Source organism: Lyngbya sp. PCC 8106, assembly GCF_000169095.1.
In the GTDB taxonomy this organism is placed as follows: domain Bacteria; phylum Cyanobacteriota; class Cyanobacteriia; order Cyanobacteriales; family Microcoleaceae; genus Capilliphycus.
This window is the reverse complement of sequence record NZ_AAVU01000012.1, coordinates 57,672-165,860: the sequence shown is the minus strand read 5'-3', so window position 1 is coordinate 165,860 and position 108,189 is coordinate 57,672. Positions and strand designations below refer to the sequence as shown.

The 108,189-nt window shown below is 40.7% G+C and carries 80 protein-coding genes (1 of these 80 cut by a window edge); 34 read left to right on the top strand and 46 right to left on the bottom strand.

Features of this window, described 5'->3' with window-relative positions; genetic code table 11:
- Positions 1-164: 164 nt before the first annotated feature.
- Positions 165-3,299, top strand: a complete 3,135-nt coding sequence (locus L8106_RS10575) for a PAS domain-containing protein (protein ID WP_009784276.1) — start codon at positions 165-167, stop codon at positions 3,297-3,299.
- Between the two features lie 97 nt (positions 3,300-3,396).
- Here the strand turns inward: L8106_RS10575 and L8106_RS10570 are convergent, their stop codons facing one another.
- The 7 genes from L8106_RS10570 to L8106_RS10540 all read right to left on the bottom strand — a co-directional run bounded on the left by L8106_RS10570 (position 3,397) and on the right by L8106_RS10540 (position 11,026).
- A complete protein-coding gene (locus L8106_RS10570; protein ID WP_009784275.1) occupies positions 3,397-3,693 on the bottom strand; it encodes a hypothetical protein in 297 nt (98 codons plus the stop codon).
- Between the two features lie 43 nt (positions 3,694-3,736).
- Positions 3,737-3,991 carry a hypothetical protein gene (locus tag L8106_RS10565; protein ID WP_009784274.1) on the bottom strand — a complete coding sequence of 85 codons (255 nt, stop codon included), beginning with the start codon at positions 3,989-3,991 and terminating at the stop codon, positions 3,737-3,739.
- 271 nt (positions 3,992-4,262) lie between these two features.
- The gene (locus L8106_RS10560) at positions 4,263-5,363 is read right to left on the bottom strand and encodes a response regulator (RefSeq protein WP_009784273.1); all 1,101 of its coding nucleotides are present in this window, start codon (positions 5,361-5,363) and stop codon (positions 4,263-4,265) included.
- 97 nt (positions 5,364-5,460) lie between these two features.
- Positions 5,461-6,579, bottom strand: coding sequence for an ATP-binding protein (locus tag L8106_RS10555; RefSeq protein WP_009784272.1), 1,119 nt, complete (start codon positions 6,577-6,579; stop codon positions 5,461-5,463).
- Between the two features lie 76 nt (positions 6,580-6,655).
- Complete coding sequence (locus L8106_RS10550) at positions 6,656-8,350, bottom strand: GGDEF domain-containing response regulator (RefSeq protein WP_009784271.1); 1,695 nt, start codon at positions 8,348-8,350, stop codon at positions 6,656-6,658.
- A 37-nt stretch (positions 8,351-8,387) separates the two neighbouring features.
- Entirely contained in the window at positions 8,388-10,115 is a 1,728-nt protein-coding gene (locus tag L8106_RS10545) for an EAL domain-containing response regulator (RefSeq protein ID WP_009784270.1), read from the bottom strand.
- Between the two features lie 68 nt (positions 10,116-10,183).
- The gene (locus L8106_RS10540) at positions 10,184-11,026 is read right to left on the bottom strand and encodes a sensor histidine kinase KdpD (protein ID WP_009784269.1); all 843 of its coding nucleotides are present in this window, start codon (positions 11,024-11,026) and stop codon (positions 10,184-10,186) included.
- A gap of 384 nt (positions 11,027-11,410) precedes the next feature.
- On the opposite strand from L8106_RS10540, the gene L8106_RS10535 reads away from it, so the two are divergent.
- Positions 11,411-16,756, top strand: a complete 5,346-nt coding sequence (locus L8106_RS10535; RefSeq protein WP_009784268.1) for a PAS domain S-box protein — start codon at positions 11,411-11,413, stop codon at positions 16,754-16,756.
- A 72-nt stretch (positions 16,757-16,828) separates the two neighbouring features.
- Positions 16,829-17,089, top strand: coding sequence for a hypothetical protein (locus tag L8106_RS10530; protein ID WP_009784267.1), 261 nt, complete (start codon positions 16,829-16,831; stop codon positions 17,087-17,089).
- Positions 17,090-17,149: 60 nt separating this feature from the next.
- On the opposite strand, the gene map is transcribed toward L8106_RS10530, so the two are convergent.
- The 3 genes from map to L8106_RS10515 form a co-directional block, all read right to left on the bottom strand.
- Positions 17,150-17,914: a type I methionyl aminopeptidase gene (gene map / locus L8106_RS10525; protein ID WP_009784266.1), complete on the bottom strand. Its 765-nt coding sequence runs from the start codon at positions 17,912-17,914 to the stop codon at positions 17,150-17,152.
- A 95-nt stretch (positions 17,915-18,009) separates the two neighbouring features.
- Positions 18,010-18,384, bottom strand: coding sequence for a DUF423 domain-containing protein (locus L8106_RS10520; RefSeq protein WP_009784265.1), 375 nt, complete (start codon positions 18,382-18,384; stop codon positions 18,010-18,012).
- Positions 18,385-18,458: 74 nt separating this feature from the next.
- Positions 18,459-20,444, bottom strand: coding sequence for an alpha-amylase family glycosyl hydrolase (locus tag L8106_RS10515; protein WP_009784264.1), 1,986 nt, complete (start codon positions 20,442-20,444; stop codon positions 18,459-18,461).
- Positions 20,445-20,980: 536 nt separating this feature from the next.
- On the opposite strand from L8106_RS10515, the gene L8106_RS10510 reads away from it, so the two are divergent.
- Positions 20,981-22,246, top strand: coding sequence for a family 10 glycosylhydrolase (locus L8106_RS10510; RefSeq protein ID WP_009784263.1), 1,266 nt, complete (start codon positions 20,981-20,983; stop codon positions 22,244-22,246).
- A gap of 95 nt (positions 22,247-22,341) precedes the next feature.
- On the opposite strand, the gene L8106_RS10505 is transcribed toward L8106_RS10510, so the two are convergent.
- Positions 22,342-22,626: a hypothetical protein gene (locus L8106_RS10505; RefSeq protein WP_009784262.1), complete on the bottom strand. Its 285-nt coding sequence runs from the start codon at positions 22,624-22,626 to the stop codon at positions 22,342-22,344.
- A gap of 314 nt (positions 22,627-22,940) precedes the next feature.
- Between L8106_RS10505 and L8106_RS10500 the strand changes: the two genes are divergently transcribed.
- Positions 22,941-23,354, top strand: coding sequence for a hypothetical protein (locus L8106_RS10500; RefSeq protein WP_009784261.1), 414 nt, complete (start codon positions 22,941-22,943; stop codon positions 23,352-23,354).
- A gap of 186 nt (positions 23,355-23,540) precedes the next feature.
- Here the strand turns inward: L8106_RS10500 and L8106_RS10495 are convergent, their stop codons facing one another.
- The 3 genes from L8106_RS10495 to L8106_RS10485 form a co-directional block, all read right to left on the bottom strand.
- On the bottom strand, positions 23,541-24,506 hold the full coding sequence (locus L8106_RS10495) for a GNAT family N-acetyltransferase (protein ID WP_232228458.1): 966 nt from the start codon (positions 24,504-24,506) through the stop codon (positions 23,541-23,543).
- 617 nt (positions 24,507-25,123) lie between these two features.
- On the bottom strand, positions 25,124-26,254 hold the full coding sequence (locus tag L8106_RS10490) for a glycosyltransferase family 4 protein (protein WP_009784259.1): 1,131 nt from the start codon (positions 26,252-26,254) through the stop codon (positions 25,124-25,126).
- 91 nt (positions 26,255-26,345) lie between these two features.
- Positions 26,346-29,048, bottom strand: coding sequence for a chloride channel protein (locus L8106_RS10485; protein ID WP_009784258.1), 2,703 nt, complete (start codon positions 29,046-29,048; stop codon positions 26,346-26,348).
- Positions 29,049-29,499: 451 nt separating this feature from the next.
- On the opposite strand from L8106_RS10485, the gene L8106_RS10480 reads away from it, so the two are divergent.
- The gene (locus L8106_RS10480) at positions 29,500-29,712 is read left to right on the top strand and encodes a DUF6464 family protein (RefSeq protein WP_009784257.1); all 213 of its coding nucleotides are present in this window, start codon (positions 29,500-29,502) and stop codon (positions 29,710-29,712) included.
- A 129-nt stretch (positions 29,713-29,841) separates the two neighbouring features.
- Here L8106_RS10480 and L8106_RS10475 read toward each other — a convergent pair whose 3' ends face one another.
- From L8106_RS10475 to L8106_RS10430, 10 genes are all read right to left on the bottom strand, one after another.
- Positions 29,842-31,368 (bottom strand): peptide ligase PGM1-related protein, encoded by a 1,527-nt coding sequence (locus L8106_RS10475; RefSeq protein ID WP_009784256.1) that lies wholly within the window; start codon positions 31,366-31,368, stop codon positions 29,842-29,844.
- A 152-nt stretch (positions 31,369-31,520) separates the two neighbouring features.
- Positions 31,521-33,119 (bottom strand): glycosyltransferase family 39 protein, encoded by a 1,599-nt coding sequence (locus L8106_RS10470; protein WP_009784254.1) that lies wholly within the window; start codon positions 33,117-33,119, stop codon positions 31,521-31,523.
- Between the two features lie 275 nt (positions 33,120-33,394).
- The gene (locus L8106_RS10465; RefSeq protein WP_009784253.1) at positions 33,395-36,712 is read right to left on the bottom strand and encodes a hybrid sensor histidine kinase/response regulator; all 3,318 of its coding nucleotides are present in this window, start codon (positions 36,710-36,712) and stop codon (positions 33,395-33,397) included.
- A 117-nt stretch (positions 36,713-36,829) separates the two neighbouring features.
- A complete protein-coding gene (locus L8106_RS10460) occupies positions 36,830-40,705 on the bottom strand; it encodes a GAF domain-containing protein (protein WP_009784251.1) in 3,876 nt (1,291 codons plus the stop codon).
- Positions 40,706-40,893: 188 nt separating this feature from the next.
- Positions 40,894-41,379 (bottom strand): chemotaxis protein CheW, encoded by a 486-nt coding sequence (locus tag L8106_RS10455; RefSeq protein ID WP_009784250.1) that lies wholly within the window; start codon positions 41,377-41,379, stop codon positions 40,894-40,896.
- A gap of 94 nt (positions 41,380-41,473) precedes the next feature.
- Positions 41,474-41,836 (bottom strand): response regulator transcription factor, encoded by a 363-nt coding sequence (locus L8106_RS10450; protein WP_009784249.1) that lies wholly within the window; start codon positions 41,834-41,836, stop codon positions 41,474-41,476.
- A 337-nt stretch (positions 41,837-42,173) separates the two neighbouring features.
- A complete protein-coding gene (locus tag L8106_RS10445) occupies positions 42,174-43,412 on the bottom strand; it encodes a response regulator (RefSeq protein ID WP_009784248.1) in 1,239 nt (412 codons plus the stop codon).
- Positions 43,413-43,683: 271 nt separating this feature from the next.
- The gene (locus tag L8106_RS10440; RefSeq protein WP_009784247.1) at positions 43,684-45,036 is read right to left on the bottom strand and encodes a pentapeptide repeat-containing protein; all 1,353 of its coding nucleotides are present in this window, start codon (positions 45,034-45,036) and stop codon (positions 43,684-43,686) included.
- Positions 45,037-45,857: 821 nt separating this feature from the next.
- Positions 45,858-46,241: a PH domain-containing protein gene (locus tag L8106_RS10435; protein ID WP_009784246.1), complete on the bottom strand. Its 384-nt coding sequence runs from the start codon at positions 46,239-46,241 to the stop codon at positions 45,858-45,860.
- 254 nt (positions 46,242-46,495) lie between these two features.
- Positions 46,496-47,476 carry an aldo/keto reductase gene (locus tag L8106_RS10430; protein ID WP_009784245.1) on the bottom strand — a complete coding sequence of 327 codons (981 nt, stop codon included), beginning with the start codon at positions 47,474-47,476 and terminating at the stop codon, positions 46,496-46,498.
- 344 nt (positions 47,477-47,820) lie between these two features.
- Here L8106_RS10430 and L8106_RS10425 point away from each other — a divergent pair, with 344 nt between their 5' ends.
- The 12 genes from L8106_RS10425 to L8106_RS10370 all read left to right on the top strand — a co-directional run bounded on the left by L8106_RS10425 (position 47,821) and on the right by L8106_RS10370 (position 66,539).
- Positions 47,821-48,270, top strand: a complete 450-nt coding sequence (locus L8106_RS10425; RefSeq protein ID WP_009784244.1) for a tellurite resistance TerB family protein — start codon at positions 47,821-47,823, stop codon at positions 48,268-48,270.
- Positions 48,271-48,531: 261 nt separating this feature from the next.
- A complete protein-coding gene (locus L8106_RS10420) occupies positions 48,532-48,981 on the top strand; it encodes a tellurite resistance TerB family protein (protein ID WP_009784243.1) in 450 nt (149 codons plus the stop codon).
- 536 nt (positions 48,982-49,517) lie between these two features.
- Positions 49,518-49,991 (top strand): type II toxin-antitoxin system VapC family toxin, encoded by a 474-nt coding sequence (locus L8106_RS10415; RefSeq protein ID WP_009784242.1) that lies wholly within the window; start codon positions 49,518-49,520, stop codon positions 49,989-49,991.
- A 4-nt stretch (positions 49,992-49,995) separates the two neighbouring features.
- Positions 49,996-50,184, top strand: a complete 189-nt coding sequence (locus tag L8106_RS10410) for a hypothetical protein (RefSeq protein ID WP_009784241.1) — start codon at positions 49,996-49,998, stop codon at positions 50,182-50,184.
- 164 nt (positions 50,185-50,348) lie between these two features.
- A complete protein-coding gene (locus L8106_RS10405) occupies positions 50,349-51,503 on the top strand; it encodes an iron-containing alcohol dehydrogenase family protein (protein WP_009784240.1) in 1,155 nt (384 codons plus the stop codon).
- A 141-nt stretch (positions 51,504-51,644) separates the two neighbouring features.
- On the top strand, positions 51,645-52,856 hold the full coding sequence (locus tag L8106_RS10400) for an aspartate aminotransferase (RefSeq protein ID WP_009784239.1): 1,212 nt from the start codon (positions 51,645-51,647) through the stop codon (positions 52,854-52,856).
- A gap of 449 nt (positions 52,857-53,305) precedes the next feature.
- Positions 53,306-54,052, top strand: a complete 747-nt coding sequence (aqpZ, locus tag L8106_RS10395) for an aquaporin Z (RefSeq protein ID WP_009784238.1) — start codon at positions 53,306-53,308, stop codon at positions 54,050-54,052.
- A gap of 328 nt (positions 54,053-54,380) precedes the next feature.
- Positions 54,381-54,743 (top strand): phage holin family protein, encoded by a 363-nt coding sequence (locus L8106_RS10390; RefSeq protein ID WP_009784237.1) that lies wholly within the window; start codon positions 54,381-54,383, stop codon positions 54,741-54,743.
- Positions 54,744-55,190: 447 nt separating this feature from the next.
- Positions 55,191-55,586, top strand: coding sequence for a hypothetical protein (locus L8106_RS10385; RefSeq protein WP_009784236.1), 396 nt, complete (start codon positions 55,191-55,193; stop codon positions 55,584-55,586).
- Positions 55,587-55,884: 298 nt separating this feature from the next.
- Positions 55,885-62,943, top strand: coding sequence for a DUF4912 domain-containing protein (locus tag L8106_RS10380; protein ID WP_009784235.1), 7,059 nt, complete (start codon positions 55,885-55,887; stop codon positions 62,941-62,943).
- A gap of 580 nt (positions 62,944-63,523) precedes the next feature.
- Positions 63,524-65,998, top strand: a complete 2,475-nt coding sequence (locus tag L8106_RS10375; protein WP_009784234.1) for a response regulator — start codon at positions 63,524-63,526, stop codon at positions 65,996-65,998.
- 157 nt (positions 65,999-66,155) lie between these two features.
- A complete protein-coding gene (locus L8106_RS10370; protein ID WP_009784233.1) occupies positions 66,156-66,539 on the top strand; it encodes a response regulator in 384 nt (127 codons plus the stop codon).
- 187 nt (positions 66,540-66,726) lie between these two features.
- Here the strand turns inward: L8106_RS10370 and L8106_RS10365 are convergent, their stop codons facing one another.
- The 3 genes from L8106_RS10365 to L8106_RS29540 form a co-directional block, all read right to left on the bottom strand.
- The gene (locus tag L8106_RS10365) at positions 66,727-67,785 is read right to left on the bottom strand and encodes an EAL domain-containing protein (RefSeq protein WP_009784232.1); all 1,059 of its coding nucleotides are present in this window, start codon (positions 67,783-67,785) and stop codon (positions 66,727-66,729) included.
- A gap of 340 nt (positions 67,786-68,125) precedes the next feature.
- Positions 68,126-69,340: a hybrid sensor histidine kinase/response regulator gene (locus L8106_RS10360; RefSeq protein ID WP_009784231.1), complete on the bottom strand. Its 1,215-nt coding sequence runs from the start codon at positions 69,338-69,340 to the stop codon at positions 68,126-68,128.
- The gene (locus L8106_RS29540) at positions 69,340-70,476 is read right to left on the bottom strand and encodes an ATP-binding protein (RefSeq protein WP_009784230.1); all 1,137 of its coding nucleotides are present in this window, start codon (positions 70,474-70,476) and stop codon (positions 69,340-69,342) included. The genes L8106_RS10360 and L8106_RS29540 overlap by 1 nt, the downstream gene beginning before the upstream one ends.
- Before the next feature lie 206 nt (positions 70,477-70,682).
- Here L8106_RS29540 and L8106_RS10350 point away from each other — a divergent pair, with 206 nt between their 5' ends.
- Complete coding sequence (locus tag L8106_RS10350) at positions 70,683-71,087, top strand: response regulator (RefSeq protein ID WP_009784229.1); 405 nt, start codon at positions 70,683-70,685, stop codon at positions 71,085-71,087.
- 51 nt (positions 71,088-71,138) lie between these two features.
- A complete protein-coding gene (locus L8106_RS29535) occupies positions 71,139-73,571 on the top strand; it encodes a PAS domain S-box protein (RefSeq protein ID WP_009784228.1) in 2,433 nt (810 codons plus the stop codon).
- 53 nt (positions 73,572-73,624) lie between these two features.
- Here the strand turns inward: L8106_RS29535 and L8106_RS10340 are convergent, their stop codons facing one another.
- Complete coding sequence (locus L8106_RS10340; RefSeq protein WP_009784227.1) at positions 73,625-75,418, bottom strand: ABC transporter ATP-binding protein; 1,794 nt, start codon at positions 75,416-75,418, stop codon at positions 73,625-73,627.
- A gap of 55 nt (positions 75,419-75,473) precedes the next feature.
- Positions 75,474-76,013, bottom strand: coding sequence for a hypothetical protein (locus tag L8106_RS10335; RefSeq protein WP_198012924.1), 540 nt, complete (start codon positions 76,011-76,013; stop codon positions 75,474-75,476).
- An 857-nt stretch (positions 76,014-76,870) separates the two neighbouring features.
- Between L8106_RS10335 and L8106_RS10330 the strand changes: the two genes are divergently transcribed.
- Positions 76,871-77,824: a DUF1517 domain-containing protein gene (locus tag L8106_RS10330; RefSeq protein ID WP_009784225.1), complete on the top strand. Its 954-nt coding sequence runs from the start codon at positions 76,871-76,873 to the stop codon at positions 77,822-77,824.
- 134 nt (positions 77,825-77,958) lie between these two features.
- On the top strand, positions 77,959-79,395 hold the full coding sequence (locus L8106_RS10325) for a mechanosensitive ion channel domain-containing protein (protein WP_009784224.1): 1,437 nt from the start codon (positions 77,959-77,961) through the stop codon (positions 79,393-79,395).
- 59 nt (positions 79,396-79,454) lie between these two features.
- Here L8106_RS10325 and glmU read toward each other — a convergent pair whose 3' ends face one another.
- On the bottom strand, positions 79,455-80,858 hold the full coding sequence (glmU, locus tag L8106_RS10320; protein WP_009784223.1) for a bifunctional UDP-N-acetylglucosamine diphosphorylase/glucosamine-1-phosphate N-acetyltransferase GlmU: 1,404 nt from the start codon (positions 80,856-80,858) through the stop codon (positions 79,455-79,457).
- Positions 80,859-81,055: 197 nt separating this feature from the next.
- Here glmU and L8106_RS33590 point away from each other — a divergent pair, with 197 nt between their 5' ends.
- The 3 genes from L8106_RS33590 to L8106_RS32925 are packed head-to-tail and all read left to right on the top strand — an operon-like array spanning position 81,056 to position 82,263.
- Positions 81,056-81,796: a transposase gene (locus L8106_RS33590; protein WP_009784222.1), complete on the top strand. Its 741-nt coding sequence runs from the start codon at positions 81,056-81,058 to the stop codon at positions 81,794-81,796.
- A complete protein-coding gene (locus L8106_RS32930; RefSeq protein ID WP_232228461.1) occupies positions 81,726-82,070 on the top strand; it encodes an IS200/IS605 family accessory protein TnpB-related protein in 345 nt (114 codons plus the stop codon). The genes L8106_RS33590 and L8106_RS32930 overlap by 71 nt, the downstream gene beginning before the upstream one ends.
- A complete protein-coding gene (locus L8106_RS32925; RefSeq protein ID WP_198012928.1) occupies positions 81,958-82,263 on the top strand; it encodes a hypothetical protein in 306 nt (101 codons plus the stop codon). Before L8106_RS32930 ends, L8106_RS32925 begins: the two co-directional genes overlap by 113 nt.
- Before the next feature lie 397 nt (positions 82,264-82,660).
- Here the strand turns inward: L8106_RS32925 and L8106_RS10310 are convergent, their stop codons facing one another.
- The 16 genes from L8106_RS10310 to cysE form a co-directional block, all read right to left on the bottom strand.
- The gene (locus tag L8106_RS10310) at positions 82,661-82,891 is read right to left on the bottom strand and encodes a hypothetical protein (protein WP_009784219.1); all 231 of its coding nucleotides are present in this window, start codon (positions 82,889-82,891) and stop codon (positions 82,661-82,663) included.
- A gap of 4 nt (positions 82,892-82,895) precedes the next feature.
- Positions 82,896-83,324, bottom strand: coding sequence for a hypothetical protein (locus tag L8106_RS32920; RefSeq protein ID WP_198012922.1), 429 nt, complete (start codon positions 83,322-83,324; stop codon positions 82,896-82,898).
- A 213-nt stretch (positions 83,325-83,537) separates the two neighbouring features.
- Positions 83,538-84,260: a class I SAM-dependent methyltransferase gene (locus tag L8106_RS10305; RefSeq protein ID WP_009784217.1), complete on the bottom strand. Its 723-nt coding sequence runs from the start codon at positions 84,258-84,260 to the stop codon at positions 83,538-83,540.
- 11 nt (positions 84,261-84,271) lie between these two features.
- Positions 84,272-85,438: a pyridoxal phosphate-dependent aminotransferase gene (locus tag L8106_RS10300; protein WP_009784216.1), complete on the bottom strand. Its 1,167-nt coding sequence runs from the start codon at positions 85,436-85,438 to the stop codon at positions 84,272-84,274.
- A 208-nt stretch (positions 85,439-85,646) separates the two neighbouring features.
- Positions 85,647-87,023, bottom strand: a complete 1,377-nt coding sequence (locus L8106_RS10295) for a methyltransferase domain-containing protein (protein ID WP_009784215.1) — start codon at positions 87,021-87,023, stop codon at positions 85,647-85,649.
- 199 nt (positions 87,024-87,222) lie between these two features.
- Complete coding sequence (locus tag L8106_RS10290; protein WP_009784214.1) at positions 87,223-88,113, bottom strand: tRNA (5-methylaminomethyl-2-thiouridine)(34)-methyltransferase MnmD; 891 nt, start codon at positions 88,111-88,113, stop codon at positions 87,223-87,225.
- A gap of 102 nt (positions 88,114-88,215) precedes the next feature.
- On the bottom strand, positions 88,216-88,392 hold the full coding sequence (locus L8106_RS32090) for a hypothetical protein (protein ID WP_009784213.1): 177 nt from the start codon (positions 88,390-88,392) through the stop codon (positions 88,216-88,218).
- Between the two features lie 154 nt (positions 88,393-88,546).
- On the bottom strand, positions 88,547-89,512 hold the full coding sequence (gene cysK, locus L8106_RS10285; protein WP_009784212.1) for a cysteine synthase A: 966 nt from the start codon (positions 89,510-89,512) through the stop codon (positions 88,547-88,549).
- 151 nt (positions 89,513-89,663) lie between these two features.
- Positions 89,664-89,957: a ferredoxin III, nif-specific gene (fdxB, locus tag L8106_RS10280; protein WP_009784211.1), complete on the bottom strand. Its 294-nt coding sequence runs from the start codon at positions 89,955-89,957 to the stop codon at positions 89,664-89,666.
- Between the two features lie 168 nt (positions 89,958-90,125).
- Positions 90,126-90,539, bottom strand: coding sequence for a hypothetical protein (locus L8106_RS29530; protein WP_009784210.1), 414 nt, complete (start codon positions 90,537-90,539; stop codon positions 90,126-90,128).
- A gap of 647 nt (positions 90,540-91,186) precedes the next feature.
- Positions 91,187-91,378 carry a putative nitrogen fixation protein NifT gene (gene nifT, locus L8106_RS10270; protein WP_009784209.1) on the bottom strand — a complete coding sequence of 64 codons (192 nt, stop codon included), beginning with the start codon at positions 91,376-91,378 and terminating at the stop codon, positions 91,187-91,189.
- 169 nt (positions 91,379-91,547) lie between these two features.
- Positions 91,548-91,814, bottom strand: coding sequence for a nitrogen fixation protein NifZ (locus L8106_RS10265; protein ID WP_009784208.1), 267 nt, complete (start codon positions 91,812-91,814; stop codon positions 91,548-91,550).
- Positions 91,801-92,934, bottom strand: coding sequence for a homocitrate synthase (gene nifV / locus L8106_RS10260; protein WP_009784207.1), 1,134 nt, complete (start codon positions 92,932-92,934; stop codon positions 91,801-91,803). The genes L8106_RS10265 and nifV overlap by 14 nt, the downstream gene beginning before the upstream one ends.
- A 315-nt stretch (positions 92,935-93,249) precedes the next feature.
- On the bottom strand, positions 93,250-93,462 hold the full coding sequence (locus L8106_RS10255) for a DUF2949 domain-containing protein (protein WP_009784206.1): 213 nt from the start codon (positions 93,460-93,462) through the stop codon (positions 93,250-93,252).
- 848 nt (positions 93,463-94,310) lie between these two features.
- The gene (locus L8106_RS10250) at positions 94,311-94,610 is read right to left on the bottom strand and encodes an Asr1405/Asl0597 family protein (RefSeq protein WP_009784205.1); all 300 of its coding nucleotides are present in this window, start codon (positions 94,608-94,610) and stop codon (positions 94,311-94,313) included.
- A gap of 61 nt (positions 94,611-94,671) precedes the next feature.
- Positions 94,672-95,400, bottom strand: a complete 729-nt coding sequence (gene cysE, locus L8106_RS10245; RefSeq protein ID WP_009784204.1) for a serine O-acetyltransferase — start codon at positions 95,398-95,400, stop codon at positions 94,672-94,674.
- Positions 95,401-96,653: 1,253 nt separating this feature from the next.
- Between cysE and nifB the strand changes: the two genes are divergently transcribed.
- From nifB to nifN, 9 genes are all read left to right on the top strand, one after another.
- The gene (gene nifB, locus L8106_RS10240; RefSeq protein ID WP_009784203.1) at positions 96,654-98,114 is read left to right on the top strand and encodes a nitrogenase cofactor biosynthesis protein NifB; all 1,461 of its coding nucleotides are present in this window, start codon (positions 96,654-96,656) and stop codon (positions 98,112-98,114) included.
- 277 nt (positions 98,115-98,391) lie between these two features.
- Entirely contained in the window at positions 98,392-99,594 is a 1,203-nt protein-coding gene (nifS, locus tag L8106_RS10235; RefSeq protein ID WP_009784202.1) for a cysteine desulfurase NifS, read from the top strand.
- Between the two features lie 135 nt (positions 99,595-99,729).
- Complete coding sequence (gene nifU / locus L8106_RS10230; RefSeq protein WP_009784200.1) at positions 99,730-100,632, top strand: Fe-S cluster assembly protein NifU; 903 nt, start codon at positions 99,730-99,732, stop codon at positions 100,630-100,632.
- A 671-nt stretch (positions 100,633-101,303) separates the two neighbouring features.
- Entirely contained in the window at positions 101,304-102,206 is a 903-nt protein-coding gene (nifH, locus tag L8106_RS10225; RefSeq protein WP_009784199.1) for a nitrogenase iron protein, read from the top strand.
- Between the two features lie 127 nt (positions 102,207-102,333).
- Positions 102,334-103,776, top strand: coding sequence for a nitrogenase molybdenum-iron protein alpha chain (gene nifD, locus L8106_RS10220; protein WP_009784198.1), 1,443 nt, complete (start codon positions 102,334-102,336; stop codon positions 103,774-103,776).
- Between the two features lie 133 nt (positions 103,777-103,909).
- Positions 103,910-105,445: a nitrogenase molybdenum-iron protein subunit beta gene (gene nifK / locus L8106_RS10215; RefSeq protein WP_009784197.1), complete on the top strand. Its 1,536-nt coding sequence runs from the start codon at positions 103,910-103,912 to the stop codon at positions 105,443-105,445.
- A 57-nt stretch (positions 105,446-105,502) separates the two neighbouring features.
- Positions 105,503-105,823 carry a Mo-dependent nitrogenase C-terminal domain-containing protein gene (locus L8106_RS10210; protein WP_050779104.1) on the top strand — a complete coding sequence of 107 codons (321 nt, stop codon included), beginning with the start codon at positions 105,503-105,505 and terminating at the stop codon, positions 105,821-105,823.
- Positions 105,824-105,917: 94 nt separating this feature from the next.
- Complete coding sequence (gene nifE, locus L8106_RS10205; protein WP_009784195.1) at positions 105,918-107,420, top strand: nitrogenase iron-molybdenum cofactor biosynthesis protein NifE; 1,503 nt, start codon at positions 105,918-105,920, stop codon at positions 107,418-107,420.
- 1 nt (position 107,421) lies between these two features.
- Positions 107,422-108,189, top strand: partial view of a nitrogenase iron-molybdenum cofactor biosynthesis protein NifN gene (gene nifN / locus L8106_RS10200; RefSeq protein WP_039895938.1) — the 5' portion only. 594 nt of this gene lie beyond the right edge of the window; the window shows 768 of its 1,362 coding nt (coding positions 1-768); it begins with the start codon at positions 107,422-107,424; its stop codon lies off the right edge, out of view.

The window sequence follows — 108,189 nt, the reverse complement described above, 5'->3', positions numbered from 1 at the left end:
AATCTTTTCATAAGCGGGTTTGGTACAGAGGGTAAAGCTGTATTCAGACCTGCTTTTGCTTTGGGCAATATTTTGGTATAATCGAGATAGTAAAGGGGTAAAAAATTCACAGAATAAAGTTCCCCAAATTTTCACAATTCTGCTGAGGTCGTTTCCCAAAACCGATGTCATTTAATCCCTTTTATTTTCATGTACCCAGTCTTGATCAGATCATTGTTCCGGTATCATTAAGCCTTACTCCAAGTCAGACGGTTCTTGAAGCCGTGAACTTGATGAGTCAGATGACAAACTCCACAACAAGATCATCAGATAAACCGGGGGAGAATCAGCAGGGTGATAGCGGGTTGCGGCATCGGTGTATACTGGTGATTGAAGCGGATCAGTGGATGGGAATTTTGGGAGAACATCACATAATCCAAGCGATCGCCTCGGGAAAAAATTTAGCAAGTTTGAGTGTGGCGGAGGTGATGACCACCCCCAATATCAGTTTAAATTTAGATGATGATCTCAGTAACAATCTTCAGACTATATTATCCCTTCTGCAACACTATCAACTCGATCAACTCCCAGTTTTAAACGCTCAAGGCAAAATTCAAGGTATTATTACAGCCCATAGTATTTTACACCATCTCCAACCGATTCATTCTCCCCACCCAACAGAAACAGAAGTGTTATCGGTTGAAGAACAGAAACCCAGTGTAGAAAACCCTCCTGAAAATCAGCTAAAACGTGAACTGGCTGAATACAAAACCCAACTCAACACCGCCAATCAACGCATCCAACAAGCGATTAATCAACGTCAACTGATCCAACGTATTGATCATAAACTGCGATCTTCCCAACAAGAAATCCGAGCTTTTCTCGCGGCTTTAAGCGATGTTATGTTAATCATTTATCTGCGAGAAAATACAGTAGAAATTCAAGAGACACCCCCCAACCCCTTTTATCCCACGCATTCGGAGATTATTGCAGAAACAATCCAACAATTGTCTCAACACTCTCTAAGTGAACATTTAATTCATCCAATACGACAAGCGCTAAAGTCTCAAGAAGTGGTGAGTTTTGAGTATAGCTTAAACACCAAAGAAGGGATGTTTTGGTTTAGTGCAAAGATTTCCCCCCTGGTGGATAATAGTGTAATTTGGGTGGCTCAAGATATTACCAAACGCAAACAAGCAGAACAAGCCCTACAACAACTAACAAACGTTCTTGAATCTCGTGTAACTGAACGCACTAACGAACTTCAGAAAGTTAATACTAATCTCAGACAAGTATTGCACGAACGAGAACTCGCAGAACAACAACTCCGCGACAGTGAACAAAAGTTTCGTCAGTTAGCTGAAAGTATTCGAGAAGTCTTCTTTATTTGGTCACTAGATGCGTTTAATCTGCTTTATGTGAGTCCCGCCTTTGAACATATTTGGGGAATATCTCCGGTGAGTTTGTATGAAAACCCCCGTTTGTGGATTGAGATGATTCATCCCGAGGATCAAAAACAGATTGAAGACACGCTGTTAGCAGAATTTTCTCGAGGAAACTTTGATCAAGAATTTCGGATTATTCGCCCAGATGGAGAGATTCGCTGGATTTTAACCCGCACTTTTCCCGTCGAGAATGACTCAGAAATAGTCTATCGGATTGTCGGTTTAGCCGAAGATGTGACTGAACGCAGACGAGTTGAGAAGGCGTTACAAGAACGTGAGGGACAGTTGGCGACGTTGGCGGATATCTCCCCTGTAGGGATTTTTCACACTGATATTGCAGGTTATTATCTCTATGTGAACGAACGCACAAGCGAAATTGTCGGACAACCTTTTCGGGAGTTTATGGGACAGCATTGGATGTTGATGGTTCATCCCAGTGATCGCCCATACGTTGAGAAAGCTTGGTTTATGACTCGTAACCACGATCAACCCCTCGAGTTGGAATATAAAATTAATCGTTCTGATCAGATTATCACTTGGGTATTTGCACAGATTATTCCTGATTTTGATGATTGGGGTATCGTTAAGGGTTTTGTGGGAACATTGACAAATATTAGCGAACGTAAGCAAATCGAGACAGAACTGCAACAGCTTAATCAACAGTTAGAGACAATAGTTGAACAGCGTACCGCACAACTACAACAAACCAACGAAAAACTACGCCACGAGATTAACCAACGTCAGCAAGTTCAAGATCAAATTGCCGCCAAAGCTAATCAACAGGCGATTATTGCCAATCTCGGACAAAAAGCACTTTCAGGAATAGATTACAATCAGCTTATTCAACAGGTGGGGGTTCAAGTTTCTCGTTGTCTTGGTGTTGAGTCGGTTCAGGTACTAAATGTTCCCATTCAAGATCCAAGTTTACTGAGATTATTGACGGAAATACAGCCCAATAATTCTCAACTCAACCCCTCAGAAGCCCTAAACCAAACTCGATCAGAAGATCTCAAGATTGATTTAGTTGAACAGGCGATTTCTTTTTCTCAGGTGGATAGTAATTCTAATCTTTATGGGTTGAGTATTGCGATTGAGAGTCGGACAACTTGTTTTGGTATTTTGAGTGCTTATACCCGTCAACAACGGGTTTTTAACCGAGATGATGTTTATTTTATCCAAAGTGTTGCCCATATTTTAGCAACAGTTATTGAACGGAACGAAACCGAGAGTCAGCTTAAGACTTCTCTCCAACAAAAAGAAGTTTTACTCAAAGAAATTCACCATCGCGTTAAAAATAATTTGTTAGTTGTTTCTAATATTCTGGAGTTTCAAACGGATTATACGGAAAATCCCGAAGTGATTAAAATTCTCCAAGAAAGTCAAAGACGGATAGAGTCAATGGCGTTGATTCACGAAAAGCTTTATGAATCAACAGGATTAGATAAAATTGATTTTGGAGATTATATTCAGGATCTCGTCAGTCAACTGAGGGAATCCTATGATTTTAATTCACAATTAATTGAGTTAGAACTTGATGTAGAAGGGATAGCTTTAAACTTGGAAACGGCTCATCCCTGTGGTTTAATTGTGAATGAGTTGGTTTCTAATGCTTTTCAACACGCTTTTCCTGATCATCGTTCCGGTAAGATTTGGGTAAAATTTCATCAAAACTCGGATGGTATTGTGACTTTAACCGTGCGTGATAATGGCATTGGTTTTCCTCAAAACATTGATTTTCGTCAGATTGATTCTTTAGGGATGGAGTTGGTTTGTACATTAATTAATCAACTTGAAGGTGAGATTGAATTAATTCGAGATCAGGGTACAACATTTTCTCTGACTTTTAAAGAATTGCAATATCGTCAACGATATTAATTCATTCAAAAAAGTTAGGGCTTAACTGGTGATGGGTGACGCTAGGCCAACCCATCCGACAGAATAATTACAGATTGAATCTAAGTAATTTTTTAGATTAATCTGAGTTAGCTTTAACTGTTTTTCGCCGTCGCATTTTCCACCACATGGATATTCCCGTAATGGTTAAAAAAAACAAGCCCGCAGCATTAAGAAAGGGATAGCTTTTTTGAAAATCAATGTAGCCAAAATCACCTTTATGCCAACGAATCATCCAGCGAAATTGATCTTCAAAACCTCCTAATTCAGCAATTTGAAAACCAACTCCTGTAATCACAGTCAGCAAAATCGGTAAGATCATAATGGGTGCGAGAAACCGATGGAATTTCCGCAACTGTGCTGTATTGATAGCCATGATTTGATCTCTATAAACAGACTTCTTTCAGTTGAGAGAGTCTTTAACCTTCTCCTCCTTCACCACCTTCATCGTCTTCATCGTCTTCATCGTCTTCTTCACCTTCTTCACCTTCTTCTCCGCCTTCACCACCTTCACCGCCTTCTTCATCAGGAATTGGGGTGACTTCTTCGGTGGTTTCTCCGTCTTCGCCACCTTCGCCACCTTCGCCACCCACTTCACAGCCCGCTAATGGACTCATCAAACCCAATAACAGTGCAAAACTAATCGCTTTTTTAGTGATTTTTTTATCGGTCATTGTAATCTCCTGATTAAATATGGTCAAGCAAAGGATCACCAACGTTTAGAGTTTTTTTCTCAAAGGCGATCGCAGATTTACAAAATTTAGCACATTATTGAGCAAATTATCCTCAAAAATCTAGTTTTTGAAGATAAGTTCACAGAAAGTTCACAATCAACTTTAATTGAAATCAATTCAAAAAATAATATAAAGAAATTGTTTTATTGCTAAAACTCAAAGATAAAATTAGGTGAATGAATTAATCTCGAACCATTCCCACTTAACAGCTTCAAAAGTTTGCAGCTATCAGCAGTTCAACTCGCACCGTTGTTTGTTGATTGGGTATGCTTTCAATGATTAGTTTTCCCTCGTGTAACTCGACTAAACGCTTGACAATACTCAAACCCATTCCAGATCCTTGTTGTTCATAAAGTTTGCGTTCAAATTGTAAATGAGTGCCGATTTTTTCAATCTGTTCCGGTGTCATTCCTCGTCCTTTGTCGCTGATCAAAAGAACAAATTTGTTATCTTTGACTTCAGTTTTAACAGAAACAGGTGTACCGGGTTCAGAGAATTTAAAAGCATTATTTACCAATTCTTCAACTAATTTAGCCAGTCGAGTGGCGGCCATTTGCACCGGGGAATCTTGCAGTTTGAGTTGTAAATCGGTTTCTCGATTAAATAGTCTGGCTTGTTCTTTAGCTGCATTAGAAATGAGCGTATCAACAGAACTCACCGAACTCTTTTGCAAAGCTAGAATTCTTTGGTTATTCGTGGAAATTAGTTCTAAGTCAGCATAGAGTAAAAAGTTAATAATCAGACGATTGAGGCGTTGGCCAGAAGTGCGAATATCTTCCAACATTTTTCGCATTTCGTCAACATCGAGATCGTCTAATTCTAACAATAATAATTCGGTATTTCCGAGAATTCCATTCAGAGGTGTTCGCAGTTCGTGGGGTAAAGAATGGGTAATACTGCGCCGCAATTCATCGAGTTTGAGTTGAGATTGCTTATCAAAGATCTCCTGCTTTTTTAGGCGAGTTTTGATTGCCTCTAATAATTCTTCTGCGGTGCAAGGTTTGGTTAAATAGTCATCTGCTCCTAACCCCATTCCTTGGCGTATATCGGTATGTTCTGCTTTAGCCGTGAGGAAAATAAAAGGAATGGTTGCAGTGGTTGGGTTGGAACGTAAGGCACTCAAAACCCCATATCCATCGAGATCAGGCATCATCACATCACATAAGATTAAATCCGGTAAATATTCGCTGGCTTTTTGAAATCCAATCCGGCCATTCTCAGCACCCAAGACTTCAAAATCTTCAATTTCTAACAGTTCAATAATGTTATCTCGAATAGCAAACTCATCTTCAATCACTAAAATTTTACTCATAACTTTTAAGTCTTTTTAAGAAGAAATATCAAGGGTAAAATTAAAACTTGTAGATAACGAATGAATAAGTTTCTACGAGTTCTATTATATCAGCACTTTAACTCAAATCTTCGGAAGATTCAAGCACCGGAATAGTGACAGTAAAGGTTGTCCCCTTTCCCACTTCACTTTCAACGCTAATTTCACCTCCATGCAAGTCTACCGCTTGTTTGACAATAGACAAACCCAGTCCCGTTCCTTTGATCTCACCCACATTAGCCGCCCGTTCAAAGCTTTGAAAGAGTTTTGCTTTGTATTCGGGGGGAAGTCCAATCCCTTCGTCTCGAACTCGAAAGACGACTTTTTGGGACTCTTGAATCAGATCAAAGTGAATAGTGCCACCCTCGGGAGAATATTTAATCGCATTAGAAAGTAAGTTCCCCAAGATATGATTGAGAAGCTTTTCATCTAACATTAATTTTCTCTCATAATTGCAGTTACAATTAAACTCCAAAGTATGTTTGTCTGTGAATAACACTTGAAAACTGTCGATTAAATTCGAGCAATATTGTTTTAAAATTAAAGGTGTAGGCTTGAAAACCATTTTACCTGACTCTGTGAGACTCAACATCAGCACATCTTCGAGTAACTGATTCATATTTTTGATCGCGGATTTAATGCGTTGAAAGTGTTTTATTTTTTTCTCGCTTGTCAGTTTTTGATCATAATTTTCTAAGAGGTCAGACGACATTTGAATTGCTGACAAAGGGGTTCGTAAGTCGTGAGAAGCTATGGATAAGAGTCGGGATTTTTCTTCTTTGCTTAACTGCACATTTTCTAGATTTTTTTGCATCTCTAGTTGGGCTTGATGTTTTCGCAATGCTAGCTTAATAGTCGCATGAAGTTCTCGATCTTTGTAGGGTTTTAATATGTAGCCATAGGAACCCGTTAGCTCTGCTCTTTCTAGTGTACTATCATCCGCATAAGCAGTGACATAGATCACCGGAATATTGAAGGATTCATTAATTTTTTCTGCGGTCTCAATTCCATCCATTTCGCCTTTGATGACAATATCCATTAAGACTAAATCGGGTTGAGTTTCTCCAACTTTCTCTAGGGCTTTGTTACCGTCAGACACAATACCAACCACGCTATATCCTAGCTTTTGCAATTTTCGAGCTAATCCTTTAGCAATTAATAGTTCATCTTCAACAATTAAAACTTTAACTTCGTTCATAGTTGATCATTGCGCTCTGCTTAACAAAATGTTTAATAGATGTATATATTGTATAAGATCTTAGCTTTAAACATGATTAAAATAAATTATAAGATTGAGTTTTTTTCACCAACTGCTTAATCTCTGAAGCTGATACTAATAAAACTTGTTGTGCCTGATCACATTTTTGCTTTTTCAACAAGATCAGTTGTTCATCAGTTTCGACTCCATCTGCGATAAATTTCAATTTTAAGCGTTTTGTTATCGAAGTAATCATATCAATTATAGTTGATTTGGGTGAGAGGGTTTGTAGCAACCTAGAATCAAGCTTGATGCTATCGATAGGGAGTTCTCCTAAATAACTAATCGTCGTGTGTTCTAAATTAAACTGACTGATAATTATTTTGATATTCAATTGTTTGATATTGAGCAATTGAGCTGCGAGTGCATTCAAATTTTTAGCCTGGGCAATCAGATCAGCATCAATCTCTAATTCTAAACTAGATGGATTATCCCCAAATTCTTGACAAAGATTAATGAGTTTTTGAATAATATTTTTATCGGTGAATAATAATTCTGAAAACGGTACTGCAACCTGTAAAGAGAGTCGAGAATTTTGCCAAACTTGAGCTTGTTTGACTGCGGTTTTAAGCATCCATTCACTCAGGGTTAGTGTTAAACCGGATTCAGTCATTAAATCTGAAATTTGAGCTTGAGAAATCACTCCCAATTGGGGATGATGCCAATAAATAGCAGTTCCCACCCCAACTATTTTTCGTCTACGAAGATCAATTCTTGGTTGATAATAAACTTTTAATTGCTGATGTTCCCAAGCTTCACGAAAATCTGCTATTAATTGAAATTGTTGAGATTGATCAGAACCAAACAGGGGACGAATATAAATTTGAGAGCGGTTTCCACCCAGTTTCTTTGCTTCTCCCATCGCAATACCCGCCTGTCGCCGTAATTCTTCTAAGGTGGAAGCATAAGGATAAAAAGCCACCCCAATTGTTGTGGTAACAGGAATCCGTTGTCCATTAATATTAAAGGGTTCACTGACTAAATTGAGTAAGGATTGAGTCAGATCTTCGACTTCTGAAGTCTGAGCAACTGGGGGTAAAATTATCCCAAATTCATCCCCATTTAAACGAGCAATTATAGTGCCTTCGATGGGTTGAATAAACTGATTGAATCGTTGGGCTAACTGTTTAAGGATTAAGTCTCCATTGGGATAACCAATCGCTTCATTGACGCGCTGAAATCGATCTAATCCGAGTAATAAAAATGGAACTAGATTTTTCTGTTTGTCTCGTTTGGCGATCGCTTGTTGTAAATAACCATTAGTTTCGCTTAAAGCCTGTAAGTTGGGTAAACCCGTGAGTTGATCGTAACGTTCTAACTGTTTAAGCTGTTCTTGTTGTTGAGCATTTCGTTGCAGTCGGGCAACAATTGCTTCTAACAATTCCTGACTGCTACAAGGTTTCGTGAGATAATCATCTGCACCCAAATTCATCCCCTGTCGTAAATCCATTCGTTCAGCTTTAGCCGTAAGAAAAATAAACGGAGTATTAGCCGTTTCCGAGTGTTTTCGTAACTCAGTTAAAACTTGATATCCATCCATTTTTGGCATCATCACATCACATAAAATCAAATCAGGAATTGTTTTTTTTGCTGTTTCTAATCCCTGTATTCCATTAGCTGCCGTCTCCACTTCAAAATCTTCAATTTCTAGAAGTTCGGCAATATTTTCTCGGATTGAATCTTCGTCTTCTATAATTAAAACTTTAGTCATTTTTTTGGGTTCCTTAAAACTTTAAGCACCATTTTGATTAAAGGGTTAAGCTTTTATTGCTTTCAACTAAAGCTTGAAACTCCTGAGCAGGTATAGGACGACTAAATAAATAACCTTGAATAATATCACACTGATATTGTCGTAATACATGAAGTTCGGCTGTTGTTTCTACTCCTTCTGCAACGACTTCTAAGTTAAGTTGATGAGCCATTTTGATCACCGCTTCAACGATAATTTTATTTTTCGGATTCTGATCAATATTTTGAACAAAGCACCGATCTAACTTCAATACATCAAAGGGAAATTGTTGTAAATAGCTGAGAGACGAATACCCAGTCCCGAAGTCATCAATAGCAATTTTTAACCCTAACGCTTTGAGACGATTGAGTTTTTGAATTGAAGCGTCTTCATGTTCGACTAAAAAACTTTCAGTTAATTCTAACTCTAAACAAGAAGAAGGTAAATCTTCGGCTAATAAAGTTTCTAAAACCATTGGGCAAATATCGGGAAGATTGAACTGACACCCGGATAAATTTACAGCCATTTTGAGCGTTTCCAAGCCAAGTTTATGCCATGTTTTCGTTTGTCTACAAGCCGTTCTCAACACCCATTCTCCGATAGGTTCAATTAAGCCAATCTCTTCAGCTAAGGGAATAAAAACCGCAGGAGAAACAAAGCCTCGTTTGCTTTCTATCCACCGAATTAAAGCTTCAGCACCGATAATTTGACCTGTTTTGAGATCGACTTTGGGCTGATAATAAAGCTGAAATTGATTGTGTTCTAATGCTTGTCTTAGGTCATTTTCTAAAGCAATTTGATCATGATCTTTGGTTTTCCATGTTTTTTGATAGCACTCATAGCGATTTCCGCCCTGTTTATGGGCATAATCGACTGCAACTTGACTACAATGGAGGAGATCATCAATTTCATCCCCATCCTGAGAATAAAAAGCAATACCCAGACTAAAGGTGATCAAAATTTCTTGGTCATCGATATAAAAGGGTAAAGATAAGTTTTTTAAGATATTTTTAGCCATTTTAAAAACAGCATTTTCATCCTCCTGAATGTCTAAAATAAGAATAAATTTTTCTTCATCTAAGTGAGCAATTTTTGCCTTTGAACAGAACTGATTTTTCAGTCGTTCTCCCACCGCCTTGAGAAGACAATTTGTGGAATCATATCCCCAGGCTTCATTAATTCGTCTGAATCGCTCTATATTGACTGCAATGACTGGAATAAATTGGGTTTTTTCTAAAGTAATTTTTGCTTTAATTTCCTCAAATTGTTCTCTCAGTGCTAAACGATTGGGTAAATTTGTGATTGGATCGATGTAGATAAGTTTCTTAAATTCCTCTTGAACTTTATGGACTTGATTTTGATAATATTGTTGAACCCTAGAGTGTTTTTCGAGCCGGACCGTAATGGCTTTTAAAAGTTCGGTAGATGTACAGGGCTTGCTAATATAATCATCAGCACCAAGTTCCATCCCTTTGCGGGTATTGGTTCGATCTGATAAAGCCGTCATAAATATAAAGGGAATTGTTGCTGTTGATGGATGACAACGCAATTGTTCTAAAACATCATATCCATCTAGGATAGGCATCATTATATCACATAAAATTAAATCCGGTTTGTAAGTTTGAGCGAGATGAACTCCGATTTCTCCATTCTCAGCTTCCCACACCTCAAATTCTTCAACCTCGAGTAACTCTTTAATATTGGATCTAATCATTTCTTCGTCTTCTATGATTAAAATTTTTGTCATTTTTTTTGAGATAAACAGCAGAGGATTTGAAACTGAACAATATAGAACTATTTGATCAATCTTCTTTCTTATTCCTGACTCCGTTCATCAGCATTTAAGGGAAGAATAACTATAACTTTAGTTCCTTGATTTTCTTCACTCTCAATAGTGATTTTACCGTGATGTAAGTCTACTATGTGTTTAACTAAAGATAATCCTAAACCCGTTCCTGAGATGTTGCCAATATTTTTTCCTCGATAATAGTTAGTAAATAAGCGATCTTGATCGCTTTTCGGAATTCCAATACCTTGATCTTGAATTTTGAAGATTGCTTGCTGATTTTCACAGATTAGATCAAATTTGATCTCACCTCCCCCTGGAGAATATTTAATAGCATTAGACAGTAAGTTAATGGTTGTTTTTTTAAGTAACATTTCATCGAATTTTCCTTCAGAACTTGAACCCTGACAACTAAAAATAATTTCATGCTTATTGGTTCTTTTCTGCATTTCTTCGACTAAGATACGACAAAGTTTTTCGAGATTTACAGAAGTTAAATAAATCTCTAGATTGCGTGCATCCAGTTTGCCAATAATTAAAGTATCTTCTAACAAACTGGTCATTTGCTCAATTCCTTGTTTAATTCGCTGAAAATGGGTTTGCTTTTTCTCCTCAGAAATTTTGTTACTGTAATTTTCGAGAAGTCCGGCGGAAAATGAAATCGTTGTCAGTGGAGTTCTAAACTCGTGAGAAACTGTTGTAATAAAGCGCGATTTTAGATTATTTAACTCTTTTTCAAGTTGTTTCATTTGCTGATCATGTTGTTGGATCATCTGTTTATTTTTGGCCTCAAGTTGATTGATTTTTTCTTGTAAATTCTCAATCGATATGGGATGATTATTCTCTTGATTGTTATCTGATTTATCTAGCATTATTAAGTAATTATTGTTTTTTCAATTTGGATTTGAGTTTTTCAAAAAATGACTATTTGGGAAATTTAATCAGATCAACTAAAATTTAACTTGATAGATTGATCTCGCTGAAAGTCTAAGTTTTTCTTCAATTTAACGATCAGGATAAAGATTTAAAATAGGTTCTCTAGAGAAGATAAAAGTTGATCAATTTTTTGCCTGAATAGATCTCTACTGAGTCCTCTCAAACTTTATTTCTATTCTAGCTCAGATTTCACTCATTAAATTTAAAATTTGTAACCTCCCCGAGTTGATCGGTAGCCTGAATCTGTTGACTCAAGTTAAGATAAAACTAGATCAAATAATAACCCTCAATTTTAACTCACCGATACTATACGAATAGCAATGGTCATACAGCCCGATCCTGTGCCGCTCTGTTCCCGAAACTGGGATAATTTGGCAGAAATTCTAGAACGTCATCCCCTCATGGTTGCGCCAGAGACTCCGGTTTTAGAGGCTTTGGCAAGTATGAATTATAGTCAAGATCCTGACTCAACTCAACCCTCGAGTTCTCAGAACATTTCTGTCCAGAGGGAAGGAAGCCTTAGCTATGCTTTGGTTATGGAAAATAATCGGTTAGTGGGTATTTTAACAGAGCGAGACATTGTACGGCTAACCGCTTTTAGACGAACCCTTTCTCAAGCTTCTGTGGGTGACGTGATCAGTCCACAGGTTCAGGTCTTACATGAGGCTGAATACGAGGGAATTTTCACAGTTTTGTCACAATTTAGAATCCATCAAATTCGTCATCTTCCCGTTGTCAATGATCAAGATCAATTGTTAGGAGTGATCACTCCAGCAAGCCTTAACCAAGCCCTTCAACCTGCCAATTTCTTGAAATTGCGTTTTGTGGGTGAGGTGATCACTTCTCAAGTCATTGATGCCCCTCCAACGGCTTCAGTATTAGAGATTGTACAGTTGATGGTTCAACATCAAGTGAGTTGTATTGTGATCACTGAGACTCAAACTTGTGCTGAGGATCACAAAGTCATAAAAATTCCAGTTGGGATGATCACCGAGCGAGATATTGTTCAGTTTCAGATTTTAGGCTTAAATTGCGATCGCCTCCGAGCAAAAGAGGTGATGAGTACGCCGCTTTTTAGTGTGAAAACCAGTGATAGTTTGTGGAGTGCGAACCACCAGATACAACAACAGAACATTCGTCAGTTAGTCGTAACCGGAGAACAGGGCGAACTCCTGGGTTTGGTCACTCAAAGCAATCTACTACACGCTCTCAATCCGGTAGAGTTGTATAGTATTGTCGAAATCTTAGAAGAAAAAGTCAGTCAACTCGAACTCGAAAAACAAGAGTTTCTCAAACAGCAACAAATCAGTGCTGAACTCGATCAGTTTTTTAATCAGTCTGTCGGTTTATTCTGTATTGCCGGATCAGATGGCTACTTCAAACGCATCAACCCCGAATTTCAGTCTCTACTCGGCTACAGCAAAGCAGAACTATTATCTCAACCCTTATCTAGCTTTGTTCACCCCGAAGATCAAGCCCGAACCGAAGCCGAGTTCGCACCCTTAACCCGAGGAATTCCCTGTCGGGATTTTGAAAATCGTTACCGATGTCGAGACGGTTCCTATCGTTGGTTATCTTGGACAGCAACACCGTTTAAGCAGGGTTTACTTTATGCTGTCGCCCGTGATATTACCAGATACAAACAGATCGAGCAACAGCTACAAACCAGCCAAAAACGCTACGCCACTCTCTCGGAAATTTCTCCGGTGGGAATTTTTCAGGGGAATGCCCAACGGGAATTTGTTTATGTGAACCAACGGTGGTGTGAGATTGCAGGTTTGTCTGCTGAAGAAGCCCTGGGGAGGGGATGGATAAAGGCTATTTATCCCGAAGATCTCGATCACGTTTTTAACGAATGTCTGAAAACTGACACCCAGAAACGGTTTCAGTGCGAATATCGGATGCAGCATACCGATGGAAGCATTGTGTGGGTCTATAGTGAAGCAGTACCGGAATACAACGCCACAGGAGAAATTGTCGGTTATGTGGGGACGATTACCGATATTAGCGAACAGCAAGCTGCACTTCGTGAACGCAAACAAGCTGAACTCGCCCTCCAACACCTCAATCAGCAGTTAGAAGAAAGGATAGAACGACGCACCGCACAATTACAAAAAACCAATCAACAACTCTTACAAGAAGTTCAAGAACACCGACAAACTGAAGCCGAACTGCAACAAAGTCAGCACTTTATCCAAAGTGTTGCTGATGCCACGCCAAATATACTCTATATTTACGATCTGATTGAGCAACGGAATATTTATGTTAATCGGGAAATTGAGATTATCTTGGGCTATACTCGCCAAGAAATACAAAACATGGATGATCGACTGTTTGCAATGATTATTCATCCCGAAGATTTAACCAAATTTCCCGAGCATCACCTCAAATTTGATACCGCCAATGATAATGAAATTATCGAAATTGAGTATAGAGTCAGAGATATTAACGGAAATTGGCATTGGTTACTCAGTCGAGATACCATATTTGCTCGCACCCCAGAGGGTAAACCTAAACAAACTCTCGGTGCTGCATCGGATATTACCGAACGCAAAAAAACAGAAGAACAATTACGCTTGAGTGAACGAGCGATCGCCGCCAGTAACAATGGAATTGTTTTAGCCGATGCTCGTTTAGAAGATCATCCGATTATTTTTGTTAATCCCGCTTTTGAAAAAATTACTGGATATTCGGCTTCGGAAATTATAGGGGAAAACACCCGTTTTCTACAAGGAACGGATAACAATCAACCGGAACTAGAGCGGTTGCGGGAGACACTCAAAAATCAAGAAAGCTGCACCGTTATTCTTCGCAACTATCGCAAAGATGGGAGTTTATTTTGGAATGAATTAAACCTCTCACCCATTTATGATCAACAGGGAAATCTCACCCATTATTTAGGGATTCAAAATGATGTTACCGAGTCAAAACTCGCCGAAGAAGAACTGCGAAAACAGCTTGAGCGAGAGCGAGTCATCAAAGCTGTAACTCAACGGATTCGAGAATCTTTAGAGCTTAATGAAATTCTCAATACAACCGTCACAGAAGTTAAGCAAGTATTAGAAACAGATCGAGCCTTGATTTATCAGCTCTATGCAGATGGAACCGGAAAAGTGATCGCCGAAGCGGTTAATTCTGATTGGACTGCTATCCTTGATCAAACGTTCCCCACAGAAACATTCCCCGCAGAAATCTATGAAGATTATCTTCAGGGTAAAGTGGGCATTATTTCTAATGTAGACACCGAGAATATTTTACCTTGTTTGGTGGAATTTGTACAGCAATTTCAAGTTAAATCTAAAGTTACGCTGGGGATTATTCAGAAAAATAAACTCTGGGGACTGTTGATTATTCATCAGTGTTCGAGTCCGAGAAAGTGGATCTCAAAAGACATTGATTTACTCAAACAACTCGCCAGTCAACTGGGAATCGCTATTCAACAATCTCAACTCTACAAACAACTGCAAACTGAGTTACAAGAACGCCAACAAGCACAACAAGCTTTATTATTAAGTCAAGAACGATTACAATATTTGCTGTCTTCAAGTCCGGGTATTCTCTACAGTATTGAAGCCAGAGGAGATTACAACACAACTTTTGTGAGTGAGAATTCTTTCACTGTTTTGGGTTATAATTCTTCAGAAATACTCCAACCGAGATTCTGGTTTGAGCATCTTCATCCTGATGATATCTCGACCATTTCAACCATCGGATTAGCTCCTCTATTTCAGCAAGGATATCACAGCCACGAATACCGTTTTCTACATGGTGACGGGACATATCGTTGGATTTATGATCAAATGAAATTAGTCCGAGATGCTGCGGGTCAGCCCTTAGAAATAATTGGGTATTGGATTGATATTAGCGATCGCAAACAAGCCGAAGAACAACTCACCAAGCTTTCTGAACGCTTGCAAGTAGCGATTAAAGCTGGAAATATTGGCATTTGGGAATGGGATCTGATCAATAATGTTTTAACTTGGGATAAGCGGATGTATGAACTCTATGGGATGAAACCCTCAGAGTTTGAGAATGTTTATGAAGCTTGGAAAAAGAGAGTGCATTCTGACGATCGAGATCGAGCAGATTTTGCGATTCAACAAGCATTGCGAGGGCAGAAGGAATATGATATTGAATTTCGAGTTCTGCGTCCTGATGGTTCGAGTTGCTACCTCAAAGCCGATGCTATTATTCTACGCAATCAAGCAGGTGAACCTCTACGGATGACGGGGATTAACTACGACATCAGCGATCGCAAACAAGCAGAAATTCAGCTTAAAGCCACAAACGAACAATTACAAGCGGTTCTCGATGCAGTTCCGGGGTTTGTTTCTTGGGTGAGTTCCGATCTGCGTTATTTGGGCGTAAACCGCCAACTAGCAAGAGCAATGAAGTTATCCCCGGAAGATTTTATTGGTCAAAAAATCGGATTTTTAGATTCTTATTCGTCCACGTTTAGCCAATTCTTTATTCAATTTTTTAAAGATCGAAATAGTTATAATCGTCAACGAGTTTTAGAAGTCAAAGTTAAGAATGAAACCCGATTTTATTTACTTGTTGCTCAGAAATACAATCAAGATCGAGCAGCCACTTTAGTCGGAATTGATATTACTGAACAAAAACAAGTAGAAGAAAAACTGCAAGCAACGACTTCTCGCCTTAGCACCCTGATTGAAAATTTACAGTTGGGAGTTTTGGTAGAAGATGAACATCAGCAAATTGTTTTAGCCAATCAAACCTTCTGTGATGTGTTAGAACTTCCCCTTAATCCTCAAACTTTGACCAGACATAATTTTTCTAACTTGACTGAGGACTATCAACATTTGTTTTCCGATCAATCCCAATTTATTCAACGATATCAAGAGATTATTGATCAAGGAGAAATTGTCACCAATGAAGAATTACAAGCCTCAGATAAACGAACATTTGAACGAGATTATGTTCCGATAAAAATCGATCAACAATCTCAAGGACATCTATGGATATATCGAGATATTAGCAATCGTAAGCAAGCAGAATTACAATTAAAAAACTCTCTCAAAGAAAAAGAAGTTTTACTCAAAGAAATTCATCATCGGGTAAAAAATAATTTACTTGTAGTCGCCAATTTGTTAGAGTTTCAATCCGATTATTTTGAGGAGCCTAAATTTATTCAAGCTTTAGAAGATAGCAAAAACCGAGTCTACTCAATGGCGTTAATCCATGAAAAACTCTATCAATCAACAAATTTATCCCGAATTAATTTTGGAGAGTATCTAGAACAATTAATCGATCATCTGCTAGAATCTTATGGTGATATTGATCAACGAGTAGAGTTTAAAACAGAAGTTGATCCCATTTTCTTAAATATTGAAACGGCTCATCCCTGCGGGTTAATTGTCAATGAGTTAGTCTCGAACGTCTTTAAACACGCTTTTCCCAATGGAATGACGGGTCAGGTTTGGCTGAAACTCCATCAAAGTTCTGAAGGTTTAGTGACGCTAACTGTTCAGGATAATGGTATTGGTTTTTCCGATAATATTGACTTTCAAAACGTTGATTCTTTGGGAATGGAATTGATTTGTACTTTAACCACTCAGCTTGAAGGACATATTGAACTTATTCGAGGAGAAGGAACAACTTTTAACGTGACATTTTTAGAACTTCAATATCAACAACGGTATTAATTCATCTGTGATTTTCGGAAAACATCAGTCAGAAATCGTAGATTAATCTTGAAGTCTATTAAAAACAGTTTGATGACACCTAAAAATAATTCTCAACCCCGTTCATTCAAGACCATTATCATTCATTTTCTGATCGGAGCATTTATTGGTTTGTTTCCCCTGTTGCTTCCGTTTTCCTATGGGGGACTCTCGGGAAACTTAGCCAATTGGAGTCAAACTCAAATTAGTCTTTCTATCATTTTACCCTTAACCGTTGGGTTATTCTCCGCAGTTTTTGGAGAACGTTGTTTAAACTTACTGGCGAAAATGTTAGACAACTTACCGATTATATAAAGCATAATTGCAATAATAATTGTAGTGTGGGCAATGCCCACCCTACTCTGAAAAAACAGTCTAATCTGGTAGGGTCAAGATATCGACACCAGAATCAGTGACAGCAAGAGTATGTTCAAACTGAGCAGAGAGTTGACCATCTATCGTAATCGCCGTCCAACCATCTTCGAGAACTTTCGCTTCCCAAGTCCCTTCATTAATCATCGGTTCAATGGTAAAAACCATTCCCTGACGCAGTTTTTTTCCTTTCCCGGCTTTTCCATAATGGGGAACTTGGGGTCCCGTATGAAAGGTTGTATTCACCCCATGACCCACAAAATCTCTAACAACAGAAAATCCGTGAGATTCTGCATACTCCTGAATAGCAGCACCGATATCGCCAATTCTAGCCCCTGGTTTAACCGCTTGAATTCCCCGCATCATTGATTCATAGGTGACTTCTACTAACTTTTTTGCTACAGGGGAAGGCGTACCCACAAAAAATGTTTTAGAAGTATCTCCGTGATAGCCATCTACAATCGGAGTCACATCAATATTAATAATATCTCCATCTTGAAGAATCTGTTTGGCGTTAGGAATACCGTGACAAATGACATGATTGATACTCGTACAAATGGACTTAGGAAAGCCATGATATCCTAAAGGAGCGCTGCGTGCGCCATGAGCTTGTGTCCAACGTTCAGCTTCATCATTAATTTCTAGGGTGCTGACTCCTGGTTTAACCATCGGTTCTAGATGATTCAAAAGTTGAGCCGCTAAACGTCCCGCTTGACGCATTTTTTCAATTTCACGACTCGATAACAGAACAATTGTTTCGCTTCCCATTTGCGCTTAATTAATAAATTATTCGTCTGGTTATATTTCCAGCCTACTCCTTTACCGTATCATAACGCACCAAATCGATAAATTTCTAGTTTTCCTCATAGCTTAAAAGCCGCGATCGCTAAACATCCCCATCCCGCTATCAATGCGACACCCCCAAGCGGTGTAATTGCACCTAACCATTTAATCCCCGTTAAGCTTAAAGCATACAAACTTCCTGAAAAAATCGCAACTCCGATAATAAATGCAGTTCCAGCAATATTCATTAACGCTTGAGAAGATTGAGACGTTCTCAGTAGCACTGCGATTAAGAATAAAGCCAGAGCATGATACATTTGATAGCGAGCGCCTGTCTCGAAGATTTCTATCGCCCGTTCGCTGATTTTCCCACTCAAAGCATGAGCGCCAAAAGCACCCGCCATAACAGATAAACCGCCTAAAATTGCTGCAATTGGTAAAAAGATTCGTTCCATGGATTGAGCCTTATTTTGAAATGTATTGACTTCAGCTTTGACCCCATTGGGATGTTGATAGAAATATGATCACGTTAACTTAAAGTCCAAATCCGTCCATAGTTACTCGGAATGGTTAAGTTATGTTCTTCTCCAATACAAATATTTTTTAAGTTCAACTCTGGTACATCTTCCCCATGAAGTTCTTCTTTGAAATTGCCACTATAAGTTGAAGGAAGCTGAAAGTCAGATTCATCTGGAAAGCGAAACTCAATCTTTTGATCTTCATCAGAAAAATTGAGCGCAATTAAACTGACTTTTTCCTGAAGTTTTCGATAGACAATTAACACACCACGAGACTGATAACGCTCATAATGATTGTGAAAATAATAACTGTCATCATTTAAAGACCGAAATTGAGGCTGTTGACGGCGTAATTGAATCATTTTCCGAACTAAACGAATCATTTTCTGACCAATTTTATCATAGAAATAATCCCAACGCACGGGCCGAAAAAGCATGACTCGAATCGCCCCTTCTGGTGGAATATAATAGTTTTCTGCAAATTCTTGACCTTGCCAAATTAAAGGAATTCCTTTAGCCGTTAATACACCAATCAGATAAGGCTGTACCTTATACCAGTTTTCTTCGCGATCGCCTTCTTGTAAAAATTCTTCATTTCGACAAGGTTTACAGCCCCAATTACAAACAAATCGAGGATGATCGTGAGTTTCAATATATTGTAATGCGGTTTTGATTTGAGTATCCCCGTTCTGATTAACTTGATTGGGATAGCCATACAAACTATAACTTAATGCGAGATTGTCTAAGAAATAATATTTGTTATAACTCACTTGTTTGGACGTGTACAAGGTTCGATTTTGCCAAGTACAATTACTATAGGTTTCCTGTAAAACACCTTGGGGATCTTGTAGTTGTTCAGCACATTGAATCAAATTTAGAGTCTCATAATCATTATTGTTAAAAAATCGCTGCCAGTCTTTCCAATTTTCCTGTTTGTGTTGAACAATATTGGCTTTGCTTTTCACTTCTTGATAGGTATTGTAGGTTAAATTTGCATAGCCTTTTCCGACTGGCCCATCCCAATACCCCGGAACAAAGTCATAGCGAAAACCATCAATATGATATTCTTCTAGTAAATAACAGTTGACTGTATAAAAGAAGTCTTGAATAAACGGATGGTCAAAGTTTGTACATTCATCATCTTTGCCAAAGCCATCCATGTCGCCAAATTTTCCCATCAAAGGATTGGGCTGTTTTAGATTTCGATAGAGATAACTATAGGCAAAATGTTCTTCTGTATGGGCATAAACCACATCTAAAATGACTGCAATTCCTTTCTGATGAGCATAATCCACTAACTTTTTCAGATGTTTAGCTTTTCCAAACCGTTCATCAATTCCAAAGTAGCCAATGGGTTTATATCCCCAGTCAATTGTATTGACAACATTAGAAATCGGCATGATATTAATACAATTCACTCCGAGATCCGCCAGATAATCCAATCGATGAATGGTTTCTTTGAGATCTCGACCAAACTCACTAATCATCATCTCATAGATGATTAAATCATTTAAAGCAGGTGTTTTCCATTGCTTTTGTTCGTGTTTACTCCATTGATAATCTTCATTTTCAACCGTAAATGCAGAGAATTTACCAATCCCAAATTCTCGCGCAAATGGGTCAATAATCCAATCAATTTCCAAGGGTTGTTGATCTGCATTGATTGTTGAAGATTTCAGAAAATAACGATATAAATATTTTCCTTTTTTACCCCAGCTTGACTTCGGATGTTGTGGATCATATTCTTTGATCTCTACTTTTTGTGACCAATAACTACACCCATCTTGATTGTTTTTATACTCAAAATCACTAGATTTTAATTCAATTTTATGAGGCGGAATATATTGTAAAAACTGGTCATGTTCATGGATAATTTTAACAAAAACTTGATAATCATTTTTGATATAAATCTCAGGAAGAAATAGTCCAAAATCAATAATATAAGGATTTTTAGGGTTGACTATCGCTCCCAGTTTATCTAAAGGCAAACGTTCCATTGTATTAATAAAGAATCGGATAATGTTGGGCCAAAATACAGAAATTCATCGAGATCGATAACAATCCAAACCCTGAACTGATGGAGTTTAAATCCATTCAATCAAAGATTAAAAACTTCCTCTAGATCTTGACTGTCCTGATTGAGTTTGGATGAACTCTGATCTCTGAGAAACAAGCCAAAGTCCAGTTGTCCAGGATTTGACAATGAACTTCCATACAAATTATACAGGAATTGATAGGATAAAAGTCAAAAAATTTTAGAGCAAAGCTCCATTAAATCTAAATTTGAGCAAATTCTGTAATTTAGGCGATCGCCAAGGGTCTATCCATCTATTCTTCTGTCGCGAAAGGGGGGTTTAAGTGAATCTAATATTAAAATTTAAACAAATTTATAGCAAGTTTTTGAGTTAAAATACACCTTCTCAGGTAAACTACCTTAATATTCTCTTTAGCAAGTTAAAAGACTTGCTGGCAATTATCAATCATCAAGACCAGTCCTTGATGCACTTGCGAACCTCACTCACTATTGAACTCCATGAAATTGTGTTTAACCTCTAAAAGTTGTTCATCCGTTCGCGTCAAACAGGTGATACGTTCGCTCAAATCTCTATTGTTGGCTGTGTTCGCCTGCTGGATCACCATTTCCTGGGCGAGTCATCCGAGTCAAGCCGTCGTCGATCCCCAACCCTTCCAAGAAATTCGCGGCGTTTGGATGACCAGCAACGACAGTGATATTTTGCGAGATCGTCCAAAAGTACAAGAAGCAATGAGTCAACTGGGGCGGTTGAACTTTAATACAATTTATCCGGTTGTCTGGAATTCCGGGTATGCGCTGTATCCAAGTGCTGTGGCTCAAGAAGCGGGGATTCAACCCTTTATTCATCGCGGTTTACAAGGACAAGATATTTTAGGGGAATTAACCACCATTGCTCATCAACAAAACTTATTAGTAATTCCCTGGTTTGAGTTTGGGTTCATGGCGCCTCCGACATCAGAATTGGCATTAAATCATCCAAACTGGTTAACTCAAAAGCGGGATGGAAGTCAAACTTGGATCAGTGCTGCGGGTGAAGTGGTTTGGCTCAATCCCTTTCATCCCCAAGTTCAAAAATTAATCACAGACTTGGTTTTAGAAGTGATTACTCAATACAATGTCGATGGAATTCAGTTTGATGATCACCTCAGTTTACCCAATGAATTTGGCTACGATCCTTATACAATTTCCCTCTATCGACAAGAAATGAATGCCAATCCGCCTGCAAACCCGGAGAATCCTACTTGGATGCGTTGGCGGGCGAATAAAATTACCGCATTTGTAAAAAAACTCAATAAAGCGGTCAAAGAAAAACAGGCGAATGCAATTTTTTCCGTTTCTCCGAATCCGTATCATTTAGCCTACAATACTTATCTACAAGATTGGGTGAATTGGGTACGAGAAGATTTAATCGATGAGTTAATTGTGCAGGTTTATCGTCCTGATATTAATAGTTTCCTCTCGGAAATTGTTCGACCGGAAATTAAAGAAGTTCACAAAAAGATTCCGACTGGCGTTGGTATTCTAACAGGTTTACGAAATCGACCTATTGCGATGCAACACATTCAAGCCAAGGTACAAGCGGCGCGTCAACAGGGTTTAGGAATGTCTTTCTTCTTCTTTGAAAGTCTTTGGGATTATGCACCGGAGTCTATTCAAGAGCGAAAATCTAACTTTCAAGCCTTGTTTAATCAACCTGCAACTCGTTTACTGGGTACTGCGGCTTCATCAGTGACTACAGAAACGTCACCCCCTTCTACAAACTAATCAGCAATTTGGGTCGAGATGTTCTCGACAAGATCTTTACATCACTCTAAAGTTATTCCCTATCCTTAATAAAAATTAAGTTCAATTGACTTGAGTTAATTGAACATTTTTTTCTGTTGAAGCTGAAATTTTTCTGGAAGGTCAAATCGTTTAATATTACTATTTTGATTCCAAATGTATTGTAGTAAATCAACCTCTAGAATCGTATCATAATTTTTAAACTCAGAAGAAAACCGTTTGCTGACAACCGAAACTGAAGCAATCACTCTACCTTTTTCTAGGTTGATTTCCAGTAAAGAACCGACATCAAGCCACTGCTCTGAGTAGATTTGTTGACCGGGTAGTTCTTGATGGGTAAATTTTATGATATATTCGTACATCTTCAGACCTCTTTAAAAAAAATAATCCCTTGATTATTTAACGGTTCTTACATTGCTTTTTCCGGTTATTTTGCCAATTGATTGACATCTTCCCCTAATAATTTACAATCTTGATGGTGTCGTAAAACAGACTAAGGAATTCTCCAAGTCGAGGAACAAACTTCATACCCTCTCCCCGTGAAGTATCAATGTCTTCACTTCATCGGATATATCTTGAAACGTGATGATGTTCTCTCGGTATAATAAATACATCTAAGCTTGAGTTCATCCCCAATTTGACCACCGATCAACCCTAATTTTTAGGAGTGACAGAAATGGAATCAGAATCAACAAAAGCTAACCAACTGAGTAGACTGCAATTTGTGGGAGTCGTTGCAGCCACTACCTTGATAGGAGGTTTTCTCTTATCACTTTTTACCTCGGGAGGAGATCAACCTGTTGAAGAAGTTAAAACAATTCCCACTCTTCCAGAATATCCCCAGTCTCAGCCCCCAGAAAAGCCTAAAGTCATTCAACCGATTGAACCTAGATCCTCGACGGAGAACACAGTGGTGTTAGTTCCTGAAACTCAAGCCGAAATCGATTGTGTTTTAGGAGGAGGAGGCGCTGCGTGTTTTGATGACAACTATCAGCCGAATTATCCGACAACTTCTAATCAAGAAGAATGGGAAGATTGGGAACGCAGTCAACAAGAGAAGAATAACTTGATCAAGAGATTGTTTAGATAGTTTTTCAGAGATTTTGTGATTTAGTCTTGATTCTTATTGAGAGATTATCTTTAAGAACAAAGGAGTATAGGAACTTGATCTCTAGATCGAAGGAAATCAGGAACTTGAGAAAAAATACGGGCGGGTTTGGTCATTAAACTCGCAATTATATCAATCCACCGATTGCAATTTAACCCGCCCCTTTGTTTATGCAGCGACAGGTTTAACCCAAGATAAAACAGTTTCTACAGGACGAAACCCAACAGACTCATAAAGGTGATTTGCACCCGTGAGGCTTTGAGAGTCTACACTTAGTTTAACGGTATCGGCGCCGGCTGCTTGTAATTGACGTATTCCCGCAAATAACATCGCCCGTCCTAACCCCATGCGTCGGAAACCGCGTCGAGTTCCTAACCACTCGATCCAACCCGTATAAGCTTTAGTGTGAGTTTGAGGCTTCAGACGACAGCTACACAACGCCGCAAAGGTGCCATCGGGTGCGATCGCAATTAGGTCTAATTCGGGTTGATAATCGGGGAGTGTCTGCCAATATTTAACGGTTTCTGCGGTAATATCGTAATGGTTCCAGTGGTCAATAAAGGATTGATTATACATTTCAACCCAAGCGGGAATTTGGTCTTGATTTTTTAAAAAAGCCAGTTGAAATCCTTCGGGAAGTTGGGGAAGGGGTAAGGGTTGAAGAAGTGATCGTTCTAAGGTGAAAAATTCTCGTTTAATTTGAAAACCTTGTTGATTAAATAATACCGCTCGATCTACTTGATCGTCTCGGCTATCGGTGAGGAGTCTTACTGGTCGATGTTTTTGTCGTCCGAGTCGTTGCAGATGTTTTTCACTCCATTGAATTAACTCGGCTTCTAACCCTTGATGTCGAACATCTGGATGAACAAATATCCACAGATTCCCGTCAATTTTAGTCGTTGATTCTTGATGTTCAATCAAGGCTAAACCGATTAGTTGACCGTTATCTTTTTCGATCAGGTAGGTATCACAACTGCGTTCTAAATCCGGTGAATTCAAAATGAGTTGAAATTCGGCTAAAGAAACATCTTCATCTAAACGATCATACGCCGCACAAGTATTGACTAAAGTTGTAATCGAACTTCGGTCTGTGACTTTTTGGTAAGATCGTCTCGTTAAACTTGCTAACATCATAACTTTTCATCCAGTTTGACAAATGATTTGGAGTATATTGATTCAATCTTGAATTTTGCGTTTGAATGAATGGCTTGATCAAACGCTAGATTCTCCCCTGATTTAGGGAAGTTTAGGAATAGAAGTCTTAGGGAATTTAGTTTAAGTTTTAAACAATACTTAAGTTAGCTAATTTGATTAGCGTACTAAATTCCGACAATATTATTGTGAAAAAGAAAACACCAAAATTGAGCAATCTTTTCAGATTACCAAGAGTTTAATGTTCTCCCGTTAGACACTCATAAAAAAATTGACCTGTTTCTAGGTGTTTTAATGGTTCTCGAAATGTTCTCAGGTTCAAGGGGGTCGCCAGTTCGACCTCTGGCTCCTGGAAAGTAACCCAACCTGAATTTTATTAACCCAAACAAAACTGTTGCTAAGTAAAGAAGGATTCCACCTCCAAGGAGGGATTTACCCTTTTTCTAAACGATTTCATATGCTTTCCGACTCTATCGGAAGGAGGAATTTGTATTATTCTCTCCCCAAGTTTAGTATAACCTCAATCTATCGGGTTTTGTCAAGGTCTAGTTGAGCCTAAAGGTAAGATAGGACATTTAACTTATAAAATCTTAATCTTTCTAAGATAATTTTCTGATCAAAGCTAAAAGCTTTTTAGCCGTCATCTCCCAAGAAAATTGTTGTGCAGTTTCTTTGGCTCTTTGACCCACTAAAGCCTGATTTTCATCACTCATCACTCGATGGAGTTGTTGTCGCAAAGATTCTCGATTCGGTTCAGCCCAATGGGGACTATTTTGAGGTTGAATATACTGAGTATCATAACATTTTCCGAGGGGAACTAAGTCATATTCAATCGGATAACAATTACTAGAATTTGCATATTCTGTTGGCCCTCCATAAAGGGGCATAATTACAGGTAAACCTGCGGCGAAAGCATCAAGAATCTTAATCGCAAATCCTTCGCCTCGAAAGGGAGCAACGACGACATCTGAGAATAAATATAATTGGGCTAAATCCGTTTTATTCAGCAGTCTTCTGAGAATATAAACATTCGGCATTCTCTCTCCCAACTTTTTACGAATATTAATTGCCATTTCAGTCACTTTATTATAATTACTTCCACCATCCTTAATAATCAATAAAACATTCGGATTTCCCTGAAATTCTTCACAAAATAAAGGAAAAAATATATCCGTTCCAAATCGATATAAATCCCAAGAGTTGGTGAGATGTAAAAAACATTTCACTTGAGGTTTTTTTTGAGCCTTAACTTGCGCTTCCATCTCCAAACAATTGAATAAAAGAGGGTTAGCGCCCAGAGGTAAAACAGAAACATCTGATTCTGAACACCCCGCTTGTAATAAAATCTGCTTACAATAGTCACTCACCGCTAATTTATGATAGGAATTGTCGAGAGTTGATTGAATCCAATCATCATGATATTGATCGGTGCGAGTGAATTCGTAGTTAATCGCAAAAAACTCAAAATTCACATGACCTTGAAGCTGAATATCTCGGGTTGTTGGCCAGTAATGTGACCACTTGAATTGAAACAGTTGAGACGGAGATTGTTCCATCCAATACTCTAACATTTCTTTCTCTCGATCACTAATCACTTTCAAGGCATCAGGAGAGAGTTCAGAGGGTTCTATCGAAACATCAACACCGAGTTGAGACAAAGTTTTGGCTAAACTCAAGGTGATATCAGCAAATGAATTAAAATATTGAAAATTGACATTAAAATGAACCATGAAAGTCAGGAGAGAGGGAGACAGTGAGTAGTGATCAAGAGGGCTAAGGTGATTTACTAAGGATAGACGAAAGACTGTTCTCTAGAAAGATTTAATCGGCTGCATGACCGATTGCGGGACGAACCAAAATCACAGTACAATCACAATGACGAGCGATCGCTTCGGGAATATTTCCTTGAATCACTTGTTTCAGCATTCCTTCACGACTCGCCCCCAAAACCACAACATCACAATGTTCTTGATAAGCAAAATCAATCACCGCATCCGGAACAAACTCAGAAGTCACCGCCGTGATTCTCACTTTAGAATTCAATAAAGAACTTAACTCCTGGGAAGTATGCTCCCAAGCCCGTTTTTCCGAAACAGAAACCTCTTTATTCATCACTTTTAACAAACGAATTTCGGCTTGATGACTCAAGTGTGTTAAAGCTGGTAAAAGTTGAACCGCAACCGACTTTTTAGCATCATCCCGAATCGGAACTAACCACCGTTGCCAACCTAAAAGAGAATGTAAGCGCAACTTCCGTTTTGAACCAAAAGGATCAACCATTTGCGGCCATTTGACCAAAACCATTTCACACTCACAGGCTCGAATAATCATATCTACGACATTACCAAAAACGCGATCGCTAGTCGAAGATTTACCTTGCCAACCCATCAAAATCAGATCAATATGTCGCTCTTTTGTCGTTTCAAGAATCGCTTGAGCAACATCATTTGTCACCCGAACTTGAGTATGTAAGGGAATTTTCCAAGCCCGCCCCATTTGTTCAGCTTGTCGCATCAAACGCCGACTTTTAGTGAGTCGAACAGGCGTTTCACTCGGCGAACGGTGACGAGGTATCGTAATCACGTTTAAGCATTCTATCTCATAATTTCGTTCCCGAGCGATCGCTGCGGCAATTTCCAACAGAGAGGGAGCAGTTTTGGGGTTATGAAGGGAAACCAACATCCGTCCTTGACCAACTTGAGGCGCTCGGGTTTGATAGACAACATAGGAAGGTTCTGGATGCAACCCGACTTGTGTATCTTCACCGCTAAGAATGCCCAACTCCGCTTTAATAATATCACTGCGGGTAATAATCCCAACCAGATGACGACCTTCAACAACAGGTAAACGACTAGGTTTATATTTACCAAGTAAATAGAGAACTTGAGTAAGAGTTTCATCCGGAGTCACCGCAATCGGTTTGGAAGTCATAAACTTGTGTAAAGGCGTATCCTCGGGCAAATTTTGCTGACTAACATTACTCAAATCTCTTTGGGTAACTATCCCCACCAGTTTGCCATTTTCTACAACCGGAAACCCTCGATGTTGGGAGCGAGAAAACTCCTGTCTAACTTGTAAAAGCGGTAACTGACTCGATAAGGTTTCCACCTGACGTTGCATGACATCTCTGGCGAGTAATTTACTCAACGCTTCGCGATCAAGTTGATCTTCTTTTAACTCAATACCGTTTAATTTGAGTAGGCGATCATAGAGGGAATGTTTATCGATTTTATCAGCGACAAAGTAGGCAACAACCGAACAAATCATCAATTGCAACACTAAGTTAAAATCTCGGGTAATCTCAAATACAATCACAACGGCAGTAATTGGCGTTCGAGATACCGCACAAAAGAAAGCTCCCATTCCCGCATAGGCGAAGGTTGTTGGGGGTTCCAAGCCAATTAAGCTAAATTCCCATATCCCAATCAATTTACCGAGCGCCGCTCCTAAAACCAGCGAGGGGGCAAATAAACCGCCAGGTGCCGAAGAACTCGCCGCAATTGTTGTCAGGACAAAGTGAGCAACAAAAGCTAGGGCGGTGATTGTCCAGTTGAGTTCCCCACTCAGAAGAAATTCCCGCAAACCTGCATTGTTGCGAAATTCCACAGGTAAGACAGAAACAATTAACCCACACAAAAATCCCGCTAATGCCATTCGTACCGGGAGTCCCAATGAAAAGGCTTTGCGGCTAAATTGGAGGGCAGAAACAATGCTTCGACTAAATAGCGTTCCCAGTACACCCGCCAGAATACCCAAAATGATGTAAAAGGGAATTTCACCCGGTTGAATTAACCATTGCTGATAGGAACGTTCCATAACTTCAGCTGAAGGGGGTTCAAAGTCGGGGTTTTGACCTTCTAAGAGACGAGAAACCACCGCCCCGATAAAGGAGGCGATAATTGCAGGCCCCAAGGTAATACCAGAAATATCGTGGAGTAAGTCTTCGACGACAAATAAAACACCTGCAATGGGAGCGTTAAACCCGGCGGCTAATCCGGCGGCTGCCCCACAAGCGATGATTTGGCGGCTGTAGTTTGGAGAAGTTGGCACCCAACGCCCAATCCAAGCAGCGAGGGCGGCACCAATTTGAACGGTTGGCCCTTGGCGTCCGAGGGTTAAACCCGAACCCATCGTAAACATTGTTCCGAGTAGTTTGGAGATAGCGACTCGAAAGTCTAGAGAAATGGGCATTCCACTTAAAGCCGCCTTTACCTGGGGAACTCCGCTTCCAGTCGTTTCGGGAGCAAATCGTTCAACTAAAAATCCAGTGAGAAAGCCGCCAATCAGTCCCACACTCGGCAAAAACACCCAAACGGGTAGGGGACTATTAAGGGCACCATAGATTCGCCATGACCCTAACCATCCCGCTCCTACTCGCAAGCAGAAAGCAGCCAATCCAGAGACTAAACCAATCATACAGGCTTCCAGGATAGCCAAGCGTCTCTGAGATTGAGGTTGTAGGATTTGAGTCGCGATTATTTTGAACCGTTTTGAAAGTTGCTCGGGAATAGAAATTCGCAACATATAATATGATAAGATATTAGGCTAATCGTTTTTGGGATAGAAAGTTAAAGGTTTGATTGATTGAATTGGAATTAAGCTACTCTAGTTTGTCGGATTACAGCGTTCGCTACAGACTATTTATGCCCATCGCCTGGGATCTTTCGATTCACAAGACCTCTTTTGAAACTTTAATGGATAGTTTAATATACTCAGTTGGGTTGTCGCCAAAGAGACTAACTTCAAACGTCTCGCGCGTGAGCAATATCACTTCACATTCACAAGCTTTCAGGGGTTTATCCGGAGAGGACTTCGCCCCCAACTGATCTAAAATCCTTAAATATTGGTGTGACTATGATTGATGGGGAGGTGGGGAGGTAGGGAGATGGGGAAAGTGAATACCATGGGGTGTGAATCGAACAGAAGTTGTAAAAAATGCTAAGATCAACCCCAACTGAATTGATGTGAAATCGAGATGAGCAATAACATCGGTATGGCTCGGATGCGTTTGCAGTCTTACCACCAAATTAAGCGTTTCCTCGAATACCACGAACAACGTCATCGCATTTTATCTAAAAAAATTGATCAGCAAAAAACGTGTAGATATAATGCGGGTTCTGCTTTTTTACGCTGTGCAGTAAATCCGAGTGGCCCTTGTTCGGAGTGTAATCATTATGCTTCTCAATAAAGTTTGATTCTGGATACACTTGCGGATAATTTATTGTTGATTTCGATAGATTAGGTCATATTTTGAAGAATTATTGTTAACGGTAAAGCTCTAATGTTCTGGGTTAATGTGTTGATTGTTGTTTTGGATTTATGCTGTTTCTTGATCTAAAACTTCAACCACTTGGTTATAAATAGACTGAGCGTGCTGAGGTGTATTCCCAATACAAGTTAATCCGAGTTTTCCAAATTCTGATAAACACCCCATTAAATGAAATACAGTTCCGGTTTCTGTACTGCTATCAAAATGTAAGCCATGATCAGCGATAATATCCATTAAGTCATCGGGAAGTAAGCCTTGATAATGAGGTTTTTTTAAATTATCCGAAGCAATATAAAACTTAGGCTTTCCTTGACGACTATAAAATAAACCTTTTTCCAGATTAAAACATCCATTCGTTAAGAGTTTTAAGGTCATAAACGGATGAGTCGTTCCGCCTCGACGCAGGTTAATTTCGATAGCATAAATCTCCCAATCTTTAGAATCTATACCCTTTTGAACGGTGACAAAATCTAAACTAAACCGTTCTAATGCTCCTTTTTGAGCGAGATTTCTTCCCACTTGTTCACCCATTTTTTGCAAACGGAGTCGGTAAGCTTCATCTGCTGGAAAGTGACACCCTTCAAAGATTTGACCATCTGGCCCGCCGAGAATTTGATCGTGAGTTGAGACAATTTCGACAGTTTTATCGGGATGAATTAAACATTGAACACTCGGCGATCGCTTCACTTTTCCCGGAATAAAAGCTTCAACAATTGCACCTAAATCAAGAATACGACGACTAAATTTTTGCCAGTTTTCTTGGGAGTCTTGAAATCTCAAGTTAGGTAGGTGATCACGAATAATTTTCAAACGATCTGATCGGGTTAATGATCTCATTTGAGGTAAATCTAATAACCCATTCCCTTCACCCGAAAATCCTTCATTGAGCTTGATCACGACTTGTTTTAATTGCGGATGACGTTCCCATAAATCTGTGGTTGCTACGACTAAATCTTCCACCGTAAAGACTAAAGAACTACCATCAGGATGAGGAAGATTACACTCTGCAAAAATTTGCCGACTTCCGCTTTTTGTTCCCCAGTGAAGCAAATCAGGATCGGAAGCTAATAAAGGAATGCCCAGTCTAACAGAAAGTTGCCGTTCCAAACCTGTTGAATTGTAACAAACCATGTAAGATTGTTGGGGACGCAAAACATTAGCAATTCGTTCAAGTAAACGAGGGCGTTTGAGGATTTTTTCGGTGAGAGACTGAGGAGAAGCATCATAAGTTGAAAAGAGTAATAAGCGATCGCGAGCGTGAGAAAATGGAATTCCCGGCATTAAATGTAAGTAATAATCAATTACACTAGGATGGATCGGTTGAGAAGTCACATAAATCAGACGCATTCTAGGGTTTCGCAAGCGAATTAATGAAAACAGCAACCGTTCTTCATATTGATGAACACCGGGAATTTTCTCTAGTTGTTGTTGATCTAGAGTCAGGGAAGGAATGACTAAAACATCATAATCATCTAAACTCAATCCTTCTGGAGCTGAGGCTTGCTGACGGAGTTTATTTTGTAGAGCCTGAAATTGTTTAATGGTGTCTTCTAAGGACGTATTAGGTGCTGACATAGAACCCCATGATGGTCTGAATGAGTATTTTAATTTTAGTTGATGAGTTGTTAGAAAATGTACCTTTCGATAACAATCTCAAACAATTGCTTCAAGTTTCTTCTTAAATGCTCAGATCAGAAGCAAAAGCTCGCAATTCTTGTCAAAGTTAGCTATCGACTGAGTTTCCAAAGATTTCCCGACTTATGCAATGAGTTGAGTTGATATCCTTTCTGTTGCAGAGTTTCTTGTAAGAAAATTGAGGGTTGAAAGACAAAAATAGTTGAGTTTCGAGGAATCAGAGATAATTTGGGTTGTTGACTCATTAAGATAAATTTTACATCATTGTCGAGTAAATGACTCAATGAAATAATCTCACCAAAGTTGGTATAATTATCCCCTTTATCTGTGACAATATAAGGAGAGTTAACGGTATTCACAAGACGAGCCACTTCTGGATTCCAATAGCTAATACGTTTAGACCACCAAGTTTGTGAATAAGCACTCAAGCTACAAGAGATGAGACTAGCAGTTAGACACAGTGCTAACATTCCTCGCCACAAATGCACACCATCAGCAAATGAAAATCTACCGCTATTGATATGAATTGCAAATAAATAAGTCACGGCGAGTTGGATAGCAGGAAAGCAAACAATGAGATAACGAGTGATAGAAGATCGTCGTCCTCCCATCAACAAATCAGGTAAAACTAAAATTAGAAAAGGAACTAAAATAGAAGTGAGAATAAATTGTCGATTCATCCGAGGTGTTCGCTCACACACTTGATATAAACCAACAATGATTAGAATGCCAAAAGGTAATCGTAAGAGATAAGTCCAGGGATTATTAAAGCCAAAATCAATATCAATAAAAAGTGAGGTAAAACTGAGTATCCAATACTTGATTAAATCCCAAGATGTGATCGGAATTTTTGTCCAGTTGGTTGTATTTATTGCGCTTTGGAGATTGGAAACTAAAATATTAATCCAAGGACTAAATAAAATCAGAGTAATTGTTAAAGCGAGGAGAAATTTTATAACCAAACGAGGAGTATTTTTTTTAGATTGAGATGAGGTACTGAGCAGCACGATATAAGCACTATGAGCAATCATCGTTAAGCCAAACAAAGGATGAGTATAGAGTCCTAATGCACAAGTTAAACTATAAAGTCCCCAAAATAACCAACTGTTTAAACGAATTGATTTAAGGAGCAAATAGCTACTCCCAATAATAAATACAGTCAGCAAACTATATTGTCGTGCTGTTTGTGCGTAGATAATATCAATGGGAGATAAAGATAAAAAGGCTGTGGCGAGTAAGGCGGTGAAATGAGAACCAAAAAGTTCCAAAGCCAAACCATACATTAAAGGGAAAGAAAATAAACTCAATAATGCAGGTAAAAAACGAGATGTAGTAATAGAACTCCCAAAAATAGACATCCAACCCCGAGCGAGGAGAAAGTAGAACGGTGGATGTTGGGGTTCATCTATCATTAAAGAACTAATTGTATCCTTAAAGGTACTGTCGGATTTAATTCTTTGATATTTTAGAAGTTCGGGTACTGTGATAATTTTATTATCAAAAAAATTAGGTTCAATTTTGCTCAGAGTAAACCCTGAACTTTTCAAGTTTGTGAAGACTTCATCATACCAGAAAACCTTACGATCAAGTTCTAGAAAACGAAAAACAATACCTAAGACAATGACAATTCCTAAAAAAATAACGAGATATCGATGTCTAGTCCCTGTGAATAACTTATATCGAGAAAACATTTTTAAATCACAACGAATAATGATTAATGATGGACTCTAAATGCTGTCACGGTTTCTATTAAGCGTGTATTCCTCTGCATTAGATATCCGCTAAGATTGAGTTTATTTTTAATAAAGTTAAGTTTGAGGAATTTGTCTAGTGTATCACATTTTGACAGATTAATAGAGAGGAGTGAGCCGTTTTTTGGCTTCTTCCTCTCGATTTGAGTCTCAACAGCTATTGAGAAGGCGGAAAGTCGTAGGTAAAAAGACTGTTTGATTGGAAATTTAATTCATTAAACTCGACCCATTTCTAGATGTTGCTGCAAAATAATCATTAATTCTTTCTCATTCCAAGGTTTAGTAATATAGTCATTTGAACCCAGTTGTTTAGCAAGTTGACGATGACGATCATTGCTCCGAGAAGTGAGAATCAAGACTGGAAGTGCATCAGTTGAAAATCGACGACGACAGTGACTTAAAAACTCAAATCCATTCATTTCTGGCATTTCTAAATCACAAATAACAATCTCAACGTTACTGTATTGTTGGAGTTGAATTAATCCTTCTTTTCCGTTGTTTGCTTGTATAACCTTGTATCCTTCTTTTTGCAACATTGTACATAAAGATTGACGAGTTGTAATGGAGTCATCAATCACTAACACTGTTGATTTTTTTGGAGAATTAGATTGTTTTTGACGGGGTACTATTTTAAGCTGACTGACAGAAGATTGCTCTTGGTTCCAATAATTTAACAACTCTGGACTATCAATTACAGGGACTAAGCGACCATCTCCTAAAATAGTACAACCATAAAAGTAAGAGGGTGCTGAAAATATTTTTCCAAAGGGTTTGATGGTTAAGTTCTGTTCCATCAAAACTTGGTCTATTTTGAGAGCAACTGTTTCTAACCCTTGTGAAATCAAGAGTATTATTGATCTTTTATTATCTATTTTTCTTTCAATATTTTGAGAGTGTAGATGATGACCATTTTGCTGATCATTAATTTCACGAGGATAATTATACTCTAATAAAATAGGCTGAACCAAAGGTATTTTTTGCCCATACCAGTTGTAATATTCTCGTTGACCATCGGTAGTAATTTCTTTGGAAGAAGCAGAAACAATTCCAGCCAAAGTATCTAAAGGAATCGCAAATAAACTTTCTTTGACTTCAAAAACCAATAACTTAGTAATCGTTAATGTCCAGGGTAAACGGAGAGTAAATGTTGTTCCTTTACCTAATTCTGATTGGATACTAATAAATCCTTTTAAAGCTTCGATTTGATTGCGAACTGCTTCTAAACCCACGCCTCGACCTGATAAATCACTCACTTTATCCCGAGTTGAAAAATCAGGATAAAACAAAAATTCATAGATCTGATTTTTAGAAAGTCGTTCGGCTTCTTGATTAGAAATAATCCCTTTAGCAATGGCTTGAGAACGAATTTTTTCTACATTAATTCCTTGACCATCATCTTTAACTTCTACATAGGTATAGTTTCCTTGTTGATAGGCTTTAATTTCCATTTTTCCCTCAACCGATTTTCCTCTAGACTGACGGAGTTCAACGTCTTCAATACCATGATCAAACGCATTTCTAACCAGATGAACTAATGGATCATATAACTTTTCTAAAATAGCTTTATCAACTAATGTATTTTTACCTGTAAGTTCAAGTTTAACTTGTTTTTGTTCGCGAACAGATAAATCTCGAATCATCCGTGGAAATCGATTTAAAAGTGATTCCACTGGTAACATTCGAGTTTCCGTAAGATGCTTTTGAACTTTGTGTAGAGTTTGTTGTCGCTTTTTAATAATTTGCTGACTTTGAAGGGTTAACCATTTCATATCATAAATAACTTCTCTGACTTGATCTAGTTCTTCTAAGGTCTTTTGTACTAACAAATTAATCGATTTAGAAACTTGTCGGTGTTCAGCTTGATTTGAGGTGTTATTAGAACGATGAAAATCTGTATGATTCTGAGCTTTAACTAAAGATTTTCGTAACTTATCTCTCAGCATTTCTAACCGTTCTACAGCAGTTTGAGATTTTTGATTATGTAAGAGAAAACTATTATCTTGAGTTGCGAGTTCCCCAACTAAATTATTAATTAAATCTAAGCGGTTGACATCGACTCTAACTCCCAAAGACATTGGAGAGGAGACAGCAGAAGCAACCGGAGTCAGAGAAACTTCTTTTTGAACGGTTTCTAGAACTTCTTCTGGAATTTCTTCTGGAATTTCTTCTGGAACTTCTTCTATAATTTCTTCTATAACTGATGAATTTTTATTGGTTAATATGGCTTTTTGAATTGTCCAAAACTCAGCTAAAGTAAGTACACCAATTTTTAGATGAGAGAGCGGATCAGTTTCCAAAGCTTCTAAAGCAGCTTGAGCGATCTCACTAAACTGGGGTAAATTTAACATATTCGCCAAAGTAGCGAACATCTCAATTTGAGTTTGTAATTCTTCGGTAATATTGGATTTAGAAGCAACGTGAGAACCGTTAGAATTAGCTTGTTCTTCATCATCCGTAATGATCTCAACCTGATCTTCAAAAACATCAAGTTCAATCAATTGTGAGGGATTATCCAAAGAACATCCGAGTCGGGTTTCAAGTTGTTGTAAAATTGGTTGAATAACAGTGATCGCATCTTCATTGGGTAAATTACCCGATTCAACTTGTTCTAATAGCGGAACTCGCAAACTATCAAAAGCTTGTAATAAAAGTTCGCTTAACTCTGAACTTCTAAATGGTTGAACTTTTTTAAGCTGAATATCTTCTTCGTGAACTTCTTCAACCTGAATATCTTCTTCGTGAACGGCTTCAAACTGAATTTCACTTTGGGTAAAGTTAATTAATACTGGACTCAATTTTCCGCCTTCAACGCGATCACCTTCTAAAACTGCTTTTTGTCCAGTCCAAAGATCAGTTAATGCAGCTTTTGTAATCTCTGAATATAAATCTGGATGCAGTTGTAATGCTTCTATTGTAGTTTGAGCAATCGCTGTAAACCCCGGTAAATCCAACATACTCCCGAGAGTTGCTAACACCTCAAATTGAGCATAAAGTTCTTCTTGAAGATTAGGAGGAGGAGACGTTAAAATCTCTTGAATTCGATGTAAACTCGTCGGAACTTCTTTGTCAAATAGAAACAGCGTCATATCCGTTTCAATCGGAACCTCTGGAAATTCAACGGCTTCTTCAAGCGGTATCCCCAGTTTAACCTCCAGCTTCATAAATGTGGGTTGAGCATCAGAAATTGCCGTTTCTTCATCGCAGGAACCCGTTTCAATTTGTTCAATAATAGGCGCTCGTAAACTATCAAAAGCTTGTAACAGTAATTCTTCTAATTCGACATCAAAAACCGTATCTTCTGGATATAAAGCTCGAATTCCATTTTCGAGTTGATGAGCAATTTCTTGAATTCCCATTAACCCGACACAAGCCGCTCCCCCTTTAATTGAATGAGCCGCCCGCATCAATCCATGCAGTTTTTGAATATCATGGGTTTGAGAAAGAGTCATTAATCCCTGTTCAAGAATTTGTAAAAGTTCCAAAGATTCTTGAACAAAAAATTCGTAAGACTGATCTTGAGTAATAGTTGACATTGTTTTTATAATTAATAGTGATCAGTAATGAGTGATCAGCGATTAGTGATTACAATTATTCCTTCACAAGTCGGGGGAATTCATCAATCACCCCGACAATTTACGATTCACTCTTGACTATTTTGTTTCAACTTTAAACTGAGAAACCCCAGTTTGTAAGTTACCCGCTACCTCCAACAATTGAGTAAACGAATCAGCCACTTGTAGAGACTGTTCAGATGTCGAACGAGCAATTCCAGCCACTTCTTGAATAGTGTGAGAAAGTTGACCCGAAGTTTCGGCTTGTTCCGTAGCAGAATCAGCAATTTGTTCAACTAAATTCCGAATCAAATGACTAACTTCTATCAATTCTGTCAGTGTTTGACGAGTTTCTTTCACCAGTTGAGTACCAGTCATTACCCGTTTTAAACCCACTTTCATCGCCCGTACAACTTCATTCGTTTCGGCTTGAATTTCCTCAACAATTTGCTCAATTTCTTGGGTTGCACTCGCCGATTGTTCCGCCAAAGTTCGCACCTCAGTCGCCACTGTAGCAAAACCTTGACCATCCTCACTCGCCCGGGTACTTTCAACCGAAGCATTTAACGCTAAAACGTGAGTTTGATTAGCAAATTCATTAATCAAATTCACCACCCGAGAAATTTTCGCGCTTGCCTCTCCTAAATTTTTCACCTTGCGAGCAGTAATGTATACTGTCTTTTGAATGGCTAAAATGCTCTCAACCGTCTGATTCATTGCCGCATCACCTTTTTGCAAAATCTCAGATGCCGATCGCACTTTGGTTTGAGCCGACTGAGCATTGTGAGCAACACCTTGAATCGAATCCGCCATCATCTGAATTTGACTGAGCGCATTAGTAATCGCATCAGCTTGGCGCAAAGCATCATTAGACAGCTTTTGGATATCCTGTTCACTCCCGGCTGCTGTAGAACTCACCACATTCGCCCCCGACTGAACTTGCAACACCAATCGTTGTAAACTCTCAATCGTGGCATTAAAAAAGTCAGCAACCGTTCCCATTACCCCTTCGGAGACTCGCGCCCGCACCGTCAAATCTCCATTAAACGATTCTTCAATCTCACCCAAAAACCCTTCAATTTGTTGTTGTAGCTGTTCTTTTTCCTGTTGTTGTTGAACTCGGGCAATTTCTGCAACTTGACTGGCTTGTTGAATTTGAGTCAACAATTGTGCTTGTTCTAAGGCATAACCCAGTTGCAAAGCCACTTGTCGGAATCCTTCAATTTCGGAGTCGGGCCAAGTCTCTTTTGTAAAACATTGATGGGCTTCTAACAATCCATACAAACTTTGATTGACAAAAATCGGCACACTGATCAAAGATTTAACTTGCCAATGGTGAAGTTGATCTTGATAAACTTTGGGTAAGGTTGTTTTTTCAAAATCTTCAATCACCTGAATCCGACTTTGGCGATAGCGCTTCAACAGTTCAGTACCAAGCGATAAACCCACCTGTTGGAGTGAGTGACTGTCTTCTTCTGAACCATCTGAGTCTTGTGACAAAATTTGCAAACAATTGGGTTTAACCGCCTCAGAAGTGACGTTGACAGCGGTTTGACCGTTTTGTTCTTCATTAAAACGATAGACCACAATCCGATCAGCTTTAATTAATTCCAGAGATTCTTCAACTGTGGTTTGAAAAATACGTTGCGGATCAAGAGATTCCCGAATCCGAGAACTAATATCACTCAATAGTCGAGCTTGTTGAGTGGCGGTGCGTTGTTCTTGGAGAAGGAAAGCCTGATCGAGTGCATAACCGATTTGAATCGCAATCTGTTGAACCAATTCAACTTCGTGGGATTTCCATTGACGGAGACGAGAACATTGATGGATGATTAACAACCCGTGTAGTTTTTGTTTGGCAATAATCGGCGCCACAATCATCGCCCGAACTTCAAAAGATTCCATCTGGCCGACTTGACATTCACTCAACTCACCCGCATAAACATCATGAACGACTTTGACTCGTCCTCGATAATAGGGTTTGATGTAGTTTTCTGCCAAACAAAAATCATCAACTGCTAATCCAATCGTTTTTGTTAATTCTGGATTCACCGATTCAGCAATAATCTTTCCTGTCCAGTTAGCATTAAATTGATTAACAACCACCCGATCTACACCTAGCGTATCTTTCGTTTCTTCAACTGCCGTACTGACGATATCTTGATAATTGAGAGATTCGCGAATGCGAGAACTAATGATATTCAAACGACGGGCTTGTTCAGCTGCATCTTGCTGTTTTTGCAATAAAGAAGCTTGATCAAGAGCCAGACCGACTTGAATCCCTAGTTGTTTGGTAAAGTTAATATCTGACTCGCTCCATTTGCGAGGGCCTGAACATTGATGAACGATCAACAATCCATGTAATTTGGTTTCCGCAATAATCGGCGCGACAATATTGGCTTTGACAGCCCAAGGCGCGAGCATTTCTGCATAACACTCAGCGTGTCCGGACTCCTGAAAGTCTTCTACGGTGCTGACTCGACCTCTGAAATAGGGCTTAACATAGCTTTTGGCAAAGCAAGGATCAGCAATTTTTTTCCCTAAGATCACCGGCCATTGGCTATCGACAGATTCTGCAATCACGCTTCCTTCCCAATTTTCTGTGAATTGATAAATGATCACCCGATCGGCTTTGACTGCATCTCGGGTTTCCTCAACCAGCAGATCAAAAACTTCTTCCGGGTTTTGGGAGTTGCGGAATTGAGTCGTGATTTCGTTAAGGAGTCGGGCTTTTTTGGCTGTGGCTTGTTGTTGTTCGAGGAGATAGGCTTGATCGAGGGCATATCCAAGCTGCACCGCCACTTTCCGCATTAGATCTATTTCCAGATCTTGCCAGGCTCTCGGCCCAGAACATTGGTGAGCAATCAACAATCCCATTAACTTACGGTTGACCAGAATCGGAGCAACTAGATTAGCTTTGACGCTAAAGGGTGCAAGTTGATTGAGATAACATTCAGTTAATCCCGCCTCAAAGATGTTTTCAGTCGCCGCCACTCGTCCCCGCAAATAAGGCTGAATGTAGCGTTGAGCAAAGCAAGGATCATCGATTGAGGCTCTTAATGCCGTCGGCCATTGACTATCGACAGATTCTGCAATCACGGTTCCTTTCCAGTTGGAATCAAATTCATACACCAATATGCGATCGCTTTTGAGAGCGGCTCGGGTTTCTTCAACGGTTGTTGCTAAAATATCCTCAACTTCAAAGGATTTACGGATTTGAGCGTTAATATGGTTGATTTGTTGCGCCTGTCGGGTTGCAGATTGTTGGGTTTGCAGCAGCAGGGCTTGGTCAATGGCATAACCAATTTGAGTCGCCAGTTGACGGAAAAATTCGATTTCGGCTTCGACCCACTGACGGGGTTCGCTACATTGATGGGCGATCAATAAGCCGTAGAGAAAGCCTGTGGGGTTGTCTGCGGTTTTGACTAAAATCGGAGCAATTAGGTTGGCTTTGATCGCCCAAGGTTCAAGTTGGTTAATATGACAGTCGGTGAGTCCCGCCTCGTAGATGTTGGGGATAGCTTTGACTCTGCCTTTTTGATAAAACTCCGCGTAGCGTTCGGAAAAACAGGGATCACTGATCTCCGCACCGATTGATGAAGGCCATTGCGGATCGACGGACTCGGCACTGACTTTACCATCCCATTCTCGATTGAAGCGGTAAACAATGACGCGATCGCTTTGTAGGGCTAAACGAGCGTCTTCAACGACGGTTTGACAAATGCTGTCTACGCTGAGAGATTCCCGCATCCGTGAGGTGATCAGGTTAATCAGTTCGGCGCGTTCAGCAGCAGCACCTTCTTTTTCGATTAAACCTTGGAGTTGGTTAATCCGATACTCGATATTGGAGCGTAAGGTGGTTAATTCTTTGGATAATGCGGTGGTTTTGGCTTTTAATCCGGTGCGCTGTTGGGTGGAGTAAACAGATTGAGCTTCTGTATCGATTACGAGGGGTATAATGGCTGAGTTATCCATTCCGTTTGATTGAGGGGTGAATGATGATCGGTTTTCTGAGTAGGAGAAGTTAGAATTGTTGTTATTGTGAGAGTGATTAGAATTAGTTGGATGTAAGGGTGAAGTTGTCATAGTTTATCTGTAAATAGCATCGTGAATTTAGTCGGAAAAATTGAATTTTAATGGACTCAGTTTAGATTTTTTCAATCTTATGATGAGGCAATTGAGGTAGTATCTAAGATTAAAAATCGTTCTCCTTGCGGATCAATCCAGGCTCCTGTAATACAGTTTTTGCGGGTTGGATGCTCTAAAATGGATTCGGGTAAATCCACCGGTAAAGATTGATTTTTTTGAGGTTCACAACAGATAATTTTTCCCACTTTATAAATTAAAATCCCCAGAGATTTTCCTTGATTTTTTACTTTTAGTATGGTACAGTTGGATCGTGAAAAATTTTCAGTTAGTAAGGGTTCAAATCCCATCCAATAACTGAGATCAACCACCCATAACACTTCTCCTTGCCACGGAAAAACACCCACGACTGCCGATGACATTTGAGGAAGGGGAACAATTTCATGGGGGGCAATGTTGATCACTTCAGCGAGTTGCTGTGTAGGCAACATGGCTTTTAGGCTGGATGTAATAGAGAGACTGAGAAAATGTTCAGTTTCTTGATCAGTAGATTGAGTCGCCATAAAAAGTCAAAAATTAAAACTTGTCGGTTCAAAATTACCCAGAACAATCAAAAGCTTTAATTTCCAAGTTAATCAACCGTTAACGGGTAAACAACTAATTGATTAATCCTTTGAGTGTTTGGAGAATTTCTTCTGTATTAATTGGTTTGCAAAGATAAGCAGACGCACCTTGTTTTAATCCCCAGTTTTTATCAAACTTTTCAGATTTACTGGAGCAAATTATAATCGGAATTCCCGCCGTTTTTTCATGATTTTTGAGTTCTCTGCACAACCCAAAACCACTTTGACCGGGTAAAACAACATCCATCAGAATGGCATCAAATCTTTGTTTGGCAACCATCGCTTTTGCTGCTTCTGCTGTCGTCACACTTAACACATGAAATCCCGATCTTTGTAAACATTCAGTTAAAATCTTTGCTTCAGTATTATTGTCTTCAACGACTAAAATATGAGCCATTTAGTAACCTCCTATTGCATTGATAAAGTTGTCGATGTAATCAGTTAAATGAAAATATAAAGGGAGATAAAATGCAATATTTGATGCAAATTAACATCAGAGAACATTATTAACTCAAGGTTGACTCAACAACCCCCAAAAATTGAGTAGATGCGATCGCTCGTTCCCCCTAAATGGACTCGAAAGAGGGGATATCAATGCCAAATTCTTATGAAGTCAGATTGGAAACAACAGATCACCCAGACCGCTTTAAGTATCGTATTGATGCCGGAAAAATTGACCGTCTACCCCAGACTCTAAACTCAATAATGATCCGGCTAAAATCTATCCACTTCATCTAAAATTCACCGACACCGAGTTCAAAATTATTGCGAATTTCGAGTCCATGATTATTTCCCTCCGCAGTAGGATGAGAAGATTGGGAAAGGTATCGACGCACAACTTTTAAGGTTTCTTCCGGATCAGGGGGTTTACCTAAAAATCCTGATGCACCAATCAGTTTTGTGCGACTGCGATCAATAACATTATCCCGACTGGTGAGAATAATCACAGGTGTATTTTTAAATGCAGATGCTTTTCGCAAAAACTGACAGATAGTATAACCATTCGCATCGGGCATCACCAAATCCAGAAAAATTAAATCCGGTTTATATCTTGCCACTTGTGCGATCGCCTGCACTGGATCTTGCAGTCCCAGCACTTGATATCCGGCAGGTTCAAGGATATTTTTCATCACCTGAAAAACCACAGGACTATCATCAATACAAGCAATTAAAGGCTTCTGTTGATCCGGTTCAATTGATGTGATTTCCGACTCACCAGGCGTAGACTCCCAACTCGCGGTTCTGAGGTTGAACGTCGGTGCGGGTAGATCTGGAACCGTTCGCAACTGGACTAACCCTTTCTTGATCAACGGGAGTAAGGCGCGAGTCACGGATGTTACGGACTTTCCTAAACGCAGAGAAATATCCCAGAGGGTAAATTTGCCGTTGAGGTATTTATCCCATCCCGATAGCGTTTGGGAATGAACAGGTTTTCGCAGTAGTGGGGCTTCTATGGGGTTCATTGAACCTAAGCCTGCGGCTTCCCATTGCGATCGCAGTTGTGATCCTTTGCTGAGTACAGGTTCCAATTCGCTGTAAGACAAACCCAAACCCAAGGAGACTTCCGAAGATGCTTCTCGAGAGGGTTGAGCTTTAGAAAAGGTATCCGTGCAGTTGAGTAGAGAAAATAAAATTTCTAAGGTGACGTAACCGATGATCGTTTTAGCTTGAGTGAGTGTTAGCTGCTCATTGGCTACACCTTGATACAGGAGTTGATATTCCCAAGGTTTCTCGTTATCGAATGAAACAGAGTTGGGTTGGGGTTTCCAGTTGGGGCTATTTTTCTTGAGCGCTCGATGCCAACGTCGTACCCGATGAAAATCACTGGTTGCATAGAGCAATTGACCATTACAAAAATGAAGTTTTCCTTCTTTGGCAGGATTGCTAAGAACAACATCACCAGTGGCAAGTTTTTGACAGAGGGTGTCTAGTTGTTGAGTTAAGCTCTCTAATTTTGCCGATTCAGCACTCAAACTCTTATCCTCCTTAGAGTCTATTGGTAATCAATAAATGGTAAGATGCTTGCTCCAAGAATCCGGATTAAATTTCTTTTTTCAGCAGCCTCTAACTGAGTGTTGCGCTTTTTATTTTCGTTTATCCGGATAATTTTTTTGCCTATTTTCGAGAGTTACATCTGATTTAAGGCTGATCTTGTTTTCCGAATAAATTGATAAATTGTCACCTGTGAAAAAAGTTGGTTATCCGAATTGATCCCCCCCCTTTAAACAATCTATAAAATGGTTGTCAATGGGTTTCCTTCAGTTCTATTATACTCATATTATTGTGCTGAACAGCAAGTAAACGTATAATTTCTTGTAGGGTCGCACTTTGCTTGAGGTCTTGCTCTCGCGTCTTCTGTTTAAGTTGATGTTGCTGTTGATACTGCTTTTCAATCAGATTAAGCTGTTGATTATAGAATTGATTTGCGACCCAATCAAATTCTGATTTTTCGATAAAAGGAGAGACTTTAAATCGAATAATTAATTTTTGATCTCCAGTCATTTCTAGAGCAATCACGGATAAATTTTCTGCCCCATATTCAGCTTGTAATGCTTGAAATGAGAGATAAAAAGCTTGCCAATCAATTCCTGTCGTAAAGGTCAGATCAACTGTTTCTAAAGCGGGTTGAAAGAGCTTGGTAAATTCTCCCACACCAAAGGTTTTATTGGCATCATGTGGACACCGTTCTTGTTGATCGTCTTTTAAATAAACATATTCACAAGTCACCAATTTTAGATTTGTTGCACTGTTGAGATCCCAGTCTTCAATACAAGCACCAGTGAGGGTGACTCGCTCAAAATTTGTTCCAAGAATTTGAGTTGCTCGTAGATTGGCTTCGGTGAGGTTGGCTTGGCTAAAGTCAGCATGGCTGAGATCGGCACCGCGTAGGTTTGCTCTCCACAGATCCGCCCCCGTGAGATTAGCTTGGCTGAGATCGGTTTCACTGAGGTTAACTCCCCACAAATCCGCTCCCATAAGATTGGCTTCTCGCAAATCAGTACCCCACAAATCAGCATTGATCAAATTTGCTCTACTGAGATCCGCTTTCCATAAATTGGCTTCTCTGAGATCGGCTTCTCCGAGATCTAATCCTTCCACGCCTTGGTTAAGGATTTGCCAAACAAGTTTCCATTTTTGCTCCCAACTGGTTTGCAGATCGATAATGGTGTCTTTGAGGTAAACTCCTCTAAAATCAGCTTTCCAGAGGTTGGCTTCACTCAGGTTTGCAGACTGTAAGTTAGCGCCCCACAAGTCGGCTTCACTCAGGTTTGTTCCCATCAGATTAACTCCGGTGAGATCGGCACCACGCAGATCGGCTCTCCACAAATAAGCTCCACTCAAGTCTGCATTTCGCAGATTCGTACCCCGCAGATCGGCTCTCCAAAGGTTGCTGTCACTCAAGTCTGTACCTCGCAGATCGGCTCCCCAGAGATCGGCACTCCAAAGATCAGCCATCCATAGATTAGCTCCACTGAGATCTGCTCCACTGAGATCGACACCCCGTAAATCGGGCTTGACTTCTGGATTGTTTTCTCTCCATTGATTCCACATCTCAACTCCCTGTTTGAGTTGGGCGAGATGTTCCTCATTTGCCATGCAATATCAGCTCCCAGTCCCTTTAATTGTGCTTTTTAGAATTGTTTAAGGCACGGATTTCTCCACAATTTCTGCATACCTAAAATTAGGCAACTCAGATTTTAGTTCCAGAATATCACGGAGATTTCTGTTTATACTAGATTAAACAACTCAGTTGTGAACAGTGTTGCAGCTATCTCTAAATTCTATTCACTACAGTTAATTTAAATTCACCCTGATCATCAAATTTTACAGAAATTTCACAGAAATTTCACAGAAGCTTCACAGATAATTCACAAAGAATGAGTTATTATTTCCCTGAAAATTGAAAGCACGTTTCCGGTTAGATTTAACCCAATAACGGCTGAGTAGAATACCTTTATTCCTTCGTCACGTTGTCAAACTCTTAAACATAGGGCTTTTTTTCGGTCTGTGAACTTGTAGCGATACACCCACACTTGGCTAACTGAGATAACATTACTACCGACTGCTCAAAAATTTCCGCAGCGCACCCTATTGTTTTGTCTATTATAACTCGCCCTAAAGGAGATTGTCAACGGCACACCCAGTTTGCTTTACTGTTTCTTTCATCAGATTAAAGCAGTGCAAATTGAACTGAAAACACTGATTTTATCTAGATTAGCTTTTCTTGATACACAGAATATAGCCAAAGCCTCATTTGGATATTAAGATGGATCTGCTGATACAAATATTCGTGACACTCATTAATTCTGAACCAAAACTTAACGATCAATTAATGGGTAGTTTTAGTCAGCTACCCATTTTATTTTATCTCATTTTTAGTGATAATTGCTGTTAATCACAAAGATTTTTGCAAGCTGTTAATTCAAAACATACTTGCTTAAAACAGCATAAACTTCGTTGATATTAACTGAACGATTAAACTCTTTAGCAATGGGAGTTGACTCACTTCCGACCCAAATTTTTAACTCAGCATCGAGATCAAAATGACCCGCACTTTCTTTAGAAAACTTAGTAATCTTTGAGTAGGGAATAGAGAGAAATTCAATTTTTTTCCCGGTTACACCTTGCTTATCGACGAGAATTAGACGTTTGCTAGTAAAGACAAACAAATCCCGAATCAGTTGATAGGCTTTTTCGATTGTTTCTCCCTCAACCAAAACTTCACTAAACAGTTTATCAAGTTTAGCACCATCTGCTTTTAATTCGGAGGCGTTGCCGAGAAGACCACCAATTAAACCCATGTTATTATCCTCCTGCATGATCGAACAATTATTGAGGTTTAGATTTCTAACCATATAATGTTAGTCGAATCTATCTCTATCTTAGCAAATACTTTTGAAAAGAGTTTAGCGTGAGTGTTTATACCCAAAAAATAATGATTTTAATTTTCTTTCGGAATTTGCTGGATCAGCAGTGAAGATAATTGTAGGGGGGAAATTTTGTATCTTAAATTAAGTTTTATTTCCCTCGCCTTAATATTGGACTTGAATTAATATTACTTAGTTTGAAAAATATTTTGTACCATTTTTTTATCAACACAGGCTGCGGCTTTGTCGAGTTCATCCACTTCACCAGAATCTAGCTTCCAACCCAAAGCCCCAATATTTTGTCTGGCTTGTTCAGGATTTTTAGCCCCTGGAATTGGAATTGTTCCTTTACAAATACACCAATTAATTGCTACCTGAGACATAGTTTTATTTCGAGAGTCTGAGATCTCTTTTAAACAAGATAAAAGGGGTTTAACTCCGGGTAAGATTTGCCGAAAGACTAAACCTCGAATTCCCTTGGGAAAAGGGCTGTTTTCTGAATATTTTCCGGTTAAAATCCCCAAAGCAAGGGGACTATAAGCAATCAATGTAATTCCCAGTTCATCACAAACTTCTTTTAGACCTAATTCAGTGATAGGATAGGTAGAAAGAAGAGAATATTGTACTTGTAAAGTTGTAATCGTAACTCCGCGATCACGAAATTTTTGATAAACTTTTTTTAGTCGTTTCGGCCCATAATTCGATAGCCCAACCCCTTTAACTTCTCCTTGTTCATAAAGATCAGCTAATCCTTCTAATAACGGCCATTCTTGCCAAGGAAAATAGTTCGCCGTAGACCAGTGCATTTGTACTAAATCTACATTTCTTCCTAACCGTTTGGCTGAAGCTTTACAGGCGGAAACCATTGCATTACGGGTCAATCTCCAGGGGTAAACGGCGAGTTTAGTGGCGATGCAAATTTGATCGGAATTTAAACCCGAATATTCTCTAGAAAATTGCCCTAAAAGACTCTCACTCCGTCCGTTTAATTTTCCAGTTCCATAAGAATCACCTGTGTCAAATAAAGTCACTCCATTACTAACACACAGGTTAAAAACCTCTTGAAGTTGCTGATCCATACTTTCATCATAACCCCAAAGTAGTCGGTTTCCCCACGCCCACGTTCCACAACCCATAGTTGGTAGAGAAAGTTTTTGATTCGTTTGCATTGTGATTCGATGTAGATGTCTTTATAAGAGTTTATAATCAATTGGTTAACCTGATCAATGGCAGATTGACTGTATCTCACAACTACGAGGATTGCTATAGACTATCTTTGTTCTCAGTTTAACCTAGTTTGGAGATTTAAACAGGTTAAGAATAGAGGAAAATTACAGTTAATCGCATTTCTCAGAATACTCTGCGTATTTTCACTGAGACTAAACTCTATTTAAGCACTTCAAAAAATTATCAAATCTCAGTAATTACACGCTGTTCAATCTGGGATTTTCAATTTAAGCTAAATGTAGAGATTTTAAAAATTTAACACCTTCTACATTTAGGAGAAAATTACATGGGTTTATTTGGTAAAGCACGTTCATCCAGCAGTCTCAAAACTGACACGGCTATGACTCCTGCGGAAGCTTTTGCAGGTATTTCATTAGCAGTGGTTGCTGCTGACGGCTATCTTGCAGACTCGGAATTAGATGTATTAGTAACTTTGCTTGGTCGGATGCACCTTTTTCGTAGTTATCCGTCTGAAGTAATGAGACGTATGTTTGACAAAATTTTCGGTGTTATCAAGCGTCAGGGAGTTGAAGCACTGGTTGATCAAGCGATTAAAACCCTTCCCCATGAACTGCACGAGACAATGTTTGCTGTTGCCACTGACTTAATTTTAGCAGATGGTGAAGTCACTGATGAAGAAGAAAGTCTATTAAATGATCTCTGCAATGCCTTTGAAATTTCTCAAGAAACTGCCAATGAAATTATTCGGGTGATGTTGATTAAAAATAAAGGATAGAGTTGTCAAATCTTGTCAGATAAAATCCCCGGTTTCTCGAAGAATCTGGGGATTTAAAGTGGTTAAGAATAGAAGTAAATTACAGTTAATCGCATTTCTCAGATAACTCTGCGTGTTTTCACTGAGACAGAACTCTATTTAAGCACTTCAAAACATTATCAAATATCAGTAATTACACGCTGTTCAATCTGGGATTTTCAACTTAAGCTAAATGTAGAGATTTTAAAAATTTAACACCTTCTACATTTAGGAAAAAATCACATGGGTTTATTTAGTAAAGCAGGTTCATTGGGAAGTCTCAAAACTGACACGGTTATGAGTCCGGCTGAAGCTTTTGCAGGTATTGCATTAACGGTTATTGCAGCCGATGGTTATATTTCCGATTCTGAAGTGAGTGTATTAATTCCGTTACTGAACCGAATGCACCTTTTCCGTAGCTATCCGTCGGAAGTTATGATCCGAATGTTTGATAAACTTGCCGGAATGATGCGCCGTCAGGGGGCTGAAGCATTCCTTCATCAAGCAATCAAAACTCTTCCTTATGAGTTACACGGTACAATGTTTGCTGTTGCTACTGACTTAATTTTAGCAGATGGTGAAGTCACTGATGAAGAAGAATCTTTATTAACCGATTTGTACAATGCGCTTCAAATCTCCGAAGAAACTGCCCATGAAGTCATTCGGGTAATGTTACTTAAAAATAAAGGATAGAGTTGTCAAATCTTGTCAGATAAAATCCCCGGTTTCTCGAAGAATCTGGGGATTGAAAGTGGTTAAGAATAGAAGCAAATTACAGTTAATCGCATTTCTCAGAGCACTCTGCGTATTTTTACTGAGGCTGAACTCAATTTAAGCACTTCAAAAATTTATCAAATCTCAGTAATTACACGCTGTTAAATCTGGGATTTTTAATTTAAGCTAAATATAGAAATTTGAAAAATCTAACACCTTCTAACTCTAGGGAAAAATTACATGGGTTTATTGGGTAAAGCACGTTCATCTGTCCAAACAAAACCCGAATCTATTAAAGATTAAATTCCCAAGGGAGTTAAAAAAGTGGTTAAAAACGTAGCTAAAACTATCGGATCTATTTTTAAAGTTACTTAGCGTAGGGCAGGTTAAGATATATTTGTTCATCCTAGAAACAAGATTAATAAACCCGCGCCGATAGTTCGCGTTTATCCATTACCCTCAAAACAAGGATTAAATGCTGTAGGATAATAAACGAATAGATTTGATAGCATCCTGTGAGTGAAAGCGTTTATATTGAAACCAGTGTGGTGGGCTATTTGACAGCTAGACCCAGTAACAATTTAATTTTAATGGCAAATTCCGAGATAACTAGAAGGTGGTGGGAGACTCGCCGTAGTCAATTTAATCTTTACATCTCCCAAATTGTCTTAGATGAAGCCGCCCAGGGAGATGCAGAAATGGCTATTAAAAGGCTTGATATCCTGCAAGATATCTCTGTGCTTGAACTGACGGAAACTGTGCAGGATTTAGGGATACAATTCCTAACGAGAAGCAATCTTCCTGCAAAAGCCTCCGATGATGCCATTCATATTGCTGTGGCTACAGTTCAGAATATAGATTATTTGCTAACATGGAACTGTAAACATATTGCCAATGCTCAGATTCAAAGAAAACTTTCGGAAATTTGCCTGGATTTTGGATACAAACTACCAATTATATGTACACCTTATGAGTTAATGGGAGAATAAAGCCATGTGGGAAGATGAAATTTTAGAAGAATTGTACAGAATTCGTGAAGAACACGCTAAGTCTTTTAATTATGACTTCAAAGCAATATTTGCTGACTGGCAAAAAAGACAAGCTAAAAGCGGAAAGCATTTGGTTTCATTGGAACAGAAGCAACTGTCTAACAACACCAGGGACTCAGCCGAAAAAAGTTAGGTTCAAAAGTTATAATTACCCATGACTGCGAAATAATCTGTGAATAGAACCTGTGTGATAGATAATAAAAAAATTAATTCAACCTAAGATCTAGCTTTGGGGTATTGAAGCGGATGGGAGAATGCGCTATCTTAAGAGACTTAGCATCTCATCGAGGAGTACCTATGCGCCCATCATCCTCTCCTAGCAAAGCCAGTGATACCCAAACCTCAAGTATCCTCTCTCTCAACATCGCACCAGCCCAAGTGCTGCGGGGAACTCACGCCATCGCACAAGCAGGAGAGGCGATCGCAAAATTGGGGAAGCATCCTTTACTCGTCGGAGGCGATCGCAGTCTCAGCGTCACTCAAACGAGCCTACAACCCGTCTTAGAACAACATCAGGTCAAATTTGCCTCCGCCACCTATACCCCCGACTGTAGCGAAGCCAGTTTAGCGAAATTGCGCGACAAAGCAAACACCCATCAAGCCGACTTTATCATTGGAATTGGGGGTGGAAAAGCCCTAGATACCGCCAAACTTCTCGCCCATCAGTGTCAACTTCCGATCGCCACTATCCCGACATCTGGGGCGACTTGTGCAGCTTGGACAGCCCTTTCTAACGTCTACTCTGACGAAGGGGCATTTTTGTATGACGTTCCCCTTGCTAAATGCCCAGATCTACTCATTCTCGACTACAGTTTAATCCAAACTGCTCCCCAACGCACCTTAGTAGCTGGAATTGGAGACGCGATCGCCAAATGGTACGAAGCCTCAGTCAGTAGCGGACATTCCGAACAAACCTTATTAATCGCCGCAGTTCAACAAGCTAGAGTTTTGCGAGATATCTTACTCCAAAAATCCATCACCGCCCTCCAAGAACCCGGAGGCGAAACTTGGCGAGAAGTCGTAGACGCAACCGTATTACTCGCGGGAGTCATTGGCGGAATTGGGGGGGCGCAATGTCGAACCGTCGCCGCCCATGCCGTTCACAACGGGTTAACTCATGTAGCCGCCAGTCATGGTACACTGCACGGAGAGAAAGTCGCTTTTGGTATATTGGTACAACTGCGCCTGGAAGAAATGCTGCAAGGCAACCAACTCGCAGCAGCAGCCAGACAGCAATTGTTGAAATTTTACAGCGACATTGGTTTACCGCAAACTTTAAACCATTTGGGCTTAGAAAATATCACGTTAACTGAATTAAAACAAGCGGCTGAATTGGCTTGCCATGAAGGTTCTGATATTCATAGATTACCCTTTCATGTCGTTCCTGAACAGTTAATGGCGGCGATGGTTTCGACAACCGTTCCCATTGGGGAAGCCAAAATCAAAGCCTAAATCATAAAAATTAAGGATAGGGAATGATCAGAAAACAGGCAAAAATAAAAAATTAGAAGTTATTTTTTTACCCGTCTTCTTGCTAATACTCAAACCCAAAACCTCACGCTAAACTTACACCTAATTACTCCTAATTAACCGATGACTTTGGATTGGATCAACCCCGCAGATCGGGTTTTGCAACTACCGCCTTATGTGTTTGCGCGTTTGGATGAGTTGAAAGTTCGCGCTAGGGAACAAGGACTAGATTTAATTGATTTGGGGATGGGAAATCCGGGTGGCCCTGCCCCGGAACCCGTGATCGAAGCCGCCAAACACGCCCTCCACATTGCTGATAATCACGGTTATCCGCCTTTTGAGGGAACGGCTAATTTTCGTAAAGCCATTACACAATGGTATTTGCGGCGCTACGACGTTAAACTTGATCCCAATAGTGAGGCTTTACCGTTATTGGGTTCTAAGGAAGGATTAACCCATTTAGCCTTAGCTTATGTGAATCCAGGTGATGTTGTACTAGCACCAAATCCGGCTTATCCAGCACATTTTAGAGGCCCGTTAATTGCGGGGGGAAAGATTCATAGTATACTCTTAAAACCGGAGAATGACTGGTTAATTGATTTAGGAACAATTCCTGATCAGGTTGCAGAACAAGCAAAAGTTCTGTTTTTTAATTATCCCAGTAATCCAACGGGAGCAACAGCACCGAGAGAATTTTTTGAAGAAATTGTGGCTTTTGCTCACAAATATCAAATCCTTTTAGTTCACGATTTATGTTACGCTGAACTGGCATTTGATGGCTATCAACCAACCAGTTTACTCGAAATTCCAGGCGGAAAAGAAATCGGCGTTGAGTTTCATACCCTCTCAAAAACCTACAATATGGCCGGATGGCGAGTGGGATTTGTTGTCGGAAATTCAACGATTATTCAAGGGTTGAGAACGTTAAAAACGAACCTAGATTATGGGTTATTTGCGGCTTTACAAACGGCTGCTGAAACCGCTTTAAATTTGCCAGATTCTTATATTACTGAAGTTCAAAACCGTTATCAAAAACGGCGAGATTTTCTGATCGAAGGATTAGCCGAACTGGGTTGGACAGTGCCGAAACCTCTAGCAACAATGTATCTTTGGGTTGCTTGTCCTCCCGGAATGAGTTCGACAGATTTTGCATTATCTGTTTTACAACAAACCGGGGTGGTATTAACACCTGGAAATGCTTTCGGAAGCGGTGGAGAGGGTTATGTCAGAGTGAGTTTGATAGCAGATTGCGATCGCTTAGGTGAAGCGTTGCGTCGGTTAAAAGAGGCAAATATTCGGTATCAACCCGATCTGCTTCCAATACAAACTCGATAATACGGGACTGTCAATCAACTGAATTGATCAATTTCTATAGCATTTTAAACTTGCGTTTTTCAGAGTCTTTACTTAGTTTAGAGGTGATTTTGTCGAACTAAAATTTAATGCGGGGGGTGCGGGGAAGATTCGGTGTCTTTCCCAGCATTTCCCTGTTTCATCGCATTCAATTGGATTTCCTTGTTTTTAGAGTTAGAAGAATATCTTGACAATCTCGATTAAAGAAAAAATTAAATTTTAACCAAGAAATGTTTAATACCAAATCCCCTTGTCAAAGCTTACTTAGGATAATCAACTCAATCTATTTATACTGAAAATCTACACTATGTAAATTCAGAGGAGTTGATTTTTATCCTTTCTTAAAGTTACGATTTTTGTAGTTTTTGCCGAAAATCAAAATCTTATGGTAGTCTCCTATTATACAGTCCTTTATAAGGTTTAAGAAGAACGTGTCACTGACTAAACGGTGTATAGCAGAGTTCATCGGAACATTCTGGCTCGTCTTCGGAGGCTGTGGAAGTGCAGTTTTAGCCGCATCTTTTCCAACCGAAGATATTGCTAATCCTTTGGGAATTGGATTAGTAGGTGTTTCTTTAGCTTTTGGTTTGACGGTTTTGACAATGGCTTTTGCGATTGGTCATATTTCTGGATGTCATCTCAACCCAGCCGTTTCTTTTGGTCTGTGGGCTTGTAAACGCTTTCCCGGTAATGACTTACTTCCTTATATTGTTGTTCAAGTTTTGGGCGCAATTTTTGCGAGTTTAGTGCTTTATCTGATTGCGTCGGGAGTTACTGGATTTGTGGTTACAGAAGGATTTCCCGCTAATGGCTACGGAGAACATTCTCCTGGTGGTTATAGTTTGGTTGCAGGCTTTGTCACCGAATTTATTTTAACCTTCATGTTTCTGTTCATTATTTTGGGAGCCACAGACAAACGTGCGCCCGAAGGTTTAGCCCCTATTGCGATTGGCTTGGCACTCACTCTAATTCACCTGATTAGTATTCCCGTTACAAACACTTCTGTGAACCCTGCTCGGAGTACCGGGCCTGCGTTATTTGTGGGTGGATGGGCAATTGTACAACTGTGGATGTTTTGGATAGCCCCTATTTTGGGTGGAATTACAGCAGGATTCGCCTATTACTTTGCTTTTGAACCCTCTCCTTTGCAAGAACAAGAGTTAAAAGCTAAATTTTAACTTGACGGAAAAAACTGATAGATTCAGCCATAGTTAAGAGGGAAAGTGTGGTTATCTGCTTGATCCCTCTTTTTGCACACTTCAAAAACTAATTCAAAAATCAAAAGATAAAAATTATTAAAATTAAAAATTATTAAAATTTATAGATTTGCTATTTTTATAGTATATTTTGTGTGAGTACACTGTTGTTGAGACCTGAGAGTAATTATGAGGCTGCAATGGGAAAAAAATTAAGAATATGCTCACCATTTAAGTTGAGTTATTCTAGCATAAGATGAAAACATTCATCACAATTTGAGATTAGATTTAACAATTAGGAGATAGAGCAATGGTTGGTTTTTTGATTTCTGTTGTTGTTTTAGCGGTCAGCTTATTAATCATCTCTAAGCTACCTTTAGGCGTTGAAGTCGATAATCCGTGGATTGCTCTAATTGCAGGCGGAATTATTGGTGCTTTCAATTCAATCTATAATATTTTCCCCAATTGGTTTAGAGCATTTAATGCAATCGTTAGTATCGGTTTAATTCCTTTAATTGGCAGTATTATTGTATTTGGTTTAGCGGCTTGGTTAATCGAAGGATTTAGATTGCGGTGGGGAATTGGTAGTGCTATTTTAGGCGCAATTGCTCTGAGTTTAGTCAACTCAATTTTATTTTTTATTCTCCGTCAAATCGGAATTGTTGTAGGCTAAGTTTACCTCTACGATGATCTTCCTCGAAATTTCGAGAGCAACTTCATTAGATCAAGTGGTTTAAACAATTGCTTGGTCTATATTAGTCTATATAGCAATATTGAATGAGTTGTCAACTTTCAGTAGGCAAGATGCCCGCACTATAAGCTTTCTAATCTCGTGAGCCTTCACAAATGATTTCTGATTGCTGTATCAGTTTAAAAGATTTTAGTCAAGTTTTCCGAGATGAATGAACAAACTCATCAAACCCAGAGATAGGCAAGCCCTCGTCATAAAGATTTACACTCTGTTTAAACCTGATCGAATAGTGTCCAGGTTACAGGTCAAATCTAAAGGTGAGTAGAACAAAAAATTTTTGTATAGTAGATACGAGCTAGTCAAAAAAGACCTACAATCTCAAGTATTCTCAAGAGTTTAGCAAAATTACCACACTGAGGAACAAACAATATGGAAGGTTGCACAGTTACAGACTTAAAGGTTCATAGCAAGCACAACTGTTTTGTTCTTGATGCAGCGACCATGCAACGCATCCAAGAAGAAACAGGTGTCTCGACCACACTCGAACCCGGAACCTACATCGTTAGGATTCGTAACGGTTCATTTAATTATCGCTCAGAGGTGGCTCATTCCGGCGAACCTCTGGTGATGCTGTGGATGTATGGTGGCCGATTTATTAATAAAAAAACCAACGTTGAAATAGAAGCAAGCTGGTCAACCTTGAATGGAGATGACGATACACTCACACTCGAAGTTCTACAAACCTGTAATCTTTGTGCTTTCTTTTTCGATACCTACCTCGAAGACAACAACGGAGAAGTGACCATCTCAGTTGTCAAAATTTAACCCGATTTAACCCCAAACTCACAGAGATGATAGCCTCGAAAACGATTACTCAATTTATTAACGACATCACGCCGGAGTAAAGACTAGAAGAATCGAAAGATTGAGAATCTTGAGCCTTATCCACAGTGATTAATATTTGGACTGCTCTGATCTTGATCTCTTCTAGACTTGAACATAACTCGTAGTAGTTCTTCGTCTGAAACTAGCTCTGGAGTCAAAGTTTTCACTCAGAATCGGCTGAAATCTCAAAGATTTTATTTTGCATTGACAGTTGTTAATCATATCACTCCAAAAAACAATGTCTCGCTCTCGAAAAGCATTACTTCAAATACCAGTGGTGCTACTTGCCTTAGCATCCACTCCTGGACTATTTACAGTTTCTCTAGCATCATTTCTCAATCAAGCTGCTTTCGCCCAATCATCCGAGGCGGAACCTTCCCCATCAGAAACAGACCGCACACTGATTCTACCCGAAACCTTTAACAATAAATCGACCTTCACTGTTCCCAAATCCTTAGCTGAGGATACAACAGTCATGGTGAACGGTTCGAGTAGTATGAGTGAAATTAACAAAGCACTTCAGCAACGCTTTGAAGAAAAATTTCCCAACACCGAAGTTGAACTCGCCACCACCGGAACCAATGAAGCGATAGAAGCTTTACAAGCCGGAAAGCTAGATTTAGCCGCAGTTGGACGTCCGTTAACCGAGGAAGAAAAAGCGGCGGGGTTAGTTGCAGTTGCTATTGGTCGGGAGAAACTCGCGATTATTGTTGGCCCGAATAATTCCTTTGAAAGCAGTCTGACCTTTGAACAATTTGCCCAAATGTTTCGGGGGGAGATTACCAACTGGTCAGAGATTGGGGGTTTCCCTGAAGAAATCCGCTTTATTGATCGACCCGATGATAGTGATACCCGCCGCGCACTGAGTACCTACGATGTGTTTGAAAGCGCTCCCTTTGAAAGTGGAGAAAATACAATTCAAGTCTCAGAAGACGGGACTGATGCGGTTGTTGCAGAACTGGGTAATGATGGCATTGGTTATGCGATCGCTGATCAAGTGTTAAACCGGGATGATCTCAAAATTATCCCGATGCACAAAACGCTACCTGATGATCCGCGTTATCCCTATTCTCAGTATCGCAGCTACGTTTACAACGAAAATAACAAAACTCCCAAAGTTCTCGCCTTTCTAGCTTTTGCCACTTCTGAACCCGGTCAAGAAATTATTGATGAAACCGTTACAGAAGAACCCACCCGTGAGGCACCGGCGGCAGTAGTTCCCGTTCGTGTCGTTTCCGAAGAAATAGCCCAAGTTCCTCCGACCGTTGAAGAAGAAGAAAAAGAAGAAACTGGAGCATTTCCTTGGTGGATACTATTACTCCTCGGAATTCCGCTCTTAGGGGGGTTAATTTGGTGGTTACTTCGGGGAGGTCAAGGAGAACCGATAAACGACGCCGCAGTTCCTCCGACTGGAACAGGTACTCCAACACCAACCACTCCAGCAACGGGAATTGGAACAGCAACACCGACAACTCCGGCGACAGGAATTGGAACAGGTACCCCAACACCAACTACTCCAGCAACGGGAATTGGAACAGCAACACCTCCAGCAACAGGAATTGGAACAGGTACCCCAACACCTCCGACAACAGGAACTCGAACAGCAACACCGACACCTCCCGCTACGGGAACTCGAACAGCAACACCGACAACTCCCGCGACAGGAATTGGAAGCGGAACAGCAACACCAACCACTCCGGCGACAACCGGAGGAACCCCAGTCGCTCCTGGAACCAATCTGACAACCGCTACACCCATAACCCCTAGCGGCACTTCCGTCGCTGCTGGAAATGGAGGTACAACACCTTCAGGTTTAGGACTGGGAATACTTGCAGGTGGACTAGGATTAGGGGCTGCATGGTGGGCAGGGCGACAGCCAAATAGTCGGATCACACTGGCAGCCCCCGGTAACGATCAAAATGCCTATGCCTATTGGGTTGTACCCGAGGGAGACCAGGATTTTGCCAAAGAAAATGGAGGACAACGCCTGCAACTGCGAGTTTATGATGTCACCGATATTGATGATCCTGATCAGCAAGCACCTCACAAGGTTCAGATCTATGATTGTGACGAGTCTACTCAAGAACGATCTGTCCCCAACTTAGAAGGCAACCGGGACTACATCACCGAGATGGGTTATGCAACCGAAGATGATCAATGGTTGAGATTGGCTCGTTCTAACCGAGTTCGTACACCAGGGGTTGAGACAACAACCGATGTCGTTACCCCGGTCGTCACCCCGGTCGTCACACCCGATATGGGGTTAGTGGGTGGAATGTTGGGTGCAGGCGGTGCTGCGGCTCTAATTCCTTTTTTAACGGCTTTTGGAAGTCATATTACCCTCAAACTCAGAGACAATCACACTGCAAATGCGGAATGGGAAGTTCCCGACTCTGCTAAAGCTGCTGCGATTGAAAATGGGGGACGATATCCCCAACTGCGAATTTGTGATGTGACTGATATTGATGATCTCGATGGTCAAGCGCCTCACAGTCTGCAAAAATATGATTGGGATGAATCAAGTCAACAGCAACAATTTCCTAATCTAGAAAGCCATCGCACGTATTTAGCAGAAATTGGTTATGTCACCAATGATGATCAATGGTTGAGATTGGCTCGTTCTAACCGAGTTCGGACACCAGGGGTTGAGACAATAACCGATGTCGTCACCCCGGTCGTCACCCCGGTCGTCACACCCGATGTGGGGTTAGTGGGTGGAATCCTGGGTGCAGGCGGTGCTGCGGCTCTGATTCCTTTTTTAACGACGTTTGGAAGTCATATAACGCTATGGCGGATTAACGATCACACCGCAAATGCAGAATGGGAAGTTCCCGACTCTGCTAAAGCTGCGGCGATTGAAAATGGGGGACGATATCCCCAACTGCGAATTTGTGATGTGACTGATATTGATGATCTCGATGGTCAACCGCCTCACAGTCTGCAAACATACGACTGGGATGAATCAAGTCAACACCAACAATTTCCTAATCTAGAAAGCCATCGCACGTATTTAGCAGAAATTGGTTATGTCACCAATGATGATCAATGGTTGAGATTGGCTCGTTCTAACCGAGTTCGGACACCAGGGGTTAAGACAACAACCGATACAGTCACCCCGGTCGTCACACCTGATATGGGGTTAGTGGGTGGAATGTTGGGTGCAGGTGGTGCTGCGGCTCTGATTCCTTTTTTAACGACTTTTGGGAGTCATATAACGCTATGGCTGATTAACGATCACACCGCAGATTCTGAATGGGAAGTTCCCGACACTGCTAAAGCTGCGGCGATTGAAAATGGGGGACGATATCCCCAACTGCGAATTTGTGATGTGACTGATATTGATGATCTCGATGGTCAACCGCCTCACAGTCTGCAAAAATACGACTGGGATGAATCAACTCAACAGCAACAATTTCCTAACCTAGAAAGCCATCGCATCTATTTAGCAGAAATTGGTTATGCAACCGAAGATGATCAATGGTTGAGATTGGCTCGTTCTAACCGAGTTTGCACACCAGGGGTTGAAACAACAACAGATGCTCTCACACCGAAAGTCACACCTGATGCAGTCGTTGTCCCCGAATTAGTTGGTGTTGGAGGCTTGGCAGCGGCTCTAATTCCCTATTTAACGGCTTTTGGAAGTCATATTACCCTCAAACTCAAAGACAATCACACCGCAGATGCTGAATGGGAAGTTCCCACCTCCGCTAAAAGTGCTGCCATTGAACATGGGGGACAATATCCCCAACTGCGAATTTGTGATGTCACCGATATTGATAATCTTGATCGTCATCCCCCTCACAGTCTGCAAAAATACGATTGGGATGAATTAACTCAACACCAACAATTCCACAACCTCAAAAGTGATCACACCTATTTAGTGGAAATCGGTTATCTGACGGAGGAAAATCAATGGTTGAGGTTGGCTCGTTCTAACCGAGTTTGCACACCAGGGGTTGAGACAACACCCGATACAGTCACCCCTCAAGTCACAGCCGAGGATGGAGTGGTTCTCGGACTAGGTGCAGGCGGTGCCGCCCTAATTCCGGTGTTAACGGACTTGGGAAGTCAGATTTCACTGACGCTCAGAGATAATCACACCGCAGATGCTCGTTGGAATATTCCAGATGCGGCTCAAACTGCCGTGCGTGTACGGGGAGGACAGCAAATGCAACTGCGAATTTATGATGTCACTGATGTTGAGAATCTCGACACTCAAAGCCCGAACCGTGTTCGCAGATATGATTGTGAAGAATCAATACAAGAGCGACGAGTACCGATTATAGACTCTAGCTGTGAGTATCTCGCAGAAATTGGTTACATTACGGGTGTTGGTCAATGGTTGATGCTGGCTCGTTCTAACCGAGTCCGAATCAATACCGGGGCGCAAGGCGGTTTACATCCTAGTCAGGAGACTGAGACTGCATCCCCGATAGAAGAAGTCCCTACACTTCCGCCTTTATCTTCCTTTCCTAGTCACATGACTTTAATCCCGACAGGTGAGGGAACAGTTGATATTCGTTGGGATATTTCCGATGAAGCCAAAGATGTCGCCAAACAGCGCGGCGGACGACAATTACAATTACGAGTTTATGATGTAACGAACATTAGTGGTCAGGAACCAGGTACTACGATTGTTGAGCAATGTGACTTTGATGAATCTACGTTTGATTGGCAACTGGAACTCTCTGGCGATCGCGATTATCTCACAGAAGTCGGTTATGTAACCGATGATGGTGAATGGTTAAGGTTGGGTCGTTCTAACTCGGTTCGAGTTCCGGCTACTTCGACTCGAGATGAAGATGCCACCCCGAGAAATTTAGGTTTAATGGGGGCGGGTCTAATAGGTGCTGGAGTGGTTGCAGGGGGAATTTCTCGTCGGGGTTCAGGTACAACCAGTTCGGTGACTTTGATTCCCTGTGATAATGAAGCGGCTAATGTTTATTGGGAAGTTGCTGATGCGGCAACCGAAGATGCCCAACAACGGGGCGGACGTCAGTTTCAACTGCATCTGTATGATGTGACTGATATTCCGGCTGACTCGATGGCAACCAACAGCGTTCAACAATATGATTTTGATATTTCCCTTCCCCATCCTGAATTCCTACACTTGTTCGGCAACCATGACTATTTTGCTGAAGTTGGCTATCTGACCGATGATGGAGAATGGTTAATGTTGGCTCGTTCTTATCGAGTTCGCATTCCCACGGCAACCATCACTCCGGTTGAATTCACCGGAAAGCCAAATCTTGACATCTCAATTCCTGATCCGGGAGTGGTTCCGACGCTTGATGTTAACCGTTGTCGAGTCACACTCATTCCCTGTGATAATGAAGCGGCAAATGTGTATTGGGAAGTTGCTGATGCGGCAGTTGAAGACATTAAACAACGGGGCGCCCATCAGTTTCAACTGTATATTTACGATGTCACCGATATTCCGGCTGACTCGATGGCAACCAACAGCGTTCAACAATACGATTTTAATGTTTCCCTTCCCCATCCTGAACTCCTACACTTGTTCGGCAACCATGACTATTTTGCTGAAATTGGCTATCTGACCGATGAGGGAGAATGGCTCGTTTTGGCTCGTTCTTATCGAGTTCGTATCCCGGCGCTGACAACCCCAGATTTATCGGATGTAGAGTTAATGCCTGGGGTGATGATTCTGCCGAGTTTGTCTTCTATTCCTTGTCGGATTATTCTGACTATCGGTGAAGAAGGAACCCTTGATGCGGAGTGGGAAGTACCGGATGAGGCGAAAGCCAGAGCGAAACAACAGGGCGGCTCTCAGTATCAACTCCGGGTTTATGATGTGACGAATATTTCTGTTGACGTTCCGGCGAGCGCTTTGATCGAAGAATGTCCCATCGCTGAATCTATTTCGAGTTGGCAGTTTGAATTTGACAGTCAACGGGAATACTTAGCAGAAATTGGTTATCTGACGGAGGAGGGACTGTGGTTGTTGTTGGCTCGTTCTAATCGTCTGTATGTTCCGGTTGAGGAGACAACAGATGAGGAGGAAATCGGGTCAATGGCTGTGGCTTTTACCGGAGTCAATGCAACAGAACAACCGCTTTCGGCTTTGAGTTCGTCTTCGAGCTATATTACCCTAAGTCTCGGTGAAAATGAATTGGTTGATGCTCGTTGGGAAGTGCCGGATGGGGCGAAAGCCAGAGCGAAACAACAGGGCGGACAAAAGTTCCAACTGCACGTTTATGAGGTGACTGGGATTGATTTAGATACTCAGTCTGCTCACGGTGTTCAACGGTACAATTGCAATGAGTTGATCAAACAATGGCAAGTTCCGAACCTCAACATTAATTGTGAGTATATTGTTGAGATTGGTTATATGACCCAGACGGATGAGTGGTTGTTGTTGGCTCGTTCTAACCGGATACGAGTTCCGGCAACTTCGGGTCTGATCAGCGATGTGACGGGGGTTTCTCCGCAGGTGGCGATCGCCGCTTGTATTACATTAATGCTCAGTGATAACCAGAGTATTGATGCTCATTGGGAGTTGCCCAGGGCGGCGCGTGTAGCGGCACAAGCCCAAGGTGGACAGAAGTTTCAATTGCGGATTTATGAGGTGACTGAGGTTGATTTGGAGACGCAATCGGTTCAGAATCTGCGACGATACAATTGCCATGAGTTGATTCAACAGTTGCAAATTCCGAATCTAGAAGCTGATTGTGATTATCTCGCGGAAATTGGTTATGTGACTGAGGATGACGAGTGGTTGATGTTGGCTCGTTCTAATTCGGTACGGATTTCGGGGTCGGCTTTGATTGATCAGACGACTCTAGGAATGACGGGAGCGACGATTAGCACGGTTTCGGAATCGGTGCGTCAGGGATCTATTCCGACGGTGATGACAACCCCGCAAGCGATGACTCCGGGTAATTGTGCGATTCAACATCTGACGGTTCATAGTCGCCAAAATTGTCACTTGCTTGATGATCAACGCATGAAACAGCTTCAAGAAACGGCGGTTTCTCACACGCTAGAACCGGGTATTTATGTTGTGCGAATTAAGAGCGGTGCGTTTGGTTATGGTTCTGAGCTTTTTCCGACGGGTGAACCGATGGTGATTTTCTGGATTTATGGCGGGACAGTCATTAATAAGAAAACTCGGGTTCCTGTTGGTGCAACTTGGTCAACGTTGAATGGCTATCACGATTCGTTAACGTTGGAAGTTCAAGAAACGTCTACTTTATACGCCTTTTTCTTTGATAGTTATCCTGAGGATAATCAAGGTGAAGTCACGATTTCTGTGGTTCGATTGTACGATGCTGATTAGATTTTAGCATCAATTTAATGAATAGATGATTCTCCTGTTCTTGACGATAGTTTTGAATGGGAGATTATTTTTTAGACAGAAAACAATATAGTGCTACGCATAAAGCTGAGGATATTCTACTATAGCACTACGCATAAAGGTTAGGACATTTCTAAATCCTAGAATCCTTTCATAGTCTGCTGTTCCCTGATCCGGTGTTCCCTGTTCCCGATTCAAGTAGCGCTATATAGCAAGATTGCCTAACGATTAATTGATCAAAATTAATTGAAATACTAGAGCAAAGTATAAATTGAGAAAATAAAACAATCAAACAATCAATCAAACTTGATATAAAAATTTGCCTCAAAATAACCATAAGCCAGAGAAAAACGTGATAGGATAGTAAATTGAAACTATTTTCTGGAATCAGGCTTTGATCACCAATGATGGATAAAAAATCACTGAACTTCTATTATTTGTATTGATTATCGGGTAAAGATAGCTTCTGCTTTGTAGAAGTTAGGACAGCATGAAATCACAAGAATTTTAAACAGAGTTATTCGCATCTATTTTAAGTTAACAAATCTGAGGCAGAAATCTTATGCGGTTTTTAGTCATAGAAAATGATGCAGCACAAGCTCATCAAATTAAAAAAGCACTAATAGAACAAGGTTATATTGTTGATGTCGTTATAGATGGCGAACAAGGATGGGCTTATGTAGAAGCTTTCACTTATGATTTATTATTAGTTAATGCTCACCTACCTAAACTCAATGGAGTTGATCTCTGTCAGCGCATTCGTGAGCAAGGCTATAGCGTCCCGATTCTACTTTTAACAGTTCAAAATAGCAGCATTGATCATGTCGCTTGTTTAGAAGCAGGTATCGATGATCACCTGATAAAACCCTTTAGCCCTCGCGAACTCTTTGCTCGAATTCGAGCTTTACTCCGTTCTCCGCGCCAAGCAAATGCTCCCTTGCTAAAATGGAACTCTCTCCATCTCGATCCGATCTCACGGGAAGTCACCTACCAACAACACCCTCTGTCTCTTTCTCCCAAAGAATACAGCTTGCTGGAACTGTTTCTTCGCAACCCGAAACGAGTCTTAACTCAAACGGCTATTCTCGAACATCTGTGGTCTTTTGAAAGTCAGCCGAATGAACATACAGTGCGAGCGCATATCAAACGGTTGCGACGCAAGCTAAAAACGGTGAATGCGGATAAAATCATTGAAACCGTCTATGGAGTGGGCTACCGTCTCAAACCCCTTTCCCAGAGCCAATCTCAAGCCCCTCTCCCTCTGAGTTCCTCGGCCTTATCCGTTCATTCGGTTCAGAAATCACCGGAGGCGATTGGCTCCGCCAGTAACGCTACCGCGTCAATCGCCACTCAAAGCACGCTGAATTCTTCGTCTGTGATGAATCTAGCGGCTTCCTGGGAACGATTTAAGACGCTAATTTTCAATCGTATCCAGACTTTAGAGCAAACAATCACCACTGATCCGATTCCAGATTTAACGCCAGAACTTTGTCAAAATGCAGCAATGCAGGCTCATAAACTTGCAGGTTCGCTAGGAATATTTGGGTTTAAATCGGGATATCGACTGGCTCAACAAATCGAACAATGGTTTATTGAAGCTCCTCAAGATCCTCAAAATCAGACTTCTATTGAAATCCTCAAAACATTCATTGCTCAACTTCATCAAGAACTGCAACAACCTCTCAATTGGTTAGAAGAAAAAACACCCCGAGCTGAAGATCAAAACTTCATTGCTAATCGGCAAATTCCGACTCCTCAAAAAACCCAATATCGGGTTTTAGTGATTGATGATGATCTCGAACTCACCGAACAGTTACAACGAGCGGCGATTAACTGGAATATTCAACTTGATGTAATCACCCAACTCGAAAAAGCTCGCCTAATTTTACAAGAAACGCCTCCAGATTTAGTGTTGCTAGACTTAGTATTTCCCGATCACCAAGACGGGGGTTTTGTATTACTTGAAGAATTGCAGCATAAGTTTTCGGAGTTACCTGTATTAGTGTGGACAGTAAGGGATGATATGAGTGATCGGGCGACAGTTGCTCGGTTGGGGGGAAATGCTTTTTTATCAAAATCGGCATCTTGTGATCAAGTTCTGACTACAATTAAAGATATTCTCCAATCGACTCCAACAGCTTCAACTCAAATTTTAGCAGTAGATGATGATCCGGTTACGCTCAATCGTTTGCTAGAATTGCTCCCCTCCTATGGTTTAGAGGTTACACCCTTAGATGATCCCCGTTTATTCTGGGAAACTCTAGAAAAAACCGCACCGGAACTGCTGATTTTAGATTTAGAAATGCCTTTTTTCAACGGGGTAGAACTGTGTCAAACTGTGCGGACAGATCGCAGTTGGAATGCGTTACCGATTTTATTTCTTTCGGCTCGAAAAGAACCTCAAACGATTCAAGATATCTATCAAGCTGGAGCCGATGATTATATTTCCAAACCCTTTGCTGAAGCTGAACTGATTACCCGTATTTTTAATCGTTTGGATCGGATTCATTTATTGAGAAGTTTAGCGGAAACTGATCCGATTACTGGGTTAGCAAATCGTCGGCGTTCTACCCATGATTTGAATCGATATTTGCATTTATCACAACGCCATTGTCAGCCGTTTTGCTTGGCGTTAATTGCACTTGATTGTTTCCAATCTATTAATAATCAATATGGCTATACCGTTGGAGAGCAGGTGATTAGACAGTTTAGCCAGATTTTACAGCATCAGTTCCGAGATGAGGATATTGTCGCTCATTGGGGAGGTGAGGAGTTTTTGGTGGGTTTGTACGCGAGTAACCGAGTGGATGGTCAAAAACGGATGATTGAACTCCTCAAGTCGGTTGAAAAAACTGTTTTTCCCATCATCAACTATGTAGAGATTCAATTGACTGTGAGTGTAGGAATTAGCACTTATCCAGAGGATGGAACGGATTTATTGAGTCTATATACAGCTTCTAATGCAGCACTCTATCAAGCAAAAGCGACTGGAGGAAACCGCTGTTTGACGACTTCTCGGGTTTCGAGGTCAATGTAGATTTAAAATGTTGGATATTTAACTCTCAATTCTGAGAATGTGACAAACCTGTGAAATGTTTTCGTTTTTTCACGTCTTGATTTAAGTTGATAATAGAGACTGAAAAAATAAATTTTATTGAAAAAGACAACAGAATATGAGAACTGAATGGAGCAAAATGAAACGACGAATCTTGTTAATTGATGATGAGGAGGATATTCGGGAGCTTCTGCAAATGAGTCTAGAAATGAGTAGTAGTTGGGAAATTTTGACCGCTGAATCAGGTCAAGAAGGTATAGAAATGGCTTGTACTTATCAGCCCGATGCGATTATCTTAGATGTGATTATGCCTGATATGGATGGCCCGACGACCTTCGAGCAGTTGCAAAAAAATCCTGAAACTCAAAATATTCCGGTTATTCTCCTGACAGCGAAAGCAAAAGCTGATGAACAACCCCGTTATACTAATTTAGGCGTTAAAGCCGTTCTCTCTAAATTAATCAATCCTCTGAATTTTGCCGAACAGTTGGCAGAGATTTTAGAGTGGCGCTCAGGAGTTTAATAAACATTTATATTGATCTTTTTATCAAAATTAATTAGCTTGTTTATACCTCTTTTTATTCTCTGTTGAATTTGAAATCAGGGTAACTTTATTTTTTAGTATAAAGTCAACTGTATTGTCTCAAGTCTCAAGAGAATCAGCCAAAAAGAATAGTAAACAAGCCCTCTACTGAAAGGAAATAGGTGTATCAATGACCAGTGAATTGCTCGGCGATTAACAAGGTTGCAGCTTGACTATCTACGGGACGAGAAAATAAATAGCCTTGAAGATAAGGACATCCCAACTGCTGGAGTTGAACCCAATCTTGTTCGGTTTCTACGCCTTCTGCAATCACTTCTAGATTTAAACTCTGAGCTAACATCAAAATCGCTTGGATCATATTCCATTTTCCAGTTCTCACAAAAGAGTTATCAATCTTCAATACATCAATAGACCAGTCTTGGAGGCGAGAAAGGTTAGAGTATCCTGTTCCAAAATCGTCGATATGGAGGGAAACTCCTTGCTGTTTTAAATTCTGTAAATTGGCGAGTGCGATGGAGGAGTTTTCTAAAAAGGCTGTTTCTGTAATCTCAAGTTGTAGACTTTCGGGGTTGAGATGAGTTTGTTGAATAATTTGTTGGACTCGTAAACTTAATTGAGGATTAGACAGTTGTAGACTTGACAAGTTAACACTCATTTTTAGAGATGAATCTAAAGGAAATTGTTCTTGCCAAATTTCAAGTTGCTGACAGGCTTGGCGCAAAACCCAATCTCCGATGAGTTGAATGAGTCCTGTTTCTTCAGCGAGGGGAATAAATTCTATCGGAGTCACCCAACCGCGTCGAGGATGTTGCCAGCGAATTAAGGCTTCAAATCCGACAATTTTTGCATTTTGGGTACAAACAATGGGTTGATAAAAGAGAACAAATTCATCTTGTTTTAAGGCTTGGTGGAGTTCTTTTTCTAGACGAAATTTTTCGATCACCTCCACAGGGGCTAAGGACTGGAGAGAGGATTGATTTTCAAAGATTTGACTCAGACGGATTAAGCGATCAGTATTGTTGAGTGCAATCTCTAATAAACGCTGACCTTGTGAGGATAATGTGCCGAGTTTTTCAGTTTTTAAGAGTTTTAATGCGGCTTGAATTGAGGTAATAGGAGTGCGAAGTTCGTGACTCACAAATTGATTGATTTCTGCTAATGATTGTACTGGAGTTACTTCTGAGTTACAGTAAGCTTGAGAATCGCTAAAAGAGGTTATTTTCATAAAAGTGATGATAGTTTTCTAGATTTTTAAGGATTTTTTTGTTCGGTTTCAGACTCAAGAGTGATCCAATCTTTGATAGAGAACTTGATCCGCTTTTTTGTGAATACTTTTCAACACCCATTTTTTGATTATAGCTTGAAAGTCTGCGACTACAAATCAGTAGTTTTAGGGAATAGTTAAATATTTTTTATACCTCCGACTCTTTGTTAATTTCTATTAAGCTCCTGAATGTTTGCTATAAATTATGACTAGGGAGATCGAGAGCTTGATCTTGAGTATTCTTTTCTTGATTTTATATGAATTGTCAGATAAATTTATAACAGGGAGATAATTTTAAATCTCAACTTAGGGTAAAATAAAAAGTAGCTCCTTTTCCTTGAGTAGACTTAGCCCAAATTTTTCCTTGATGGCGATGAATAATACGCTGAACGGTTGCTAAACCAATTCCTGTTCCTTGAAACTCTCCTGCTGAATGTAATCTCTGGAAAGGGGTAAAGAGTTTATCTGCTTGATACATATCAAAACCTACACCATTATCTCCAATAAAATAAATCGGGGTTTGCCGGATGGGGGAGAAATCAATCTCTGAGTTTAACCGCTTCTTTTCGATTTCTAGATGGCTGTCTATATTCTGTTCACTGGCGAACAAGACTCCAAATTGAATTGTAGCAACTTCTTCTTGGGCGGTATATTTCCAAGCATTTGAAATCAAATTTTCTAAGGCGATCTTTAAAAGTTGTTTATTTCCTTGAACGGTAACATTAGGGGCGATTTTAAGTTTGACTTTTCGTTGTGTATCTTGCTGTTTTAAATCCTTAAAAAGAGTTTGAACAATCTCGCTTAAGTTGACCTCGGTAATACACATCTCAATTTGCTGAACCCGAGAAAGTTCTAATAGATTGATAATCAGTTTATCCATCCGACTAACAGCTTGTCTAATTCGTTTTAAATAAGATTTTCCTTGACTATTAAGGGATTCACTATGTTCTTTTTCCAGAAAAAAACTAAAGCCATCAATACTTAATAAAGGAGAACGTAAATCGTGAGAAACAGTATAACTAAAAGCTTCTAATTCATCGTTTAATATTTCTAATTGTTTTGTCCGTTTTTTGAGTTCTGCATTGGTTGTTTCTAGTTGAATTTTTTGTTGCTTAAGTTGTTCTTGAGTCCGTTTTCGTTCGATAGCATAACACAAGGAATAAATTAGCACTTCTCCCATCGCTAGCTCTTTTTTTAGATAATCTTGAGCGCCCAGTCGTACCGCTTGAATTGCCATTTCTTCGTCATTAAGTCCAGTTAAAACAACAATGGGTAAGTGGTTAGCTTTGAGTGAAATTTCTGTAAATGTATTTAGTCCTTGACTATCTAAAAGAAATAAATCAAGCAAAACTAGATCAAACTGATCAGACTCCAAACAAGAAAAAGCATCTTTTAAGCGTTCAACCTGAGTGACTTTAAATTTAGTTTTATGACGCTTTTTAAGGCTTTCTTGAATGAGAAAAGCATCACCAGGATTATCTTCAACTAATAAAACTTTAATCAATTCCTGAGACATCAAAAATTCTCCGATGAAGTCAATACTGAGTTGATCTTAGGCGGGTTAGGGAGAGTAAAATAAAAAGTTGAGCCTTGTTGAGTTTGAGAATTAATCCAGATACATCCCTGATGCAGTTCAACAATTTTTTTGGCGATCGCCAGTCCCATACCAATACCAGGGTAATCTTGTCGAGAGTGCAGACGCCTAAAAATCTCAAAAATAGCCTGATGATATTTCTGATCAATACCGATACCATTATCTCTGACTGAAAACATCCAGAAATCAGCTTGAGATTGAACCGCAATTTCAATTTTAGGAGGATGATCTCGGCAATACTGAATAGCATTTTCAATTAAAATAGTAAATAACTGAGTGAGTTGTGGATAATTTGCCATCACCATTGGTAAAGGAGTTGTACTGATTTGAGCTTCTGTTTGAACGATTAGTGATTGTAAATCCATTATCGCTTGTTTGAGAGAAATTTGAGCATCAATTGCTTGGGGAAGTTGATATCGGGTTTTGAGGCGAGAATAGACAAGCAATCCATCAATCATCTGTTGCATTCGTCGGGCGCCATCAACCGCAAAATGAATCATCTGATTTCCCGTCGAGTCGAGTTGTCCTGAATACCGTTGGGCGATTAACTCATTAAAGTTAACCACCATCCGCAAGGGTTCTCGTAAATCGTGAGAGATGCGATCAATTAACTGTTCGAGTTCACTCTGCTTTGTGACTAACGACGTGGAAGCCTGACAATGGTTACTCACGGTTAGGGGATTGTGTAGGGTTAATAAGGTATAATTTCCTTCGCCTGTGATTGCAGAAAGAGGAGTCAGTGTGACTTGTTCAAGTGAAGACCCTTTTTGAGAGTGAGTGGGAGAATTTTTCCCGACATTCAATGAGACTGAAAAGTGAACTTCCTCTTGGTTTTGAAAAACTTGATACCCGTAATATGCAAACTGTGTGGGGTTGAGTTGGTTGAAATGAACAAATAATGAAGTACCAATAATTTCCGATTGAGCAACTTTTGTATACTGTTCTAAGTAGCGGTTCCAAAATAAAACGATCCAGTCTGAGCGGAGTATACATAAACCAATGGCAATGGCATCCAAGACTTGATAGTGTAAGGCGACATTTTCAATTTCATCATACATTAGAATTACACAGATGACTCAATATTAACTGAATGAACAAGTTAAGAGGATTGTATCTCTTTTTGGAATTTAACTGAAAGATAAGGTGATTAATTTTACATGAGATGACAAGTTTAATTGTGATCACGGTCACTTCGATCTATATTAGATTTATACAACCGACTCAAATAACAAATTGCAGGAATTATAACGTGAATAATCGATCTATGCCATCTACTCTGGAAATTCTTCTCATCGAAGACAATCCCGGTGATATTTTCCTGACTCAAGAAACACTTAAAAACTTAAAAATTCCGAACCGGATACACATTGTTCGAGATGGGGAAGAAGCACTAGCATTTCTTTATCAACAAGGTGAATATCAAACGGTACCACGCCCTGATCTCATTTTACTCGATTTGAATCTTCCTAAAAAAAATGGTCGAGAGGTCTTAGAAAACATCAAAGCCCATTTCAGTCTAAATCAAATTCCCGTGATTGTACTGACGACTTCTCGAACTGATGAGGAGATTCTCAAAAATCAAAATCTCTCTGCTCACTGCTATATTCCCAAACCGGATGATTTGAGTCAATTTGATCAAATTATTCATGCTATCGAAAGCTTGAGGTGATTAACCTCTATAATCTTTCAAGTACCGTACTTTTGTGAAACCGAATTCAAAATGAAGTTTTTGACCGAATTGAGAACAGCAATATCTCACTTTATTCTGGCAACTAATGCTTTGATAGAATTACCCTTTGATCTCCAACTGACTCCGATTTCGGATACATTGATTGCGATCGCCTTTTACTCATTACCTCTCGTTGTCTTCTATTGGATGCGCCGACGAAAAGACGTACCCTTTAAGCGAGTTTTACTGCTATTAAGTGTCCTCGCAATCTGTCTCGCCACAACTCACATAATCGCTGTAGGAATGTGGTGGTATCCACTCAATAAATTATTGAGGGCTATCAAAATTATCACAGCAGTTTTATCCTGTTGGATAGCATTCAAAATTATCTCTCATCTTCCTAAAATTTTAACGATACCGAGTCCCCATCAGTTAGAAGAAGCCAACTTTGCCTTACAACGAGAAATCATAGAACGTCAACAAGCAGAAGCCGCTTTAAGGAACTCAGAAGAACTCTTGCGAGCTATTTTTGAACAGGCGGCTATTGGTATTGCTCGGGTTGGATTTCAAGGTGAATGGTTGCAAGTCAATCAAACGCTCTGCGATCTATTTGGATACACTCGGGATGAACTTTTACAACTAAAATGTCAGGATCTCACCGATTCTGACCACTTAGATTATAACACAAGTTTTATCGAACATCTTTTATCAAAAAAGATTTCCACTTGTTCTTTAGAAAGATGTTTGGTTCGCAAAAAAGGAACTCTTATCTGGGTTCATTTATCTGTTTCATTAGTCTGTGATCAGGACAGAAAACCGATTTATTTTATTGCTGTCGCTGAAGATATTACCCAGCGTAAACAAAGCGAAGCGGAAATCAAAAAACTCAATCAAGAACTTGAAAAACGAGTTCATAAACGCACCGCTCAATTACAACAGATTAATAATAATTTAGCAGCAGAAATTAATAAATGTACTCTGATTGAACAGCAACTCAACCTGACTCAAGAACGACTTCAGTTTTTACTGAGTTCTAGCCCTGGTGCGATTTATACTAGCATACCCACGGGAGATTATGGCGCGACTTACATGAGTCAGACTATTTACTCAATTACAGGTTATCAAGCTTGGGAGTTTGTAGAAAAGTCTCAATTTTGGGCGGAGCGAGTACATCCTGATGATTTGGAGAAAGCTTTTAATCAGTTATCACAGGTTTTAGAAACGGGAACAGAAATTCTTGAATATCGATTTTTGCATAAAAATAATACTTATCGCTGGATACGAGATGAACTGAAGTTGATTCATAATCATATTAGTCAATCTACAGAAATTATTGGCTATATGATTGATATTACCGAACACAAACAAACCGAAATTTCGCTGCGAGAAAGTGAGGAACGTTTTAGGTTAATGGCGAATAGTGCGCCTGTATTGATTTGGGTTTGTAATTCTAACAGTCAATGTACTTTTGTCAATCAAGTGTGGCTAGATTTTACTGGAAGAACTCTAGAACAGGAATTAGGGAGGGGATGGTTAGATAATATACATCCTGATGATGCTCAATATTTGTTGAACAATAACTTCTCAAAATGTAATCATAAAGAAAGTTTTACGAATGAGTTTCGCTTAAGACGTTGGGATGGAGAATATCGCTGGATTTTAAATCAAGGAGTTCCTCGTATGACTGCGGATGGTAATTTTTCAGGGTATATCGGTTCTTGTATTGATATTACTGAACGGAAACAAGCCGAAGAATTATTATTTACTTTAAATCGAGAGTTACTACAGTCAAACCGGGAGCTAGAACAATTTGCTTATGTCGCCTCTCACGACTTACAAGAACCTTTGCGAATTGTGAGTTTGTTTTCACAGTTATTAGCTCGAAAATATCAAGACAATCTTGACGAAGAGACTCAAACTTATATTTATTATATCGTTGATGCAGCCACACGAATGCAACAATTGATTAAAGATTTATTGGCTTACTCCCAAGTGGGAACTAGCAAAAGTACAGCGAATTTTGAACGGGTAGACTGTAATCAAGTATTACAACAAGCGTTACAAAATCTCCAAGTTGCAATCACGAAACAAAATGCTATCATTAATTCCAATCAATTACCCACTGTAATTGCTGACCCCCAACAGTTAGTTATTTTATGGCAAAATCTCATCGGAAATGCAATCAAATATTGTCATCCTGAAGTTTCTCCCTATATTGAAATTGGGATCAGACCTAATCTCATCGATGAAAGTCAAACTCAAGAATGGTGTTTTAGTGTCAGGGATAATGGAATTGGAATTAACTCAGAATATTTTGAGCGAATCTTCAAAATTTTTCAACGTTTACATCATAGTCAAGAATATCCCGGAACAGGAATTGGTTTAGCTATCTGTCAAAAAATTGTTGAACGTCATGGTGGACGAATTTGGGTTAAATCTGAAGAAAATCAAGGGTCAACATTTTATTTTACCCTACCGATGTAAGTCTATATTGTAACTGTAAACAATTCTTGATCAGGATAAGGTTTGATCATCAACTACGTTTGTAAAGCGTGTAAGATTGAAAATAAACCCTGGTTTTTTAATAGTTGTTCGTGACTTCCGACTTCGATAATTTTACCGTGTTCTAACACAACAATTCGATCAGCTTTGCGAACCGTTGAGAGACGATGGGCGACAATAAAAGTGGTTCGATTTTGAACTAACCGATCTAACGCTTCTTGAATTAAAGACTCAGAAACGGTATCTAAAGAAGAAGTCGCCTCATCTAAGATTAACACACGCGGATCACGAATTAAAGCCCGGGCAATTGCGATTCGTTGGCGTTGTCCTCCTGAGAGTTTAACGCCATTTTCACCGATTTGAGTTTGGAGTCCATGGGGGAGATTTTGAATGAATTCATCTGCATTTGATTCTTGAACAACTTGTTTCAACCGTTGTTCACTTACTGTATCTTTCCCATATAAAATATTTTCTCGAACGGTTCCTTCAAATAAGATTGTTTCTTGGGAAACCACAGATAAAAACTGGCGATAAGTTCTTAAATCCAACTCATTCATATCCTGTTTATCCAGTTTAATCTTACCCGATGTTGGACGCAAAAACCCGATAATTAAATTTAACAAAGTTGATTTTCCCGCCCCCGATGGCCCAACAATTGCGATCGTTTCTCCGGGTTTAACCTGTAGAGAAAAATCAGTAATGGCGGTTTGGTTTTTACTTTCGGGATAAACATAACAAACGGACTCAAAACTAAACTCACCTTTAAGGTGTTGAACGGGTGTTTTTCCGTGATTATGTTCCACATCAGGACATTCTAAAACTTCCCCAATACTTGACAACGCTTCAAACCCTTTTCCTATTTGAGGAAGTACCCCTAAAATCTGCACAACTGAACCTGTAATGGAATCAAAATATCCTGTTAATAAGACGACATCTCCGACGGTAATTCCCCATTTTCCAGTATAGGCTAACCAAGCAGAAGTTAATAAGCAAATCAGGTTGAAAGATCGCAAACTTACCCAAGATGCAGCATTGGCTAAGGCGTTGATTAAATCAAGTTTTATACTAGCTTCTTTAAGAGATTTTAAGCGTTGTTCGGTGCGATCAATTTCTGCTTCTTCAGCCCCATGGGCGCGAGTAATAGGAATCAGTTTCAGCATCTCAATTAAATAAGCTGAAGTGCTTTCCATCTGTTGACGAAAGACTGAGTTTCGAGAACGAATTGGAGTCCGAAAATGTCGAATTAACGTGACCGCAACAGGAATTGTTCCTAAGAAAAAAATCAAAAATTCAGGTGCGCGAAAGGCGGTAATAATAATTGCAATTATAATCGTTAAAATGGATGAAGGGAGATACTGAAAAAGCTGATTTGTTAACAAGGCGACGGCTTCGACATCCCGCAGTAATTTGTTTTGAATTGCGCCAGAATTTCGATGTTGATGAAAGCCAATAGAAAGATATTGAAGTTGACGAGTAATCGCTGATCTGAGGTTATATTCCATTGAATGAGTAGCGGTACTCAAGAAGCGAATATGAAGATAATGGGTAGGAGTATTTTGAATAATCGAAAAGGCTAAAAAAGCTCCATTGAACCATAATTCTGATAAACTGTGAGTGTTTGGACTGGAAATAATATCAATAATATTAGCAATAATTAAGGGACGAATCCATTCCGGGCTGTGCTTAATGATGTAAAAGAACATCGATAGCCCAATATATTTTTTGTCTTTTTGATAGAGGTTGAGTAAAGTTCTAAAAGGACGATCACTTCGATAATTTGAAAAAAACTGATCGGGTAAAGCGTGAGAAGATGTTGTAGAATGACTCATCAGAATTAAAGTTAAGTCTTAACAGCTATTATTGATTATTGTGACATTTTTTTTATTATTTCGCTTGACAATCCCGCAACCATAACCGAATGGCTTCGGCGATCGCACTTTTGCTGGTTTCACCGGGGAGAGAATAAAACCCATATCGAGGATAAGAACTCGACTTGGAAAACATCTTTTCTAATTCCCAACCCGACGCGCTTTTTCGCAAGAATAACCAATGATATTTTTGAAATCTAATGATTTTATTGGTATCATATTGTCGTTCCCAAGTTTTGAGATAAACAAGATAAGTTTCATCGGGATAATCTAGATTAACATTAAAGGGTAAAGGTTCAAGTTTATCTAACTGTCCAGCGATTAAAACAGAGGCATCTCGTTCAAATTCCCGACTGTTACTCCGACGTTCAATCACACGATTGGTATAACTGGGTAAATCCGGTAACATTTGATCAACTAAAGTCTGTAACTCAATCGGACAAGTTTGTTGATTGACATAATTTGGACGAATAATTGTTCGAGAAACGGTTAACGCATTCAGGGAAAGATGAGTTAAAATATTAATCAGAATAGGAACCAAAAAAGCAGATCGCAAAAGTTTGATTCTAATCGGATCAGATTTGATCAATCTTTGTATAACTCTCAAAAAATTAATCCTCTTGTTGATAACAGGTTCGCAGTATGTCTTTATACGTTACAATGCCAATCAAGAGAATATCCAGTCAAGGTGTATCAGGATTAATCGTAATAGGACGATGACTCACAACCTCTTTCAGCAATGTCTCTGAATTGACCGAAAAAATTGGGATACAAGCCCCGTCCGTGATTGACGGCTTTATGCTAAACTTTCTTTTGTGGAAAGGGTAATCAACCACACTAAAAACCCAGTCGCCGAAAAGGCAGCGCACCTTGACGCACTGAAGTTATGGGGTTCCGTATAGGAAAGCTTGTACGGGTAAAAGCTTCAAGCAACAAGTACAGAGAAACCAAGATTTTAGGTTTTGAACTGTAGGGTAGGGCATACCCAAACAGGCTGATGAAATGGAGCAAAACGCTTGAGGAGAGTCCATCTCTGGTATAGATAGGTCGCCCTATTTGTATTAAGTGGACTCGCTGAACCAAGAATCCCCGCCGTTTACGGCGTGGGAGTGTCAAAAAACTGTTTTCACCGGGTTAACCCCAAAGACCCACTGATCTGAACCGTTGAGCCTTCTCCTCCCAAAGCTCACCCCGAACCCAATGTCACGCTCCCCACAATCAGCTTAATTCCAGACTTAATGATTTTTGTCTACTCGCTTATGATAATTGTTTAGCAATACTGGTGGTGAATTTCATCAAGATTGCGGAAATCCCCCCATCAGTCGGTTCAAGAGAGTACCCGAGAAGCGTTACAGTATTAGGTAAGGTTGGTTATCCCCTTCCGGTTAACCAGAAGTTAAAATTGAAAACTCTATGAAGAACGAAAAACAGCATTCTCGAATTAAATCGATTTTGAAATCCTTAGTTGCTTTTGGGATAGTTTTTACACTCATCTTCTCACAGGCTGATTTTGCACTCGCCGCCCGCAGTGGTGGACGTATTGGTGGAGGTTCCTTTAGAACACCTCGAACCTATGCTCCTGGCCCAAGTAGAGCGCCGGGTGGTTATGGTGGCGGTGGCTTTGGTTTCCCCTTCCTGATTCCCTTCTTTGGGTTTGGGGGCGGTTTTGGTGGATTATTTAGCATCTTCATCTTCATTGCGATCGCCAACTTCCTCGTTAGAAGCTTCCAGTCTGCTACATCAGGAGACGAACAAACAGGCGGTTACGGACGTCAGGGGGTGTCTGTCGCGCGTGTACAGGTGGGTTTATTGGCTGAGGGTCGTAGCTTACAAGACGACTTAGATCGCATCGCTGAAGCGGCGGATACAGGTTCAGCAGAAGGTCGCGCCCAAGTGTTACAAGAAGCCACCTTAGCCCTGTTGCGTCATCCCGAATATTGGGCTTATGGGGCGGCTGAAACTACCCAAACCGGAATGGAGTCGGCTGAGGCTCAATTTAATCAGTGGGCGATCGCAGAACGCAGTAAGTTCACTGAAGAAACGCTTTCTAATTATAATAACCAACTTTCCGGTACCAGCGCTCCGGCGATTAAATCGGCTGAGACAGGTAATGGTGAAATTGTTTCCCAAGAAGATCAAGCGCCAGGAGAATATATTGTCGTTACATTGGTTGTCGGAACGGTGGGTAAGTTAGAATTACCGAAAGTAAATAGCACCCAAGATTTGCGTCAAGCCGTGAGTCGTTTGGGTTCTGTTGGTGGGGAACAACTGTTAGCGATCGAAGTATTATGGACTCCCCAAGCCAAAGGAGACACAATCTCTACTGATGATATGTTGGCGAATTATCCCAATTTAGCACTGGTTTAATTGCTTGTTTAATTAACCGTAAGTTGGGTTAGGCTTAATAGAAGTTATCCCTGAAATAATTATAAATTGTAGGCTGGGTTAGTGCAGAGTTAACCCGGCTTTGATTATATTTTAACTTCTTGGTGCTGAAAAATATGCTATTTGCAAACATTGGGGAATTGGCTGTTAACTTTTCTTTTTTGAGTGAACCTTTATTCAAAATTGGGAATAAACCGATATCAAGTTTAGCTGTTATTAACTTAACGATTTCACTGCTTATAGCAATTCTGATTTCTCGACTATTCAAGCAATTTTTGAAGCGACAAGTTTTAATTAAATTTAAAATAGACGCGAGTAACCGAGAAATCATCTCAACTATTCTGGGTTATGGTATTGGGGTTTTAGGTTGTGTTTTAGTATTACAAGCCAATGGAATTGATCTCGGTTCTTTGACTATTTTAGCAGGTGGTTTAGGGATTGGGATAGGGTTTGGGTTACAAGATATTACCAAAAACTTTGTCAGTGGCTTAACGATTTTACTTGAACGGAAAGTTAAAGTTGGAGATTTTATTGAACTCGATGGAATGATTGGATATGTGAAAGAAATATCAATTCGTTCTACTATCATTGAAACTTTTGATCAATTTGATGTCGTTGTTCCCAATAGTCAATTGGTTGAAAATCGTTTGGTTAATATGAGTTTAGAGAATTTCCGAGGACGGATCAAAATTCCAATTGGTGTTGCTTATGGAACTGATCCGGTGATTGTAACTGAAATATTGTTAGACTGTGCTTACATGGAATCAACGGTTTTACATGAACCCTCACCGAAGGTTAAATTTATGGGATTTGGTGAGAATTCTTTAGACTTTGAACTTTGGGTTTATGTCAATAAAATTGATACTCGAATTTCCGTTAAAAGTTCGATTCTCTACATTATAGAATATCAATTTCGTAAACACGGGATTTCTATTCCCTTCCCTCAACGAGATTTATGGGTTAAAAATTCAGAAACATTATCTCTACCTCAAAACCTTTCCACCCCTTCTCAATTATCTTCAGAAGAACCCCCTCAGCCGATCTTTTTAAAAGATATTTTAAAAAAGGTTTGTTATTTTAAAACCTGTAATGACTTCCATCTTCGACAATTAATAGAACTCGGATATCGTAAACAGTTTCAAGCTTCAGAATTCATCCTTCGAGAAGGAGAAACTGGAGAAAGATTTTACATTATCCTGTCGGGTTCTGTCGAAGCTTATCTCGAAAAGGTTGATCGACAAATTGATGTTCTCAATACTCATAACTTTTTTGGAGAATTTTCTCTAATGTTAGGAGTTCCTCAACCTGCTAGCATTCGTTCCTTAGAAGAAACAACATTATTTATTATTCCCAAACACAACTTTCAAACCTTTATCAAAGACAAACCCGATTTAGTTCATCGACTAGCAGAAGAACTCGCCAAACGTCAAGAAATAGTTGCCACTTGTCAGATAAAATTAAAAGAATTAGGATTAATAGAAGAATCAGAAAATAATCAAAATCCTGTCGTTTGGATTCGGAAACGTATTCAAAAAATCTTTGATCGTTGCTAATATTTTATTCAGGATTTGATCAGACTATTGGGGCGCAAAATATGCACCCCTCGAATATTTTATTCAGCTTTCGGTTGTTCTTTTTTTTGAGAGTTCATCCGCCAACCCGGTTTTACAACTTGACGTTCACGAGCGATGACTAAACTATCATCAGGAACATCTTCTGTTACCGTTGAACCCGCCGCAACCGTAACATCTTCTCCCAAAGTAATCGGTGCAACAAGAACACTATTTGAACCCGTTTTTGTGCGATCGCCAATATTGGTTTTATGCTTATTTACCCCATCATAATTCGCGGTAATTGTTCCCGCACCAATATTAACTTTATTGCCAACTGTTGCATCTCCCAAGTAGGATAAATGAGAGACATTTGTGCGATCGCCGAGTTGAGTTTTCTTCAATTCTACAAAATTACCAATTCGGCAATTTTCCCCAACTTCTGCATGACCTCGCAAATGAGCATAAGGGCCGATTCGAGTTCCATCTGCAACAATACTATCAGAAACAACCGAAAACAAAACCGTCACATTTTTACCAATTTGACTATTTTCAACCAAACTCCCTGGCCCAATTCTACTCCCAGTTTTAATCGTCGTATTTCCCCGTAGATGAGTTTGAGGTTCAATCACAACATCCGGTTCTAATTTTACAGTATCATCAATTGTAATACTCGCCGGATCAAGTAAAGTTACCCCCTCCGCCATCCATTCATCTTTCACCCATTCTTGCAAGACTTGATAAGCCGTTGCCAGATGTTTGCGGTTATTAATTCCGAGAATTTCTCGAAAATCTTCCACATCCACCGCCATCACAGGTTTGAGGAAATAAACCGCATCCGTCAGATAATATTCCTGTTGATCATTATCTGCTTTCAGTTGGGGAAGCACCTTTTCTAGTTGCGGCCAATTAAAACAATAAATCCCCGCATTAATACGAGAATTTTGGCGTTGAGCATTGGTACAGTCTCGTTCCTCTACAATTTGACTAACGATATTGTTACTGTCACAAAATACTCGTCCGTAGCCTTTCGGGTTTGGTAAATGAGCAGTTAAAATTGTCGCTGCATTACCTTGTTCTTGGTGAATTTTAACCAATTCTTCCAACGTGTGAGGACGCAATAACGGAACATCCCCATTTAATACTAATAAATCACCCGAAAACCCTTTTAAATGCGGAAGTAATTGTTGAACAGCATGACCCGTTCCCAATTGTTCCGTTTGTTCGATAAACTCAAGAGGAGAATCTGGTGCTTGATTTTCACGATTTTGGTTTTCGAGTAAAGACTCTTGGACTAAATCACCACGATAACCCACAATAACCAGTCGTCGAGAAGGTTGAACTCGCACACAACTATCGAGAACTCGTTGGACAAGTGTGCGATCGCCGAGTTGGTGTAACACCTTGGGGAGATCAGATTTCATGCGGGTTCCCCGTCCTGCCGCTAAAATTGCTACTGCTACCATTAAAAAAAATTGCGGTTTCAGTTGTTCAAGTGATTGACTTGATTGCTCAAGCCTTTCAACTATGATTTCATAAGATCAGCTCAATATTCATCTAGATTTCGGCAGGAGACCCACGCCAGAAGTCTGAGTTGGCGATGGGAGGAATGCCGCGACCTATAAAGTTTACAAAAACCCCGTGCATGAGATATTGTAGGGGTATGACGCAAGCAATAACGGTCAAATGCAAGTTGATAGTCCCACCAGACTTGACTCAATCGGTCAATGAAACTTTGGTGGGATTTTCCGATGCTTGTAACCAAATATTGCTCGAGGCAAAAGAACAGAACTGTTGGAACACAACCAAGCTGCATCACCTGACCTACAAACCAGTCAGAGAGGCGACGGGGCTGAAAGCTAACCACGTTTGTCAAGCAATTAGAAGGGTTGTTAATCAGAGAAAAACCACCAAACAAATTCACAAGTTTCGACCAACAAGTATCTCTCTTGACGCAAGAACATTCAAATATATTGAGTCCTTGCAAAAAGTTGGAGTCACACTTAAGTCGGGACGGGTCAATTTTCAACTCAAAATTGGTGGCTATCAAATCGCATTGCTTAGAGGTCAACTCCCCACAAGTGCCACGCTTTCTAAAAGTAGGAATGGCAACTATTACATCAATATAGTAGTTCAAGTTCCCATTCAACCCAAAGGGAAAACTCCGAAAGTGTTGGGTGTCGATTTGGGGCTGAGAGATATTGCAACTACTTCTACAGGAAAAACCTGGAACGGAAACAAACTTCGAGCAACTCGAAATAAATTTGTCCGCGTCCGTGCTTCGATTCAATCCAAACGCACTAAGTCCGCAAAACGCTTGCTTAGAAGGCTCTCTGGTCAAGAATCGAGGTTTCGGGCATTGGGTCAATCACAACATCAGCAAACAGCTTGTACAAGAGGCTGAACAACTTAACTCGGCAATTGCCTTTGAAGACTTGTCGGGTATTCGACTGAGGACGAAAGTTAGGAAGAAAACCCGAACAGAAATCAATAGATGGGCTTTTTTTCAGTTGAGATTGTTCACAGAATATAAAGCTCGTATTGCTGGAATTAGTGTGATTTTGGTTGAGCCGAGATCTACCTCTCAAACCTGTTCGAGATGTCACCACATCCATCCGTTGCCGGGAAAATCTTACCGAAAGGGAAAGGTTTTTAAGTGTGGCTTTTGTGGCGCGTGAGCATGATGCTGATGTTAATGGGGCATTAAATATCGCTCAACTTGCGGAATTTTGGCAATTTCTGTCTAGCCAAAGTTTTCAAGATGGGGCTGTCGTAAATCCGCCTGAAATCTCGACCTATTCCTGTCAGCTAGAGGGACAGCTTTTGTTGTTCCCCGATGGGATTGGGTTAGGGATAAAGCCCATGCCATAAGTGTTTACACGTTGGCGTTGGGTAGTTTACTAAAACTCACCAGAAGTCAGGATAAGAGAAGTTCAGAAGTTGGGTTTGTTGTTGCCCTTCAGCAGATGATAGCGATCAGGTCGCGTACCGTTACGCTGGTTGCGGGTTCCTGTACAAAAATTTATACGTTACAAAACAGTACGGTTTATTTTTGTCTGATGACTGACCAGATAATTTTTAGAAGTAAGCCCAATAAACTACTTTTTTTTCAGACAGGTTATCAAGCCATAGCTCTTATCCAATGTACTTTTTAGCTTCTCTGTACCCCGTCAGGAAAAAAATGCTAGAACAATAGAGAGTTGAAATTTATGGCAATAGCCTTTGGGGTCGGTTAGTCTGAACTCCAGTTAATCCTTGTTGAAGAATGTTAGAACCTTTTAAGAATAGAATTCCAGTTTTTCGATCCATTGTAACCGTATATATCTTGATAGTGGGTATCAATTAAATACTCATGTTCATGCTTCAGCAACCAATTCCTCAAATCGGACATTTTTTGCCGTCCTTTGGCATTTTCTTCTTTATCGCTCCAATTATCGCTCCAATAATCCCACATAAATTGGCTAGTATCTTCTACAATTAAATAATCTCCACTTGTCATACCATTATTGTGAAAATACTCTACGACTCCAATAACATTTACATGGGCATCTTCGATAATTAGCCAAGGATATCGTAGAATGGATGGGAATTCCCATCGCCTCTTCGGTAATACCAAGGTGTTTTAAAATCTCTTTTTGCCCTTGAGCCGTTGCCCCCCCATGACTTCCCATTGAGGGAATAATAAAAGGTTTGGCGCCCATTTTTTTGAGTTCAGTAGCAACGGTTTTCACCACGGTAATAATATCTGTAATCCCCCGACTACCAACCAGTAATCCAACAGTTGCACCAGGTTTGATCCGAGATTTTACCTGAATGGCTTCTAGTTCCTCCACAATCTTCTGTTGGACATTCTCTAGCCTAGATGAATCGAAATTATGCCGAATTCTCAGCAGCTTCGGATAATTAATTGGCGGGTAGTTGATTAGAGGCATTATCAGAAATTCCAAATTAAGCAAACGAGTTCAATGGCTTGGATGATTGGTTCCACCTCACATTTTGCACCAGTCTCAATAAGACGATTTTATGTCTGGTGGGCAATAGTTATAAACCTTCAAACCTTTATATTATCGTTGGTTATTTTTGCCCACCCTACGGTAACTGACAACGGTGTCAGATATCAGTTCCACCCAATTGATAACGAAGCCTCAGATTTTTTGACAAATTAAGACTCTCCTCCAAGAACTATTTTCATCAAACGGATTTCCAAATAGATCGCCATAGGTTTCTTTGATTTCAAATCCCGTTTTTTGGAGAGCCTCTACCAATAAATTCGGAGAATAAAGAAATTCGTCACAGGTAATCTCATCTTTTTGAAACCCGGCTCCAGTTTTGCGGAAAACAAACCAATACTCTCGCCAATACTTTTCCGCTTTTAAACTTTGAATCACGACAATAATTGAGTGATCCTCATTACTGTGGACTTCCTGGGTGCTATCGCTATTCCTAATTTCCACTGGATGATTAGGTAATTCGAGGAAGAATAATCCTCCGGGTTTTAATTGTTCATAGCTACGCTGTAAACACTGATTAATCTCCTCATGGTTTTGCAGCAGCACCAAGGTTGAACTTAAAATCAGAATAGCATCAAAAGTTTTTTGGAGATGGTACGATCGCATATCTCCTTGATGCAGCTTCAACTCCGGTTCTTTCTTCTGAGTTACCTTGATCATCTCTGGACTAATTTCTAGCCCTTCGATACTCAACCCCTGTTGCTTTAAAGGAATGGTAAATAAACCCGATCCACAGCCCAGTTCTAAAATTTCCTGTGCTTGATATTTACGTAAAATATCAACAACAAAAGGAACTTTTTTGTGGACATCGGTATAAACCAAGTCATAAGCCTCATTGATGCTATCGTAGACAGCCATTACTATTCCTCCTAGCTGGTAAAATAATCACGCAAACGATCAATTCCTTCGTTGTATCGGTCATTACAGAAACTCAACCTTAAACAATTGGGAATACCAAAATCTGTACCCGGTACTGTGGCGACATGAACTTTTCTGGCAATATCTACTGCGAGTTCTTTAGAATCTTCCATGCCTTTTTCTTTGACCCAGCGATCGCAATCTAAGACAATATAAAATCCGCCTTCTGCTTTGATGGGATCACATCCTGTGTCTTCTAGCTGAGTATAAGAGTATTCGGCACGAGATTTATAGATTCTTGTCAGTTCTTTCGGTGCTTCTAAATCTTGTAATGCGGCGATCGCACCATATTGATTAACAGGATCATGAGTTAGGAGGGTATGTTGTTGTACAATCCGCATAGGCATGATCAAACTATCAGGTAAGATGGCATATCCTACCCGTTTGGTGTACATCCGAAATCCCTTAGAAAAAGCATTGGTTACAATATTGACATCCCGGAATTCATCCAGATAAGACAAGGGCGATTCATATTCTGTATAAAATAGAGTGTTGTTGTAAATTTCGTCATTGATAATAAATGAACGCCCAGCAACAATCTGATTTATTTCTATAATTTCATCCTTAGTTAAGACATTTCCTAATGGATTTCCTGGGTTGTTTAATACCACAACCGCTGTTTTATCTGGATCATAAGCTGATCTGAAAGAATCAAAATTAATCTGATTTTTTTGATAATCAATCTCATAGTAAGATATCTTTGCACCTGCTAAAATTCCACTCAGTGAATAGAGGCAATAATAAGGCTTAGGCAGCAAGATTTCCTGCCCCGGTTGACAGAGAATTTGAAACAGATTCCGAAAAATAGAACTGGTTCCAACATTAACAATCACATTCTCAGCTTGCGTACTAATGTGATATTGCTGATTATAATAATCTGCGATTGCTTGCCTTAATTCGGGTATCCCTTGGGGATAAACTCGGTGAGTTTTTTGATAGTCAAAGATGGTATCTGCAAAAACTTGAAGAACTTTTTCAGGAATTTCTAACTCTGAAATTCCAATCGTTAATTTGATGACATCTTTATTGCCTGCTTGCAGTTCATCCGCAATCTCATCTAACACAAACATCTGAAATTCTAATTCTGAGACTGGAAGCTCTTTGATATGTTTTACCATGTCTACAGTTTGATCATTATTTCTTCAGTTTTACAAGGACACACTACCATACTTTGACTTTAGAAAAAATATTTTTTACAAAAATTTACATTATAATTAAAGTTTAAATTTCACTAGATAAAAATCAAAATTAGCTCTCCCGATATAGAGATATCAAAAAGTAAATTTGATATATAATTTGTGATTAACTACGAGAGAGCCGACAATATTAATTCTTTTGATAAGCCATAATATAAAAAGGCGCACCTTCAAACATATACTCTTGTTGCTCAATTAAACGCCAGGGTAGTTGTTTAAATGCTTCTTGCATGGGTTGATTCGATAATCGCACAGTTAGAATAAAAATTCCGTCTTTTTTTAACAATGGTAAAAGGTGGTATAAACCAGTGGGACTCGCGTGACCATAAGTAAACACGCCAATGGCTAAAATTGCATCAAAAGACTCTACATTCAAACAGACAATTTTTTCTTCTAAATTTACCTGATGCAATGCTGTATAGACTTGCTTTTCTTGAGCAATTTTTAACATTTTTGATGAGATATCAATCGCCGTCACATTTTTGTATCCTTTCTGTTGTAATGCCTCACCTACTATTCCTGTTCCTGCTCCCGCATCCAGAATAGAAATGTGATAATTGGGTTGTAATTTTTCTAAAATATTAGCTGCATTGTTCGGCATAATTTCCCAAGATTGACGGAGTTCGGCTTCATATAGACTTGACCAAGCATCATATCTTTTCTGAATTTGATCGGTGTCTTTATCCTCGTGAATCCAGGAGAGGCGATCTCTGACTTTTTCACATTGATAAAAATACCATTCCATTTCATCATTTGATATAGCGGCAGATATTTTTTGATAAGCTGAACTCAACTCGGGATATTTGTCTACAGCCATTTGAGACAACAAATCATAACTTTTTTTGAGATGTTCACTGAACTCTACAGTTTCAAACACCATTAAACCTAACTGATTGAAAAACTGCGGATATGATTTTGAGCTAAAGTTAGAATGAAATCCAATTAAATTTTCCATGAAATCACGATTTGAATCACTCATTGCTGTATTTTTTTTGACCCAATCATCTAAGATTAAATTTCCATTGTCTTGTAGAACACGACAAACTTCCTGTAATGCTTTTTCTTTTTCCCGAATCCGATAAAACGTTGCCGAACTCAAAACATGAGTAAAGGAATTATCGGGAAACGGAAGTTCTGTGACTGAGGCTTGATGAAAAGACAGGTTATCCTGATCTTGAACAGTTATTGGCGTTGAAGGAGTAGAATAATCGCTGAGATCTACACTCACAACCTTACATTTTATTTGTTCAGCCAACCCAATTGCTGTATTGTGATGATTAAAACTGATCACCAATACTTTGGAATTAACATCAATACCACTTTTTTCGAGAAGATAATGATTCCATCGCTGACAAGCTGTCAGAAAATCCTTTGTATCAGCAGTTGCTAAGTTGTCAAAATAACCCCAGCGAATCATTCCTCCTTCGCTTCCAAAACCATTATAGAGGCGTTCTTCTTGACTATAAAATGCTGTTCTGTCTGCTGCTGTAAATTGAGATTGTGTCATTTTTGTGTTCCTAAGAAGTATTGGTTCAAGTTACTATTAGTCTAGGGTGTAACTTTAACAAAAATCAAGACCAAATGACACCTAAACTTGCTGGTAGTAATGTATAGTTAATGAGGATCTCCCATACTTGTGGTGATAACGTCAGATGATTATCTAGCCTGATCAAGGTTTTTAGCCTTCGTCATTCCGAAAAAATGTATTAGTTAATACTGTTTTCGTCAAGCATTGGGAGAGTCCGTTTCTTCCACTGAGAGGTCGGTTCTAAGGTCGAAGACTGTTGTTCTTGTTGACGACGTTGTATAATACTCTCAGCGTTATCGTTTAGACTCAGATCTCGATAGGGAACAGCAGCGCGAGTTTGTAGATGTTCGAGTTCGGATGTCGATAACGAAGGTAACGCAGCAGAGGAAAACCCCGCAATGGTTCCGGGTGTGCGTCGTCCGACGGGAGAAGTTGAACCAATGGTTAATCCTGCGGCGAGTAAGGCGCTTCTCACCGTAGCTGAACAGGAGTAGGTGGCTAAATTCCCATCCGGTTTAAGACATTGGGCGACAAGGCTTAAAAACTCCACCGTCCACAGTTGCGGACAAACCGGGGGTGAAAATGGATCGAGAAAAACAGCGTCGGCTTTGAACCCAGAAGATTGAACTTGTTGCAGCGTGGTTCGTGCATCTCCCAGTAACAGTTTAGCGTTTAAGCGATCGCTTTGGAAAGAATGAGTTGTCGCCAATTGCGCTAATATTTCTACAATTTCCGCCGGATAACTCTCTAAAACGTGATGGGCGATAGAACTTTTCGGCACTGTTTCATCGAGTTCTAAAGCCATTAATTCGACCTGACAATCCGGGTTAGTTTCCCAAATTGCTGTTAGTGCCGCAGCACTATTATAACCCAAACCATAGCAAATATCAAGTAAAAATAAGGGAGAATGTTGAGCGCGTTGACGAAGATTTAACGGTTCAACAAATTTTAATTCTGCTTCTTGTTTCGCCCCAAACTGACTATGAAAAGACTCACCAAACTCTGTCGAATAGAACGTGTAAGAACCATCTGCGGTGTGTTGAGGTGTGAACTGTTCTTGTTTCTCCATTCAATAGTTACCAGTTTTGTCGGGGCAGGTTCTGAACAAAGATATAGCAATCACCGCATGAGTTGTCAACTACATTGCCCCCAAACCCCCAAAATTGGGGGCTTAAATTGATAGATTTCTCACAAACCTGTCATTAATCGCCTGACTCATCCCAATCACAGAATTAATCTGTTTCGCTATTTCTTGGGCTTGATATTCAGAATGGCAAGCATTCAGCAGCACACATTCCACCTGTTCAGAAAACAATTGAAAAAGTCCGGTGATCGCTTGCGTATCCACCAACTTTTAATATTACTCGATTTGTACAAAATTAATCTTAGCCCCCAGAATTGGGGGTTTGGGGGCAATGTTACTTGATTTGTAAAAAGTTAATTGAGATTACCCCCCAGAATTGGGGGCGGGGGCGCAGAATTGGGGGGGAAAGGGGGCAATATTAACTAATTAATACGGGTTCTTTTTGTTCTTCCAAATCTTGGAACATCGGCGTGCTGAGATACCGTTCCCCAAAACTCGGTTGAATCATCACAATCAGTTTACCTTCATTTTCAGGACGTTGAGCCACTTTAATCGCCGCAGCCAAAGCCGCACCTGTCGAAATTCCTGATAAAATCCCTTCTTCTCGGGCTAAACGACGACCATAATTCATCGCTTCATCATCAGTAATTTGAACGACTTCATCAATTAAATCAACGTTTAAAACTTCAGGAATAAAACCAGCGCCAATCCCTTGAATTTTGTGGGGGCCAGGATTTCCACCGGATAAAATCGGGCTATTTGTCGGTTCAACAGCGATCACTTGAAAAGCCGGTTTGTATTGCTTAATCACATCAGCAATCCCTGTAATCGTACCACCCGTTCCGACACCTGCGATTAAAAAATCAATCCGTCCGTCTGTATCTTCCCAAATTTCTTTTGCAGTGGTTTGGCGGTGAATTTCCGGGTTAGCGGGGTTGCTAAACTGTTGTAGCATATAAGCATTCGTCACCCTTTCCGTCAATTCTTGGGCTTTTTGAATTGCCCCTTTCATCCCTTGTGAACCGGGAGTCAATTCTAACTCGGCGCCATAAGCACGCAACATCGAACGACGCTCTACACTCATGGTATCCGGCATGGTGAGAATCAGGCGATATCCCTTCGCTGCGGCAGCCATAGCCAGCGCAATACCAGTATTTCCAGAAGTTGGTTCAACCAATACCGTATGACCGGGAATAATCAAACCTTCTCGTTCTGCGGCGTTAATCATATTCACGCCAATCCGATCTTTAACGGAAGCGGCGGGATTCATCCCCTCTAATTTTACCAAAATTTGAGCCACACAGCCTTGAGATTGGGGAATCGAATTGAGTTGAACAAGGGGAGTTCGACCCACCAATTCAGTAATATTATGAGCAACGCGCATAGTTATAACTCCAGGTGCTAAAAAGTTAACAGTCTGCACAATCTAGATTCAACATTGATTGTGCAGAGAAAACAGTGAACGGTGATAAGCTTTATAGTTACCATTATGACTTAACCGCTCACTGTTCACTGATAACTATTAGGATATTGTCCTACACGGCAACTGTGGCATGACTGTAGCATTTCTTAGGACAAATCCGTGAGCAAGCCTGACAACCTACACAATTTTCAGGGTTGTCAATATTCATTACTTTGCGTTCGACTTCATCTTCATCTTCATCGACAACTTCGCCATCTTCGTTGAGGGCAATTAATCCCAAAACGTTGAAACCACAAACTTTGAAGCATCGACCACAACCCAAACAATTTTCTTGATCAAGGGACTCAACAAATTTGGGTTCCCAAGTTTTACCGCTTTTAGTTACACTGGTTAATGTAGCAACCATGATGGGTGTTCTCCTACTAAGGTTGTCAGTAAAATATCTGTACAGGTCTTGTCTCATTCCCACGAATATCTGTTTTAGGCGAACTACGCTCGCTAATACAAGATCTTCAATGAAGTGAGAGTTTCGCTTTCATGTCGTTGTCGTCGAATATAACAGTTCATCGCTTAATCACGAGCAATTTCGATTCACAGAAAGTTCATCAACTCGTACTTCCAAAGGATTTCCCCGGTTAGAGGGAGAAAATACACGAACTTTATTAATTGCAAACGGTTTCAACGCCCCGGCGTATCTCATCACTTTCTCAAAAACGATTAAGTTTGAGCTTAAATCCGGACATTGAATCGCCAATGTATTCGTGTCAGCGATCTGGTTAACATTCCACTCGCATTGAGCGAATAATGTTGCCACTAAGCTATTTTCCTCAGACAGTACGGTGCTGTTTTCTTGTAAATTGGATTGACGAACAGAAGCCGCATAAATCTGTTGACGACAGGCGTTTTCCAATTGCTGATGGGCTAACCCTTCAGATTTAGAATGGTCAGAAATTTGTCGAGAATCGAGATCAACGCTAAAGTAATTCATGGTTTCTCAGTTTTAGGAATATTTGGGAAAGTTCATAAGGGAAGCTTGAGAACTCACCGAGGATAGAAAGAGAGAGTTAGGAAAAAATAAACGTTGAAATCAATTCAAATGAATTCAATTGATGCACCCGTTAAACCGTTGATTGACTCCCTCTCGCCAAAGTCTTGACCCCCTTATGGGTTCCACATTCCTAAACCCAAGTTCTTTAGCCAATGTTCACGAAAACAGCAGTGCCATTGCTGGCGAAAAGCTGATTATTAGGAACGTGCAGCACTTCTGGAGGTTAATCACAGAATTGTTGAAAAGGCGACATCGGTTGTCATAATGTTAGAGACTTTTGGCATTACTCCAACTCGTTGAAAACTCAATCAGAAATTAAAATCTACATGAGTTCCTAGCCTTCTTTTGATGACAGCCCCGCATAACTTCCTCTCAATGATTCAGTTATGGGATTTTTCCCTGATACCCAAAGAATGATCTTCTCTAAGCAGGGATTCTGAAGTCTTCTAAACCCGGAGGTTTTTCATCAACCTTCAGCAACACTTGTACAACGTTTAAATCACACAAATGGAGCCTGTCAAATGCTCAAATCTTTAGTCAGAAGTCAATCAGAAGTCTGAAGTTCAAAATTGCTTCTTGATCTTCTATTACAGTTTTTTTGCTTCTGCTGTGAGTGGTAAATCAAAGGGTTCTTCTAATTTCGGAAATATTAATTCCCAACCATTAGCCAGTACGAAAATCTTTCCTTGTTCACCGATTTTTTCTTCAACTACGTCTTCTTCTAAATCTTTTTTAGGAACGTAAGCTGAGAGTTGTCCGGCTGCATTTTTGCGTAACATTACTTTCACAGTAAAACCTCCTTTACTTATTGTGTTCTCGTAGGTGACAGTCTTCCTAAACTGATCTGAATTTCAGATCAATCTAGCCATTTCAACCGACCACCTACAAACTGAAATCGAAGATTGTGAAATCTAAATCGTAGAGCCGACCCAATCTTCAATCAAAACTTTAATCGACAGGATCTAATTCTTTTGCCCGACATCCAACTATAACATTTTTATCAAGAAAATGTACAGCATAGATGTAATAAGCTTGCAAATAAGTGCCGATACTAATAACATAACCTTCATCGCCTTTTTTGACTAGATTTTCTCCGATTTCTTTACCCGGAAAAGTACCATCATTGCGAATCATTTTACGAACTCTAACCTTTTGTTCAAGCTCGTATTTCGGCGAGTCATTAATTTCAACAGCATCAACTCTAGCTAATCCCATGAGCTATTCTCCTTTGAGGTACTAAATTTAACAATTCTTCCACAGTTAAACTGCGCTTAAACTGAACAGAAAAATTACGCACAGCTTCTAAAACCGTAGCTATTTCTTCTGTCGTTAACGTAATGCCGTTTTGTTGGAGTACAGTCGAAATCAAATGTCGTCCCGAATGTTTACCCACAACCAAACGACGTTCCCAACCCACCTCCTCTGGGGCAAAAGGTTCATAAGTGTTAGGATTTTTTAAAATCCCGTGAGCATGAATCCCCGCTTCATGAGCAAAAGCATTTTCACCCACAATGGCTTTCCAAGGCGGAACCGGACAACCCGAAGCCTGAGCCACAAAGCCCGATAGTTCCCGCAAACGACGAGTATTAATGCCCAGATTCAGGCCATACATTTGCTTAAGAGCCATCACGACTTCTTCGAGAGCCGCATTTCCAGCCCGTTCTCCCAAGCCATTAACCGTCGTATTCACCGAAGTCGCACCCGCTTGCAAACCTGCCAAGGCATTCGCCGTCGCTAACCCAAAATCATTGTGAGTGTGCATCTCCACCGGAATAGACAATTGACTCACTAAATGGGCAACTTTTTGACTGGTTTTCATCGGGTCAAGAATACCCACCGTATCGCAAAAGCGAAAACGACTCGCTCCCCAACTTTCAATCGACAAAACCACATCGGTTAGAAACGATTCATCAGCGCGAGAGGAATCTTCCCCCCCAACCGCGACATACAAGCCTTGGTCAACGGCAAATTCCACCGCATCTCGAAGTCGTTGTAAAACCGCCTGATAATTTCCCTGAAACTTAGCTGCAATCTGAATCTCAGAAACCGGGATAGAAATGTGAACTCGTTTAAGACCACAAGCGATAGAGGCTTCAATGTCAGAACGTACCGCTCGGTTCCAGCCAATGAGTGAAGTCCGCAAGTCAAGATTAGCAATCGCGGAAATAGCTCGGGCTTCTTCAGCGCCCATTGCTGGGATACCAACCTCTAATTCATGAATCCCAATCGCATCCATGAAAGATGCCAAAGCGACTTTTTCATCGACAGTGAACGCAACTCCGGCGGCTTGTTCACCATCCCGTAAGGTTGTATCATTAATTTGAATTTCATTCATGGCTAGACTTCCCCACAATTGAGAAACAGATTTGGCATAATGCTCACGCACGTTGCACGGTTAAAACCGGCAGCTATTTCAATCAGTACCCTGGTATTTTGGAGTTGATTTCAGGTTTGATTTGACTATCTCTCCAAAATAAGGGACTATTAACACAGGGATATAGGAGTTCGGGATTGAGGATAGACAGTCAGCGCGAATCTGTTAGTTTTAGGCATAGCGTTTAGTTAAGGCCTCGTTTTCTGTTTATTTCCGAGTTACCTTGTCCCTTTCTTGATGAACGTTCCTTGCGGTTTTCTACTGTTGCGGGTTTGTTCATGAGAAATCAAACTGGGGCTTGTTTTTGAGCCAATCAAAGATGGTTTGTAGTTGAGAGATTGAGATAAATCCATATTGCCAAAGCAACATCGGCAAAGGATCAGTTGAATGCTTTCTGCGTTGGATGGCGACTTTTAACTCGTCGTGAGAAATTGCCAGTTCATCTTGCAAAAATCGACAGAATTCCGTGAAATTAGAATTGTATTCCATGACAGCACTTCAGGTGAGGTTTGATGTGGTGATTTTGGGAATCAAGAAAAATTGAATAATTCTACAGAATTAAGTCTTGAGGTAACTTGTTCTGGTGAATTTTCTTTTCTTCCCTGCTGAATCACGCTGATTCAGTTATGACCAAAACCAGGCTATCTGAAGGCTTGAGATTATCAAGATGAAACTTGCTCTTGGGGATAGTGTAGCGAAGGTATATCAGATCGACGTAGATGTTCCAGCAATTGAATGAATTGAGAATTAAATTTTTTCTTTTCCCGACCGTTCTATTTAAGAACAGATGTAGAGAATTTAATTCTACTGTACCTTCTAACTTCAGAGATTAGTTTTGATTGAGAAGATCAAAACCCAGAAGTTGAGCAAGAGCAATATTCAATCCTCCGCCCAAGGATACGATGAGATTTCGTGAGCAACCACTGCGTAGGTGATTGATTCCTTGACTCGGGAATATAAAGATAGCCTGTCTAAGACTTTTCCTTTCGTGTAACACTTGTCCGTTGACTTTGGTAGTGAAACCCTTAAGGTATGAGAGTAGAAAAATTGATCCAAAGAATTGAATTCAGACTGTTGAGAATGGATGGGGCTACAACGGTGTCACAATTGTAGCGGGTTGCTCTAAACTCATAACTCTCTAGACGTTGACAAGCTGAGTTGAGAGCGATACAAGATTGAGTTTCCCAGAGAAAGAAGCAGTATTCGATTAATTGAAAAAGAGGGAAATCAGACTAGAGACTCTAGGTTCAGATTGAAGTCTCAAACAATGAATGATCATTCCTGATGGATAATTCCGCATTGTCAATTTAACTGAGCCTCTTTTTCAATTTTCGGTCTTAACGTTCCAATTCTCCATGAAACTCGTAATTTTGAACTCCTTGAGGAGAAATATCCATTTCCCAACAGCGTTCTAACCAATCTACTAATTGTGGCCGAGACGCCATAAACTGTTGGATGACACTTCGTAACAAAATAGCGTGATTACTGTGCTGAATTTCAACCCATAGGAGTCCATCTTCAGGACACCAACAGGGAATCATCAACTCTTGTAAGCGATGATAAACAATCCAGCGATCGCCCTGTAAAACCGTAACCGGACTAATGACAGCACCAGAAGGAGATAGTTGTTTAAACATGGTATGAAGCTTATTCAGAAAGTTTAGGACGCATTCGATCAAATTCTGGAGACAAGAGCAATTAATTGCGAATTCCAACTTCGTAGTTGCGAATTTGTTGGACTTGTTGTTCCAATTGCTCAATGCGATCAACTAATGTCCGAATCAGCTTGGCTTCCACATCTGGAAGTTTGCCATGTTCTAGGGGACAACCGCGACCCGAACGAGAAATAACACGACCAGGGATACCAACTACAGTGCAATCATCCGGGACATCATTGAGAACGATAGAACCCGCTCCCACACGGACATGATTACCAATGGTGATATTGCCCAATACTTTTGCTCCAGCTCCCACCACGACATTATTACCTAAAGTCGGATGGCGCTTACCGCTTTCTTTTCCGGTGCCTCCAAGCGTTGCATTTTGATAGATTAAACAATAATCACCGATGATTGCTGTCTCACCGACTACAACTCCCATGCCATGATCAATAAAGACTCCTTTACCAATCGTTGCACCCGGATGAATTTCAATTCCAGTGAAAAACCGTCCCAGGTGAGACATAAAGCGAGGTAGGAAGGGAAGATGACGATGATACATCCAGTGAGAGATCCGGTGTATCGCCAAAGCGTGTAAACCCGGATAGCAGCAAAGCACCTCTAACCAATTGCGAGCCGCCGGATCTCGCTCAAAAACAATCTGGAAATCATTCCAAAGTGCTTTTAATCCCTCAACTAGAGTTACAGAAGTACAAGATTGTGAACCTTTGACTTCTGAGACTGGCGGGGTAGGGGGACAAAAACCCACAGGAGGACTTGATGAAGTCTTCTCTGGCTGGTTTGTCTCCCGTCTTCGACGTTCTCTGAGAGTGATGGGCTGTAGCATCAGATTCCGTGAGTCAATTAGAACAGGTCTCGTTTCTACTGCTTATACCAAGTGGCTCACTCTCTACCAGTATGCACTAAGCCAGTTAGATTTATTTGATTAGTTAAAGGTGTACTCAGATTCTTGAAAGGAAGAATACATCGGGCTTTTAACTCTCTAAAAATTTCTTTTTGGGGCGGGGGACTGATATTTTTGCAGAGGGGTTTGGGTATTTATGGGTAGGGGAACGAGTATTTTCAGCCTCACCCTTAAGTATATACTAAATCAGTGTTTGAAGGGTATTTTGAGGGTAAGTTTTGACCCGATCAAAGGTGAACTCAAATATTTAAGATATACTTACAGATGAAGTCGTTGATAGGTCTAGCTTTCCAGTGTTTTAAGCGGTAATATTTTGAGGGCATAGACACATATATCAAACCCCCTAATTAAAAAAATGTTAACTTAGATACAGAATTGAATTCCGTGACAGCACTGGGGGAGCTTGAGAGGCTGACTCCAGTTTTTTTTAGGGGAATGAGTACAAAATAAACCGGGGTATATTTACAGGAAATAATCGCATCAAATCCTGATGAATAAAAGCATAGAGGGTGAGTACAAAAATACCCTGCACTAGAGTGAAAAAGACTAGAACCCAACCTAAAAAAGACTAGAACCCCACCCGACAAAAAAAATTTAACCCCGACTCTCTCTAGGTTTGAGAAGATGAGTACATCTTTAACTAATCCAATAAACCTGAACCGGATGCCTAACTTCAAGCGCATTTGCAGGGGGATGGTATAAAGTTGCTAACGCTGAAAAACGAGTAAAACCTAATTCGGAGTTAGGAAATGGAATTGCCCACAGCGCGGGATGAGTCCGGAAACCTCAAGTGAAGACCATTCGGAAAAATAAATCACCCACTCAGACGCAAATTGCAACTGAAGGGTTATTAATTCTTTCCTCGTTTCTTGTTCCGTTATTTCTCTCCAACTTAGGAAAGAATGACTTGTCCTCATCATGCAAAATGATGAATTCCAAAGAAACAGATACAGAATACGGATACAGAATCCGAAAAATACTTTGATGAGTAACTCGCAGTGGCTTCTCAACCCGGTTCGAGATTCACCCATCTAACAATATTTCGATTCCTCCGTTCTTTTTATCTCAAAAACCTTCTCACTTATTTACGGAATTCAATGTTACATCCTAAAGGCAATCTGACACTCGAAACTCAGACCGCTAATCCTTCTCCAGTTTCCGACAAAAAATCAGGAAACTGTGGCTGTGATTCTTCTACTCAGAAAGTCACTGACGAGAAACTATTAGAGCGTATTGAGAAGCACCCCTGTTACAGTGAACAAGCGCATCATCACTACGCCCGGATGCACGTCGCCGTTGCGCCCGCTTGTAACATCCAGTGCAACTACTGTAACCGCAAATATGACTGTGCAAACGAAAGTCGCCCCGGAGTTGTTAGCGAACTCCTCTCCCCAGAAGAAGCGGCGCACAAAGTCTTAGTGGTTGCGGGTAAAATACCTCAAATGACGGTATTGGGAATTGCTGGCCCTGGCGATCCCTTAGCCAACCCCGAAAAAACCTTCCGTACCTTTGAACTGATTGCAGACAAAGCACCCGATATCAAACTGTGCTTGTCCACCAACGGATTGATGCTTCCCGATTACATTGATCGCATCAAAGCCTTAAATATCGATCACGTCACCATTACCATCAACATGGTAGACCCCAAGATCGGCGAAATGATCTATCCTTGGGTTCACTATGGTCGTCGTCGCTATCGCGGAATTGAAGGCGTAAAAATCCTTCACGAGCGTCAAATGGAAGGATTAGACGCCCTCAGAGAAGCAGACATCCTCTGCAAAGTCAACTCCGTAATGATTCCGGGAGTCAATGACGAACACTTACAAGAAGTCCATGAAGTGGTTCGGTCAAAAGGCGCATTCCTCCACAACATTATGCCCCTGATTTCCGCCCCTGAACATGGCACTCACTACGGCTTAACCGGACAACGCGGACCCACACCTAAAGAACTCAAAGCACTGCAAGATAACTGTTCAGATGGTTTGAAGTTGATGCGTCACTGTCGTCAATGTCGCGCAGATGCAGTCGGACTCTTGGGAGAAGATCGCAGCCAAGAATTTACAAAAGATAAATTCATGGAAATGCCCCAGGAATACGATTTTGAACAACGTCAGGAAGTTCACGCCGGAATTGAAACCTTCCGTGAACAACTCGCCGCAGCCAAGGCACAACAACCCGCCAAGCCGCAACCGACTAAAGATCAGCCTAAGATTTTGGTAGCTGTTGCCACAAAAGGTAGTGGGTTAGTCAACCAACACTTCGGCCATGCCAAAGAGTTCCAAATCTACGAAGTTGATGGTTCAGAAGTCTCTTTCGTTGGACACCGTAAAATTGATCATTTTTGTCAAGGTGGATACGGTGAAGAGGCAACGCTAGACAATATCATTAAAACTATCACCGACTGTAAAGGTGTATTAGTTTCCAAGATTGGTGATTGTCCGAAAAAAGAGTTAGAGACCGCTGGAATTGAAGTCTTTGAAGGTTACGACACTATCGATAAACTGGCTCTAGATTTCTACGAGCAGTACATCCAAAAAACAGAAACAGAAAATAACTGATCACTGAAGGGACTGGAGAAGTGAACTCGAAAAAAATACCCAACTCTCTTGTTGGCTCTCTCCATCCCGAATCTTCAATCATTTCACTAAATCACGCCGCAACGTCTCGTGATCACGAAGTTGAACTTACTCAATCAACTTCAACCCCATTCACTCCAGATGTAGTCACCGTCACAACAAACACCATTGAGACAGATGTGACCCAGACTCACCGATAACGAACGGCAACTGATTACGAGATGAGAAATTACGGCTAACTGTCACCACGGAGAGGGCAATGAAAGACTGTATTTATCTTGACAATAACGCCACAACTGGAGTCGATCAAGCGGTCATCGAGGCTATGTTACCTTACCTGACCACCTACTTCGGAAATCCCTCTAGTATGCACAGCTTCGGAGGAAAAGTAGGACAAGCTGTTAAACAAGGCCGAGAACAAGTTGCATCCCTTTTAGGTGCAGAGGCTTCTGAAATTGTCTTTACCAGTTGTGGCACCGAAGGAGATAATGCAGCGATTCGCGCCGCACTTTCCGCTCAACCCAACAAACGGCACATCATCACTACTGTCGTTGAGCATCCCGCAGTCCTAAACTTGTGCAAGCGGTTAGAAAAAGAAGGTTATACCGTCACTTATCTTTCCGTTGACGATAAAGGTTTACTCGACTTACACGAACTCGAAGCCGCCCTCACAGGTAATACCGCTCTAGTCAGCGTTATGTATGCCAACAACGAAACCGGCGTGATTTTCCCCATCGAGGAAATTGGACAGATCGTTAAAGAAAAAGGCGCTCTATTCCATGTCGATGCAGTCCAAGCCGTGGGCAAAGTTCCCCTGGATATGAAGACTAGCACGATCGATATGCTGACCTTATCGGGTCACAAAATCCATGCACCGAAAGGGATTGGCGCGCTCTATGTTCGTCGAGGAGTTAGATTCCGTCCGTTTATGATTGGCGGACATCAAGAACGGGGTCGTCGTGGCGGTACCGAGAATGTTGCCGGGATTGTTGCTTTAGGCAAGGCGGCTGAACTGGCTCAACAGCACTTACTGGAAGTTGAGACTGAAAAACGCCTCCGCGATCGCTTAGAACAAGGTATCCTCAGCGCGATTCCGAATACGGTTGTCAACGGTCATTCGACCAAACGCCTACCCAATACCACTAATATTGGCTTCAAGTATATCGAGGGAGAAGCGATACTCTTATCACTGAACCAATTTGGCATCTGTGCCTCCTCCGGTTCGGCTTGCACTTCGGGTTCTCTAGAACCATCTCACGTTTTGCGAGCATTAGGACTTCCTTATAGTGTCCTCCACGGATCAATTCGCTTTTCACTCTCTCGCTACACAACTGTTGCTGAAATAGACCGGGTGTTAGAGGTGATGCCACAAGTCGTTGAACGTCTGCGAGCGATGTCTCCTTTTAATAGTGATGATGCTGAATGGTTGCAAGAGCAAGAAAAGGCTGTACTCGCTCATTAGAGAACTTGTTACAGATTACAGGGAACAGGAAACCCGGAATATTCATAAACTGGAAAAACGGGTGACTGGATCACTGATAACTGTAAACACTGGTTACTGATCACTGCATAACTAATAACTGTAAAAGAGGTTGCCATGTGGGACTACACCGACAAAGTAATGGAATATTTCCAAAATCCTCACAATCAGGGAACCATTACTGATACTGAAGAAGGCGAAAAGGTTGTTACTGGAGAAGTGGGTAGTATTGCCTGCGGGGATGCTCTCCGTCTTCACCTCAAAATTGACGAAGCAACACAAATCATTAAGGATGCTCGCTTTCAAACCTTTGGTTGCGCTAGTGCGATTGCTTCTTCTGAGGCTTTAACTGAATTACTGATTGGTAAGAAGGTTGAAGACGCGATGCAATTGACCAATCGCCAAATCGCAGACTACTTGGGTGGGTTGCCGGAAGAAAAAATGCACTGTTCTGTGATGGGACAGGAAGCGTTAGAAGCGGCTATTCATACCTACAAAGGGATTCCGATTGAAGTTCACGAAGAAGATGAAGGTCGTCTGATTTGTTCTTGTTTTGGAATTAGTGAGCCTCGGATTCGGCGGATTATTCTTGAAAATGATCTCGAAACGGCCGAACAAGTGACCAACTACGTCAAAGCTGGCGGTGGCTGTGGGTCTTGTCTGACGGATATCGATGATATTTTGATTGAAGTTTCCGAAGCGAGACTGACTGGAATTACATCGGCCCCTGCTGCTCAAACGGCTTCAGCGACAGCCACAGCGACTTTGGCTCCACCGAAGGTTCTCACCAATCTGCAAAAGATTACGCTGATTCAGCAGGTGTTAACTGAACAAATCAAACCGGTTTTAGCCAAGGATGGCGGTAATGTCGAACTGTTTGATGTTGAAGGTGATCGCGTTAAGGTAATTCTGCAAGGTGCTTGTAGCAGTTGTGCCAGCAGTACAGAAACCCTCAAAATTGCGATCGAAGGCACATTACGCGCCACAGTGTCACCCGATCTCATTGTTGAAGCAGTTTGACCCCTCAATTGAGGTTTTCAGTTAAAGAAATTTAACTTTAACTTAAGACTTTCTCTAATAGATTTGATTTTCTAATTGAGAAGTTAAGTTGAATAAATTTAACTTTAACTTAAGACTTCCTCAAAACCTCTCATTCCTAATTATTCACCATGTATCTACTTCCTAAAAATGAAAGACGAGAGCGATCGCCGCCCGAAGCGTCGCTTTCTCAGCCAGGGGTTTGATGTTGATTGTGAGTCTCGGTTAAGCTTAAGGATTTCGTAAGGAATGCAGTTTCTTGAAGTTCATAGAAATTCATAAATTCCCCACTCAATCCTCACGTCATAGCCAGACTCCCCCTTTCAACCCCCTAATCGGTCTTCAACCGATTACTCAACTCAAGACCGCGTGTAAAAACGCACATATCTCTCAAAAGATTTTGTCTCATTTCTAACAGAAACCGAATTTTTATTGGAATAATATTCCTAATAGATGAACGAGAACTCTCGGATCGGTTCTGAAAGAATTGTGTTCTGAAGTCTACCTGTCAAAACAAAATAAACCCGGATGAAACTTTGAATCAATGGACATGACTGATTTCAAATCAGGTTAATGTTTCAACGATTACAGAATTTCCCAGTTTATTTGGTTTTCAACTGTCAAACTTAAGTCGAGTTAAAGCGAGAAACACCATGCGACAAATTGCATTTTACGGTAAAGGCGGTATCGGTAAATCCACCACTTCTCAAAACACCCTGGCTGGAATGGCACAAAACGGCAATCGCATCATGATTGTTGGTTGTGACCCGAAAGCTGACTCCACTCGTTTGATCCTCAACTGTAAAGCTCAGGTTACAGTTCTATCGTTGGCCGCAGAACGGGGTTCAGTTGAAGATCTAGAACTCGATGATGTACTGCTCGAAGGATTTGAAGGCATCAAGTGCGTAGAATCTGGTGGTCCTGAACCCGGTGTTGGATGTGCAGGTCGTGGTATTATCACCTCCATCAACTTCTTAGAAGAAGAAGGCGCTTACGAAGATTTAGACTTCGTATCCTATGACGTACTAGGTGACGTTGTTTGCGGTGGTTTCGCAATGCCTATCCGTGAAGGAAAAGCACAAGAAATCTACATCGTAACTTCTGGAGAAATGATGGCGATGTATGCCGCGAACAACATCGCACGAGGCGTTCTGAAATATGCTCATACAGGTGGAGTTCGCTTAGGCGGCTTAATCTGTAACAGCCGTAACGTTAACCGTGAAGTTAACTTGATTGAAGAATTAGCAGAACGGTTAAACACTCAAATGATTCACTTCGTTCCTCGCTCCAAGCAGGTACAAGAAGCTGAATTACGCCGGATGACTTGTATCCAATATTCTCCCGACCACGAACAATCGGCAGAATATCGCACACTAGCCAAGAAGATCGAAGAAAACACCAAGCTGACTATCCCGACACCGATTGACAACGACACCCTCGAAGAACTGTTAATCAACTACGGTCTGTTGGGTTCTGAAGAAGAGTACGCGAAAGTACGAGAAGCTGACGAAAAAGAGCAAGAGCTTCTCAAAGCAACTAACGTCAAGAAAGCCTAGTCAACCCGCCCGCTACGTGAGTTGATCGTTAACAAGATTTCAGATTTAATCCAATTTGTTAACGGTTAACTCCCCCGCCCGCACACGGCGCTCAACAATCGCTAATCACCAACAACAGAGGAACACCATGTCAACTGTAGAGGATAACAAACAGTTAATTCAGGACGTTCTAGAAGCTTACCCCGAAAAAGCCAAGAAAAAACGGGAAAAGCATCTGAACGTCCAGGAAGAGGGCAAGACAGACTGCGGAGTAAAATCCAACGTCAAATCACTTCCCGGTGTAATGACCGCTCGTGGTTGTGCTTATGCAGGTTCTAAAGGGGTGGTTTGGGGTCCGATTAAGGACATGGTTCACATCTCTCATGGTCCTGTCGGTTGCGGTTATTATTCCTGGTCAGGTCGTCGCAACTACTACATCGGTACAACCGGAGTTGATACCTTCGGAACGATGAACTTCACCTCCGACTTCCAAGAACGCGACATCGTGTTCGGTGGTGACAAAAAACTCGGCAAAATCATCGACGAAATCGAAGAACTGTTCCCCCTTAACGGCGGTGTCAGTATTCAATCAGAATGTCCGGTTGGTCTAATCGGAGACGACATTGAAAGTGTTGCACGCGCGGCAACCAAAAAAACAGGTAAAACTGTTGCTCCCGTTCGTTGCGAAGGCTTCCGGGGTGTTTCCCAGTCCTTAGGACACCACATCGCTAACGACATCATTCGTGACTGGGTATTCCCCCAAGCCGACGAAGAAAACAAAGACTCAGACTTTGAATCCACAGACTATGATGTAGCCATCATCGGAGACTACAACATCGGTGGAGATGCCTGGGCAAGCCGTATCCTGCTCGAAGAAATGGGATTACGGATTGTAGCTCAGTGGTCTGGAGATGGTACTCTCCATGAGATGAAGATGACTCCCAAAGTCAAACTGAACCTCATCCACTGCTATCGGTCGATGAACTACATCAGCCGTCACATGGAAGAGAAGTATGGTATTCCCTGGTTTGAATACAACTTCTTCGGCCCGACCAAAATCGCTGAATCTTTACGAGCGATCGCAGCACTGTTCGATGACAAAATCAAAGAAGGTGCAGAGCGCGTTATCGCCAAATACCAAAAGCAAGCTGACGATGTAATTGCTAAATATCGTCCGAAGCTCGAAGGTGAAAAAGTGATGCTGATGGTTGGTGGTCTACGTCCTCGCCACGTTGTTCCCGCTTTTGTCGATTTGGGAATGGAAATCGTCGGTACTGGCTATGAATTTGGCCACAACGACGACTACAAGCGGACAGCCGAATACGTCAAAGATTCAACAGTTATCTATGATGACGTAACGGGATATGAGTTCGAGAAGTTTGCTGAAGGTCTCAAGCCTGATTTGGTTGCGGCTGGAGTCAAAGAGAAGTATGTATTCCAGAAAATGGGCTTACCCTTCCGTCAAATGCACTCTTGGGATTACTCTGGTCCCTACCACGGTTATGACGGGTTTGCAATCTTCGCCCGTGACATGGACTTAGCACTGAAAAGTCCGACCTGGGGCTTAATTGGCGCTCCCTGGAAGAAATAAGAGTCAGGAATTGGGAGTTGGGAATTAGGAGTTGGGGAAGCTTAATTCCCCTACAACCTAAACCCTAACTCCTAACCCCTAAACCCTAACCCCCATTGAATTCGAGTAATCCCAACGAACGGAGAGTAACATCATGTCTCAGAACGTCGAGAATATTAAAGATCACGTTGAGTTATTTCATCAGCCTGAGTACCAAGAGCTGTTTGATCGCAAGCGTGAAGCTGAAGGAATGCCTGCGGCTGAAGAAGTTGAAAAAGTTGCAGAATGGACTAAATCTTGGGAATACCGTGAGAAGAACTTTAATCGTGAAGCTCTCACCATCAACCCTGCAAAAGCTTGCCAACCTTTAGGTGCGATTTTAGCAGCTGTTGGTTTTGAAGGAACACTACCTTTCGTTCATGGTTCTCAAGGGTGTGTGGCTTACTTCCGTACCCACTTCACTCGTCACTTCAAAGAACCGTTCAGTGCCGTTTCTAGCTCCATGACTGAAGATGCAGCGGTCTTCGGCGGCCTGAAGAACATGATCGACGGTTTGCAAAACTCCTATGCGCTTTACAAGCCGAAAATGATTGCGGTCTGCACCACTTGTATGGCAGAAGTAATCGGAGATGACTTAGGTTCCTTCATCGGAAACGCTAAGAATGATGAAGCCATCCCGGCTGAGTTACCTGTTCCTTTTGCTCATACTCCGAGCTTTGTGGGTTCTCACGTTACTGGTTATGACAATATGCTCAAGAGCATTCTGTCAAACCTCACCGAAGGCAAAAAAGCCGAAAAGACTAACGGCAAAATCAACATCATCCCTGGCTTTGAAACCTACATGGGCAACCTGCGGGAACTGAAGCATATCCTCAAAGCGATGGATATTGATGCCACAATCTTAGCTGACAACGAACTCTATTTGGATTCTCCGAATACTGGTGAATTCAAGATGTACCAAGGTGGTACAACTTTAGAGGATGGAGCAGATTCGATCAACGCTGAACATACTTTTGCGTTGCAAGCTTATCCCACTGTTCAAACTCGTAAGATGATCGAGAAGAAGTGGAAGCAAGGCACAACTGTTTCTCGTCCTTGGGGTGTTCGCGGAACAGATGAGTTCTTGATGAAGTTATCTGAAGTCACTGGAAAAGCGATTCCTGAAGAACTCGAAATCGAGCGGGGTCGTGCAGTTGACGCGATGACTGATACTCAAGCTTGGGTACACGGCAAGCGTGCAGCGATCTACGGTGATCCAGATTTAGTAATCGGAATGTTACAGTTCATGCTGGAAATGGGTATTGAACCGGTTCACATTCTGGTCACAAACAGCAACAATAAATTTGAAGAAGAAGCTAAAGCACTTCTGGCTTCTAGCCCTCATGGTCAGCAAGCGACTGTTTGGGGTGGTAAAGACCTCTGGCATTTACGCTCCTTGCTGTTCACTGAACCCGTTGATTTCTTCATTGGAAATTCCTACGGTAAGTACCTGTGGCGTGATACCAAGACTCCGTTAGTTCGGATTGGTTACCCGATCTTTGATCGTCATCACTTACACCGCTACTCTACTATCGGTTATTCCGGTGCGATCAACTTGCTCAACTGGATTGTGAATACTCTGTTTGAAGAGTTAGATCGCAACACCAATACCCCCTCGAAGACAGACATCTCCTTCGACCTCGTTCGTTAATCGAGCGGTAGAGGCCCGCCAATGCGGGTCTCTCAATCACAAACCCGGGAGGTTGCTATGGCAATCACTCATTACCAAAATTCCGATTCAACGCGCCGCACTCGCGTTCAACCCCTATTTGATCTTTTGGCTCCTTTGCATCGTTGGGTAGACCACATTGAAGTCAAAAGTGCAAGATTTGCTCACATCATCTGCCGACTGATTCCCAGTGATTGTCCCTTTGATCGTGATATTACTCTTGCGGGGCGCAAACTGTTTCATATTCCGCCGTTGTGTGAATTGAATCCTCTCTATAACGAGTTTGTTGGTTTGCGTTTTCGGGCTTTGAGCTACCTTGCTGATCAGTGTGGCGAAGACATCTCCCCATACGTTTGTTGATGAACAATCAACTCTCAGGGCTGATCGCAACGGATTCGCTCACGACCGACTTTATACCGTCTCTACACCTGACCACCAACTCCACATCTGAGCTATGAAACTCACCCGAGGCAAAATCACCGAACTGGTTAACGAGCCAGGTTGCGAACATAATTCTAAGGAAGGACAAAGCAACAAGAAAGCGTGCAAACAACAAGCACAACCTGGAGCGGCTCAAGGGGGTTGCGCTTTTGACGGAGCTTCTATTGCACTCGTACCGATTACTGATGCGGCTCACCTAGTTCATGGCCCTATTGCTTGTTCAGGAAATTCCTGGGGAAGTCGAGGCAGTCTTTCTTCTGGTCCCGTGACCTACAAAACTGGGTTTACAACTGACTTATCGGAAAATGATATCATTTTTGGCGGTGAAAAGCGACTCTATAAAGCGATCGCTCAAATCGTTAAAAGCCATCAGCCCGCAGCAATATTTGTTTATTCAACCTGTGTAACGGCTTTGATTGGAGATGATCTCGATGCCGTCTGTCAGGCAGCCGCTAAAAAACACGGTACTCCTGTGATTCCTGTTCATGCAGCAGGTTTTGTGGGAAGCAAAAATTTGGGCAACCGACTCGCTGGAGAAGCCTTACTCGATCATGTGGTGGGTACGGCTGAACCTGAGTATACCACACCTTTCGATATTAATCTCATCGGTGAGTACAATATCGCTGGGGAAATGTGGAATGTTCTCCCGTTGTTTGAAAAGGTCGGCATTCGGGTGCTGGCTAAAATCACCGGAGATGCTCGCTACCAAGAAGTCTGTCAAGCCCACCGTGCCAAACTAAATGTGATGATCTGCTCGAAAGCGTTGATCAACATGGCGCGGAAGATGGAGGAACAATACAACATTCCTTTCATCGAAGAATCTTTCTACGGCATTGATGACATGAACCGTTGTCTGAGAAATATTGCCGATCACTTTGGCGATGCAGAGTTGAAACAACGGGTAGAAAAACTGATTGCTTCGGAAAATGCAGCCCTTGATCAAAAGCTTGCGCCCTATCGCGCTCGGCTCGGAGGTAAGCGGGTTGTGTTGTATACCGGAGGAGTTAAGAGTTGGTCAATTATTTCCGCCGCGAAGGATTTGGGAATTGATGTGGTTGCTACCAGCACTAAGAAAAGTACCGAGGAAGACAAAGCTCGGATCAAGAAGTTGTTGGGTAAAGATGGGATCACGATTGAAAAGGGAAGCCCGCAAGAATTACTAAAAGTGATTGAGCAAACAGGCGCGGATCTGTTAATTGCTGGAGGTCGTAACCAATATACGGCTTTGAAGGCTCGTATTCCTTTCCTTGATATCAACCAAGAACGTCATCACGCCTATGCGGGTTATGAAGGCATGATCGAGATGGCTAAAGAACTTGAAGAAGCTCTTTATTCTCCCATTTGGCAACAGGTTCGTTGTTCTGCTCCTTGGGAAGTGGGAATTGGTGAACCAATAGCAGGGAACAGGGAACAGGGAACAGGGAACAGTGACCAAGAGATAGCCAACAGTGAAAAAGAACTGATTGGCACGGTAGTGCCAGTGGCAGAGCCAATCGCGGAAATTGGGGGTGTTTAAGATGACAACAATTACTCAACCTACAAAAGCAGCGGCGGTTAATCCTTTAAAGTTAAGTTCTCCTTTGGGTGCATCTTTGGCTTTTCTGGGGCTGAAGGGAATGATTCCGCTCTTTCATGGTTCTCAGGGTTGTACTGCTTTTGCCAAAGTGATTTTAGTCCGTCACTTCCGAGAAGCGATTCCTTTGTCTACGACGGCGATGACTGAGGTGAGTTCGATCTTGGGCGGAGAGGATAATGTTTTCACGGCGATTTTAACCCTGGCTGAAAAAGCCAAGCCGGATGTACTGGGTTTGTTGACCACGGGGTTAACGGAAACGCGGGGGGATGATATGCAGCGCATCCTCAAAACGTTCCGCAGTGAACATCCTGAACTCGACTGGCTGCCGATTATTTCGGTTTCGACTCCCGACTACAAAGGGGCGATGCAAGATGGTTATGCTGCAACTGTTGAGCAGATTGTCACCACCGATTACGGGGTATTGGCTGAATCTGAGGACAGTATACCCAGTAGCGATCGCAAGGCAAGAGTCACTATTTTAGCAGGTTCTCTCCTCGGCCCTGGTGATGTTGAAGAGGTGAAATCCATTGTTGAAGCCTTTGGGTTAACTGCTGTGATGGTACCGGATTTGTCGGGATCGATGGATGGGCATCTCGATGATGGGTTCAACAGTGTCACGACTGGAGGAACTACCTTAGATGATTTGCGGCGTTTAGGGGAATCTTCTTTCACGATTGCGATCGGCGAAAGTATGCGGAAGTCGGCGGTG

What these genes read in the sequence shown, in the direction of transcription:
- L8106_RS10575 (WP_009784276.1), top strand. Translation starts at nt 165, where the DNA reads ATGTCATTTAATCCCTTTTATTTTCATGTACCCAGTCTTGATCAGATC.
- L8106_RS10570 (WP_009784275.1), bottom strand. Translation starts at nt 3,693, where the DNA reads ATGGCTATCAATACAGCACAGTTGCGGAAATTCCATCGGTTTCTCGCA.
- L8106_RS10565 (WP_009784274.1), bottom strand. Translation starts at nt 3,991, where the DNA reads ATGACCGATAAAAAAATCACTAAAAAAGCGATTAGTTTTGCACTGTTA.
- L8106_RS10560 (WP_009784273.1), bottom strand. Translation starts at nt 5,363, where the DNA reads ATGAGTAAAATTTTAGTGATTGAAGATGAGTTTGCTATTCGAGATAAC.
- L8106_RS10555 (WP_009784272.1), bottom strand. Translation starts at nt 6,579, where the DNA reads ATGAACGAAGTTAAAGTTTTAATTGTTGAAGATGAACTATTAATTGCT.
- L8106_RS10550 (WP_009784271.1), bottom strand. Translation starts at nt 8,350, where the DNA reads ATGACTAAAGTTTTAATTATAGAAGACGAAGATTCAATCCGAGAAAAT.
- L8106_RS10545 (WP_009784270.1), bottom strand. Translation starts at nt 10,115, where the DNA reads ATGACAAAAATTTTAATCATAGAAGACGAAGAAATGATTAGATCCAAT.
- L8106_RS10540 (WP_009784269.1), bottom strand. Translation starts at nt 11,026, where the DNA reads ATGCTAGATAAATCAGATAACAATCAAGAGAATAATCATCCCATATCG.
- L8106_RS10535 (WP_009784268.1), top strand. Translation starts at nt 11,411, where the DNA reads ATGGTCATACAGCCCGATCCTGTGCCGCTCTGTTCCCGAAACTGGGAT.
- L8106_RS10530 (WP_009784267.1), top strand. Translation starts at nt 16,829, where the DNA reads ATGACACCTAAAAATAATTCTCAACCCCGTTCATTCAAGACCATTATC.
- map (WP_009784266.1), bottom strand. Translation starts at nt 17,914, where the DNA reads ATGGGAAGCGAAACAATTGTTCTGTTATCGAGTCGTGAAATTGAAAAA.
- L8106_RS10520 (WP_009784265.1), bottom strand. Translation starts at nt 18,384, where the DNA reads ATGGAACGAATCTTTTTACCAATTGCAGCAATTTTAGGCGGTTTATCT.
- L8106_RS10515 (WP_009784264.1), bottom strand. Translation starts at nt 20,444, where the DNA reads ATGGAACGTTTGCCTTTAGATAAACTGGGAGCGATAGTCAACCCTAAA.
- L8106_RS10510 (WP_009784263.1), top strand. Translation starts at nt 20,981, where the DNA reads ATGAAATTGTGTTTAACCTCTAAAAGTTGTTCATCCGTTCGCGTCAAA.
- L8106_RS10505 (WP_009784262.1), bottom strand. Translation starts at nt 22,626, where the DNA reads ATGTACGAATATATCATAAAATTTACCCATCAAGAACTACCCGGTCAA.
- L8106_RS10500 (WP_009784261.1), top strand. Translation starts at nt 22,941, where the DNA reads ATGGAATCAGAATCAACAAAAGCTAACCAACTGAGTAGACTGCAATTT.
- L8106_RS10495 (WP_232228458.1), bottom strand. Translation starts at nt 24,506, where the DNA reads ATGATGTTAGCAAGTTTAACGAGACGATCTTACCAAAAAGTCACAGAC.
- L8106_RS10490 (WP_009784259.1), bottom strand. Translation starts at nt 26,254, where the DNA reads ATGGTTCATTTTAATGTCAATTTTCAATATTTTAATTCATTTGCTGAT.
- L8106_RS10485 (WP_009784258.1), bottom strand. Translation starts at nt 29,048, where the DNA reads ATGTTGCGAATTTCTATTCCCGAGCAACTTTCAAAACGGTTCAAAATA.
- L8106_RS10480 (WP_009784257.1), top strand. Translation starts at nt 29,500, where the DNA reads ATGAGCAATAACATCGGTATGGCTCGGATGCGTTTGCAGTCTTACCAC.
- L8106_RS10475 (WP_009784256.1), bottom strand. Translation starts at nt 31,368, where the DNA reads ATGTCAGCACCTAATACGTCCTTAGAAGACACCATTAAACAATTTCAG.
- L8106_RS10470 (WP_009784254.1), bottom strand. Translation starts at nt 33,119, where the DNA reads ATGTTTTCTCGATATAAGTTATTCACAGGGACTAGACATCGATATCTC.
- L8106_RS10465 (WP_009784253.1), bottom strand. Translation starts at nt 36,712, where the DNA reads ATGTCAACTATTACTCAAGATCAGTCTTACGAATTTTTTGTTCAAGAA.
- L8106_RS10460 (WP_009784251.1), bottom strand. Translation starts at nt 40,705, where the DNA reads ATGGATAACTCAGCCATTATACCCCTCGTAATCGATACAGAAGCTCAA.
- L8106_RS10455 (WP_009784250.1), bottom strand. Translation starts at nt 41,379, where the DNA reads ATGGCGACTCAATCTACTGATCAAGAAACTGAACATTTTCTCAGTCTC.
- L8106_RS10450 (WP_009784249.1), bottom strand. Translation starts at nt 41,836, where the DNA reads ATGGCTCATATTTTAGTCGTTGAAGACAATAATACTGAAGCAAAGATT.
- L8106_RS10440 (WP_009784247.1), bottom strand. Translation starts at nt 45,036, where the DNA reads ATGGCAAATGAGGAACATCTCGCCCAACTCAAACAGGGAGTTGAGATG.
- L8106_RS10435 (WP_009784246.1), bottom strand. Translation starts at nt 46,241, where the DNA reads ATGGGTTTAATTGGTGGTCTTCTCGGCAACGCCTCCGAATTAAAAGCA.
- L8106_RS10430 (WP_009784245.1), bottom strand. Translation starts at nt 47,476, where the DNA reads ATGCAAACGAATCAAAAACTTTCTCTACCAACTATGGGTTGTGGAACG.
- L8106_RS10425 (WP_009784244.1), top strand. Translation starts at nt 47,821, where the DNA reads ATGGGTTTATTTGGTAAAGCACGTTCATCCAGCAGTCTCAAAACTGAC.
- L8106_RS10420 (WP_009784243.1), top strand. Translation starts at nt 48,532, where the DNA reads ATGGGTTTATTTAGTAAAGCAGGTTCATTGGGAAGTCTCAAAACTGAC.
- L8106_RS10410 (WP_009784241.1), top strand. Translation starts at nt 49,996, where the DNA reads ATGTGGGAAGATGAAATTTTAGAAGAATTGTACAGAATTCGTGAAGAA.
- L8106_RS10405 (WP_009784240.1), top strand. Translation starts at nt 50,349, where the DNA reads ATGCGCCCATCATCCTCTCCTAGCAAAGCCAGTGATACCCAAACCTCA.
- L8106_RS10400 (WP_009784239.1), top strand. Translation starts at nt 51,645, where the DNA reads ATGACTTTGGATTGGATCAACCCCGCAGATCGGGTTTTGCAACTACCG.
- L8106_RS10390 (WP_009784237.1), top strand. Translation starts at nt 54,381, where the DNA reads ATGGTTGGTTTTTTGATTTCTGTTGTTGTTTTAGCGGTCAGCTTATTA.
- L8106_RS10385 (WP_009784236.1), top strand. Translation starts at nt 55,191, where the DNA reads ATGGAAGGTTGCACAGTTACAGACTTAAAGGTTCATAGCAAGCACAAC.
- L8106_RS10380 (WP_009784235.1), top strand. Translation starts at nt 55,885, where the DNA reads ATGTCTCGCTCTCGAAAAGCATTACTTCAAATACCAGTGGTGCTACTT.
- L8106_RS10375 (WP_009784234.1), top strand. Translation starts at nt 63,524, where the DNA reads ATGCGGTTTTTAGTCATAGAAAATGATGCAGCACAAGCTCATCAAATT.
- L8106_RS10370 (WP_009784233.1), top strand. Translation starts at nt 66,156, where the DNA reads ATGAAACGACGAATCTTGTTAATTGATGATGAGGAGGATATTCGGGAG.
- L8106_RS10365 (WP_009784232.1), bottom strand. Translation starts at nt 67,785, where the DNA reads ATGAAAATAACCTCTTTTAGCGATTCTCAAGCTTACTGTAACTCAGAA.
- L8106_RS10360 (WP_009784231.1), bottom strand. Translation starts at nt 69,340, where the DNA reads ATGTCTCAGGAATTGATTAAAGTTTTATTAGTTGAAGATAATCCTGGT.
- L8106_RS29540 (WP_009784230.1), bottom strand. Translation starts at nt 70,476, where the DNA reads ATGTATGATGAAATTGAAAATGTCGCCTTACACTATCAAGTCTTGGAT.
- L8106_RS10350 (WP_009784229.1), top strand. Translation starts at nt 70,683, where the DNA reads ATGCCATCTACTCTGGAAATTCTTCTCATCGAAGACAATCCCGGTGAT.
- L8106_RS29535 (WP_009784228.1), top strand. Translation starts at nt 71,139, where the DNA reads ATGAAGTTTTTGACCGAATTGAGAACAGCAATATCTCACTTTATTCTG.
- L8106_RS10340 (WP_009784227.1), bottom strand. Translation starts at nt 75,418, where the DNA reads ATGAGTCATTCTACAACATCTTCTCACGCTTTACCCGATCAGTTTTTT.
- L8106_RS10330 (WP_009784225.1), top strand. Translation starts at nt 76,871, where the DNA reads ATGAAGAACGAAAAACAGCATTCTCGAATTAAATCGATTTTGAAATCC.
- L8106_RS10325 (WP_009784224.1), top strand. Translation starts at nt 77,959, where the DNA reads ATGCTATTTGCAAACATTGGGGAATTGGCTGTTAACTTTTCTTTTTTG.
- glmU (WP_009784223.1), bottom strand. Translation starts at nt 80,858, where the DNA reads ATGGTAGCAGTAGCAATTTTAGCGGCAGGACGGGGAACCCGCATGAAA.
- L8106_RS33590 (WP_009784222.1), top strand. Translation starts at nt 81,056, where the DNA reads ATGACGCAAGCAATAACGGTCAAATGCAAGTTGATAGTCCCACCAGAC.
- L8106_RS10310 (WP_009784219.1), bottom strand. Translation starts at nt 82,891, where the DNA reads ATGACAAGTGGAGATTATTTAATTGTAGAAGATACTAGCCAATTTATG.
- L8106_RS32920 (WP_198012922.1), bottom strand. Translation starts at nt 83,324, where the DNA reads ATGCCTCTAATCAACTACCCGCCAATTAATTATCCGAAGCTGCTGAGA.
- L8106_RS10305 (WP_009784217.1), bottom strand. Translation starts at nt 84,260, where the DNA reads ATGGCTGTCTACGATAGCATCAATGAGGCTTATGACTTGGTTTATACC.
- L8106_RS10300 (WP_009784216.1), bottom strand. Translation starts at nt 85,438, where the DNA reads ATGGTAAAACATATCAAAGAGCTTCCAGTCTCAGAATTAGAATTTCAG.
- L8106_RS10295 (WP_009784215.1), bottom strand. Translation starts at nt 87,023, where the DNA reads ATGACACAATCTCAATTTACAGCAGCAGACAGAACAGCATTTTATAGT.
- L8106_RS10290 (WP_009784214.1), bottom strand. Translation starts at nt 88,113, where the DNA reads ATGGAGAAACAAGAACAGTTCACACCTCAACACACCGCAGATGGTTCT.
- cysK (WP_009784212.1), bottom strand. Translation starts at nt 89,512, where the DNA reads ATGCGCGTTGCTCATAATATTACTGAATTGGTGGGTCGAACTCCCCTT.
- fdxB (WP_009784211.1), bottom strand. Translation starts at nt 89,957, where the DNA reads ATGGTTGCTACATTAACCAGTGTAACTAAAAGCGGTAAAACTTGGGAA.
- L8106_RS29530 (WP_009784210.1), bottom strand. Translation starts at nt 90,539, where the DNA reads ATGAATTACTTTAGCGTTGATCTCGATTCTCGACAAATTTCTGACCAT.
- nifT (WP_009784209.1), bottom strand. Translation starts at nt 91,378, where the DNA reads ATGTTACGCAAAAATGCAGCCGGACAACTCTCAGCTTACGTTCCTAAA.
- L8106_RS10265 (WP_009784208.1), bottom strand. Translation starts at nt 91,814, where the DNA reads ATGGGATTAGCTAGAGTTGATGCTGTTGAAATTAATGACTCGCCGAAA.
- nifV (WP_009784207.1), bottom strand. Translation starts at nt 92,934, where the DNA reads ATGAATGAAATTCAAATTAATGATACAACCTTACGGGATGGTGAACAA.
- L8106_RS10255 (WP_009784206.1), bottom strand. Translation starts at nt 93,462, where the DNA reads ATGGAATACAATTCTAATTTCACGGAATTCTGTCGATTTTTGCAAGAT.
- L8106_RS10250 (WP_009784205.1), bottom strand. Translation starts at nt 94,610, where the DNA reads ATGTTTAAACAACTATCTCCTTCTGGTGCTGTCATTAGTCCGGTTACG.
- nifB (WP_009784203.1), top strand. Translation starts at nt 96,654, where the DNA reads ATGTTACATCCTAAAGGCAATCTGACACTCGAAACTCAGACCGCTAAT.
- nifS (WP_009784202.1), top strand. Translation starts at nt 98,392, where the DNA reads ATGAAAGACTGTATTTATCTTGACAATAACGCCACAACTGGAGTCGAT.
- nifU (WP_009784200.1), top strand. Translation starts at nt 99,730, where the DNA reads ATGTGGGACTACACCGACAAAGTAATGGAATATTTCCAAAATCCTCAC.
- nifH (WP_009784199.1), top strand. Translation starts at nt 101,304, where the DNA reads ATGCGACAAATTGCATTTTACGGTAAAGGCGGTATCGGTAAATCCACC.
- nifD (WP_009784198.1), top strand. Translation starts at nt 102,334, where the DNA reads ATGTCAACTGTAGAGGATAACAAACAGTTAATTCAGGACGTTCTAGAA.
- nifK (WP_009784197.1), top strand. Translation starts at nt 103,910, where the DNA reads ATGTCTCAGAACGTCGAGAATATTAAAGATCACGTTGAGTTATTTCAT.
- L8106_RS10210 (WP_050779104.1), top strand. Translation starts at nt 105,503, where the DNA reads ATGGCAATCACTCATTACCAAAATTCCGATTCAACGCGCCGCACTCGC.
- nifE (WP_009784195.1), top strand. Translation starts at nt 105,918, where the DNA reads ATGAAACTCACCCGAGGCAAAATCACCGAACTGGTTAACGAGCCAGGT.